Origin of the sequence: Bartonella quintana, assembly GCF_009936175.1 — a bacterium.
Lineage (GTDB): Bacteria > Pseudomonadota > Alphaproteobacteria > Rhizobiales > Rhizobiaceae > Bartonella > Bartonella quintana.
In genome coordinates this window covers 692,056-807,398 of record NZ_AP019773.1, presented here as the reverse complement: position 1 = coordinate 807,398, position 115,343 = coordinate 692,056, and the positions used below count along the sequence as shown (strand labels likewise).

88 protein-coding genes, 3 tRNA genes and 9 pseudogenes (2 of these 100 only partly in view) are annotated in these 115,343 nt (G+C 36.8%); 43 read left to right on the top strand and 57 right to left on the bottom strand.

The window, feature by feature from the left end; all coding sequences use genetic code 11:
* Positions 1-421, bottom strand: partial view of a septal ring lytic transglycosylase RlpA family protein gene (locus tag MF1_RS03235; RefSeq protein ID WP_161510450.1) — the 5' end (the start) only. Its footprint begins 443 nt before the window's first position; 421 of the gene's 864 nt are visible here — the first part of the coding sequence; it begins with the start codon at positions 419-421; its stop codon lies beyond the left edge, outside the window.
* 1,167 nt (positions 422-1,588) lie between these two features.
* Positions 1,589-1,664 (bottom strand) — tRNA-Lys (locus MF1_RS03230).
* 794 nt (positions 1,665-2,458) lie between these two features.
* Here MF1_RS03230 and lexA point away from each other — a divergent pair.
* On the top strand, positions 2,459-3,172 hold the full coding sequence (lexA, locus tag MF1_RS03225; protein WP_161510449.1) for a transcriptional repressor LexA: 714 nt from the start codon (positions 2,459-2,461) through the stop codon (positions 3,170-3,172).
* A 225-nt stretch (positions 3,173-3,397) separates the two neighbouring features.
* Positions 3,398-4,497 (top strand): annotated as a pseudogene (locus tag MF1_RS03220) (ribosomal protein S12 methylthiotransferase).
* A 2-nt stretch (positions 4,498-4,499) separates the two neighbouring features.
* Here MF1_RS03220 and ttcA read toward each other — a convergent pair.
* The 4 genes and pseudogenes from ttcA to MF1_RS03200 form a co-directional block, all read right to left on the bottom strand.
* Positions 4,500-5,304, bottom strand: a pseudogene (gene ttcA, locus MF1_RS03215) (tRNA 2-thiocytidine(32) synthetase TtcA).
* A gap of 344 nt (positions 5,305-5,648) precedes the next feature.
* Positions 5,649-6,266 carry a 30S ribosomal protein S4 gene (rpsD, locus tag MF1_RS03210; RefSeq protein WP_011179373.1) on the bottom strand — a complete coding sequence of 206 codons (618 nt, stop codon included), beginning with the start codon at positions 6,264-6,266 and terminating at the stop codon, positions 5,649-5,651.
* A gap of 181 nt (positions 6,267-6,447) precedes the next feature.
* Entirely contained in the window at positions 6,448-7,260 is an 813-nt protein-coding gene (gene murI / locus MF1_RS03205; protein ID WP_161510448.1) for a glutamate racemase, read from the bottom strand.
* Entirely contained in the window at positions 7,253-8,089 is an 837-nt protein-coding gene (locus MF1_RS03200; RefSeq protein WP_161510447.1) for an RNA methyltransferase, read from the bottom strand. The genes murI and MF1_RS03200 overlap by 8 nt, the downstream gene beginning before the upstream one ends.
* A gap of 331 nt (positions 8,090-8,420) precedes the next feature.
* Between MF1_RS03200 and sfsA the strand changes: the two genes are divergently transcribed.
* From sfsA to radC, 3 genes are read left to right on the top strand one after another with little or no spacing between them, the layout of a single operon-like run.
* Positions 8,421-9,125, top strand: coding sequence for a DNA/RNA nuclease SfsA (sfsA, locus tag MF1_RS03195; protein WP_011179376.1), 705 nt, complete (start codon positions 8,421-8,423; stop codon positions 9,123-9,125).
* Complete coding sequence (gene map, locus MF1_RS03190; RefSeq protein WP_161510446.1) at positions 9,118-9,948, top strand: type I methionyl aminopeptidase; 831 nt, start codon at positions 9,118-9,120, stop codon at positions 9,946-9,948. The genes sfsA and map overlap by 8 nt, the downstream gene beginning before the upstream one ends.
* A gap of 17 nt (positions 9,949-9,965) precedes the next feature.
* Positions 9,966-10,760, top strand: a complete 795-nt coding sequence (radC, locus tag MF1_RS03185; protein ID WP_161510445.1) for a RadC family protein — start codon at positions 9,966-9,968, stop codon at positions 10,758-10,760.
* 45 nt (positions 10,761-10,805) lie between these two features.
* Here radC and MF1_RS03180 read toward each other — a convergent pair whose 3' ends face one another.
* From MF1_RS03180 to MF1_RS03165, 4 genes are all read right to left on the bottom strand, one after another.
* A complete protein-coding gene (locus MF1_RS03180) occupies positions 10,806-11,018 on the bottom strand; it encodes a DUF3126 family protein (protein WP_014924079.1) in 213 nt (70 codons plus the stop codon).
* A 633-nt stretch (positions 11,019-11,651) separates the two neighbouring features.
* On the bottom strand, positions 11,652-12,425 hold the full coding sequence (locus MF1_RS03175; RefSeq protein WP_161510444.1) for an alpha/beta fold hydrolase: 774 nt from the start codon (positions 12,423-12,425) through the stop codon (positions 11,652-11,654).
* The gene (locus MF1_RS03170; RefSeq protein ID WP_014924081.1) at positions 12,422-12,940 is read right to left on the bottom strand and encodes a DUF192 domain-containing protein; all 519 of its coding nucleotides are present in this window, start codon (positions 12,938-12,940) and stop codon (positions 12,422-12,424) included. Before MF1_RS03170 ends, MF1_RS03175 begins: the two co-directional genes overlap by 4 nt.
* Positions 12,941-13,196: 256 nt before the next feature.
* A complete protein-coding gene (locus MF1_RS03165; protein WP_161510443.1) occupies positions 13,197-13,772 on the bottom strand; it encodes a cold-shock protein in 576 nt (191 codons plus the stop codon).
* Positions 13,773-14,104: 332 nt separating this feature from the next.
* Here MF1_RS03165 and MF1_RS03160 point away from each other — a divergent pair, with 332 nt between their 5' ends.
* The 5 genes from MF1_RS03160 (at position 14,105) to MF1_RS03140 (ending at position 18,967) form a co-directional block, all read left to right on the top strand.
* Entirely contained in the window at positions 14,105-15,238 is a 1,134-nt protein-coding gene (locus tag MF1_RS03160; RefSeq protein WP_161510442.1) for an ABC transporter substrate-binding protein, read from the top strand.
* 118 nt (positions 15,239-15,356) lie between these two features.
* Positions 15,357-16,433 (top strand): branched-chain amino acid ABC transporter permease, encoded by a 1,077-nt coding sequence (locus MF1_RS03155; RefSeq protein WP_161510441.1) that lies wholly within the window; start codon positions 15,357-15,359, stop codon positions 16,431-16,433.
* Positions 16,433-17,491 carry a branched-chain amino acid ABC transporter permease gene (locus MF1_RS03150; RefSeq protein ID WP_161510440.1) on the top strand — a complete coding sequence of 353 codons (1,059 nt, stop codon included), beginning with the start codon at positions 16,433-16,435 and terminating at the stop codon, positions 17,489-17,491. The genes MF1_RS03155 and MF1_RS03150 overlap by 1 nt, the downstream gene beginning before the upstream one ends.
* On the top strand, positions 17,488-18,270 hold the full coding sequence (locus MF1_RS03145; RefSeq protein ID WP_014924085.1) for an ABC transporter ATP-binding protein: 783 nt from the start codon (positions 17,488-17,490) through the stop codon (positions 18,268-18,270). The genes MF1_RS03150 and MF1_RS03145 overlap by 4 nt, the downstream gene beginning before the upstream one ends.
* Entirely contained in the window at positions 18,257-18,967 is a 711-nt protein-coding gene (locus tag MF1_RS03140; RefSeq protein ID WP_161510439.1) for an ABC transporter ATP-binding protein, read from the top strand. Before MF1_RS03145 ends, MF1_RS03140 begins: the two co-directional genes overlap by 14 nt.
* Positions 18,968-19,346: 379 nt before the next feature.
* On the opposite strand, the gene gatA is transcribed toward MF1_RS03140, so the two are convergent.
* Both gatA and gatC read right to left on the bottom strand, forming a co-directional pair.
* The gene (gene gatA, locus MF1_RS03135) at positions 19,347-20,837 is read right to left on the bottom strand and encodes an Asp-tRNA(Asn)/Glu-tRNA(Gln) amidotransferase subunit GatA (RefSeq protein ID WP_161510438.1); all 1,491 of its coding nucleotides are present in this window, start codon (positions 20,835-20,837) and stop codon (positions 19,347-19,349) included.
* A gap of 31 nt (positions 20,838-20,868) precedes the next feature.
* Positions 20,869-21,156 carry an Asp-tRNA(Asn)/Glu-tRNA(Gln) amidotransferase subunit GatC gene (gene gatC / locus MF1_RS03130; protein WP_011179389.1) on the bottom strand — a complete coding sequence of 96 codons (288 nt, stop codon included), beginning with the start codon at positions 21,154-21,156 and terminating at the stop codon, positions 20,869-20,871.
* A 143-nt stretch (positions 21,157-21,299) separates the two neighbouring features.
* On the opposite strand from gatC, the gene ruvX reads away from it, so the two are divergent.
* Complete coding sequence (gene ruvX / locus MF1_RS03125; protein ID WP_161510437.1) at positions 21,300-21,779, top strand: Holliday junction resolvase RuvX; 480 nt, start codon at positions 21,300-21,302, stop codon at positions 21,777-21,779.
* Here ruvX and MF1_RS03120 read toward each other — a convergent pair.
* The gene (locus tag MF1_RS03120) at positions 21,764-23,392 is read right to left on the bottom strand and encodes an acyl-CoA dehydrogenase family protein (protein WP_161510436.1); all 1,629 of its coding nucleotides are present in this window, start codon (positions 23,390-23,392) and stop codon (positions 21,764-21,766) included. The genes ruvX and MF1_RS03120 overlap by 16 nt on opposite strands.
* Positions 23,393-23,518: 126 nt before the next feature.
* On the opposite strand from MF1_RS03120, the gene MF1_RS03115 reads away from it, so the two are divergent.
* The 4 genes from MF1_RS03115 to dprA are packed head-to-tail and all read left to right on the top strand — an operon-like array spanning position 23,519 to position 27,619.
* A complete protein-coding gene (locus tag MF1_RS03115) occupies positions 23,519-24,484 on the top strand; it encodes an aspartate carbamoyltransferase catalytic subunit (protein WP_161510435.1) in 966 nt (321 codons plus the stop codon).
* A complete protein-coding gene (locus tag MF1_RS03110) occupies positions 24,481-25,776 on the top strand; it encodes a dihydroorotase (RefSeq protein WP_014924090.1) in 1,296 nt (431 codons plus the stop codon). The genes MF1_RS03115 and MF1_RS03110 overlap by 4 nt, the downstream gene beginning before the upstream one ends.
* An 18-nt stretch (positions 25,777-25,794) precedes the next feature.
* Positions 25,795-26,430 (top strand): glycerol-3-phosphate 1-O-acyltransferase PlsY, encoded by a 636-nt coding sequence (gene plsY, locus MF1_RS03105; RefSeq protein WP_042995379.1) that lies wholly within the window; start codon positions 25,795-25,797, stop codon positions 26,428-26,430.
* Positions 26,405-27,619: a DNA-processing protein DprA gene (dprA, locus tag MF1_RS03100; protein WP_042995380.1), complete on the top strand. Its 1,215-nt coding sequence runs from the start codon at positions 26,405-26,407 to the stop codon at positions 27,617-27,619. Before plsY ends, dprA begins: the two co-directional genes overlap by 26 nt.
* Here the strand turns inward: dprA and MF1_RS06825 are convergent.
* Positions 27,549-27,755, bottom strand: coding sequence for a hypothetical protein (locus tag MF1_RS06825; RefSeq protein ID WP_082246551.1), 207 nt, complete (start codon positions 27,753-27,755; stop codon positions 27,549-27,551). The genes dprA and MF1_RS06825 overlap by 71 nt on opposite strands.
* 243 nt (positions 27,756-27,998) lie before the next feature.
* On the opposite strand from MF1_RS06825, the gene topA reads away from it, so the two are divergent.
* From topA to MF1_RS03065, 6 genes and pseudogenes are all read left to right on the top strand, one after another.
* Entirely contained in the window at positions 27,999-30,563 is a 2,565-nt protein-coding gene (gene topA / locus MF1_RS03090) for a type I DNA topoisomerase (RefSeq protein ID WP_161510434.1), read from the top strand.
* Positions 30,564-30,566: 3 nt separating this feature from the next.
* Positions 30,567-32,846, top strand: a complete 2,280-nt coding sequence (gene rnr / locus MF1_RS03085; protein ID WP_161510433.1) for a ribonuclease R — start codon at positions 30,567-30,569, stop codon at positions 32,844-32,846.
* A 1,355-nt stretch (positions 32,847-34,201) separates the two neighbouring features.
* Entirely contained in the window at positions 34,202-34,369 is a 168-nt protein-coding gene (gene rpmG, locus MF1_RS03080; RefSeq protein ID WP_011179398.1) for a 50S ribosomal protein L33, read from the top strand.
* Between the two features lie 407 nt (positions 34,370-34,776).
* Complete coding sequence (locus MF1_RS03075) at positions 34,777-35,325, top strand: thermonuclease family protein (RefSeq protein ID WP_174235333.1); 549 nt, start codon at positions 34,777-34,779, stop codon at positions 35,323-35,325.
* Positions 35,326-35,374: 49 nt separating this feature from the next.
* Positions 35,375-36,010, top strand: coding sequence for a uracil-DNA glycosylase family protein (locus MF1_RS03070; protein ID WP_011179400.1), 636 nt, complete (start codon positions 35,375-35,377; stop codon positions 36,008-36,010).
* 24 nt (positions 36,011-36,034) lie between these two features.
* Positions 36,035-36,526 (top strand): annotated as a pseudogene (locus MF1_RS03065) (Lrp/AsnC family transcriptional regulator).
* 22 nt (positions 36,527-36,548) lie between these two features.
* Here MF1_RS03065 and MF1_RS03060 read toward each other — a convergent pair.
* The 4 genes and pseudogenes from MF1_RS03060 to glpD all read right to left on the bottom strand — a co-directional run.
* Positions 36,549-37,531: pseudogene (locus MF1_RS03060) on the bottom strand (nicotinate-nucleotide--dimethylbenzimidazole phosphoribosyltransferase).
* A 172-nt stretch (positions 37,532-37,703) separates the two neighbouring features.
* A pseudogene (locus tag MF1_RS03055) lies at positions 37,704-37,892 on the bottom strand (Lrp/AsnC ligand binding domain-containing protein); the annotation flags it as partial.
* Between the two features lie 123 nt (positions 37,893-38,015).
* Positions 38,016-38,996, bottom strand: coding sequence for a tRNA dihydrouridine(20/20a) synthase DusA (dusA, locus tag MF1_RS03050; protein WP_042995382.1), 981 nt, complete (start codon positions 38,994-38,996; stop codon positions 38,016-38,018).
* A gap of 463 nt (positions 38,997-39,459) precedes the next feature.
* Positions 39,460-40,555, bottom strand: a pseudogene (glpD, locus tag MF1_RS03045) (glycerol-3-phosphate dehydrogenase); the annotation flags it as partial.
* Positions 40,556-40,684: 129 nt separating this feature from the next.
* Here glpD and MF1_RS06820 point away from each other — a divergent pair.
* The 4 genes from MF1_RS06820 (at position 40,685) to MF1_RS03025 (ending at position 43,856) form a co-directional block, all read left to right on the top strand.
* Positions 40,685-40,966, top strand: coding sequence for a hypothetical protein (locus MF1_RS06820; protein WP_244614194.1), 282 nt, complete (start codon positions 40,685-40,687; stop codon positions 40,964-40,966).
* 765 nt (positions 40,967-41,731) lie between these two features.
* Positions 41,732-42,223 (top strand): acetyl-CoA carboxylase biotin carboxyl carrier protein, encoded by a 492-nt coding sequence (accB, locus tag MF1_RS03035; RefSeq protein ID WP_042995578.1) that lies wholly within the window; start codon positions 41,732-41,734, stop codon positions 42,221-42,223.
* Positions 42,224-42,237: 14 nt separating this feature from the next.
* Positions 42,238-43,596, top strand: coding sequence for an acetyl-CoA carboxylase biotin carboxylase subunit (gene accC / locus MF1_RS03030; protein ID WP_014924101.1), 1,359 nt, complete (start codon positions 42,238-42,240; stop codon positions 43,594-43,596).
* A 184-nt stretch (positions 43,597-43,780) separates the two neighbouring features.
* A tRNA-Thr gene (locus MF1_RS03025) sits at positions 43,781-43,856 on the top strand.
* A 97-nt stretch (positions 43,857-43,953) separates the two neighbouring features.
* Here the strand turns inward: MF1_RS03025 and MF1_RS06815 are convergent.
* From MF1_RS06815 to MF1_RS03000, 7 genes and pseudogenes are all read right to left on the bottom strand, one after another.
* Positions 43,954-44,320, bottom strand: a pseudogene (locus MF1_RS06815) (XRE family transcriptional regulator).
* 138 nt (positions 44,321-44,458) lie between these two features.
* Positions 44,459-44,686: pseudogene (locus tag MF1_RS06810) on the bottom strand (hypothetical protein); the annotation flags it as partial.
* An 8-nt stretch (positions 44,687-44,694) separates the two neighbouring features.
* Entirely contained in the window at positions 44,695-44,904 is a 210-nt protein-coding gene (locus MF1_RS07230; protein ID WP_014924102.1) for a hypothetical protein, read from the bottom strand.
* Positions 44,905-45,046: 142 nt separating this feature from the next.
* Positions 45,047-45,187: a glycoside hydrolase family protein gene (locus MF1_RS07225; RefSeq protein WP_434061856.1), complete on the bottom strand. Its 141-nt coding sequence runs from the start codon at positions 45,185-45,187 to the stop codon at positions 45,047-45,049.
* Positions 45,144-45,368, bottom strand: coding sequence for a glycoside hydrolase family protein (locus tag MF1_RS07220; RefSeq protein WP_434061855.1), 225 nt, complete (start codon positions 45,366-45,368; stop codon positions 45,144-45,146). Before MF1_RS07220 ends, MF1_RS07225 begins: the two co-directional genes overlap by 44 nt.
* A 922-nt stretch (positions 45,369-46,290) precedes the next feature.
* A pseudogene (locus tag MF1_RS06795) lies at positions 46,291-46,541 on the bottom strand (phage tail protein); the annotation flags it as partial.
* 9 nt (positions 46,542-46,550) lie between these two features.
* A complete protein-coding gene (locus MF1_RS03000) occupies positions 46,551-46,712 on the bottom strand; it encodes a hypothetical protein (RefSeq protein WP_161510431.1) in 162 nt (53 codons plus the stop codon).
* A gap of 377 nt (positions 46,713-47,089) precedes the next feature.
* Between MF1_RS03000 and MF1_RS02995 the strand changes: the two genes are divergently transcribed.
* The 4 genes from MF1_RS02995 to parE all read left to right on the top strand — a co-directional run bounded on the left by MF1_RS02995 (position 47,090) and on the right by parE (position 51,616).
* On the top strand, positions 47,090-47,734 hold the full coding sequence (locus MF1_RS02995; RefSeq protein ID WP_161510430.1) for a LemA family protein: 645 nt from the start codon (positions 47,090-47,092) through the stop codon (positions 47,732-47,734).
* On the top strand, positions 47,734-48,585 hold the full coding sequence (locus MF1_RS02990) for a TPM domain-containing protein (RefSeq protein WP_161510429.1): 852 nt from the start codon (positions 47,734-47,736) through the stop codon (positions 48,583-48,585). Before MF1_RS02995 ends, MF1_RS02990 begins: the two co-directional genes overlap by 1 nt.
* Positions 48,586-48,737: 152 nt before the next feature.
* On the top strand, positions 48,738-49,475 hold the full coding sequence (gene lipB / locus MF1_RS02985) for a lipoyl(octanoyl) transferase LipB (RefSeq protein ID WP_011179408.1): 738 nt from the start codon (positions 48,738-48,740) through the stop codon (positions 49,473-49,475).
* A gap of 83 nt (positions 49,476-49,558) precedes the next feature.
* Entirely contained in the window at positions 49,559-51,616 is a 2,058-nt protein-coding gene (gene parE / locus MF1_RS02980) for a DNA topoisomerase IV subunit B (RefSeq protein WP_161510428.1), read from the top strand.
* A gap of 20 nt (positions 51,617-51,636) precedes the next feature.
* Here the strand turns inward: parE and recJ are convergent, their stop codons facing one another.
* Positions 51,637-53,421, bottom strand: a complete 1,785-nt coding sequence (gene recJ / locus MF1_RS02975) for a single-stranded-DNA-specific exonuclease RecJ (RefSeq protein ID WP_161510427.1) — start codon at positions 53,419-53,421, stop codon at positions 51,637-51,639.
* Between the two features lie 290 nt (positions 53,422-53,711).
* Between recJ and rplM the strand changes: the two genes are divergently transcribed.
* A complete protein-coding gene (rplM, locus tag MF1_RS02970) occupies positions 53,712-54,176 on the top strand; it encodes a 50S ribosomal protein L13 (protein ID WP_161510426.1) in 465 nt (154 codons plus the stop codon).
* Positions 54,177-54,178: 2 nt separating this feature from the next.
* A complete protein-coding gene (rpsI, locus tag MF1_RS02965) occupies positions 54,179-54,664 on the top strand; it encodes a 30S ribosomal protein S9 (RefSeq protein ID WP_014924109.1) in 486 nt (161 codons plus the stop codon).
* Positions 54,665-54,987: 323 nt separating this feature from the next.
* On the opposite strand, the gene MF1_RS02960 is transcribed toward rpsI, so the two are convergent.
* From MF1_RS02960 to MF1_RS02935, 6 genes are all read right to left on the bottom strand, one after another.
* The gene (locus tag MF1_RS02960; RefSeq protein WP_011179413.1) at positions 54,988-55,353 is read right to left on the bottom strand and encodes a response regulator; all 366 of its coding nucleotides are present in this window, start codon (positions 55,351-55,353) and stop codon (positions 54,988-54,990) included.
* A 2,671-nt stretch (positions 55,354-58,024) separates the two neighbouring features.
* Positions 58,025-60,772: an autotransporter outer membrane beta-barrel domain-containing protein gene (locus tag MF1_RS02955; protein WP_161510425.1), complete on the bottom strand. Its 2,748-nt coding sequence runs from the start codon at positions 60,770-60,772 to the stop codon at positions 58,025-58,027.
* A 3,689-nt stretch (positions 60,773-64,461) separates the two neighbouring features.
* Positions 64,462-65,856, bottom strand: coding sequence for an amino acid permease (locus MF1_RS02950; RefSeq protein ID WP_161510424.1), 1,395 nt, complete (start codon positions 65,854-65,856; stop codon positions 64,462-64,464).
* A gap of 1,298 nt (positions 65,857-67,154) precedes the next feature.
* Positions 67,155-67,514, bottom strand: coding sequence for a hypothetical protein (locus tag MF1_RS02945; protein ID WP_011179417.1), 360 nt, complete (start codon positions 67,512-67,514; stop codon positions 67,155-67,157).
* Between the two features lie 446 nt (positions 67,515-67,960).
* Positions 67,961-69,499 (bottom strand): histidine ammonia-lyase, encoded by a 1,539-nt coding sequence (gene hutH, locus MF1_RS02940; protein WP_161510423.1) that lies wholly within the window; start codon positions 69,497-69,499, stop codon positions 67,961-67,963.
* A gap of 433 nt (positions 69,500-69,932) precedes the next feature.
* Positions 69,933-70,009: transfer RNA gene (locus tag MF1_RS02935), tRNA-Arg, on the bottom strand.
* A gap of 266 nt (positions 70,010-70,275) precedes the next feature.
* Here MF1_RS02935 and MF1_RS02930 point away from each other — a divergent pair.
* On the top strand, positions 70,276-71,049 hold the full coding sequence (locus MF1_RS02930; protein ID WP_014924114.1) for an NAD kinase: 774 nt from the start codon (positions 70,276-70,278) through the stop codon (positions 71,047-71,049).
* Between the two features lie 154 nt (positions 71,050-71,203).
* Positions 71,204-72,607 (top strand): DEAD/DEAH box helicase, encoded by a 1,404-nt coding sequence (locus MF1_RS02925; protein WP_161510422.1) that lies wholly within the window; start codon positions 71,204-71,206, stop codon positions 72,605-72,607.
* Positions 72,608-72,668: 61 nt separating this feature from the next.
* On the opposite strand, the gene gltX (MF1_RS02920) is transcribed toward MF1_RS02925, so the two are convergent.
* From gltX (MF1_RS02920) to MF1_RS02890, 7 genes are all read right to left on the bottom strand, one after another.
* Positions 72,669-74,048, bottom strand: a complete 1,380-nt coding sequence (gene gltX / locus MF1_RS02920; protein ID WP_161510421.1) for a glutamate--tRNA ligase — start codon at positions 74,046-74,048, stop codon at positions 72,669-72,671.
* A gap of 10 nt (positions 74,049-74,058) precedes the next feature.
* A complete protein-coding gene (locus tag MF1_RS02915; protein WP_161510420.1) occupies positions 74,059-75,720 on the bottom strand; it encodes an NAD+ synthase in 1,662 nt (553 codons plus the stop codon).
* Between the two features lie 130 nt (positions 75,721-75,850).
* Positions 75,851-77,227: a class II 3-deoxy-7-phosphoheptulonate synthase gene (locus MF1_RS02910; RefSeq protein WP_161510760.1), complete on the bottom strand. Its 1,377-nt coding sequence runs from the start codon at positions 77,225-77,227 to the stop codon at positions 75,851-75,853.
* A gap of 75 nt (positions 77,228-77,302) precedes the next feature.
* Positions 77,303-78,694 (bottom strand): glutathione-disulfide reductase, encoded by a 1,392-nt coding sequence (gene gor, locus MF1_RS02905; RefSeq protein WP_161510419.1) that lies wholly within the window; start codon positions 78,692-78,694, stop codon positions 77,303-77,305.
* 199 nt (positions 78,695-78,893) lie between these two features.
* Positions 78,894-79,451, bottom strand: coding sequence for a DUF2059 domain-containing protein (locus MF1_RS02900; protein ID WP_014924120.1), 558 nt, complete (start codon positions 79,449-79,451; stop codon positions 78,894-78,896).
* Positions 79,452-79,546: 95 nt separating this feature from the next.
* On the bottom strand, positions 79,547-80,251 hold the full coding sequence (gene rpiA / locus MF1_RS02895; RefSeq protein ID WP_161510418.1) for a ribose-5-phosphate isomerase RpiA: 705 nt from the start codon (positions 80,249-80,251) through the stop codon (positions 79,547-79,549).
* 473 nt (positions 80,252-80,724) lie between these two features.
* Positions 80,725-82,971 carry a ComEC/Rec2 family competence protein gene (locus MF1_RS02890; protein WP_161510417.1) on the bottom strand — a complete coding sequence of 749 codons (2,247 nt, stop codon included), beginning with the start codon at positions 82,969-82,971 and terminating at the stop codon, positions 80,725-80,727.
* Positions 82,972-83,082: 111 nt separating this feature from the next.
* On the opposite strand from MF1_RS02890, the gene gltX (MF1_RS02885) reads away from it, so the two are divergent.
* From gltX (MF1_RS02885) to MF1_RS02860, 6 genes are all read left to right on the top strand, one after another.
* Positions 83,083-84,510, top strand: coding sequence for a glutamate--tRNA ligase (gene gltX / locus MF1_RS02885; protein ID WP_161510416.1), 1,428 nt, complete (start codon positions 83,083-83,085; stop codon positions 84,508-84,510).
* A gap of 280 nt (positions 84,511-84,790) precedes the next feature.
* A complete protein-coding gene (gene gltA, locus MF1_RS02880; RefSeq protein ID WP_161510415.1) occupies positions 84,791-86,107 on the top strand; it encodes a citrate synthase in 1,317 nt (438 codons plus the stop codon).
* A 1,692-nt stretch (positions 86,108-87,799) separates the two neighbouring features.
* A complete protein-coding gene (locus MF1_RS02875) occupies positions 87,800-88,552 on the top strand; it encodes a transporter substrate-binding domain-containing protein (RefSeq protein ID WP_161510414.1) in 753 nt (250 codons plus the stop codon).
* Positions 88,553-88,631: 79 nt separating this feature from the next.
* Positions 88,632-89,351 (top strand): ABC transporter permease, encoded by a 720-nt coding sequence (locus tag MF1_RS02870; RefSeq protein ID WP_014924125.1) that lies wholly within the window; start codon positions 88,632-88,634, stop codon positions 89,349-89,351.
* Positions 89,351-90,058 (top strand): ABC transporter permease, encoded by a 708-nt coding sequence (locus MF1_RS02865; protein ID WP_161510413.1) that lies wholly within the window; start codon positions 89,351-89,353, stop codon positions 90,056-90,058. The genes MF1_RS02870 and MF1_RS02865 overlap by 1 nt, the downstream gene beginning before the upstream one ends.
* A gap of 79 nt (positions 90,059-90,137) precedes the next feature.
* On the top strand, positions 90,138-90,911 hold the full coding sequence (locus tag MF1_RS02860; RefSeq protein WP_034449328.1) for an amino acid ABC transporter ATP-binding protein: 774 nt from the start codon (positions 90,138-90,140) through the stop codon (positions 90,909-90,911).
* Between the two features lie 18 nt (positions 90,912-90,929).
* On the opposite strand, the gene lpxB is transcribed toward MF1_RS02860, so the two are convergent.
* From lpxB to MF1_RS02795, 13 genes are all read right to left on the bottom strand, one after another.
* Positions 90,930-92,117 (bottom strand): lipid-A-disaccharide synthase, encoded by a 1,188-nt coding sequence (gene lpxB / locus MF1_RS02855; RefSeq protein WP_161510412.1) that lies wholly within the window; start codon positions 92,115-92,117, stop codon positions 90,930-90,932.
* A complete protein-coding gene (locus tag MF1_RS02850) occupies positions 92,110-92,982 on the bottom strand; it encodes an LpxI family protein (RefSeq protein ID WP_014924129.1) in 873 nt (290 codons plus the stop codon). Before MF1_RS02850 ends, lpxB begins: the two co-directional genes overlap by 8 nt.
* Before the next feature lie 2 nt (positions 92,983-92,984).
* Positions 92,985-93,809, bottom strand: coding sequence for an acyl-ACP--UDP-N-acetylglucosamine O-acyltransferase (gene lpxA / locus MF1_RS02845; RefSeq protein ID WP_014924130.1), 825 nt, complete (start codon positions 93,807-93,809; stop codon positions 92,985-92,987).
* A 22-nt stretch (positions 93,810-93,831) separates the two neighbouring features.
* Positions 93,832-94,299, bottom strand: a complete 468-nt coding sequence (gene fabZ, locus MF1_RS02840) for a 3-hydroxyacyl-ACP dehydratase FabZ (RefSeq protein ID WP_011179437.1) — start codon at positions 94,297-94,299, stop codon at positions 93,832-93,834.
* A 1-nt stretch (position 94,300) separates the two neighbouring features.
* Positions 94,301-95,347, bottom strand: a complete 1,047-nt coding sequence (gene lpxD / locus MF1_RS02835) for a UDP-3-O-(3-hydroxymyristoyl)glucosamine N-acyltransferase (RefSeq protein ID WP_011179438.1) — start codon at positions 95,345-95,347, stop codon at positions 94,301-94,303.
* Between the two features lie 66 nt (positions 95,348-95,413).
* Positions 95,414-97,810: an outer membrane protein assembly factor BamA gene (gene bamA / locus MF1_RS02830; RefSeq protein WP_161510411.1), complete on the bottom strand. Its 2,397-nt coding sequence runs from the start codon at positions 97,808-97,810 to the stop codon at positions 95,414-95,416.
* 212 nt (positions 97,811-98,022) lie between these two features.
* Positions 98,023-99,171: an RIP metalloprotease RseP gene (rseP, locus tag MF1_RS02825; protein ID WP_161510410.1), complete on the bottom strand. Its 1,149-nt coding sequence runs from the start codon at positions 99,169-99,171 to the stop codon at positions 98,023-98,025.
* A 13-nt stretch (positions 99,172-99,184) separates the two neighbouring features.
* Positions 99,185-100,000 carry a phosphatidate cytidylyltransferase gene (locus MF1_RS02820; protein ID WP_161510759.1) on the bottom strand — a complete coding sequence of 272 codons (816 nt, stop codon included), beginning with the start codon at positions 99,998-100,000 and terminating at the stop codon, positions 99,185-99,187.
* Between the two features lie 715 nt (positions 100,001-100,715).
* Entirely contained in the window at positions 100,716-101,276 is a 561-nt protein-coding gene (gene frr, locus MF1_RS02815) for a ribosome recycling factor (protein WP_161510758.1), read from the bottom strand.
* Positions 101,277-101,313: 37 nt separating this feature from the next.
* Positions 101,314-102,033: a UMP kinase gene (gene pyrH, locus MF1_RS02810; RefSeq protein ID WP_014924136.1), complete on the bottom strand. Its 720-nt coding sequence runs from the start codon at positions 102,031-102,033 to the stop codon at positions 101,314-101,316.
* A 160-nt stretch (positions 102,034-102,193) separates the two neighbouring features.
* Positions 102,194-103,117 (bottom strand): translation elongation factor Ts, encoded by a 924-nt coding sequence (tsf, locus tag MF1_RS02805; protein ID WP_014924137.1) that lies wholly within the window; start codon positions 103,115-103,117, stop codon positions 102,194-102,196.
* A 111-nt stretch (positions 103,118-103,228) separates the two neighbouring features.
* The gene (gene rpsB / locus MF1_RS02800; protein WP_011179445.1) at positions 103,229-104,002 is read right to left on the bottom strand and encodes a 30S ribosomal protein S2; all 774 of its coding nucleotides are present in this window, start codon (positions 104,000-104,002) and stop codon (positions 103,229-103,231) included.
* 159 nt (positions 104,003-104,161) lie between these two features.
* Entirely contained in the window at positions 104,162-104,986 is an 825-nt protein-coding gene (locus MF1_RS02795) for a cell envelope integrity EipB family protein (protein WP_042995390.1), read from the bottom strand.
* A gap of 144 nt (positions 104,987-105,130) precedes the next feature.
* Here MF1_RS02795 and MF1_RS02790 point away from each other — a divergent pair, with 144 nt between their 5' ends.
* Both MF1_RS02790 and MF1_RS02785 read left to right on the top strand, forming a co-directional pair.
* On the top strand, positions 105,131-105,592 hold the full coding sequence (locus tag MF1_RS02790) for a RidA family protein (RefSeq protein ID WP_014924139.1): 462 nt from the start codon (positions 105,131-105,133) through the stop codon (positions 105,590-105,592).
* 133 nt (positions 105,593-105,725) lie between these two features.
* Positions 105,726-106,148, top strand: a complete 423-nt coding sequence (locus tag MF1_RS02785) for an HIT family protein (protein WP_014924140.1) — start codon at positions 105,726-105,728, stop codon at positions 106,146-106,148.
* Positions 106,149-106,155: 7 nt separating this feature from the next.
* Here the strand turns inward: MF1_RS02785 and clpA are convergent, their stop codons facing one another.
* Together clpA and clpS are read right to left on the bottom strand one after the other, a co-directional pair.
* The gene (gene clpA / locus MF1_RS02780) at positions 106,156-108,507 is read right to left on the bottom strand and encodes an ATP-dependent Clp protease ATP-binding subunit ClpA (RefSeq protein WP_161510409.1); all 2,352 of its coding nucleotides are present in this window, start codon (positions 108,505-108,507) and stop codon (positions 106,156-106,158) included.
* A 6-nt stretch (positions 108,508-108,513) separates the two neighbouring features.
* Positions 108,514-108,885, bottom strand: coding sequence for an ATP-dependent Clp protease adapter ClpS (gene clpS, locus MF1_RS02775; RefSeq protein ID WP_174235349.1), 372 nt, complete (start codon positions 108,883-108,885; stop codon positions 108,514-108,516).
* Between the two features lie 241 nt (positions 108,886-109,126).
* Here clpS and MF1_RS02770 point away from each other — a divergent pair, with 241 nt between their 5' ends.
* Positions 109,127-110,479 (top strand): D-alanyl-D-alanine carboxypeptidase, encoded by a 1,353-nt coding sequence (locus MF1_RS02770; protein WP_161510408.1) that lies wholly within the window; start codon positions 109,127-109,129, stop codon positions 110,477-110,479.
* A gap of 32 nt (positions 110,480-110,511) precedes the next feature.
* Positions 110,512-110,790: a hypothetical protein gene (locus MF1_RS02765; protein ID WP_014924144.1), complete on the top strand. Its 279-nt coding sequence runs from the start codon at positions 110,512-110,514 to the stop codon at positions 110,788-110,790.
* A 514-nt stretch (positions 110,791-111,304) separates the two neighbouring features.
* Here MF1_RS02765 and MF1_RS02760 read toward each other — a convergent pair.
* From MF1_RS02760 to rpoC, 3 genes are all read right to left on the bottom strand, one after another.
* Positions 111,305-112,702, bottom strand: coding sequence for an L-serine ammonia-lyase (locus MF1_RS02760; RefSeq protein WP_014924145.1), 1,398 nt, complete (start codon positions 112,700-112,702; stop codon positions 111,305-111,307).
* A gap of 355 nt (positions 112,703-113,057) precedes the next feature.
* Positions 113,058-113,747, bottom strand: coding sequence for a nitroreductase (locus tag MF1_RS02755; protein ID WP_161510407.1), 690 nt, complete (start codon positions 113,745-113,747; stop codon positions 113,058-113,060).
* 1,197 nt (positions 113,748-114,944) lie between these two features.
* Positions 114,945-115,343 carry the final stretch of a DNA-directed RNA polymerase subunit beta' gene (rpoC, locus tag MF1_RS02745; RefSeq protein WP_042995392.1) on the bottom strand. 3,810 nt of this gene lie beyond the right edge of the window, so only the last 399 of its 4,209 coding nucleotides appear in the window; its start codon lies off the right edge, out of view; its stop codon occupies positions 114,945-114,947.

Here is a 115,343-nt window from a genome sequence, read left to right as displayed (position 1 = left end):
GAGCATAACTGGGTAAAGGCATTGTGGGGTGAGCGGCTGTCAAAAGATTCATGTCATAGATCTCACCATTTGCTGTTAAACGCCCATGAAAGTCTGAACCATACCACGATGCTTGTCCAACACGTTTATAGGTTGGATCATTTTTGGGATAGTACCACTTTCCTTTTATTTTGTAAGGTTTACCGATGATGGCCCGCCCACGCTTTTTTTCTTTCGATCGATTTTGCTCACTTGAAATTTTTGCAGGTAGATCAACAGTCTTTGCATCAGCGACCTTATTATGACAGAAACTTCTAAATGCAAAATGTGCTGTTTGGCTTGAACAACAAGATACTAATATCTGGGAAATAGCTGCTAAAGAAACAAATTGAAATGTTGATTTAACAATGGAAGGAAAATTTTTCTTGCTATTTAAAAGCATTTGTCAGCCCGCTTATTTCTATAGTATTTACCGCAAAAAATCAGGTTGCACCTTAATTCTGTGCGATAGGAAAATTCATTATTGGATGATTCCCCTCGCACGATTCATAATTCCTTAAAATTTATTTTTTATCAAGAAATTAATACATTCTTAATTATTTTTTGTTACTCGCCGCAAGAAATAGAAACACTCTAATAGATATTGAGATTAATTAAAAAATAGAAAAGTCAATATGTTATACAAAATATATGATCTTATAATATAACTGTGAATAAGTATAATTACTCTCTTCATTATAAGCGGTAAGTCACTCTGATTGATGCAAAAAATAACCGTAAATTAATGAATGAATTTAAGAAGCGTACATCATTTTTATAGATTTTTGAAATATTATCGATTGATATGCGAATCATTATTTATAAAATATGCAATAGAGTAATCAATCAGAATCAACTAAAAAAGTGAAGTGTAGAATTCTTAAAATTATTTCTAAGCATAAAGACCATTGCTCTTCTTATAAAATTGTAGAGAAATATATTCTTGATGCAATAGAAACTCGATCCAGTAAAATAAAGACTCGCTACCCCTCCAATGGCAGGGTATTTAAAACAGCTTTAAATGATCTTTTCAATTTAATGTTCTTTTGTATACGGGCTCTTGCATCATGGAATATAGTTCGCATCGGCTGAAAAGATGTCAAAGATAACCTTATTCATTTAGAAAATAGAAAAAAGAGCCAATTTAAAACAGATATTTTTCTTCCGATTGTGCTTAAACTAGCAAAAATCCTTAAAATCTGCCCTATTGGAGATGAGGTATTATTCATTTGTCGGAAAAGTGGAAATAAGCTCATCAAAGAAAGTTTTGGCACTTTGTTTCATGAGTCATGTAATGCAGTGGGAATTTAAAATCAGCAACATGGATTGAGAAAATTAACAAAGACCCATGGAGCAAATGCAGGAACTATGGGTATCAAAACTTAAAGCTTTCCGGACTGGACCAAAGGCAGCATAGAATCGCTCCATACCAAAACGGTTGATAGAATACAACTTGCAATAGAATCAATCAAAAAGCTCTAAAAAGATTCGAGATAAGTAAAAATAAACCTATAAAATCAAAGGAATTAAGATTTTCACATTTTCATATAATATTGATTTTACTGAAATGTGGTGAGCGCGCAGGGATTTGAACCCTGGACCTACTGATTAAAAGTCAGTTGCTCTACCAGCTGAGCTACGCGCTCCCAAACAAGCCTTCTTGCTTATCGAAAGTAAGTGGAACATACGGTTGACTTTTCATTTGGTCAACACCTTTTGAAAAAAAAATATTCTTTGTTTTATTTATCAATATTTTTCTGTTTTTTTCTTTTTTGAACTTGGATAAAAATAATAATCTAAATGTAAAAATGTCTCATAGCTTCTAAAATACGAAATAGTGAACAATTTCAAATTACGGAAAGAGCTGAGATAGATGTAGGCACGGTAAACTAGGTTTAAATAAATAACCAAAACGAATAAAAAAACAAACTAACAGAACTTGCTGTTTTTTGAATATAATCGGCAGAGAAGAACATATTTATAAGAAAGTATGGGGGAATTCTCATGAAACATGATTCCCATTTTTATAGTTTTTAAATATTTTTGCTTCCGCTTCCCAAATATAGGTATGGCATTCGCTAATGCACAATGGATCTTATATACAAAGTCCATTAACAGAAATAAAGCAGACACATATCACGAAGCCCAGTAAGGTTGAAATAATATAGTGTTTTCCTTGTCATTCATGCTAAATTAGAAGAATACTTTTTGATTTTCATCTTTATGATAGAAATTACAAAATATACATATGTTTTTTATAGAATATAAATTATTTTTCCAAAAAAATAATTGCAAAATTTATTTTAATTTCAGTAATAAAATTATAATAAAAAAATAAATTAGTATTATTTATTTGAAAAAAAACTTGTATCATAATTACGGATATATATGTTTTATTTTCTATTTATCTCCTTTTCATTTCTTTTGATTGGAATATTGAATGCTGACATGTAAACAATATGAGCTACTCTTGTTCATTCACAATCATATGAAAGAAATCGGTGTTCCCCCCTCCTTTGATGAAATGAAAATTGCATTGGAACTTACCTCTAAATCTGGCATCCATAGACTTATTACAGCCTTAGAAGAACGAGGCTTTATACGGCGTTTACCAAATCGTGCTCGCGCAGTGGAGGTTGTCCGACTTCCGGAGAAAATAACATTTAATCTTTCTTCAGCGCGTAAAATTTCCCCTAATGTAATAGAGAATAATAGAAGAAAAATATCAAAAAACTCTAAAAATCTTAATAGTTTTGATATAGAAGATAAAAAAAATGTTACTGTTCCCATTATGGGCCGCATTGCTGCTGGCGTACCTGTTTCCGCTATACAGCAACAAACAAATACGCTTTGTTTGCCAGCAGATATGATTAGTCTAGGGGAACATTATGCTTTAGAAGTCAAAGATGACTCTATGATCGAGGCAGGCATTCTTGATAAAGATACTATAATTGTTAGACGTCAAAATACAGCAACATCAGGTGAAATTATTATTGCACTTATTGATAAAGAAGAAGCAACCTTAAGACGTTATCGACGCAATGGGGCCTCAATTGCATTGGAAGCTGCAAATCCACATTATGAGACACGTATATACAGACCTGAGCGTATAGAGATCCAGGGTAAGCTTATAGGACTTATTCGGAAATATTAAAAAACAAAAAATTTGCTTAGCCCGCTCCCTTTATTCAATAGGGATTGTTTAAGTATTTTTTTAACGTGTTATCTGCTACAGACTGATGAAAATTTTTAGAAAGAATAAAATAACTTTATAACAAACTGTGTTGCGTATGAACAAAAATAAAGAGCATTTCTTATTCTTAATGAACTAAGAGCAGCAGATAAAATTCAATCACGTCATCGAGGTGCAAGGATTATCATGGCAGTACCTCGTATTAGTTTTGTTTCTCTTGGATTCTTAAAAGCACTTGTGGATTTTGAACGAATTATTATAAGTTTTCGATCCGAAGGTTATGAAATTCACGTAATCATCAAGGTGCTGATCTCGTTATTGTGAACACCTTTTGGCTTTCTTGATTCTGTCGGCAATGAATCACTAGCCAATGTTAATGAATCTCTCAAAAAAAATGGAAAAGTTATTGTAACTGGCTGTCTTGGTGCTGATTCTGATGTTATTTGCCAAGCACATACCCTAATTTTTGTATTATCCCCACTTTGCGCGGTAATCTTACCTAACACTCTATCAGTGATGTTTTTCGTGAAGCTGAAAAACTTGTACAAGCAGGTGTAAAAGAACTTTTGGTTATTTCAGAAGACACAAGTGCTTACGGCATTGATATTAAATATCTGGAAAATCCTTGGAAAAATCGCACAATAAAAACAAATTTTTCGATCTTTGTCGCGAATTAGGCAGGCAATATGGATATTTGGATACGCATACATTATCCTTATCTTCATGTTGATGACGTTATTGAATTCATGGCTGAAAAAAATTCTCCCCTATCCTGGATATTTCTTTTCAGTATGCATCACCAACCGTTTTATGCAGCATAAAACGTCCTACTCTTATGGAAAAAATAAATCGTAGAATTGAAAAATGGTGACTAATTTGTTCAGATTTCACTTTGCAATCAACATTTATTGTCGGCTTTCCAGATAAAACTAATGAAGATTTTAATATACTTCTCGAATGGTTAGAGAAAGTGAAAATTCAACGCGCTGGCTACTTTAAATATGAAGAAGTAAAAGTTGCTGCTGCAAATAATTTGGGATTAGAAAACATTCTTGAAGAAGTGAAAGAAAACCGCTGGCATCACTTTATGGCAAAATAACGAAAAATTTTCACTCATCTTTTAAATAAAAAGTCGGCAAAAGACTTCAAAGCTCTTATTGATGAGAATCAAGGCCAAAGTGGCTAGAGGCTGCAATCAATATGATGCACCAGAAATCAACGGTATTGTGCATACATCGTCACGGTATTCATTACGTAAATTTTTAACATTTAGAATAAATTTTTAAAATCAAAAAAAATTTTTATCAAGAAAATGACTTGGACGCATCTTTATCAAAGGACGAATCATGGTGTCTTTATGTCCCGGCATTTTTCTTTCAATATCTCTTAGCATTTCTTTCATTGCATTATACTTTGTGAACCATCCTGGCTACCACAAAGATTGCTAGGAATGATAGGAAATCGTATTGCTTAAGAAAATTTTTTCTATATCTCTCTCCGCAGCATAAATAAGGGAAGTGCAAAACAAAAAGGTCTCCTTCGTCATTTATAAGCTTTCCCGGCATAGCTGCATCGACTACTATGAAATAAATTCATAAAAAATATCTTCAAGACACCATCACGGTGATATTCCAGATACTAAGAAGAACACTCCTCTCCACTTGCAATACGGTATAAATTACCACGTCGCAACCGAGAAGAAAGCAAACAAATATGTTTGTGTATGTGCCAATTTATCTGTAACAGTGGAATAAGTATCCTGATATTCAATGTGATATGGAATTTGATAAGAGTTTAAAAATTTTGGAAGAATATGTTTTGGGAAGCCTGGTTGTCCCTGATCAAGATTACAGGCCAAAATTTTAACAGGGAAAAGACCATACCACTTTAAATCCAAAACGAAGAAACGCTAGTAAACTGTAAGAGTCTTTTCCGCCTGATAAAGCAAAAAGACACTTTTTCCCCAAGGAAAGCATAGAGAAGTCATCAAATGCCTGCCGTATATGGCGCAAAAGCCGTTTGCGTTTATTAAACTCTACAATTGGAGGAGCAATCCGAAATATTGGATTACAATTATCAGCTTCCCTTTCCAAAGGATCAGTTTTCTATACATTCTCTTCCATTGCCTGATATTGGACTGAAATATTATTCATAATACAATTACCATAATCTTGCACAATAAAAAGCTCATTCTGCAAGAGTAGCAGAGATAATAACAGAACAAATATAACGTCGCTTATACTTATGCTCATTTGAGCTATAAGGATGAGGTATACAAAAAAGACAGGGCTACACAAGTCACATTGCTATAAAACATAACAACAAACTTGATGTAGCACTAATCAGAAAAACCCGTTGTTAGCTTCCAAGACCATAAAGCAACACAACATTTTGAGCATGTAAAAAACAGAAAGAGCAATATTCTCCCTATAGAGCATTAGCGAGAATAAAATTCAACAACCAAATTAGGTTCCATTTGTACAGCATAAGGAACATCTGCAAAAGCAGGGATACGCACGAATGTTGCTTTCATTTGATTGTGATCAGCTTCAATATATTCAGGTACATCACGTTCCGCCAATTGCACAGATTCCAAAACCAAAACAAGCTGTTTTGATTTTTCACGAACTTCAATAACATCACCTGGTTTACAGCGATATGATTGAATATTTGTACGCCGACCATTTACATTAACATGACCATGATTGATAAATTGGCGAGAAGCAAAAATCGTAGGCACAAATTTCGCACGGTAGATGACAGCATCCAAACGCGATTCCAAAAGACCGATAAGATTCTCACCCGTATCACCACGCCGACGAGCAGCTTCTTCATAAGTTTTACGGAATTGCTTTTCTGAAATATCACCATAAAACCCTTTTAATTTCTGCTTAGCACGTAATTGCACACCATAATCAGAAAGCTTTCCTTTACGGCGTTGTCCATGCTGACCTGGACCATAATCACGGCGATTAACAGGAGATTTAGGACGACCCCAAATATTTTCTCCCATACGGCGGTCAATTTTATACTTCGTTGTTTCGCGTTTACTCATCGCATTTCCTTTAAAATAAAACACTGGATCTCACAGTAAAAACTCAAGGAAACGCACCCTCCTTTGCCTTCAAAAATAAAGACTGACAGAACATCTTAACACACAATATGCAAAGTTATCCACGGGACACGTCAATTAATACCCTTTCTCAAAAGAAAAAGCTGAAATAGCTTTATTAATCTCACATCTCAAAGTCAACTCCTTTCGTAATATTTAAGCCAAATTCTTTTAACAAATGCTTCGTTGAAGAAGTTATATTTTGCGATGTAAACAATGCAAAATCTTTAGGCTTCTTTGTGTTTTTGTGATACATTCTTTCCGGTAATAATGATCTTATGTGTTTGGCTATAGCCTTTGCCGGATCAATCCATTTGACAGGCCATAAAGCTTGTTCACGAAATAAGTTAATCAAAAAAGGATAGTGTGTACAGGCTAACACAATAATATCAGTATATTTGCCATTTTGTTCAAAAAAGCACGGAAGGATTTCGTTACGCAATTCTTCCAAATCGATAGGTTTCCCACGTAAATAATCTTCAGCAAATGCGGCAAGTTTTTCACTTCCAACAAGCTGAACATGGCATTGACCAGCAAAGGAATTGATTAATTCACGCGTGTACGCACGCTTAACTGTTCCAGGAGTTGCTAACACTGAAATAAAGCCAGATTTTGTTTGTTTCGCTGCTAATTTAATTGCAGGAACCGTCCCTACAAAAAGAGTATGGGGAAATTCTTTTCTTAAATCTGCCATCATTAGTGTAGAAACAGTATTGCAAGCAACCACACATAAGGTAGGATTATAAAGTGTTAAAAGATTTGTAAAAACCTTTAGAATGTGGTTTTTCAAAACATTCTCTTCCCAATTGCCATAAGGAAATCCCGCATCATCAGCAACATAAATAAATTGCGTTTCAGGGATAAGAACGCGCACTTCTCTTAACACTGTTAAACCACCAATGCCACTATCAAAAAAAAGAACAGGCCGTTCATTCATTAGTTTTCACACTTGTTTTTAATTTTTTACGATCACGATCTACAGGTGCACCGCTTCCCCGTGGAAATTTAGGAGAGAAATGATCCAATGAAGATATAATTCCCCTTAGCAAGCGAACTTCAGATTCGCTAAAATTAGCGCGTGTAAAAACAGAACGCAGATTCGCAAGCATCACCTCTTTGCGTTCGCGGGGTCTAAAATATCCACGGATATCCAAAGCATCTTCTAACTGAGATAAAAAACCATGAAACATTGCTTTATTGGCTGGCTCCATCTCTGCTGCGCGAAAAGCTGTATCGTTCAGATTTTCTAAACCTGATTTCATCCATTCGTAAGACATAAGCAAAACCGCTTGCGCGATATTCAGTGACGCAAAAGCAGGATTTACTGGAAAAGTGATGATTTCATCAACAAGACTAATCTCATAATTTTCTAGTCCCCACCTCTCTCTTCCAAAGACGATACCCGTCCTATGTCCTATATTTTCACGTTGACGTAACATATTGGCTGCTTCAACAGCACTTTTTACAGTTTTAAAACCACATCTTTCACGTGCCGTTGTAGCAAAAACGTAGTGCAAATCCGCAATTGCATCATGTAATGTCTCAAAAATTACTGCGTCGTTAATGACATGATCTGCTTTACTTGCTGCAGCTCTGGCTTTATCATTTGGAAATTCTTCTCGAGGCTTAACTAAACGAAGTTTAGAGAGCCCGAAATTTGCCATTGCCCTTGCTACCATACCAATATTGTCAGGCAACTGTGGCTCGACTAAAATAATAATTGGACCATTTGTTAAATTTTTACGATTCTTATTGGTTCCAGCCATCAATCCTACCTAATTTCACTTAAATTATGCTCCTATTGCTGATTTTTTTTGAATGCAACCTTCTTAAATAAAATAATTCCACTAAATAACTTTTTTAATAATAAATTATAGTCAAAGTTATTTTTTTATTCAGACACTTTAAATTCAAATAAGAGATTAAAAAGAATTAACAATAAATTGTAAAAACAAAAAATAAACAGAGCTGCTTATCGCAGTCTAGGTAAGGTATCGTAACATTTTTGGCACCACTGTTGGTTTATTTAACATGCTATAACTGTTACAATTATAATCTTAGTTGAATTATGAAATCACGCCTTTTAAGATAAGGAATATGCTCTTTATTCCTAAACTATTTCCTGCAAAACTTATCCGTCGTTATAAACGTTTTCTTGCTGATGTTAAACGAGACGATCAGGATATCTTCACCGTGTCTGTTCCTAATACAGGTTCAATGCTTGGCTTAATAACTCCCAATTCCAATATTTGGCTTTCATATCACAACAATTCTAAGCGAAAATACGTGTATCAATTAGAAATTGTCGAAGCAAATAATAGTTTGGTTGGCATCAATACAACTTTACCTAACAAACTTGCATTAGAAGCAATTCAAAATGGCTTATTACCAGAATTAAACGGGTACAAAACAATCTTGAAGGAACAACGTTATGGTACGCAATCACGGATTGACTTTCTTTTGCGTGATGATATCCTCCCTGACTGTTATCTAGAAGTTAAAAATGTCCATTTTATTCGTCAAAAAGAATTAGCAGAATTTCCTGATACTGAGACAAAACGTGGCACACGTCATCTTGAAGAGCTCATAAAAATTGTGCAACAAGGAAAACGAGCTGCTATGCTTTATATGATTCAACGGGAAGACTGCTCAGCTTTTACAATCTGCCGTGATCTTGATCCAACATATGGACGTAAATTTGATTTAGCATTAAAATCAGGAGTAGAATTTTATGCTGTAAAATGTCACGTAAGTGTAGAAGGCATTTTTCCGATTCATCGAGTGAAAATAGAAAATGATTGATTATATTGACTATAATAAAATACCCTTAAAATTTAACGGACAAATCCGTATTTTTGATGATCACGCTTTTGCTAAAATGCGTGAAGTTGGTCGTATTGCTGCGGAATGTCTCGATGCACTTACGGATATTATTAAGCCTGGCGTCACTACACAAGAAATTGATGATTTTGTTTTCACTTTTGGGGCCGAGCGAGGGGCTCTTCCTGCTGATTTGAATTATCATGGATACAGCCATTCATGTTGTACATCCATCAATCATGTTGTTTGTCATGGCATCCCCAATAAAAGACCTTTGCAAGAAGGCGATATTGTGAATGTTGATGTAACCTTTATTCTCGATAGTTGGCATGGAGATTCAAGCCGTATGTATCCTGTTGGAAAAATTAGACGTGCTGCGGAACGCCTGCTAAAAATAACTTATGAAAGTCTTATGAAAGGAATTGCCATAATCAGACCCGGAGCAACTACAGGCGATATTGGTGCAGCTATTCAGCGCTATGCAGAATCTGAACGGTGCTCAATTGTGAGAGATTTTTGTGGACATGGAATCGGTCAACTTTTTCATGATGCACCCAATATTCTGCATTATGGCAATCCTGGAGAAGGGATAGAATTGAAACAAGGTATGATGTTTACAATTGAACCCATGATTAATCTTGGTAAACCACAAGTTAAGATTTTATCTGATGGCTGGACTGCTGTTACACGTGATCGGTCTCTTACTGCACAGTACGAACATACAATTGGCGTAACAAATGACGGATGCGAAATATTTACGCAATCTCCTAAAAACATTTTTTATATTCCAAATTCATATGCTTAAATAAATGTAAAAATATCATGACTAAAAAGTTAAATAAAAAGGGGGGCAGCCAAAGCAATTATTTTGCATTAACATCAAGTGCTCCACTTAATCCAACACCAGAAGCAAAAAGTGAAAAACTTCAGAGAAATTCACAGATATATAAGCATTACCAAGGGCATCGTGAACGTCTACGAAGGCGTTATTTAAAATCAAAAGGAAATGCAATTGAAGATTATGAATATCTTGAATTATTGCTTTTTCGTACGATACCCCGAGCAAATACAAAACCAATAGCTAAGAGCTTAATAGCACATTTTGGCTCATTAGCTGATGTATTGGGCGCTGATATTCACCGACTTCAAGAAGTTCACGGATGCGGTCCGGCGACTGCAATTGACTTAAAAATTATTTCAGATGTTGCCGGGCGTCTTGTTCGCGCGCAATTATTTAAACGTGATATTTTTTCCTCATGGGATAAAGTGCTCGCTTATTGTAAAGCTGTCATGGCTCACGAAACACGCGAACAGTTTCGTGTCTTATTCCTTGATAAAAAAAATGGTTTGCTTGCTGATGAGGTGCAACAAACTGGAACCATTGATCATACCCCTGTCTATCCTCGTGAAGTAATTTCTCGAGCTTTGCAATTGTCCGCGTCAGGACTTATTTTAGTTCATAATCACCCCTCTGGCGATTCTTCACCTTCTGAAGCAGATATAACAATGACACATAGATTAAAAGACGCAGCAAATGCGTTAGGAATTACTGTTCATGATCACCTTATTATAGGGCGCAACAATTACACGAGCTTTAAAGCGTTAAAATTTATATAAACCTTATCGGATAAAGAAAAATTTTCTTTAATTATTCATAACAAATCAGTTTTCTAAATCAATATCTAATATGGCCATCGAGAAACTATATGATAATTCATCTTCGTCTTCATCTCGATAAATAACGCCTAAAAATTCATCCCCGATATAAACCTCACAAGAATCGCTCTTTTTAGTCCGTGCCCTCACCTGCAATGCTGAATTTTGGAATGTGTTTTTTAAATAACTGTCAAGTTTTTTTATTTCATCAGCATTCACTATGCTCTCCTGTCTTTTGATATTATTAATTAATTCTTTATCGGCAAATAAGGCACCCCTGAGATTCTGTAAAGATAATAAAAAACTTAGTCTTAATTTTCGGTTAGACCTATATTCAAAGCACAATTATTTTCAACTTCTGCTGAATGTCCTTTACTAAAAGAGTTTATCATTGTTAAATACATTCGTATAGATTACAAAAGTAAAAAAAACGGGTGGAAAACCGTAAATTTTTAATAATTTTTACTTTATCCCTAATTTCATTATCCGCGCTTACAAGCATATTTTGGCAAAACCGCGATTGACCTCTATCATTTCTCCTCTTCTACACAAAAAAGAGCTTTATAAAATAAAAGCACTTTCTTGTTTTACAGCTGTTTTGTTTACCAAAAAATCTTATTGCATAATAAAAAAAATCCTTTTAACTACTTTTCTGAGTATACTCTGTTTAACCTATAAAAGGAAACGACTTCTATACAAATATACAAAGTGAGCTAACTAGAATTGTTAGCGCTATCCCCTTTACCTTTTGCATAAAACAAACATTAAGACAGCTGATACTTTGAACAATATTTTTATCTTATCCAAGAACAAATATTGGATAGTTTTTCAAACTCTAGCTTTGAATGATTCTCATATGAGAGGATAACGAGAAAGAAAATCGACAACGCCTTTTTTATAGACCTTATCCCCCACAGCAAGCATATGATCTCGACCAGGAATTGTTAGCGCTTCACCTCGTGGTAACAAAGCTGCTAATGGTTTTGCTTCACCACCAATTTCGTCTAATGAACCAACGGCAACAAGGGCAGGTTGCTTAATTTTATAAACCTCAGATGCTGTTAACTCCTGTTTTGACGTGATAACACAAGCAGCAAGAGCACGTCTATCGCCTTTAGTTTGATCTGCAAATTTACGAAACATCAAACCACGTGGATTGGTAATTGTAGAAATATCTTCTGCTAAAAGAGCGTCTGCAACAGGTTTCCAATCCCCTGCTCCCGTTACCATACCAATACCTAAGCCACCAAAAATAACGCTGTGTAGATATGTTGGATACAAAAGAGCCATAAACGCGCTAATCCGAGCACCCATAGAATATCCCATAACATGCGCTTTAGATAATTTTAAATGCTGCAACAATTTCACTGCATCGCCAGCCATAGCTTGAGGCGTATAAAAAGAAGAATCATAGCTTTTAATTGAATCTCCATGTCCGCGATTATCAAGAGCAATAACACGATATCCTGCTTCAATAAGAGTATGAAACCAACCCGTTGCATACCAATTCACACGTGCAGAAGATCCAAAACCATGAATCAACAAAATAGGCACACCCTGCCCTTCTTCCCGATAAGCAAATCGCAAACCGTCATATTCAAAAAAACGAATGTCTTCCGCTGTCATTTTTTATCACCTTCATACTTTCCAAAAAGTGCAGGATGAAGAACACGTTGTCCCTTCTTTATTTGTTTTTCAGAAACTTCACCAGCATTAATCTCAAGTGCAAAAGTTGCAGGTATTCCTGATGAAATAGTATCCGTTGAAAATGGAGAAGTTTTTTCGACAATGGACACAATAATCCCTTCAGAGTTTAAAAAGATTATATCTAAGGGCAAAGGCGTATTTGCCATCCACATAAAAAACTCCTGCTTATCTTTTAATTGATTGCTTGCCTGATTTCTAAAGAGCATTGCGCGATCACGTGGAAAATCAGTGCGATACATCAAACCAGCTGCTGCCTGAGATAGCGTAAAAGCAATTTCTACTTTGTAAGAAACCGTACCTTGATTTGTTTGTATTTCTAAAGGAATCGGATGAATAGGCAGCTCTAAAGGCTTCTTTGCTACGGATAAACTTACTTCTAACATAAAAAACACTGCCAACAGAACGAAGCGCTTTCTTTCAAAAAGCTTTAACATTTTTATTTCCACAGCTAACAATTCTTTAATTTTTTATATAAAATAAAAAGCACAAAAATTTAAAAAATAGAAGTAAAACAAGATAATTAGTTTGTAATGCTCTCAATACGATGTTGTAGCTGGCTTTATTTGATTTACAGTTTTGCCGGTATGTTTTCTTTTGTACATGTCAATTTTATAACTCTGTGCTTATGTAGTAGGTAATATTACCACTCTACTAAATAATAAAGAGATGATATGGCCTTCAATCGTTAAATCAATGCGTTGCAAATGGAATCCCTATATCTGGATAAATTTCCGCTGTCATCAAGCCTTTTTTCCCTTTTCCAAAACGTACAAGGACAACTTGACCAGAACGAAGCTCTGCTAAACCAAAACGGCGCAACGTTTCCATATGAACAAAAATATCTTCTGTTCCCTGCCCACGGCTAAGAAAACCGAATCCTTTATCGCGATTAAACCACTTAACAATTGCGCGCTCTAAACCACTTTCTGGAGTAACAACGACATGTGTACGGGCTGGAATTTCTGCTGGATGAATCGCTGATGAACAATCTATAGATTTCACCTGAACGCACTTCAATCCTCGTTCAGTTTTTTCTACAGCACAAACAATTTTAGCACCTTCCAAAGCTGTTTGAAAACCATCCCTCCGCATCACTGTAACATGCAACAATATATCGGGAAAATTAGGCAAATCAGGTATAATAAATCCATATCCCTTACTACCATCAAACCATTTAATGATACCACTGATCTCAATAATTTCACCACAAGCACTTATCCTGTCCTCAGACAGGGAATAATCCTTTAATGCATCCTTACTCGTCATAATAAAACGTGATCCTGTAGCCTAAATTGGACGATATTGATTCTCTACACTTAAGTAAACATTGCTCTGGCACCAACACGCAAGCCCCAAGATTAGGATTTCCCCATATTGTCGTATCTCTTCATGTTATTATCAATACGAATATTTACAAAAGTGTTTAATCGTACGCTTTACATATTTTTTACATATTTTAAGAAACAAATCTCACTTTCTAAAGAATGATAATATAAAAGCTTTTTAACACAATGATATTTTGATAAATGTATAACTTGCATGATGAAAAAGTTCGAGATAAGGTGCGAAAAATAACTAAATTAAGGAAGGTGCGTGCAATGCGATTGAGGAAAATCCTTACCACAGTGGCAGCTGTAATGGTGCTTGTAGCAAATGTTTATGCAAATGAGCCCATTAAAATTGGTGTTTACCTTCCATTAAGTGGTCAAAATGCATTTGGAGGCCAGCTTGAAATGAGAGGTATACAGTTGGCACACAAAAAAAATCCAGAAATACTAGGGCGTAAAGTAGAACTTATTGTTATTGATAATAAATCTGATAAAGTCGAAGCTGCGAATGCTGTTATGCGCTTAGCTGCGAGTGATAAAGTAAGCGGAATCATCGGTAGTTATGGCTCTTCACTCTCATTAGCGGGTGGAGAAATATCTGAAAAAGCAAAGATTCCAGCTATTGCGACTTCGTCAACAAATCCGCTTGTTACGCAGGGCAAAAAATATTATTTTCGTGCTTGCTTTACTGATGCCTCCCAAGGCAGAGGAATCGCAACTTATATAAGCCAAACTTTACACGCAAAAAAAGCAGCTATTCTTAAAGATATATCAAGCGATTACGCGATTGGGCTTGCAAATTATTTTACAAGTGCTTTCAAAAAGTTAGGTGGTGAAGTTATCTCAAATTTAAACTATAATTCTGGGGATCAAGATTTTTCAGCTGTTCTCACACAGATTATAGCACAAAAGCCTGATATTTTATTTATTCCGTCCTATTTTTCTGAAGGTGCCATCATCATGAAACAAGCGCGTGAATTGGGCGCGAAATTTCGAATTATGGGTGGAGATGCTATGGATAATCCAGAAACCATTACAATTGCGGGAAAGGCTGCAGAAGGCTTTTTACATACAACTCTCCCCTACAATAAAGATATGCCAAACATGTCGGCAGCTGCACAAGAATTTATAAATGAATGGAAAGCAACTTATCCTGATAAAGAGCCAAATATCAATTCTATTTTGGGATATACAAGTTATATGATGTTCATGAAAGCTATTGAAAATGCTGGTAGTGCTGATCGTGAAAAAATTGCTATAGAACTTAGCAAATTAAAAGATTTTCAAACTCCCTTTGGTGATATGTCTATGGATAAAAACCATAATCCTGAAATTCCTATCGGTGTAATTGAAATAAAGGACGGAAAACGTGTCTATTTAGATGAAGTCAAACCTGCTTTTTAAAAAAAAGAAAATCTTGCTAATCAAAATGCAAGAATGTGTTGAAGATTGTTTTCTCAAATAAAATCTAAGGGTTTCCTATCTTATCCTATATGAATTAACAAATGTGGAAGGACAAGAGATGAGCACTGAAATGTTCATCCAGTATTTTTTTAATGCACTGGCATTGGGATCTCTTTACGGGCTTATTGCCATTGGTTATACTATGATCTATGGTATTCTAAGGCTCATTAATTTTGCTCATGGCGATATCTTTATGCTGGGGGCATATTTTGTTTTCTTTTCTACAATTAGCTTTATACCTGCTTGGGTTGCTGTTCTTCTTGTATCATTAGCTATTCTTATTTATTATTCAGTATTTATAGGGTTTAAAAAACGCCTTTCAATTTATTGGGGTGTTGCTTTTTTAATTCTTATTTTAGCATTCATTTATTATTTTAAAATTGCCCCACAAGATTTTACGCCAACTTGGATTTTAGCCCTCTGTTTTTCAATTTTCATCACAAGTGCAGTGGGTATTACTATTGATCAATTTGCCTACAAACCTCTGCGCCATGCTCCCCGTATTTCAGCGCTTATTGGTGCGATAGGAGTTTCCTTTTTTATTGAAAATCTTGCTACAATTCTCTTTAGTGGTGTTCCCAAAGGTGTGAAACAGCCAGATTTTCTTGTAACGCCGTTCTTATGGCATTTAGGGCAAAGTTCAGATGGAATCATTAGAATTGCTCCCATGTCTTTGATCGTTCCCACTATTTCGTTTATTCTTATTGTGTTACTGCTATGGATTATTCATAAAACAAAACCTGGTCTTGCTATGCGTGCAATCTCACATGATATTGAAACGACTCGTTTGATGGGTGTTTCTGTCAATAAAGTCATTGCATTCACATTTGGGATAGGCTCAGCACTCGCTGCTATTGCGGGTATCATGTGGGCTCTGCGCTATCCTCAAATTCAACCTCATATGGGTGTTCTTCCTGGCCTCAAAGCATTTGTTGCAGCTGTTATCGGAGGTATTGGCTCAATTCCAGGAGCAATGTTGGGGGGATTGTTACTAGGATTTATTGAAATTATGATTATCGCATTCTTTCCCGTTCTATCCGGATACCGAGATGCCTTCGCCTTTATTTTATTGATTCTGATTTTATTGATAATGCCCACTGGTTTAATGGGCAAAAAAAGTCAGGAGAAAATCTAATGACAAAATCAGCTTCAACTTTTCTATCATGTATCAGTATTCTCGTTCTTATCGGTTTTTTGTTTTATGCTGATAATCATTTTAATGACTACACACTTCGTGTCATCAATCTTATTGCTATCAATGCGATATTGGCAGTTTCGCTTAATTTGATTTATGGTTTCACGGGTATGTTTTCTCTTGGACATGCTGGCTTCATGGCCATTGGTGCTTATGTATGCGCAATTTTACTTCTCTCTCCTGAACAAAAAGAAATGATGTGGATTCTCGAACCTATAGCTGAGCCATTGCATTATTTGCAGTTACCTTTTTTTGTGGCTGTTGTTATAAGTGGTCTGTGTGCTGCAGTTATAGGGTTATTAGTTGCTCTTCCTATATTACGTCTTGGTGGCGATTATCTTGGAATTGCAACATTGGGTTTTGCAGAAATTATTCGCATTTTTATTACAAATGCAACATCTCTAACAAATGGTTCTTTGGGAATCAAAGGGATACCTCAAAATGCTACATTATGGTGGAACTATGGTTGGTTAGCATTTACGGTTACCTTTATTGTTCTCTTACTGCGAAGCAATGCTGGTAATGTACTGCGCGCTATTCGTGACGATGAAATCGCTGCGAAAACAATGGGTATCAACGCTTTTTTCTACCGTAGCTTTTCCTTTACTGTTGGTGCATTCTTTGCAGGGATCGGAGGGGCATTAACGGCTGCTCTTATTTCAACTATCGATCCCAAAATGTTCAACTTTCTTCTAACCTTTAATATTTTGATGATTGTTGTTGCTGGTGGTCTTGGTTCGATTACAGGCAGTGTTATAAGTAGTGTTATTGTTACAGCTATGCTTGAATGGCTTCGTATCATTGAAAGTCCATTTGACTTAGGTTTTATATATATTCCAGAAATACCAGGACTTCGTATGGTTGTTTTTTCTCTTTTATTGTTAGTAATTATCTTATTTTGGCGAAAAGGATTGCTGGGACAACGTGAATTCTCATGGAATTGGATTTATGGTTTTTTGACACGAAAAAAGCTCTCTAATACTGAGGGAAAGCTATGAACGATACCCTCCTTTCACTCAATGATATCGTGATGCGTTTTGGCGGATTAGTTGCTGTAAATAACATTAATATAGCTATCAAACGGGGAACAATTACTGGATTAATTGGTCCGAATGGTGCTGGAAAAACGACTGTTTTTAATATGATTTCCGGATTTTATGCCCCCACAAGCGGAACCATTCTTTTTGATGAACAAAAAGTTTCTGGGGCTCCTCCTCATATTATCTGTCAGCGTTATATTGCAAGGACATTTCAAAATATTCGCCTTTTTTCAGGGTTAACGGTGTTGCAAAATGTTATGGTGGGGGCTCATGTCCGCCAAAAATATCCATGGTTTGCTTCAGCTCTTTTTTTGCCAAAAGCAATGAAAGAGGAAAGCGAGATTCATAAAAATGCGATGGAACTTCTTGAACGCCTACAGCTTGATCACCTTGCCAATCAATCTGCAATAACTCTGCCTTATGGTATGCAACGACGTCTAGAAATTGCGCGCGCGCTCGCAACAAAGCCGAAATTACTTCTTCTTGATGAACCTGCTGCTGGTATGAACCCACAAGAGAGTGAAGAGCTTAAAAACTTCATAGAAAAAGTGCGAAAGGATTTTGATCTTACAATTCTGTTTATCGAACACGATATGAAAGTTGTTATGGGGCTTTGTCAATATATTTTTGTAATGGAATATGGCTGTTGTATTGCCAATGGCACACCAGATGAAATTCGTAACAACCCTAAAGTTATTGAAGCTTATCTTGGCGGAGATGTCTATGGATATTCTTAAAATCAAAAATCTTCACGTTCATTATGGTGCCATTAAAGCTATTCAAAATCTTTCTATGTCTATCAAAAAGGGAAGTATAGTCACTTTAATCGGTGCCAATGGAGCAGGAAAAAGTAGCATTGTCCGCTCTATTACAGGACTTAATCGGTCTGTTTTTGGAGAGATTATTTATAAAGGCGAATCAATTATTAAAAAGTCACCAGAAAAAATTTTACGGTTAGGTATTGCTCTAAGTCCTGAAGGACGGCGCATTATGCCTCATCTCACTGTTTTAGAGAATCTTCATCTAGGCGCCTATATCCGTCATGATAAGTCAGGCATTTCCCATGATATCGAATGGATATTTGATCTATTTCCACGTCTACGTGAAAGAGCAAAGCAGTTAGGAGGAACAATGTCAGGTGGCGAACAACAAATGCTTGCTGTAGGTCGAGCACTCATGAGTAACCCTGAAATGGTGATATTAGATGAGCCATCTCTGGGGTTAGCACCACTTCTTGTAAAGGAAATCTTTTCGATTATCCGAAAAATTAATGATATGGGAAAAACTGTTCTTCTTATTGAACAGAACGCTTTTGCAGCACTTTCCATTGCCCATTATGCTTATATTCTGGAAGTAGGACATATTTTATTTCACGGTGAAGGGAAAGCCATGTTTTCTGATCCACGTGTTAAAGAGGCATATCTCGGCGGTTAAAAATTACAGTATAATGATTTAAAAACAAAAGCTCATCCTCTATGTTAAGAGAGGTGTTTTGCTGGTTTAATTTTTATACGATCTTCCAAAATTTGAAATGAACGTTTTTCATTTGTTTCAAAATAACTTCTAAACTTGTCGAGAAACGTGATCGCAAAATATAATAAGCATTCTGTAGCAAATAAAAATCTTTCATTACTTTTTTATCCAGGAATTCCATAATTCTCCTAAAATATGTGTACTAAAACAAGCGCTTATAACACCTCATAATTTCTCTTATGAAAGTTCGCTCTAATCTTCTAAATGTCGGTATTAAATGTCTTTCAACTGTTTCTCTTGAATGTTAGAGTGAGTTCTTTTTCACAAAAAGCTAGGCTTTTTATTGTTGGGTCCACCACTTCTCAGTGCTAAACGTTCCAATCGCTTGTTCTATAATGTGGGCTATCTGAAAAATGACTTCTTCGGCAAAAGGTTTACCAATCAATTGCAATCCTAACGGTAACCCAGTTGATGATAGACCAGAAGGAACAGAAATTCCTGGTAAACCAGCCATATTAACTGGCACAGTAAAAATATCATTGAGATACATTGCCACAGTATCATTTTTTATTTTTTCATCAGCAATCCCAAAAGCTGGTGTCGGTGTTGCTGGTGTGAGAATAGCGTCAATGCCAGAAGCAAAACATTGATCAAAGTCACGCTTTACTAATGTTCTTACTTTTTGAGCTTGAAGATAATAGGCATCATAATAACCTGATGAAAGAACATAAGTGCCAATCAAAATACGCCGTTTGACTTCATCACCAAAACCAGCTGAGCGAGTATTTTCATACATTTCAATGGTGTCTTTTCCTGGTACACGAAGACCAAAACGGACACCATCATAGCGCGCTAAATTAGAAGATGCTTCTGCAGGAGCTACAATGTAATAAGCAGGCAAAGCATATTTTGTATGGGGTAATGAAATATCAATGATCTTAGCCCCTGCTTCTTTTAGACAATTTATTCCTTTTTGCCAAAGTTCAACAATCTCAGATGCCATCCCCTCAAGATAGTATTCTTTTGGAACGCCGATTTCCATTCCTTTGATTGATTGACCAATATAATTTTCATAATCAGGTACTGGTAAATTAACCGAAGTAGAATCTTTTTCATCAAAGGACGCCATTGATTTAAGTAAAATAGCACAATCGCGAACATTTCGCCCTATAGGCCCCGCTTGGTCAAGTGATGAAGCAAAAGCTATAACTCCCCACCGTGAACAACGTCCATAAGTTGGTTTTATTCCTACAGTACCAGTAAAAGCTGCTGGCTGACGTATTGACCCACCTGTATCTGTTGCTGTTGCACCTGCACAAAGCTGGGCTGCAACAGCGGCTGCAGAACCACCCGAAGAACCACCTGGAACGAGTTTTTCATTGGAGCCTTTTTTTCGCCATGGATTGATAACGGGACCATAATACGATGTTTCATTAGAAGATCCCATAGCAAACTCATCCATATTAAGCTTACCTAACATAATCGCTCCATCTCGCCATAAATTAGCAGTGACAGTTGATTCATAAGGCGGTTTAAAACCATCAAGAATATATGAACAAGCTTGAGTATGAACACCTTGTGTCGCAAAAAGATCCTTAATTCCCAATGGAATTCCCTCTAAAATTCCTCCCTGCCCTCTAGCTAAGCGGCTATCTGATTCAGTAGCCATTTTCATTGCTTGTTCGGCTGTTACTGCCACATAAGTATTCAAGGTTGGATTGGCCAATTCAATCGCCTTTAAATAAGCTTCTGTTAATTCAGTTGCTTTGAACTCTCTTTTTGTTAAAGCATAACGGGCTTGTGCAATTGTGAGGGTTGTTAAATCGGTCATACTAGTTCTCAAATTTTAAAAATATAAAAAGTTACTCGACGACTTTTGAAACAAGAAAGAAATTTTCTTCCGTAACAGGTGCATTTGCTACGATATCTGCTACCTTATCACCATCTGTGACACTATCTTCACGCATTCGTAAAGCCATTGGCATCACTGATGTTAATGGTTCAATGCCATTGACATCGACTTCATTCAATTGCTCAACAAAACCTAAAATGACATTGAGTTCTTTTGTCATCGGTTCTATTTCATCGTCATGGATAGCAATGCGCGCTAAATGTGATACCCGTTTGACTGTTTCCTGATCAACAGACATGTTACGCCTTTCGCTTTTGTTTATTTTGATATTCATCTAATTTATTTTGGCTATACAAGGCTGCGTTGGCAAGCGCAAGAATATTGATCATGAATAGAGAATATGAATATAATCTAAAACACTAAAAAACTTAAATGAACCATATGGCTGTTATTAACATAAATGAAGTTATTACACATCTTTTGCCTGGGCAAACAATAGCAGGTTTGGATTTGGGTAAAAAAACGATTGGAATTGCAGTTTCTGATAGAGGACTAACTTTTTCAAATCCGCGTTCTGTACTCCAACGGAAAAAATTTACAGTAGATGCCCGCACACTTATACAAATTTTTGATCGTGAAAATGTGGGGGTTGTTATCATTGGTTTACCTCTTAACATGAATGGAAGCAGCGGCCCTCGTGCTCAAGCAACCAGAGCTTTTGTCAACAATATGGAAGCGTATACAGAAATTCCATTTGTTTTTTGGGATGAACGCTTATCGACGATTGCAGCGGAACGCTCTCTTTTAGAAATGGATGTATCACGCACTAAAAGAGCAACCAGGATTGATTCTGCTGCTGCTGCATTCATATTGCAAGGGGCTCTCAATAGAATTCAAAACCTTCATTATATGGAAGGATAAAGAACATTTAACAAATGTCCTGCATTATATCGTGCAATTAGCATACCATAGGAAGATCTCCATTGTCCCCCAAGACGGCTTTCCATATAAGCATTTGCAACATGCTCTATTTTTGTAGAACGTAATGATGCCGCTGCAGCTGCATATGCCACTTGTTCGATAAAAAATCTTCCCGCTCCCTCGTTTGCCGATGCCATTTCTACAGCAGACCTAATAATCTCAATTGCCCTTGGCCCTGCTGGCCCAATATCAATAGCAATTTTTTCTAACAATTTTTGGAACAATCCCGGTGCTTTTTCAGCTATGAGAATCGCATCTTTTACCAATTGATTAGCAGAAGTGTTTCTTATAATTCGTGCAGGCCCATTACACAATATTTGTGATAATGGATTGCCCTCTATAAAACTTTCGATACCAACCTGTGCAATAATCTCACCAATAATAGGAACGGCTAATTGACTCACATGATAAGCAATAATGGGCGTCATGATTCGCGCAAAAGCTGCTTCAGAATGATCATTTGCAGCGTTATCAAATGCTCGCGCTAAACGCAATACTAAGGCTTGTGAAGCAGCAATATCAAGTGCAATGTCTGCAAAAATACGTTCTGTCAGTGGTGGTAAAGGTTGGTTCGGCATCTTTTGCCGAAAAAAATCTATGCCAAATTGAAGTGCAGCCCGCAGAACACCTGCCGATATGACAGATTGATCGAAACGCATCATTGTTTCGATATCCTTAATGACTTTAAGTCCCTCCCCGACATTCCCCAAAAGCCAACCATAACTTCCTTGAAAATCAACAACACCTTCTGGCGCCGAAACCTCTCCAGAACGCTGCACTAAATGACGAATCGATATAGATCCATTTAACGTACCATTTTCTTGCATGCGTGGAACGAAAAAGCAGCTTAAATGACCATCTAACTCTGCACTAACAAGATATCCATCAACGATAGGATTAATAACATTGGTTTTTACAACATTTAAACGATACAGATCACGCCCCATTTTTTCATCAAAAGAAATTTTCTTAACATTTTGAAAATTAAAAGAGTGTTTTTCGTATTTCTCAACGTCATCAAAAGCACAAGTCAGCGAAGCTGCCTTTTTCCCATTAACAGGCTTGGATGATAAATCATATTGACGTGATAAAAGCACATTTTGCCATTTTTTGAAAAGCTCAATATCACTAATTAAGACTGCAATAACCGCACTTGTTATAACAATTTCATTCAAATGCCCTGTTTCTAAACTAGCAGATAAAGCCAAGCGAATAGCACGCGCTTGATAGCGTACTCCATTTTCTGAGGTCGTATTTTCCCAAAGTGAAGTAACCAAACCAATTTGTCTGGCATATTGTTGAAGAGCTTGGTAAGAAGAGTGTATCTCTAGTTTTTCTGTTGGCTGCCCCCATTCGTTGTTATAGCGCAATACTGGTCGATAACGATTCGCCAAATAGGAAAGCTCCCACGCTTCACGACTCGCTACAAAATCTCCTATTTCTTCAAAACTTGCTAATAAAAATGTAGGCAAAGTAGAAGCAATACGAAACATAAGCGTATCACTGAGAAATGCATTTTTTCGGCGGACATTTTGCGCAAACACAGCACTCATAGGCATATTCCTATTATTCAAATTATTCATATCATAGACTATTTGTCTTTTTGCAGTTAAAAAATATTTATCACATCCAAACAAATGCTTGTTTAATCTCTTTAGAGAGAGATAGAAAAGAATGCTATGACTCAAAATACTTTTTTTCCCATTTTCCCCCACCAACATCTGTTAGGTATTAAAGACCTAAATGTGCAGGACCTTATCGTATTGCTTGATCGTGCAAATGCGAATATTCCATTCTCTAAAAAAATTGATAAAAAACAATCTCCATTGCATGGATGCACTCAAATTAATCTCTTCTTTGAAGCTTCTACACGAACACAATCTTCGTTTGAATTAGCCGGCAAACGGTTAGGAGCAGACGTGATGAGTATGCCCATTGGCAATTCATCTGTAAAAAAGGGAGAAACATTGATTGATACAGCTACGACGCTTAATGCGATGAAGCCAGATATACTGGTCATTCGCCATAGTTGCGCTGGAGCAGCTGCATTGTTAGCTCAAAAAGTTGATTGTTGTATCATTAATGCAGGTGATGGTGCGCATGAACATCCAACACAAGCTTTATTAGATGCTCTGACCATTAAAAGAGCAAAAGGCCGTATTGAAGGATTAACGGTTGTAATCTGTGGTGATATTTTGCATTCACGTGTCGCACGTTCTAATATCCTCAGTCTCAATGCTTTGGGAGCACGTGTGCGTGCTGTTGCCCCTTCAACACTCTTACCCGTAGGTATAGCAGATATGGGCGTTGAAGTTTATAACACAATGAAAGAAGGTCTTAAAGGTGCTGATGTTATCATGATGCTGCGCTTACAACGTGAACGTATGACAGATTCCTTTATTCCCTCCATTCGTGAATATTTTCATTATTTTGGTTTACATAAAGAAAATTTATCCTATGCCAAAAGCGATTGTATTATTCTGCATCCAGGTCCCATAAATCGTGGTATAGAAATCGCATCTGACATAGCAGATGGATCACAAAGTATGATTCATACACAAGTTGAAATGGGAATTGCTGTGCGTATGGCTGTCATGGAAGCTTTGTTAGATTCACGTCTTAAAGCAAGTGGAGAAAAAAAATGACAAAACCAAGCGTTTTTCAAAACGCTCGTATTATTGATCCTTCCCGTACAATCGATGAAATTGGTACAGTTATTGTTGAAAATGGACTGATTACAGTAGCTGGAAAAGAGGCGCTCAATCAGGGCGTTCCTGAAGGAGCAGAAATTATTAATGCGCAAAATAAAGCAATCCTCCCTGGACTTGTTGATGTTTGTGTTTTTATGGGGGAATCAAGAAGTGAATACTGTGAAACAATTGCTTCAGCAAGTCAATCTGCAGCAGCAGGTGGCATTACTTCCTTCCTTATGATGCCAGACACGCATCCAATCATCGATAATGTAGCACTTGTTAAATTTATTACGCAGACAGCGCAAGAAATCTCATCAGTTAATATTTATCCCGTTGCTGCAATCACTCAAGGTTTCAACGGTCAGGAAATAGCCGAATTTGGCTTGCTAAGAGATGCAGGAGCTGTTGCCTTCAGTGAAGGAAAAAAAACACTTCAAAATTCATCTGTTATGCGGCATGCAATGACTTATGCACGCGACTTTGATGTCCCCTTGATACACGAAACACAAGACAAGGATCTCACAGGACAAGGTGTTATGAATGAAGGTCTTCTAGCAAGTTGGCTTGGTCTTTCTGGAATACCCCGTGAAGCAGAAGTTATCCCACTGGAAAGAGATTTGCGCTTAGCAGCATTAACACAAACACGCTATCATGCTGCGCAAATATCGACAGCACTATCTGCTGACGCACTTCGTTTAGGCAAGCAACGGAATCAGAAGATTTCAGCTGGTGTATCCATTAATCACTTGTCTCTTAACGAAAATGACATTGGTGAATATCGTACCTCTTTCCGTCTCATGCCCCCATTGCGTACAGAAGAAGATAGGATAGCGATGATTGAGGCGATAAAAGATGGAACAGTAGATATTATCGTTTCATCCCATGATCCTCAAGGTATTGATAGAAAACATCTACCATTTAGTAATGCAGCTGTGGGAGCCATTGGTATGGAAACTTTATTGAGTGCGGCCTTACGCCTTTATCATAACAAAACCATATCTCTTCTTCGATTAACTGATCTTTTGTCAACAACACCTGCAAAACTCTTTGGCCTTAATGCAGGAACACTTAGAAAAGGTGCTCATGCAGATCTTATTTTGGTTGACCTTGATGAGCCATGGATAGTTTCTACAGAAAAGCTGTATTCACGTTCAAAAAATACACCTTTCGCAAATGCACGCTTCCAGGGACGTGTCCTCCAAACCTTTGTTAAAGGACAATTAGTTTTTAAACTTGATCAATAAAACTTAATGAGATTCTTAATGAATGAAAGTGAAACACTTTTTCAGTTCTATACATGGTCTATCTTTCTGATGTCTTATCTCATTGGATCTATTCCGTTTGGTCTGCTTTTTACGAGATTAGCCAAACTTGGCGATGTAAGAGCAATTGGTTCCGGAAATATTGGAGCTACAAATGTTTTACGAACAGGAAATAAAAAAGTTGCTACTCTTACGCTTCTTTGCGATATATTGAAAGGAACTGTTGTTGTTCTTGTTATAAAATTTTTAAATGATCCGATAGAAAACAGCATCATTATTTCTTTAGTTGGTTTTTTTGCTTTCTTGGGACATCTTTTTCCCATATGGCTTAAATTTAAAGGTGGCAAGGGAGTTGCAACCTATCTGGGTGTATGCTTAGGATATTATTGGCCAGCAGCAATTGTTTTCATTATTGTATGGATAATGTTTTTTATACTGACACGTTATTCTTCATTATCCGCACTCATTGCTGTTATTATCACTCCAATATTTGTTTATTTTTCCTATCCTCATCTCTATGCTCATTGTATATTGGTCATGATGAGTATATTCGTAATTATAAAACATCACGCAAACATCGCTAGATTATTAATTGGGAAAGAAAGCAAGATTGGTACTCAAAACAGGGATAAATAAAGGAATCCTGCTCACTGATCGTCAACGTTTAAGCTGGTTACGGTTGTTGCGTAGCGAAAATATTGGGGCAGTGAGTTTTCGCAATCTCATTGATCATTATAAAACAGCAGAAAACGCTCTGGCAGCACTTCCTGAGCTTAGTAGAAAAGGTGGTCTTTCTACATCTCTCCGAATAGCAACGTTAGAAGATGCCGAAAGAGAAATGCAAGAAGCTGAAAGATTAGGTATTCGGTTTGTTGGTATAGGAGAACCAGATTATCCAGCCTTTCTTAAGGTTATCGAAGCATCACCGCCGCTTATTGCCATAAAAGGCAATGTTTCTGCTCTTCAGAAACCTTCTGTTGGAATTGTCGGATCTCGGAACGCTTCGGCAGCTGGCAAAAAACTTGCCGCTCAATTTGCTCATTTTCTTGGGGAGGCTGGCTTTACAATTATTTCTGGATTAGCGCGTGGAATTGACAGCATTGCGCATCAAGCAAGTCTACGAACCGGCACAGTTGCAGTAATGGCCGGTGGAGTTGATCATATCTATCCCCCTGAAAATAAAAAGCTGCACGAAGATATTATCACCCATGGAGGAGCAATTATCAGTGAAATGCCTATCTCTTGGAAACCACGCGCTATCGATTTTCCAAGAAGAAACCGCATTATTGCAGGTTTATCACTTGGATTGTTAGTTGTAGAAGCTGCACTGCGGTCAGGTTCCCTCATTACCGCGCATCAAGCTGCCGAAATGGGACGATTGATTTTTGCACTTCCCGGCTCTCCACTTGACCCAAGATCCGTTGGTACAAACAACCTTATCAAGGATGGGGCCTTGCTAACCACACATCCCTCTGACATCATAGAAACACTTACACCATTAATCCCAACTGCCGTTAATTCTCAACTCAATTTCTTCGAAGAATCGGCCTCTCCTCAAATTAAAAAGGAAAGTTTTAGTTTATCTAATAGAGAAACCAACAGCTCCTCTTCAATTGGAGATGATTCAGAACGTGCGGCTCTCCTTTCCGCCCTTTCAACGACACCCATTGATTTAGATACACTGAGCACCCATTCAGGTGTTCCCCTACAGAACCTCTACCTTTTATTGGTTGAACTCGAACTTGCTGGAAAACTTATTCGACACTCTGGTGGTTATGTGTCATTGTCGAGTTTGAATCTTCTCCAAGAGCCTCGGCACTATTAATAATGCTTTGCCCTTCTTTGGCTACCATATCCAAAAGTAAAGCTAAAAGAGGGCTCCGAGCTTGACGCGCCATCTGGTTCATCTGTTTTGACATATCTGTAATATATTGGATAACTTTTAAATGATTTATAAACATAATCTTCTATCCTTGAGTATTCTCCCCACCTCTCAATAGACGTTACTTTAGTATTTCGTCTTATGTTTTTGTATTAACCGTGGAAAATAAACCTTGTAATTCCATATAGGGTATATTTTAACAATAACAATCACAAGTTGTATAATATTAATGTTTTTTATGTGTTCTTAAGCAATTGCCATTGGCTATTCCTGAGAAAGGCGTTTATAAAAAAGTTTTTTATTTCAACATTCGGGTAAAATTATGAATATCGTTATCGTTGAATCTCCAGCAAAAGCAAAAACAATTAATAAATATCTTGGATCTCAATACAAAGTCCTGGCATCATTTGGACATGTTCGTGATTTGCCTGCAAAAGATGGCTCGGTCCTACCTGATCAAGATTTTTCTATGAAATGGGATGTAGATTCTGCGGCCTCTAAGCGTTTGAATGAAATAGCAAAAGCAGTTAAAGAAGCTGATAGCCTTATCTTAGCAACAGACCCTGATCGTGAAGGGGAAGCTATTTCATGGCATATTTTAGATATTCTTCGTCAAAAAAAAGTTTTAAAGGATAAACCTGTTAAACGGGTTGTGTTCAATGCAATTACCAAAAAGTCTGTACTTGATGCGATGAATAATCCACGTGATATCGATACATCACTTGTAGATGCCTACCTTGCACGTCGTGCTCTGGATTATCTTGTTGGTTTTACACTCTCACCTGTTTTATGGCGTAAACTCCCCGGGGCACGCTCGGCTGGTCGCGTTCAATCGGTTGCTTTGCGTATTATTTGTGATCGTGAATCAGAAATAGAACATTTTATCAAAGAAGATTATTGGTCGATTACAACGGACTTGAAAACCATCCGAAATGAAGGTTTTCAAGCAAGACTAACAATGTTTAATCACAAAAAGATCGGCAAACTTGATATTCAATCTCAAGAACAAGCAGATCAGATTCGCCTTATGTTGGAGAGCGCAAAATATCATACACTCAGTGTTGAAGCAAAGCCTACAAAGAGAAATCCTTTTCCTCCGTTTACAACATCCACTTTACAGCAAGCGGCTTCTTCAAAATTAGGTTTTTCAGCTTCTCGCACCATGCAGATTGCTCAGAAGCTCTATGAAGGGGTTGAAATTAATGGTGAAATGGCAGGGCTTATTACCTATATGCGTACCGATGGTGTGCAAATAGCGCCAGAAGCCATTGATTCAGCGCGAAAAGTGATTCATGAATCCTTTGGCAGTGATTATGTTCCTGAAAAACCACGTTTTTATTCAACAAAAGCAAAAAATACACAGGAAGCGCATGAAGCCATCCGGCCAACAGATTTTCAACGTATCCCCAATCAAGTACGTAATTTTCTCGATAGTGATCAGGTAAAACTCTATGAGCTTATATGGAAGCGCGCCATTGCCAGTCAAATGCGTTCTGCTGAAATTGAACGTACAACTGTTGAAATTGAAGCACAGCAAGGAGAAAACCACGCGAATCTACGCGCGATAGGTTCTGTTATTCGTTTTGATGGCTTTATTTCTGTCTACACTGATCAACGAGATGAAGAAAACAGTGAAGAAAATAAAATAACACATCTGCCACAAATTAATACTGGTGAAACGCTGACAAAAGAAAAAGTTGAAGCCATACAACATAGTACAGAACCACCTCCCCGTTATTCTGAAGCTTCATTAATTAAAAAGCTTGAAGAGTTAGGAATAGGTCGTCCGTCAACCTATGCATCCACATTAGCTACATTGTCTGATCGTGGATATATTATAATTGACAAACGAAAGCTTATCCCTGATGTTAAGGGACGTATCGTTACAGCCTTTCTTGAAAATTTCTTCAATCGCTATGTCGAATATGGTTTCACAGCAGATCTTGAGGAAAAACTGGATCTTATATCGGATGGAAAACTTTCCTGGAAAGACGTATTGCGCAATTTTTGGGATGGGTTTAATGCGTCTATTACCAATATCCAAGAATTGCGTATAACGAATGTCCTTGATGTTTTAAACATAACACTAGCACCTTTAATCTTTCCTGAGCGTGAGGATGGAAACAATGTTCGTTCCTGTCCTCTTTGTTCGAGTGGACAATTATCATTAAAACTCGGTCGTTATGGTGCATTTGTTGGCTGTTCTAATTATCCCGAATGTAAATATACACGCCAACTTGGCACAGATCCAGGAGAAGAGAACGAAGTCATGCGTAATGATGAACCTGTTATGCTTGGTATCGATCCTAAAACAGGAAAAGATGTCTCTCTTCGCAATGGCCGCTTTGGACCATATATTCAAGTTGGTGAACAGAAAGAAGCTAAACGTATAGGGTTACCAAAAGAATGGCAAACAGAAAAGATGACTCTTGATAAAGCTTTAGCTTTAATATCCTTGCCACGTGAAATTGGCATTCATCCTGAAACAGGCAAAATAATCACCGCTACAATTGGCCGCTATGGTCCTTACCTCGCACATGATGGAAAATATGCTCCCCTTCTCCATACAGATGAAATTTTTGATATTGGCATCAATCGCGCTGTTACAGTGCTTGCCGAAAAACAAGAAAACAAAACAAAGCGAAACAGAACAAAAACTGCAGCAGCGCTAGCAACATTAGGGGACCATCCAGATGGAGGAACTGTCACCATACGCAATGGACGTTATGGCCCATATGTTAATTGGGGCAAAATTAATGCAACATTGCCCAAAGATAAAGATCCAATTAGTGTAAAACTTTCAGAAGCATTAGAACTTATATCGGATAAAGCATCTAGTAAAAAAACAACCGCGAAAAAAGCTTCTTCCAAAAGAAAAGAGACATAAATTTTGGCTAAAGGTGGAAAAAAAACAAAATATTTCCAATCATTCAATATGAAAAAACTACCTGACAAGGCAGAGATTCTTTCTTTTATTAATGAAAATCCTGACCGATCAAGTAAATATGAAATCGTCAAAGCTTTTAATTTAAAAAGCGATTCTTGTATTTGGTTAAGAGATATATTACGTGATCTGAAAGATCAGAGCTTAATATCCAAACAGCGTAAAAAAGCAATAAATAAAGGAAAGTTACCAACGACTACTGTCGTAAAAATTAGCAAACATGATAAAGATGGTAGTTTTATTGCACAGCCTCTTGAATGGGAAAATGATTCAAAACCAAATATTAAAATACTTCCGTTTCATCGTATAAAAGGATTAAGCGTTAGTGTTGGAGACTATATTCTTGTAAAAATCTTTCGAAATAAAGCCCCTCAAAGTGATTCTTATACAGGAAAAATTATTCGTAAAGTTGGTATGTCACCCAAAAGCACGTTTGGTGTTGTACGAAAATTAGAAAATGGCCAATGGTACCTTGACCCTGTAGAACGCAAAAATAATGAACTAATTATTGATACATCTTCAGAAATCAACGTAGAATCTGGCGATTTTGTTGAAGTTGAAATTAAAAAAAATATTGGTTATGGATTGAAGAGTGCACAAATAAAGAATGTTTTAGGACGCATTGACAGTGAAAAAGCACTCTCAATGATTGCTCTTCTTTCGAAAGGAATTCCTTATATTTTTCCTGAAGATGTTCTTGAGGAAGCGAAAAATGCAAAACCTGCCAGCATATTTAATCGTGAAGATTGGCGGCAAATGCCATTCATTACAATTGATCCACCAGATGCAAAAGATCACGATGATGCAGTTTATGCAACAAAGGATAAAGACCCTGCAAATAGTGGCGGTTGGATTATTGTCGTTGCAATCGCAGACGTTTCTTATTATGTCAAAACAGGAAGCGCTTTAGATCAAGAAGCATTAAAGCGGGGAAATTCTGTTTATTTTCCCGATTACGTTGTGCCAATGCTCCCAGAACGCATTTCTAATAATTTATGTTCTCTGCGTGAAGGAAAAGAAAGACCGGCTTTAGCAGTTCGTATGATTTTTGATGCAAATGGTAATAAACGAAAACATAGTTTTCACCGTGTTATGATGCGTGTAAGAGCTAAACTCTCTTACCAAGAAGTACAGTTAGCAATTGACGGAAATATAAATGAAAAAGTAGCACCTTTTTTCAAAAGCGTCTTACAGCCATTGTGGGAAGCTTATGGGTGTCTTAAAACTGCGCGTAATCGCCGAAAACCGCTGGAATTGGAAATAACAGAAAAAAAGATTATTCTTGATCAAAAAGGATGTATAGAAGATGTTGTGATACAAACACAACTAGAAGCACATCTTTTGATTGAAGAATTCATGATACAAGCTAATATTGCAGCTTCTGAAACCCTAAAAGAACATCATCAGCCCCTTATTTACCGTATTCATGATAAGCCCTCTCTTGCAAAACAAGAAATACTGCGGAGCTTTCTTCAGAGTTTGGGAATATCACTTTCCCGAGGATCAGAACTTACATCAGCACATCTGAATAGTATTTTGGCAAAAGTTGCCCATACTCAACAACAAGAACTGGTTAACCAAGTTATTTTGCGCTCACAATCTCAAGCAGAATATAATCCCCAAAATATCGGACATTTTGGTTTGAATCTGCATAACTATACACACTTTACATCACCGATCCGTCGTTATGCTGATCTTATTATTCATCGAGCGCTTATTAAAGTCCTGAAACTTGGGAATGATCAATTAACAGATTCACAAGAGCAAAATCTTGCAGAAATTGCCACACAAATTTCTTTATATGAACGCCGAGCAATGATGGCTGAAAGAGAAACCATTGATCGGCTTGTTGCACACTATTTAACGAACAAAATTGGACGTACCTTTACAGGTCGCGTTTCTGGAGTTACAAAAGCAGGTCTTTTTATCTCGCTTGAAAAACTTAACACTGATGGTTTCGTGCCTATTTCTACACTTAAAAATGATTATTATCATTTTGATGAAGCACAACATATCCTTATAGGAAAGCGTAACCATAAAGGCTATCAACTGAGTGATCTAGTAGAGGTGAAGCTTATAAAAGTACAGCCTTTTGCTGGTGCTTTATGCTTCGAGCTTTTAACAAAGCCTCGTCCAATAACTTTTTCATCTGCATCCTACTATAAAAACAAATTTATAGAAAAAAAACGAAAGCGTCCTCTTATGAAAGGAATAAACTTTAGATAAAAATAAAAAAATTGTATAAAAATTAAAATCATCACAACAGTTTTCATTTTATTATAAAAAAATTTTGAGGGAGATAATTACTTTTTTAACACTTAATTTTAAATTGAAAGGTTATTTACGGTATAGTGCATTGTATTATTTAAAATATGCAAACACCCTTTTCTTCATTATATGGAATGATATACTTTATTCTTGATTAATAGCTACTGTATAAAAATCTAGAAGAACTTCAAATATTAAAGGGATTAGAAAATTTGCAATGGGCAGATTTATCTTTCTCTTACATCTAACTTAACTACATCTAACTTAACTTTTCATGAGCTTTATGAAAAAAGGTACAATTAAGCCATCCTTGTGAATTGCAACAGGATTGTGAATGGCAAAAGAGTTTGTTTTTTCTATGAAATAACTGAGAAGAATGTTTTAATGCTGCTATTGGTTATAGCGTTACGGTTGGTGAAATCACTATAATTATTTGTAGCCATCTTTGCTTATGATAGCTATTGGTTCTTTAAGCTTTTTAGAATCTATTTTTTCAATCAATATGGGTTTGGTTTATTTAATATTTTACCATAACAATTCCGCTTATCTTGTCAGAATTTTAGATTAACAGTTGCGTATATTTAAAAAATGTGGGTTTGCTGCTTCCCATTTTATGCTCTTATACAAGGATTGGAATTTGAGATAAGTCCAACATTGCTGGCAAAATAAAGACTACAAGGATTTATAGCTTTTGCTACTGGCTGCATCTTTATTGTATTTGCTATCATAACAATTTTGGCGGTTTAGGAGTTAAGCCAAAAATTTAAAGAGAACCAACATACGCTATCTCTATATTTCCCACGTTTCCACCTCAACAATAGCAGTATTTGTTTATAGTGATGTCCAAAAATCAGCGCTATCCCCTTATGAATAGGCTATCTTAGGCTTTATTGGAGTTTTTATAATATCATGATAATCGAACAGCTATGGATTCTGATTCTTATCTTCTTTCTCCTCGTTAGCGTCTCTGCTGGCCCTTTTAAAGTCGAACTTGCACAGGTAATGGCATGCCCTTAAACAGCACGCGCTTGCTACTGGCATTTCTGCTTTTATCTTTTGCTATGGGAGACACTCATCGGGGTAACCATTATCGGCCAAATCATGGATATTTTAAACCAATTGTTTTTCAACTGCAATGGCTTGTTTTTCTAATTTATATATCATTCCGATGTTTGTTCAACGTATGAGAAAATTAATCAGCTCTTGACTTTTTTTGGAATATCCGTAGTGTTCGCTGGAAAATCTGATTGCATCAAGAATAGGCTTTAATAGCAAAATAATGTGGTTTTCAGTATAAATAGGACTCTTAAATTATGGCTAAGGCAGCAACCATTAAGATCAAGCTTTTGTCGACTGCAGATACTGGTTTTTTCTATGTAACGAAGAAAAACAGCCGTACAATGACAAATAAAATGAGCAAACGTAAATATGATCCAGTTGTAAAAAGACACGTTGAATTTAAAGAAACAAAAATTAAATAATTGATTTCCCCTATTATAACTTATAATTGCTGCAATAAAAAGCAGAGAGAATTTGTATTCATTCTTAAAGTCCCTTTTTAAGGGTTTTTGCTTTGTGATGAAAAAATAAAGCGACGTGTATCCATTTTTGGTATTTTATATCAGAATGCTATACATTTAAAGGGGGCAGTGATTTATTCTTTTAATTGCTTTTCTGTGTCTTGAGTGTGGGTATACCCACGATATTGTGTTGAATCTGATTTAATTTTCTTTGTAACCAAGATATGAAGTGAATTAAATGCACAAAAATTTCCTCATTAATATTGGGTAATAGGCTCATTTTTATTGAAATAATGAAAATTTTCTGCAAAAGCTATCGGTCAATCTTCTCTAAATTAAGCGTATTGTGATCGCAGTTTTTTGATTTCATGAAAAAAAAATTCTCAATTCTAAGCAGTTTTAACCTAAAGGTTATCTGTTCCAGTATTTTTATGGTTGTTATCATTCTTATCGTTGTAGCAGTTTACATTCAAAAACATCCTCAGAAGGCATCTTTTATTTCTAAAGTACCTATCAAGGGGAATGCATTGATTATTGATGGTGATTCAATCATGGTCTCCTCTGTTATGATCCGACTTGCAGGGATTGATGCTCCTGAGCTTCATCAATTTTGTGGTACAAAGAAAACACGCTATCCATGTGGGCTTGAGGCAAAAAAATATTTAGAACAACTCATAGAAAACCAACCTGTTACATGTCATTTATACAAAAAAGATAAATATCATCGCATTCTCGCGACATGTAAAACAAAGCAAGTCAGCAACATTAACGCAACAATTGTACAGAATGGTTGGGCTATAAGTTACTATGACTATCCTAAAGAAGAACAAGAAGCCAAAAAGAAAAAAAAAGGAATATGGCAATCAAATTTTCAATACCCAAAAAAATGGCGAAAAGCACATCCTCGAACAGAATAAAGAAAATATTTTCTTTTTTAGAGAGCATTCTTTAATTTCCCATTTGCCGATGAAAAAACAACAGTGTAATCAAATTATCAAACTTGAGAAAAAAATTTATTCCTGTCGTGTTTGTATCAAGCATCCACATTACCTTCCTCCCCTTCCACATGAGCCAAGACCTGTGGTTTATTTATCCGATACCGCTTCGATTGCAATTGCAGGTCAAGCGCCAGGATTGCGTGTCCATGAAAGTTCTATTCCTTTTAATGATTGTTCTGGCGAAAGATTGCGTAACTGGCTCAACGTAACGAGTGATGAATTTTATAATAGATCTCTCTTTGCTATTGTTCCTATGGGATTTTGTTTTCCAGGTTATGATAAAAATAAATCTGATTTACCGCCAAGGCGTGAGTGTTCCGAAATATGGCATGAAAAGGTATTTCAAGCTATGCCACAAATAAAACTTGTTCTTGCTATTGGAAGTTATGCGCAAAAATGGCATATTGCAGAACTGAAACATAAAACTGTCTCAGCAACCGTCAGTGATTGGAAAAACATTCTTTCCATACGTCAACCTCGAGGCTATAACGTCATGCCTTTGCCCCATCCATCATGGCGAAACACTGCTTGGTTACAAAAAAATCCATGGTTTAATGATGAGCTTATTGTGTACCTACGTAGTTTAGTGCGCAAATTTTTATAAATTGAAGATTGAGAAAAAACATCGATCGCCTTTCGCCTTGATCGAAAAATTTTGCATCTTTTGCAAGAAAATGCGACACTATTTGTCACTGATATCAAGAGTTAGACTTTCCACCACTCTTTGTTGGTGCAGAATTCAAAAACTTAAAGAAGATGGTGTTATTGAACGTCGTGTTGCTGTTCTTTCTGCAGAAAAAGTAAATGCATATGTCACTGTTTTTGTTTCTATTTGTTCGAACACACATAGCCACGAATGGCTTAAATGCTTTTCAAAAATTGTTCAAAAATTTCGTGAAGTGATCGAATTTTATCAGATAAGTGGAGATATTGACTATTTATTACGTGTCATCGTTCCCAATATTGAGATTTATGATTTTTTTTACAAAAGATTAATTGCTAAAAAGTTGATATACGTGACGTTTCATCTTCTTTCGCGATGGAACAGATTAAATGCACAACGAAACTACCACTTAACGATATAAAACTGCACGAAAAAACAAGTGAACAAAATTCTTAAAGATTTTTTTTAATCTTTATAATCACGCTGTCATTTTTTTAACGATCAAGTCTTCTTGTTTGAATACTGTCATTTGTGGCATGTGTTAAAACAGCAACCTTAACAATACCAGCCGTGCCGTGCCGGTCCTTTGGCCAAGATTTATCCCCAGATCTAGGAGCGGTTCTTTGTTAATTTTTTCTAAAAGATTGCGGTGTGCTGGCTCCGAGGACCTTTGTCCAATAAGTTTATGATCAAGAACTCTTGGATTCATTTATAAAGTATTGCTGCTGCTGTTGCCACAAAACCATCCAAAATAATCAGATTCTCGCAACTAAGTGGCAGCTACCATAGCGGCAATTTCAGGTCCTCCTAGACAATGGCATTTCTTATGTAAAGAAACAGCTTTCTTTATTCAACTATTTTATACGCTGATAAAATTTCTTCTCATACCTCATGCTAACCCCTGTCCATTCCTCAACTTCCCCACCAAACAACGCTAACCATAAAGCTAAAGCTATCATCGTATTTCCAACTTCCCATTTCACCGATACACAAAAGATCTATTCTACCAGTGATGGATTCCATTCCAAATGCCATTGTAGCAGCTGCACTGTGCTCATCCATTGCTGAATCTTTGGTAAGATTCATTATTGGATATTCTAATGCTAAATCAAATTCTTCAATCCAAGATTATAAGCTATGCAAATTTGATTGATAACAACCCACCACCCGCTGCAAAATTTTGTACCATCTTTTTTGTCATAGATCGCGGAAATGGTATAATATTTTCATTTGTAATGCCATGATTCCTGGAAAAAATGGCAACCAAGGGTCGCGTTACGATAGGCTTTTTTGTATCTCTCCATCCTGCATAGCAAACCGCTATCTCTCCTAACTTTTCTAGCGCTTCTTGTTCATTTGTTAAACTAGCTTGACGTTTTTTGCCAAAATTAGAGGAAATCCATCAGCAACAGGTAAATTTGTGAATAAAACACGAGAATCATCAAACGGCCTGACTGTCATGAAAAAAGACATCTTTTCAAATCTATAATGTATAATGAGAATCTTATCATATAAACAAGATATGAATAATTTTTTGTTTTTTTAAAGAATCCCTCTAAACACATTAAACATTCTTAACGAAATTTGTACGCTAAGAAACTTTTTTTATTGATTTTATACATCAATAAAATTCTTAATACTTTGATCTATTTCTATATTGAGTGAAAGTTGATTCAGCATATAATTTTTTGTAAAAATGATCATAAGCTTTAATATTGGGAATAACAACACGCAATAAATAATCAATAGCTCCACTCATCCGATAAAATTCGATAACTTAATGAAATTTCTGCACAATTTTTAAAAAGCACTTAAGGCATTCTTTTCATGATAAAGGCAGCAGTTTTCTAAAATTCATCAGTCTGGATTGCTTCAAAATTTTCCCGAACAAGCAAAACTTTAGTAAATCTAAATTTTGATATCTGTTGATCTGATCAAACTGTTGCTAAATAAGAGCAGAAAAAGCTTCCTTTATAACGTGCACATCTGCATCTCTTCTACTTGCATTATTTGATAATATTTGCCGCCATCGGCGTGCACCATTTCGGCCATTAAATAAACCAATCATATGACGTGTCACATGAGAAAGCAGCCCTCCTGATGCAATATGTTGAGCAGCATAATCACACATGGATTCAATAAGATCAATATCATTAAGATTACTTTGTGGCTCACCATATATTTCAGAATCAATATGCTTTAACAAAGTTGGGTTATGATAAATCTGTCGACCAACCATGGCAGCATCACACAAAGTTAAATGCTCTTTGATTTCATCAAGTGATTTAATTTCACCATTTATTCCAATGAACTTATTATAATATTTACGCTTTAATTTATAAACTCTTTCATAATTAATTGGAGGGATATCGCGGTTCTCCTTTGGACTTAATCCTTTTAACCATGCTTTGCGTGCATGTACCCAGAGTGCGTCACACCCAGCATTCCAAACTTTTTCAGCTAAAAAGTCTAAAGCTAATTCTTCATCCTGCTCGTCCACACCAATCCGACATTTGATAGTTACAGAGAGCGTAACCACTTGTTTTATTGCTTCCACCGCATTTGCTACAATGTCGGGTTGTAACATTAAACAAGCACCAAATGCGCCGGATTGAACGCGATTTGATGGACAACCAACATTGAGATTTATCTCATCATAACCAAAATCTTCTGCAATTCGTGCAGCCTCTGCTAATTTTTGCGGATCTGATCCCCCTAATTGCAACGCAATTGGATGTTCTTTATGATTCAAAGCCAACACTCGTTTCCGAACACCATGGATTACAGCATCTGCGACGATCATTTCGGTATAAAGCAGTGCCTTTTTTGTTAAAAGGCGATGAAAAAATCTGCAATGCTGATCTGTCCAGCCCAACATTGGCGCTACTGCAAATTTTACTGGTGATGGAGCACTGTAAAATATCATAAGAGCATTACTCTTCTATTTTCATTAAGAGTTTCCACTTATATATATAAATATTCACTTTTTTCTACTTTACAGAAATTTTTTTTACCATCAATTGAAAGTGCAAAAATGCTCTCTACCAATTGACTTAAATTTTTTCAAAATCAAGAAAGCAAAAACAAATATACTGTGTCTAACAAAAATATTTTTTGGATATATGGATTATTCAATCAGTTTTATAAAGTACTAAATATAATTTATAAAGAATAATCTCTATGAATGGTGTTCCTCTCCACTCATCCCATCCTTTAACTGTTACATCAACCTTATTCAATCTAGTATCTATTTCTAATTTGATTGAAAATAGACTAAAGCCGCTACACGATTCATCCTATTATGGCTTGTTTTCCCTCAGCGTTTTTTTAATTTAATGTGCGAATAGATTCCACAATAAGATACTATAAACTCTGTAAAGACTGCATCATCATAAACTTTGTTCAATCTCCTTTTTTCTTTGCATATAGGCAGAAAGAGCATTAACTTCTTTCTTATTAAATAAAAGTTGAAGTTTTGAACAACGCATAGTACATCGTCACACGTTTTAGCCCATTCCTTTTCCATGAGCCACTTTACTTCTACTTCATAAAATCTATGTCCAAAACTCTTCCCTTTATCTGCCTTACCATTTGCAAACCTCATTGGTGCTTCGCAACCATAAGGTCAGGAAAACCTGCGGTATGAAAAGCATCTAAATCTGGAATCAAAAAAGCGATCTCATTTTCGATTGTAGCCAGCTTGTTATATGGAAAATCACCTCCCGGAAGCATGGAATTGGCTGTCCACGGGGCTCCCTTTTTACCAAAGCGCTTTTTCAACAAATTTCATAGCATCTTCAGCCAATTTACGATAAGTTGTAATCTTAAATTAAGAATCCGTGGCGCACTTTCTGTCCCCATTTCTTTCAAAACGTAATCACGCGTGATTTTTTGCGCTTTTGAAGCTCCATCATCATAGAGCGGACGAACACCAGAGTAAGTCCAAACAATGTTCTCATGCAATACCGGTTGTACGAAATATTCATTTGCTACTGTGCAAATATTAGTAAATCTCTGTATCCGTAATATGAACATCAGCAAGATCCCCCCCCTAATATTCACAATATTGTTGTACCAAGCAATGTGAATTCTTCCTGATATGGAATAGAAAATATAATACACCCATCACCATTTTGAAAAACATAAGCACGGTCATGGGCATAAAGCTTGGGAACCCAAATATGAGAACCCTCTGACAAGTTGTACTGGTGAATGTCTTTCCAGTCTAATACGTTTTCCAAAAGATGATTAATCCAAGGACCCATCATATTCACAACATAAGAAGCCGTAACGCAATTTTTTGCCACTTAACTTATCTCGAAGAAACACAAGCCATTTTTTTCTTCTCTCTTTAAAGACACAACTTCTAACTTCTGTCCCTACTTTTATAGAAGCCCCCCATTTTTCTGCATCACGAGCATTCGCAATTACCAAATGCGCATCATCTACTCTTGCATCAGAATATTCACACCCTTTACGATACTTTTATATAGTTTAGTTAGTTTAATCAGCGTCATAAAAAAATATAAAGTCCTAGAAAGATCCCATCAGACTCAATCCTCAAAAAACAACACTGATTGCAAAGTTTTCAGCAACAATTATATTTTAGGTATTTTGATTTGTTCACTTTTTCTATCAAATACAAAATCAAGTGAAAAAACACCAGATTATTCGGGCTTAGGGAACCTTAAAATACAATTTCTGAAAGATTCCACTTTTTTGTCTAAGCCTAGAGAAAAGATTACATCACATATCGATGATCAAGATATTCAAAAGACTGTAAAAGATTGTTTACTTACTAATCCAGAAATTATGATTGAAATGCAGCTTATCCTTCAAGGAAAAGCCAGAAAAGCAAAGCAAGCAAAAAAACTAAAAACAAGTTTCAATTATTAACTCATTAAAAAAATTTTCAGTCCCTTCATGATGCTGTTTTAGGAAATCCAAATGGTAAAAAAGCGTTTATTGATTTTTTTGATTACAATTGTAGAGTTTGTAAAACTTCCTATTCATACAGAAAACTTAATAAAAAATACCCAGATCTAGGGGGTTATTATCAAAGATTTACCAGTTTGGAGATCTGATTCTATGACAGCACATATTTGTTGCCTATGCTTTTCGACAACAATTTCCAGAGAAATATCCTCAGTTTATAAAAGGCTTTTACCGCATCGTAGCCGTGCAAACGAAGCAAAAGCTATAAAAATAAAATTTGCATTAGGAGCAAATGAAAAAAACTGCACAAAACAATAAAAGATCTTAACCTGCAAAACGCCTTTAAAAAATATTCAAATTGCCTCTACACTTAATATTACGGGAACGCCTTCTTATATCCATCGGTGATAAAGTTCTCATCGGAGCAGTGGTCGAGAAATCCTAAAAGAAGTTATAGAAAATATTCAGTGAACATTTCTCCTTTACTTTATCACCTTTGTGAAAAATACCCTAAATGAGGTGATTTTATGCTTTCTCTTTTTTGACAACAAGCTTATAAGTACAACCTTGCGTAGCAAAAACTAGTTTAAAATTATAAAATATAATTTTGAAAAAAGTAAATATTTTTTAATAGAATCCTCAACAAAGGTCATCCGTAGTCTAGAGATATTCAGTCATAAGAATTAAACAATGACGGTCTTCATTGATCAAGGAGTTAAAAATAAAATGGCGACAAAAAAAACGGATGCGGCAAAACAGACCGCAATTGATACGAAAATTATCCGCGACCTTGCTGAAATTTTGAATGATACAAATTTAACCAATATTGAACTTGAACAGGGTGGGCTTCGTATTTGTGTATCACGTCAAAACATCTCAGCCGCTTCCGAACAAACAATCTATGCTCCCCTTTCCACTCCTACTGTCACTGTGGCTTCTCCCCCCTCCCCAACAACTGAAGCTCCGACACAAGAAGATAAATCAAAGAACGCGATAACATCTCCAATGGTCGGTACCGCCTATCTTGCACCTTCACCAGGTGCACAGTCTTTTGTAGAAGTAGGGCAAAATGTTTCTGAAGGACAAACGTTACTTATCATTGAAGCAATGAAAACGATGAATCAAATTCCATCACCACGCTCAGGTACAGTGACCAATATTTTTGTTAAAGATGGCCAACCTGTTGAGTTTGGCGAACCACTTATTGTTGTTGAATAAAACGAGGAGCAGCTATGATTCAAAAAATCCTCATTGCTAATCGGGGAGAAATTGCCCTTCGTGTTCTGCGAGCCTGCAAAGAGCTTGGAATTAAAACCGTAGCCATTCACTCAACTGCTGATGCTGATGCAATGCATGTTCGTCTTGCTGATGAAAGTGTCTGTATTGGCCCTCCTCCAGCGCGCGATTCTTATTTGAGTATTCAACAAATTATTGCTGCATGTGAAATCACAGGAGCTGATGCTGTTCATCCTGGCTATGGCTTTCTTTCTGAGAATGCAAAATTTGCAGATGTTCTAGAAGCCCATGATATTACATTTATCGGTCCTACAGCTGGGCATATTCGAATCATGGGCAACAAAATTGAAGCAAAAAAAACTGCCAAAAAACTTGGAATTCCTGTAGTACCTGGTTCAGATGGAGCTGTCACTGAAGAAGCAGAGGCTCTGCGTACCGCCAGTGAAATTGGTTATCCCGTTATTATTAAAGCCTCTGCCGGCGGTGGTGGACGCGGTATGAAAGTCGTTCGTTCTGAAAAGGAATTTGCTATAGCTCTCGAAACAACACGTTCAGAAGCAGCGGCAGCTTTTAGTGATGATTCAGTTTATATCGAAAAATACCTAGAAAAGCCACGCCATATTGAAATTCAAGTTATAGGTGATGGAACGGGGAATGCTGTCCATTTAGGAGAACGTGATTGTTCACTGCAACGCCGTCATCAAAAAATATGGGAAGAAGCAACTTCACCTGCACTTAATGAAACTGAACGGAAAAAAATTGGCGATATTGTTGCAAATGCTTGTGCACAACTTGGATATCGTGGAGCAGGTACCGTTGAGTTTCTTTATGAAAATGGCGAATTTTATTTTATTGAGATGAATACGCGCTTACAAGTTGAGCATCCTGTAACTGAAGCGATTACAGGCATAGATTTAGTCCATGAACAAATTCATATTGCATCAGGCTGTAAACTTTCAGTTACACAAGACGATGTCTGCTTCTCTGGGCACGCTATTGAATGTCGTATTAATGCAGAAGATCCTAGTAACTTTACACCATCACCAGGAACCATTACACATTTTCATACACCTGGAGGTTTAGGAATTCGCGTTGATTCAGGTGCTTATTCAGGTTACCGTATTCCGCCTTATTATGATAGCATGATTGGAAAGTTGATTGTTCATGGACGTACGCGTTTAGAATGTATGATGCGTTTACGACGTGCTTTAGATGAATTTGTTGTCGATGGAATCAAAACCACATTACCTCTTTTTCGCGATCTCATTAACAACCAAGATATTGCAGAAGGTAATTATAATATTCATTGGCTAGAAAAATATCTTTCTCATCAATCGCCCGCTCCTGATTCGTGATCTCATAATGAAAGTGGTAAGCTCTCTCACAAAAGCTTCTATGAAGTACCAACATTTCTGTCAAAGATGATAAAAAAATAAAGAAGCTGATTATTTTATAATATAGGTTTTTAAAAACATGCACAAAAACTGATAATTTTCTGTTTTCCTTTTTGTGAGTTTGTGCTACTCCCTATGTGATTATGCCCTTATAGCTCAGTTGGTAGAGCACCTGATTTGTAATCAGGGGGTCGGGAGTTCGAGTCTCTCTGGGGGCACCATGTTCTTTTATTATGCATAACCTGTTATTTTTGTTAGCGTTTTTAAACATGAGGGATGCCTAAATAAAAGCGGGCAATAGAATTTTCAAACCTAGCTTTACAAAGCGCGTTCTTTTTTGCTAGCTTTTTCTAGAAATTGTTTGAATTTTGCTAAGTTCTGTTGTGAAAAATACTGCAAATTTCTAACAAACATGCCAAAAATTATTTTACAGCTCAATGAATCTGAAGGCTTTATGGTAATCCTTATGATAAGCATCTGCTTCTTTTCTCAATAGTGCTGCTGTCTCTTGACCTAAATCGTACAGCTCTATGATCTTGTCTTCCATTCCAAATGTACACACTTTTTCCCAATCTCTACAGAAGATAAAAACGTTATCAACACACCCAATTTAGAAGACATATCTAGAAGACATTCAGCCCAATCAATGCGAAGTTTGCGTAATTTTACCAAATGACAGAAGCATTTAAACAAAGTTTCTGTTAGAAGAAGAAATATTCTTGTGATTCTAAAAAATTTTTTGAGATTTTCCTCAATTATTGCGAATCAGAACTTCTTTTTTAGGTATTTTTTCGCTATTTTGAAGGAGAGGTTTGCTGTATCTAATTCTTGTTAGCCACTTTTAGATGTAAGAAGATATTGTCCAGTACGTCCATAAGGCGAGCAAAATTGATAACAAAACATAAAGATGATGAATGCTATCCGCTTCACACAACAAGACATCATTTTCACGCCTTTGTAGGTTTTAATCATCCTTGTGAAGCAGCTGTTGTTCTGTTTCTGTGAGATCTTTCTTTTGATTACTTCGTTTTCTGATTATTGACCCAACCAAACAAGTGTTCACCCTGTTTGTTCTGTTTTTGAATATATTTTGCTAAAGCCATTTAAAAAATGGCCAAAGCTGCACCTGTTATCATCAGATTTCTTTTTATCCACCAGATCATAAACGCTTCCTGAAAGAAGCGTTTGAAGACAATCGGCAATACCTGTACAAGCTGCCAAAACCATAACGACAGCTAATGCCTTATTAAACTGGACCATTCCTGCCAAAAGACCACCTAAACCAGAACAGGAACCTATAATCGGCGCTAGAGCCTTTTATTTTAAAAAGACCTGTAAACTCTTCTGTTTACACTGTTTGCGTATTGGAAAAAATATAAGCCCCTCTTGCTCATAAACCTGCTTCTGCTGCTCAACGGTTCGCAAGACCTTGAAAACGTCTACCTCCTGCTTTGGTCCATCTCTGTAATTCCGCCAGAACAGAATCATAATCCCCGTTATTGAGCTTTTTAAATAGGGTAGAATCGCAAAAGGCTTTTGGCTTTTGTTCCAACCTTATAGCAAAAGGACACTAACGTCGCGAATTGTTCATCGGTTAAGGAAACCTTGACAGCTTGTTCAACGGCTTTCTCAAATTGTTTCTTCATCAAGAATCTTTTCTGCTTTCTTATTCGATAATACTCATGCCTTTGCGAACAAACGGTTTTCCAGCAGCATTTGTTGACTGTAACCAAGGGTTCAAATTGCTGCGGATCTTGGCATGCCTGTAAATGCAACCTTTCCCACTATTCAATGAATTAAAACCTATAAGCTTATAACAGTTTTAAACGATTAATCCCTTACATAGTGTGATTAAGATAGCTATAACAGACGTAGATTTTGTTCTCCTCCATTTTGGTGACAGAAAATTTTGTTTTTAAATGCGGCTAACAATCCAATCTTTTAAAACGAGATGTAATTTTAAAATATATGCAATTTATGTTATCGACAATTTCAAACAATGACATTTAACAGTGATTATCGAGTTTATGATAAAAAAATATTATGAACTGTTATGATGATAGCTGCTTTTGAATGCTTATATGCATCATAGTATTTGCATCATGATTTGCTTTTTATGATTTGTTCATTCATAACAATTAGTTATAAAAATAGTCAATTAAAACACGCATTAAAGTGTGGATTCTGATCCGGATTCAAATAAACTAGAATCATGTGAGATATTAATCTTACTATGTTCTTATGTATAATACTAAGTCTTAGACGTGAAAGACGTCCATATTGCCTCTCTTACTTTTTCCCATTCGAAGGTGTCCCCGTTATCTTAGTTTCTAATTGATGTTGATTCCACAATAATCCTAAGATCAAAGGTGCCAATACCCCCTAGAATACCTATTGCTCTATCAAAGTGATGCATGTGCAGAGTACAACCTCTTAATGACTCTATTTCTTGCTTTATGATATCATATTAAAGGAGTTCGTTAGAGTAACAATCTGTAGTAGCATTAAAGAATAGCCGTTGTGATACAGATTCAATGCCTTTTTCTGCATTCACTACAATTGCACAGTCTGCTAAAACAGCCATCGCATGTTAAGAACAGATGAGATCTAGGCTCATATCCTTTAGCTCTACAAAAAGGTGCTTTGCTGGTATCTTCATGGGTATTGTCCCTCTTGATATCGTTCTTGCAGTTTCCCCCCATCAAAAAACGGCAAAAGACTGATTGAATAGCGAATGCGTTGTGATTGACCAGAGCGACTAATATAATCGTGATTTTTGCTAATATTGGTGATCAGCACGGCTTCACGTATCAGTGCACTGTAGGTATATCATTAATCCAACGGATCATCTAAACGGACTTGGCTCTTTGAATGGTTTTGGGAATGGCAGTCATTCTGTTCCCCCATACAATGCATTAGCTTGAGCCCATTGCAAAACATGACTGACCGGCATGACCGGTCATAGCAGGATCACGCGCGCTATGGACATACACCATAACATTTTGATGATGATGAACGGCAAGGTCTTTGTCTCTTTGCTCTTTTACAGGGAAATTTGCATGATTAAGTACCCGCAAATTGTGGTAAATAGGCTTGGATTTTGCCCCCGAACCAACTTGGGCACTTATATTTTTTAACTGTTAGGGTAAGATTTTCAAATTTTTATCTCCAGAATCCTCTAAGCTCATCCAAAACTTTTTCTCCTATTGTTATCTCTAAAACATAAGTGATTTCTTAATCAAAAGGCAGGAAGAGCTTAACCTGTTCAAGCATAATTGACACTTAATATTTACACAATATAAGTTATTATTTTAATATTAACCAATCACTTAAACACAATAGAAACTCATAAAGACACGTTTTTTTCATCAAATGTTTTTTATAAAATTCACAGTACTTTTCATCGAAAAGATACATCCTATATTACACATAAAATAGCTGCGGAGATATATTTATGTTAAATGTACGAACTGCTTCAATTAGACTTTCTTATCCTGTAATTAAAATGTTAAGACGATTCTTAATTGCTATTTTCTTAGCATTTTTAATACCATCTTTAAGTGGCTGCGAGTTTAATACGATACCAACGAATGAAGAAAAAGTACGTGCAACATGGAGCGAAGTATTGAATCAATATCAACGTCGTGCAGATCTCATTCCCAATCTCGTAGAAACTGTCAAAGCTTACACATCCCACGAACAAGCTGTTTTTACAAATGTTGTCGAAGCACGTGCAAAGGTAGCGCAAGTAAATATTAATGCCGATATGTTAACTGAGCCACAAATAATGCAGCAATATCTCAAAAATCAAGCAAATTTATCAAGCGCACTTTCGCGTCTTATGGCTGTTGTTGAAAATTATCCTGATCTCAAAGCAAATCAGAATTTTCTCGCTCTTCAATCACAATTAGAAGGAACTGAAAACCGTATCTCTCTTGCTCGCCGTGATTATATCGAATCAGTCCGTATATATAATACTAGCCTAAAGACAATGCCAACAATGCTTTGGGCAAAATTATGGTTTCGCGATGCAAAACCTATGCCAACATTTACTATCGATACCAATAGCGAACAAACACCAAAGATCAATTTTAATTGATGAAATCCTTTCGATATTTTACGCAACACAATGTTTTTCCATCTTTATGTGCTTTTATGGGCTTTCTGTATTTGGTTGCTGCATTGGGAAATGTTGCTTGTTCACAAACAAAATTTTCTCCCTTAACTGGCTATGTTAACGATGTGGCTCATTTGCTCGATAATACAACAAAGGAAAATTTAACAAAACAATTAGCTGTTCTCGAAGAAAAAACTGGAGATCAAATTGTTATTGTTACTCTCCCTACCCTTTCAGGAATTGATATAGAAACATACAGTAATTCTCTTTTCCGCACATGGAAATTAGGTCAAAAAAAGATCAATAACGGTGTATTGCTATTAATTGCACCAAATGAACGCATAGTACGTATTGAAGTGGGGTATGGTTTGGAAGGCACACTAACAGACGCCACTTCTGCAGTCATCATTAATACCTTCATTCTTCCCAATTTTCGTGAAGGAAACTATCAAAAAGGCATTGTCGAAGCAGTTAATGCAATTATCAAAGTCATTACAGAAAATAACTCTTATTTTTCTTTTAGAATCAATGAGAAAAATAAAAATATTGAAGAAAAACGTAAACAAGCTAAAAAAGAAGAAATGGTCACCAATGTAATCATATTTTTAGTTCTTTTTATAATGGTTGGTTTGCCCATTCTTGCAATGATTTTTGGGAAAAAAATAGGCCCACAAAGATATCTCTGGATGGGTATCGTCTTTACACCTTGGTTTTTAAACTTAAGTGCTAGCGGCAAACGCTTTAGTGGAATCTTTGGTAGTCATTCAAGAGGAGGGAGATTCAGGGGTGGCGGTGGATCATCCGGTGGGGGTGGTGCGACAGGAAGATGGTAAAATGAGCGTAAATTGTTGGGCGTAGCGAATTTTCTTAAGATTAAAATTCATTATCATATTATCTCAATTTTAATAAACAATTTCATATCTTACTCTGCAATTACGTTTACTAACTACAACACAAACTGCGAATACCAAAATAAATATTACTCATGCCATTTGAATTGAAACGTCCTGATCGTAATCACTTACTACATCACTTTAAAACAATCCCCGGCAATCCACCTGTTGAATGGAAAATAAGTAATAACTTGATCGAGTATCCTGAAGCACTGCATTATATGCAAGAGCATGTAGAAAACATTTTTGCACAAAATGCGCCTGAACAGGTTTGGCTTCTTGAACATCCTTCCCTTTATACAGCTGGCACAAGTGCGAAGAAAAAAGACCTTTTAGCACCTCATTTATTCCCAGTTTATGAGGCAGGCCGTGGTGGTGAATTTACATATCATGGTCCAGGGCAACGTATTGCTTATATTATGCTTGATCTTAAACGCCGAAGACAAGACATCCGTGCCTTTATTGGTGCATTAGAAGAATGGATCATACAGACGCTTGCAAAATTTAATATTAAAGGCGAACGCCGCGAAGATCGGGTTGGTGTCTGGGTTAAACGACCCAATTACCCATTCACACAAAGCGGTTTCTCTCCCGAAGATAAAATCGCAGCTATTGGAATCCGTGTACGCAAATGGGTCAGCTTTCATGGCGTTTCCATCAATGTTAATCCTAATCTAGCGCATTATTCAGGGATTGTTCCCTGTGGAATCACAGAGCACGGTGTAACCAGCTTTCTTGATCTAGGTTTCTCTGTAACAATGCACGATATTGATATTGCTCTGAAACAAGCATTTGAACAAATTTTTGGTCCAACAATTGATGTTTCTTAAGTGCATTGATTTTTAAATAAAAAACAGGCATAAAATTTATTTTTATTAAGATTTTATTTTAATGAGGTAGATAATCAAACGCCATGAGCGATAAAAACAAAGATCTTTTTAGTATTTTAAATAAGGCTCAATCTCAGATAAACACAAAAGAAAAAAATCTGAAGCCTTCAATGAGCTCAGAAGCAATGACTTCGAAAAAAGATACGCAAGAAGATAACTATAATGCCCTCTCTATTCGCGTGCTTAAGGGCTTAGAGCCCGTACGTTTACGCCCTGGAATGTATATTGGTGGAACAGACAGTAAGGCACTGCATCATTTGTTTGCTGAAATTATTGACAATGCCATGGATGAAGCGGTGGCTGGTTATGCAGACTTAATTGACGTGTCCTTAGAGAAAAACGGTTATTTAACTGTTACAGATAATGGACGCGGCATTCCTGTTGAAAATCATCCTCAAATGTTGGACAAATCTACTCTTGAAGTCATTATGACGCAACTCCATTCAGGTGGAAAATTTGATGGAAAAGCTTATCAAACTGCTGGTGGGTTACACGGAGTAGGAATTTCTGTCGTCAATGCTCTTTCTGATGATATGGAAGTTGAAGTAGCACGAGAACGAAAACTTTACCGACAACGCTTCTCACGTGGTATTCCTCAATCTAGGTTGGAAGATTTGGGTTATGTTTATAATCGTCGTGGTACACGCGTTCGGTTTCATCCTGATAGCGAAATTTTTGGCGAAAAAGCAGCTTTTGATCCAGAAAAAATTTATGAGATGGCGCGCTCCAAGGCCTATCTTTTTGGCGGTGTAAAAATTCGTTGGAATTGCGATCCTGTCATACTTGAAGGAACAAAGAATATTCCCGAAAAAGCTGTTTTCCACTTCCCTGATGGACTTAAAGATTATTTACTCTCGTCACTGAAAGATGAATATCGGGTAACATCGGAAATTTTTTCTGGCAAAACAAAACACTATAATGATCATAGCTCAGTTGAATGGGCTATTGCTTGGCATGGTGGCAATCCTTACGTACAGTCTTACTGCAATACGATTCCTACCAGAGAAGGAGGAACACACGAAATAGGACTGCGTCAAGCTCTTTTGCGCGGATTGAAATCCTATGCTGAGTTAATAGGCAACAAGCGTGCTGCTGTTATTACATCCGATGATGTTATGATTTCAACGGCTGCAATACTTTCAGTTTTCATCAAAAATCCTGAATTTGTTGGACAAACCAAAGATCGATTAGCAACAATCGAAGCACAGCGTATCGTTGAGAATGCAATACGCGATCCTTTCGACCATTGGCTGACAAATTCTCCACAAGAATCAACAAAACTTCTTGATTGGGTTATTGAGCGTGCTGAAGAACGCATCAGACGACGCCAAGACAGAGAAATAAACCGAAAAACTGCTGTACGTAAATTACGTCTCCCCGGTAAACTGGCAGATTGTAGCCAAAACTGTGCTGCTGGTGCGGAATTATTTATTGTTGAAGGTGACTCGGCTGGTGGTTCCGCTAAACAAGCACGCAACAGAGCAAACCAAGCAATTTTACCTCTTCGTGGAAAAATCTTAAATGTAGCCAGTGCTGCACACGAGAAAATGAACTCAAGCCAAACAATTGGTGATCTTATACTTGCTCTTGGATGTGGAACGCGCTCTAATTATCGCGAAAAAGATCTCAGATATGAACGTATTATTATTATGACAGATGCGGATGTTGATGGTGCTCATATTGCCTCACTCCTTATTACCTTCTTTTTTCAAGAAATGCCGGATCTTATTCGTCAAGGACATTTATACCTTGCTGTCCCTCCCCTTTACAGAATATCGCAAGGGGGAAAAGTCGCTTATGCACGTGACGACACCCATAAGAATGAATTGCTAAAAACTGAATTTACCGGAAAAGCTAAAATCGAAATTGGACGTTTTAAAGGACTTGGAGAAATGCGCGCTGAACAGCTTAAAGAAACGACTATGCATCCTCAAAAACGTACACTGCTACGCGTTTCTATTGATATAGCAGAAATGCAAGAAACTAAACATACAGTAGAAAGCTTAATGGGAACGAAATCAGAAGCACGATTTCGATTCATACAAGAAAATTCTACTTTTGCTTCCAATCTAGACATCTAATTTTCAAAAAAATATCTCGCTCAAACCACTGCTGCTGCGTCAATAACGCGCAGTTGTGGATTGATAGTTCCATTCCAATAATTCAAACTAAGATTACCAGCCACATGGATCATTTCACCAATATTTTCAGAAAGAAAGTAACCAAGCGGTGTTCCCATAGCACGAAATGCTATTCCTTGCAGTTTTTTTCCTTCCATATTAGAGATAACAAGGCGAAGATGCCCTTTTCCAACTTCACACAGATTAATTAACCGATGAGAGGGAAGAACAAAAACCGGTGTAGTATTCCCTGAACCAAATGGCCCTGCTTTTTCGATCATATCAAAAAGCGCTTGATTGGCACCAGAAGCAGAAAGACAACCATCTATGCTAAGAGATTTTTTAGCACGCAACCGTGAAACCATTAAAGAAACTTTTTTTTCCAGCCATTCTCGGAAGATTTCAATTTTTGTCGATTGGATCGTAATTCCAGCTGCCATACTATGTCCCCCACCCTTTTCTAATAAATTTAACATAACAGCTTCACGAACAAGTGCTCCTAAATCTATACCCTCAATGGAGCGTCCTGATCCTACACCGCTTCCATCCTCTTTCAAAGCAATGGAAAAAACAGGACAAAAAAAACGTTCTTTTAAACGGGATGCAAGAATACCAATAATTCCTGGATGCCATTCTTGATGAGCAATCACAATTGACATTGGTGTTTCTCTTTCTTGATAAAGGGAATCAATATAAGATTCTGCTTGTGCTAATTGAACACCCTCCATTTCTTGGCGTTCTTGATTAAGACGATCCAATCGTTCTGCTATTTTGTCAGCTTCGTCTTTATCCTCACAGCAGAGCAAACGCGCGCCCAAAGCCTGGTCTCCAATACGCCCTCCTGCATTAATTCTAGGACCTAACAAAAAACCTAAATGAAAACTATTGAGTGGCTCATCTATATGCGCAACCTTTGTTAAAGCTGCTATCCCGAAATTATGCATGGAACGAGCAACTTGGAGTCCTTTAACCACAAAAGCACGATTAACACCTTGTAATGGAACAACATCACATATGGTTGCCAATGCAACAAGATCAAGCATACTGAGAAGGTCAGGAAGCTTCTCTCCAAACTTTTTTTTTCGCAATAAATGATTAACCCACGCTAACGTAACAAAGACAACACCAGCAGCACATAAATGCCCCTGTCCAGAAAAATCGTCCGGGCGATTAGGGTTGACCAGTGCAACAGCTTCCTGATGAACCTCTGTCATTTGATGATGATCTAAAACCACAACATCAGCACCTTCCAACCTAGCTGCTCTTACTGCATCTGGACTGTTCGCGCCACAATCAACGGTGATAATCAAATGAGCACCTTTTTGTACTAACATCCTCATTGCTTGTTCATTTGGACCATATCCTTCAATAATACGATCAGGAATATAAATTTTTACTTCTATTTCGAAATAACGTAGAAAGCGCGCTATGAGGGCTGATGAACACGCACCATCAACATCATAATCACCAAAAACAGCAACCTTCTCTTGATTCAGAATAGCTTTAACGATGCGCTCTGCTGCGCATTGCATATCCATAAAACTTTCTGGATCAGGCATTAGCGTGCGCAAGGTTGGATTGATAAAAGCTACAGCTTCAGATTCATCTACATCTCTTGCCGAGAGAACACGCGCTAACGCATCTGGAAAACCAAATTTTTGAGAAATAGCACGTGCATTATTTATTCCCTGAATATCAAGGGCATCTAACCAAGCCTGACCACAGGCAGAAGATTGAACATTGAGAAAATAATGGAACCGCTGCATTACTATTTATTTTACAATGAAAGCGAATAAAATACAATTAAGAATTAAAGATGAGGCACTCTTTGACGGCATCCATTCTCGCTTAAAATTATGCGTAAGGTGCTGCAAATATTTAGGCTTATAATACTTCAATAATAAGATACTGTTTTACAGTATTTATTTTCTCTTGACGTAAATCGAAAGACATTATATCAGAGCAGATAATAGTTAAATATTTCGCTTGATAACAATTTTCAACGCAAAGCAACAAAAATGCCCTCAGTTAAAGGGTTTTAATAAAGGATACTTCTATGGCAACTTTTTCACAAAAGCCAACTGAAGTGGTGAAAAAATGGGTTATTATTGATGCAGAGAACCTTGTTTTAGGTCGTCTTGCCACATTCGTTGCTAACCGCTTACGTGGCAAACATAAAGCCACATTTACTCCACATATTGATGATGGTGATAATGTTATTGTAATCAATGCAGATAAAATAGCTCTTACTGGCAAGAAATATACAGATAAAAAATATTATTGGCATACCGGCTATATTGGTGGAATCAAAGAACGCACCGCACGTCAGATTCTTGAAGGACGTTTTCCTGAACGCGTTGTTGAAAAAGCTGTAGAGCGTATGATTCCTCGTGGACCGCTTGGTCGTCGCCAATTGAGGAATCTACATGTTTATGCTGGAAGTCAAAACCCGCATGCGGCGCAACAGCCCAAAACTCTTGACGTTGGTGCTTTAAACCGCAAAAACAAAAGGATTGCTTGATTATGGCTGAAATTAATTCTCTTTCTGAGCTTAGCGTAGTAACAAGTCTTACAGAAACTCATGAAAATGTCGTTCCTATCCATGTACAAAAGCTTGATTCACAAGGCCGTGCCTATGCAACAGGAAAACGTAAAGGTGCTGTTGCCCGCGTGTGGGTAAAACCAGGCTTCGGAAAAATCACCATTAACAATAAGGAATTTGACAAATATTTTGCACGTCCTGTTCTTAGAATGATTCTTCGTCAACCAATTGTTGCAATAAACAGGGATACCCAATTTGATATTATTGCAACCGTTACAGGTGGTGGTCTTTCTGGACAAGCTGGTGCAGTACGCCATGGTATTTCTAAAGCTTTAACCTATTACGAGCCAGAATTTCGCACAATCTTGAAAAAAAGGGGCTTTCTTACCCGCGATAGCCGTGTTGTTGAACGTAAAAAATATGGTAAAGCAAAAGCACGTCGTTCTTTCCAATTCTCAAAGCGTTAGGTTCAATTTTTGCACCCTTCATAAGGCCCCCCTCTGTTTGTATGGGGCTTTTTCTCTGCTAAAGCGGATTTTTTGGAAAAATATACGACCAGTTTATATCTGTCGGAAAAAAGTAGAGATGTATAAGGAATTAACTTCTTTTTAGGGAAAAATTAAGAAGATATCGGCTAGAAAAACTCTGAATTCTCAGTTTTCATTTTCAGGATCTGTGCTTTGATATTCCAAAATACCTTATGCGCTAACCCACAAAAACATCTTCAATATAACGCAGCTACTTCATTAGCTTTTTTTAGTGTCTTTTTCTACTATCACTTAAAAAAGTTTCAGTCCAAAAAGCGCTTTACCATTGCGATAAAATGGGGAACGGAAATAGGCTTTGACATGTATTCTTCACAACCACTTGCACGAATTCGCTCTTCATCCCCTTTCATAGCAAAAGCTGTTACAGCAACAACGGGAACAGATTTAAGTACTTCATCCTCTTTTAATTGTTTAATGACGTCGATCCCTGATACCTCAGGTAACTGAATATCCACAAGGATAAGAGAAGGCATTGATGAACGAGCCAAATCTAATGCCATAAGACCATTACGTGTTTCAACGGTTTCATAGCCGCTCGCTTCTACAAGATCACGGAATAACTTCATATTCAGTTCATTATCTTCCACGATCATGACTTTTTTTGACATCAGTATAACTCCATCGTTCTAAGATAAAATAAGATAAATAGAAATTCATTAGACATTATCTTTTAGCTAAGATAAAATGATGAAAAAAATTATAAACGACAAAGAAATTGAATAGCTCGTGATAAAAGCATTTTTTTGCAAACATTTGTAATGCTAATCGTGATGCTTCTTAAGTTCATAAAATGAAATCCACAATAACTGTAAGATTGCGTTATCGTATATTTTTTAAATTTGTCTGCAAAGTTTATTGATATCCCAATTAACTCATATGACTTTTCATTGCAGAACAAATATTAATCACGGAAATTAGCTCAAATGAGCGTTTTAAATAGGAAAAAATGATTAAGTAAGTTTGATAATACATAGATTTTTTGGTTATTAAGCAATCAGATTTCATATTTCAAATCAAAACGCTTATTATTTTGGTATTTCATACACTTTTGTTATACATCAATACAGTTATTCAATAAAAAATCAAAATAGAGGTTATCTATGGATTTTAAACAAAATCTTAGAATAGATTACACATGCAATTAATGCATTGTAAATGCAAAAACGGTAATCCCACTAGAAAGTGAAGAATTTCATTATAAACGCTTAATATTTGCCCACAATTTATTTTTCCTCTTTTATAATTTTTCAAAAAGTTTTTATAAGAATCTATGAATTGCATGCAAAAAATTTTTCAGTCTTTTTTAATCTCTACATTATCAAGCACATTGCTTGCATCACCAATAATCAATAACATTTGTAATAACTATTTGCTTCTTCAGAAAAATTGCAAAAATAACTTTATTAATATATTAAAATATATATAATATTCTCTACAAAAATAGAATTAAATAAATAATAAAATATATAAATAAAAATTTTATAAATGTTAATACATTAAATTATTATACATAATATCTTAATTTTCACTTTTAATATAATATTTTATATAAATATAATTCAGGTAAATATATAAATTATATTTATATAAAATAATTAAAAAATATTAAATATGTATATAAAATATAAAATTTACAAATAGATAAATTAAAATTATAAAGAATATTTCACTAAAATCTATTTCACTTAATTTTTATTTTTGTATATAAAAATATAAATTTGTAATATATAATATATATTTATCTAAATTGCAAATTATTTTATTTAATAATAAAAATTAATATTAATATAAATAATAATATTTTCAAATAATTATAATTTTATATTTTTACAAATTCGCTATTTAAATATGTAAGAAAAGATTAAAAAAATAAATGCGATTTTAATACTGTTAAAAATATATATCGCTACACAAGTGGCGATAACAATATCGACTTTAGAAATATCTTTATGGATATTCTGTACAAATTAAAATCGGCACACTGGCTTTACCAATTAAAGCACTCAGTAGTTTTATTCATAAAACCAATATTAGTCCCTATCATAAGTCCATGCGATTCTTCCCTGAAAAGACTTTTAATCCCGCCTTTCAGTTCACCTTTAGTGAGATTTTTCATGAACCTAGTTTCTGCTTCTGCTAGCGCTCCTATAAAATATCATCCCTGGTTACACTAGTACTTAATCCCAAGGAGCACATTTTTCAAAGAAACCTTTTGAATATGAATTACCGTGTGAATCACTAGATGGACTTGAGATACCCATTTTAATTCACTTTTTTCTATTAAAAATTATATCGTAATAATACAATTTAAATTTCTATCATGCCATTTAAATAAATTTGAAACATAATTTCTAAAAATATAAATAAAATACTATATTTAATAAATAATTATATTTAATAATTAAAAATATATTTTTAATATAAAATTTATCATTAAATTATTACTTCTTATATAAATTAAAAAAATTCTTTTTATAAAGAAAATTTGATACATCCATGCTATAATAAAAATGTAAATGAAGAAAAAATAAAAGACAACAATGTTACTGAAAGAAATATTGATGAAAAGCTAGGAATTCCTAAACCACTCCAAACTAAGAACCAAGAAAAGATTGCATCTTCTCCAATAGTGTTGGCAATAGTTTTTCTTACACGCTATAAATTTTTCGTATATCCAACACGGCGCTCAAAGAAAAACTTCCTCCCTCGTCTGTTTTTCCTCCATAATTTTCATTTTCATACAATCGCCGAGTAATAGAAAAAATGCACATACCCCGCACTCACTCTATATTATGGATGAGAAGAGATTTGTGCTCAATATATTTAATACAAGCCTTCTCTTTCCACAAAAAAACATCAGAAAAATTTCCACACTATACGACCGTCTTCCAATATAAAACGAACAATTAACCCGCTACCAGTTAAAGTGGATGTTTTGTAAAAAAAATTTTAATGTCTTGTTTGTAATATCTATCTCAGTTGCAATGAAGAATTATAATTTCTTCAAAACTATTTTTTGCACCGATATTCTATAAGGATGAGCTTGTAACGAAACATTGTCATTTAATTTATGCATTCTTATCGCATTAATTCATTATTCTTATCGTGTTTAGTGAAAAAGTGTTTAATAAATGTCATACCTATTTTCACCACTTCAAATTTGAATAGCCTCTTTGTAGATATGACAACTTTTTCTAAAAACCAAGCAATTGAATCAGACATTAAAAAATAAAAACACCATAAAGCTCTCATCTTATTTACAATTTTTCAAAGGATTGACTAAAAATGATAACGCAATCCACCAGAAAAACGAACTCCAGAAAAACCAGCCTTAGTAAGCTTATGTTGGTAGATGAGATCACTGTGAAGTGCAATTTTTTGAGACAATTGCGAATTAAAACCCAATCCAACTTCTAAGGAAGAACCAAAAGATCCCAACTGAAACGCATCTTTAAAGTGTACAAATTGTTTGCCTCCAGAATAATTAACAAAATGAAGCTTGCTGTAAAAAGAAATGACACGATCTTTTTCAGATTCTGCAAGAGTCTTAATGAAATGCGCACCAACACGCATTATCCATTGATCAGATTTTCCCATCGCAATATCAAAACCGTCAATATCACGAGCCTTATGAAATTGAAGATTTTGATAAATAAGCTGAACCTGCGGGTCAAAAATAAGACCTTCATACCTTGTTATAAACGCTTTACCAGCAGACAAAGAGATATTCAGAGGATTCGCCTTTAATTTTGCTGTTTTACCTCGTGTAAGAGTAAGAATATCACCTTCAAACAGGCCATAGGATAAAAGACTATGCATATAAAAACCAACGTCATGTTCTATACTACTATATGCTGTAACTGACCATTTGTTAAATGTGCTTTTTTGACTGTGTGCAACATCCCGAGGCTGCAAAGAAAGTTTTCCGTGAGTCCCCACAAGCCCAAAGGATGTAATTCCGTATGCGCTTTCCGCTCTTTTGAGCAAAATACCGACTTTTAAAGCATTATAGTCAAAATTGCCTCCGTACCCATATTCAAGTGCAGAAAGGTCTGAGATATAAAGATAACTTCCGCCATAACAGTGAACAAACAAAGCAGCAGTTTCATCGATTTTTAACAGCTTACCGAAAACAGATTGCATAGTTTTTAACTGTTCGTTTTGATTACTGATATCTACCAATCCAGCATGAAAAAAAGCATTTGGCAAAAGAAGATAGGTCGGAACTTGCGGGACAACATCCCTTATCCTTAGCTCAGAATCAGCTACAATAGATGTAGTCGAAGTAGGCTGAATATATTTACTCTCGAGGCGGAAATCCCAAAAATCTCCATCGCCCTTAACTAATCTTTGTGCAGTCTGTGCGTTCCCACGAGAAGAACTTGGACCATAGGCGTGAAGATAATATTGGTAAGGCAAACCTTCCAACGCGATATAAGCACTATTCAACTGAAAAGAATCTTCCGCTGCTTTTCCAGAAACTTGAATAATTGAAATACTTTGAGCATTTTCATCGTCTACTACCTTCCCCTGATTGCCTGCAACAAATTGCACATAGACTGTAGTTTTTCCAGAAACATCACCATGAATCAAAAGCCGGTCAGTCTTTTGATTATTGAGCGAACCATCATCATTGAGATATGTATTGAGATAAAGACTTGCACTATCCTGCGCACTGTAAACTTCTTCCCCTCCTTTTCCAATATGAAGTGTCTGGTACTCCTGAAACATTGGAGTTTCGAAAGCAATAACACTATCAGAAAGTCTTACAAATGAAATGGAGGAAATTACATGGTTTGAGACTTGCTGATTTATTTTTTTGCTTTTTGTCAAAACCCATTTTGTCCCTCCTGTCAAATAAAGTTCAGCAACAGAATCATCAGCAACGCGAGTACCCCCTGTAAGCAAGGAAGAATTAGCCAAAATCACGACAGAAGATCTCTTCTCAGCGGTTAACAATAAATCACCAGAGATCTTTGTGCCTGCGGTTACTGCAATATAACCATTACTTTTTTCACTATGAATAGCTACACCATCTAGAACCTCAAAAGTCGCCTTTTTCAAAAAAACAATTCCTTGTTTGTATTCATTGTTTCCTTTATCCATATCAAAATGCATACCATGTTTGCTACCTATCACTGTAATTGTCGAGTCTTCAATATTAACCCGCGAAACCAAAATGTTTCTTTCCCGGCCGATACTTAATTGTGCGTTAACATCTAATCCCATCCATAAAGCACGAACACCAGCCGCAGTAACATTGGTATTCTTTAAAGAAATAGAACCATACGGGTTTACATTTAAAACTGCATAAGGAAAGCCGTCTTCTTTATTTGCATTTTTTTGACTTTTTGCAGTAAGAGTAACACTATCTAAAGTTGCACTACCTCTTGTACCCACATAAAGGGCGGCCGCATCCATTACATCAATCGATCCACCCATCATCTTAATATCTGCACCAACATCACTTAAAAGAGCCGCCTCTTGACCAACGTCCTGACCTTCCACTTTAATTTTGACATTTGTTAAAACAACAGATGCTCCCTGCTTCTCCGCATAAACACCCGCCTGAGAACTCTTAATCGATCCACGATTCATCTCAATCGTTCCACTCTCAGCCCTCAGAGCTGTTGATACATTTTTAAAGGTTGAATCGCTCAAAATAACGCTCCCACCTCGCGAAGCGACTACACCATAGGTATCTTCTTCTACACCAACAGTGCCTTCAACTTTTAGACGTATGACCTGGATAACTGTATTTGGCTCCTGTGCCACTATGACAGCAGACGATATAAAAAAATCATCACTCCCATTCTTTTCTTCAGAAGATCCAACGAAATTATACACTTTATCAATTATTGTATGTTTTGCACCATCACTGCATCTATAAGGTAATTTTTCTCCCCCACATGAAAGTGATACAGACGAAGGAGAACGTGCCTCAACATTCATGTTTGATAAAAAAAAGAAAATAGCTGCTGTAAAAACGCGCGAATATAAGCGATTTTTCGACACTCTGATTATCATTTCTTTTCAAACTTTTTTTTCTCAACAAAAAATGCAGGAAAAAAGCAAACCACTGTTTTAAACATGATAAGTATGAAATAAGTAACATTTACTACTCATCTCACTACCGCAGTACAGATAATACGTTTTGTATTTTATGTAAAGCGAGAACAAAAAAATAGAAATCATAATTTACGCTGGCAATTTTCTAAAGAATTGGTTCCAAATACAGTTAAGAACAGTAAAGCAAAACGCCAGAAAAATAGTCTCAATAAGCTTATAATAGTAAAGAAAAGCACTATAAAATATAAATTTTGAAAAGATTTAAATATGAAAATTACATCCAGCTTCTTAAAAATACAGAAGGAACCAAAAAAGAAAACACATAAATTGTTTTATAAAAACTACGAAAAAGATAAAATATACGAGAAATGGGACAACAAACATCTCTTTAGTTGCGAAAAATTCTGGAGGGGAACACTCACCAATATACATTGCAGCAGAGATATATCGCATTTCAATATCAAAGCTATCAATACCTGAAATGAAGATTTGGATAAACAAATAGAATCTTTGAATCAAAACAAGGCTCCCTTAATGCCCTATCATAAATTCTTCACCATTGGTCAATGAAACCTTTCAGAATATGCTATTTAATGCTGCCGTCTTGCCTCATCCAAAGATGAAGACATGATCTCTAAACAGACAAGATAAAAGACTACTCACGTAAAAATTAACGTAAAACTGTAAATCTCCAGAAAAAAATCTACGATACATCAGAGTATTCACCATCTTGAAATTGAGATGTCATCGAAGTAAAATATCTCACCAAAACCAATTCTATTGATGAACCACCCTAGTTTAATAAAACCATTTTTACATCAAGTAAGTTTTGATAAAAAAGTAGTGAATGGGAATACCCGCACAGTTCAGACCGTTAATAATACCATTGCCAATTTGTAGCCTGCTGATGGACTTCACCTGTATTGTGGTTAAAAGAGCCATTGTTTTTTTAGCTCTCTCTCCGTTAGTGCTGTTCATCCAGTTACTTCCTCAAGAATGTGTGTGACACTAATGATCTTTTTTATAAAGCTTTTTTCATTTTCTGACGTTTTCTTTCATTCTTAAAGAGTCATCAAGCATGTTCCTATTTCGTTGCATTAATCACGCCAGAGGTGTCATTTTCGATAAACTGCTGATATCTGGCTACCATCAGATTAACTAAAAACGAGTCACTTCTTGGAGCTTGTGAAAAGTAAGCCCCCTTTTGTATCCTGCAATTTATATCGATAACCTGTGTTACTCATGGCACTCATGAACTGATACAAACTCGATCACACGTGAATCCATCTCTTCGGGAGAAGAGTAAACTAATTTCCAGCCACATGTGACAGTGCTTGTTAAACCGTAGACTGATCAAAAACTTGGGTTTTTCCCATAATGCCAAAATCGATTAAGATGGTTGATTACAATATCTAACCATGCTTAAATAAAGCTATTCCACCTAATAATTTCAGGATTTTCTTCATTTTCTCCTCCTTCAATGGGTTTATTTACGATGAGAAGGCTTGTAAACTTGTTAGTATTTTTTCCTCGTTGGCTAAGATAGTTCAGGACTGAATTGAAATGGTGGATTGAAGAAACAATCCCGCACAGGAAAGAAAAAAAGAATGTGAGGACTGTTGCCCATCACCAGCAGAAAGACTTAAGACTCACATCCCAATGCATTTTTATAGGTTTTCAAAAAGAGCTATTTAAAGTGCTGCTTGACAGTTCTCTGAGATATGACAGCGCCAAGCTGACAAATGGGAAGATTTTCTTCTTAAAAAGTATAACACTCTCCCCTCATTTATCTTTATACAGAATCCTGCTTGGACCATACAAGCATAAATTGTTGCTCTTGCATTGATCCTTACTCCTATTTTCTGATCAATGTCATAAGGCGTTGGCATTCTGCATTCTAACAATGCCCTTTTATCTCAATCTGATCGACACTAAGCTTCTTTCACAATGTATTAATATAGACTCTGAGGAGATTGTCCTACGTTACATCCGGTCTTATTGAACAGAACTATGCACTGAAAAATCTTAAAGCTTATTTTATTTTTTCTCCCTGAATATTTTGAATAAATTAGTATACGGTTAATTGAACCGTAGAGCATTCTGTATTTTTATCAGCACGCCCAAGACAGTTATGAACGCTGTTAGAGCTTGATTAATTGTTTGATTAAGATTTATATTAACGAGACCGATATATTTCCCAGCATAAGGATCCATAGGTTTTGCGATAGTGCGCTTTTTTTTAATGCACACCCTCAACCAAAACGCGATGAATCGCAAAGCAATATCCGTCACCAAAAACTCCTCCCTGATCCCCATCAGAAGAGGGAAGCATTGCTTAAAAGGAATTAAGGCGCGTAAATTCTCAATCTGTTGTAGTCTTTGCTACTCAGAATGTTTGTGTATAAAATCATCTGTAGCTGAGCGCCTATAAAAATAGCCGAAGATTGAGCAAAAACTGAAACGACATTCAAAAAATTTAAGAATAGAAGGGCAGCAAAAAAAATCCTGTAGGGGCACTTTCAGCTTAACAATAGAAAAAAAACATTACAAAATTCCCCTACATTTATAATTTAAGCGTTGCTAAAAATCGTCTAAAAAAAATTAAATCCTGACCGAGTACCTTTTAAAAAATAAAAATGATCACATCCATACTTGCCTTCTTAAAAAGCATACATACCTTCGCATCCAAATGAGGACACGCGCAGTATCCTGTGCTCTCTAACAAACTGTAGTAAAATTTGTTCGCCATATCTGTTGTCATCAAAGCTGTACAAAATCGTCAGGCAAAGAGATATTCAATGCGACATAATCATCAAGAAAGAAGCAGCTTATTTTCTACCTTTGCTGGCATAATGAATCTGATAGCTATAGAAAAAACTATTGTACCTTCATTACTATTTTAGATTTACTATCTTTGTAAAATTTTGCATCGTTTCACTATTTTCCCTCCTTTTATCAAAAGTTAGTGGGCGTATAATAGCTAAACTCATCCTAAAATTGTTTTATTGATAATCCCACTTTCTACTGCCATCAATATAGCTTATTATATAGTAAACTAAGTAGAAAAATATACATAATGGGTAAACTATAGAAAAAATTTTAACATCACTCATAACTATTATTAATATCTAAAACGATATTCTTAAAGAATCAAAAAAATAATAATTTAATAAAATTAATATATTTTATTCTATAATATAAAAAATATTAATTTATTTGATAGTTGTAGTAAAAATAATTATAATATATATTTTATAAATTTATTTCAAAATGAAAATAATATCCGTATTTAAATTTAAAAATTTATAATAGTCCTTTTATTACTCTTCTATTATGAAACAATACTTCAAAATAGATTGGGGAAAGCTATCCATTAATTTTCACAACATTTTTGTATCCGGTAAAGCTTTTAAGGCCGCACTAATAACGATTAAAGTTAGGGAAATAAATTTATGACATTGGTAATTGTCAATAATCCTGTCAGTCTTTTATAGCTGTCTCTACTTTATTTGATTGAGCAGCTATCATCAGCAATGGCCTACAGACAGCTTTCAAACAAAATGTGGATTGGTAGATTATTCCAAATCTTTGGCAGAGCCATATTGGATATCCTTCTACTATAAAATCACCAGACTTTTATCTCTGGCTTAATCCTTATTCGTATAAGGGTGCATTTTGTTCTTTTTCGAATTATAAAATTTAAGTGCATAGAAACAAATAACGAGCCAAGAAATCCAACTAACACCTACAATTAAAACTGGTCGCGTATCATCGAAAAACCATAACAGAACAAAAATAAAAACTATAAATAAGACAGAAAAAATTGATCCTATCGGCCAAAATGGAATTGGAAATTTTAAACTACATTGCACCTCTTTAGGCATTTTAAGCCGCATAAAAACTTGCGAAAGTAGTATCATCATCCAAACGAAAACTGTGGCAAATGTTGCCATTGCCGCAATGAGAAAAAAAAGCCGATCATGATAAAAATAATTAAGGACAACACCAAAAAGAAAAATGGCAAAAATCAATAAAATAACAAAAATTGGTATACCATTTTTTGATAAATATTGAAATTTCTTCGAAGCATAACCTTCCTGCGATAACCCATATATCATGCGACCAGCACCATACATTCCACTATTCATTGCCGAAATAGCGGCTGTAACGACAACAATATTCAGAATATGAGCTGCTGATGAAATTCCAAGCCTTTCAAAAATTGAAACGAAAGGACTCTCCATAAAGCCAATTTCATTCCAAGGATAAAGTGACATCAAAATGGTTAAAGTCATGATATAAAAGAGCAAAATCCGAATCGGAGTAGAATTAATGGCCTTTGAAACAGTCTGTGTAGGATCTTGCACTTCCATCACTGCCATTCCGATAATTTCTATGCCACCAAAAGCGAAGATAACAACACTAAAGCAGGCCAAAAAACCAACCCAACCATGGGGAAAGATACCACCATTTTTCCATAAATTATGAATACTAACAGTAGAGGAAACTGTACTTATACTCGAACCACAGAAAATAATTGCTATTCCTAAAACGATGATAGCAATGATAGCAATAATTTTGATGGAAGATAGCCAAAACTCTAGCTCACCATAGACTTCTACTGCAGCCAAATTAATACCGGTAATGATTAATGTAATGCTAAGTGCCCATATCCAAGGTGCAACATCGGGATACCAAAACCCCATATAAGTCGCAAAAGCCGTGATATCAGCCAAACCAACGAGAACCATCTCAAAAACATATGTCCATCCTGTTAAAAAACCAGCCAACGGCGATATATAATTTGCAGCATAACGAGCAAAAGAACCCGGCAACGGATTATGGATAATCATCTCACCAAGAGCCCGCATAACCATAAAAATAGCTAAACCAGCAACACAATAAGCAATCAAAACACTTGGACCAGCAAGCTTAATCGCTTGCGCAGATCCGTAAAAAAGACCTGTTCCAATAGCAGAACCAAGAGCTAAAAAGATAACCTGGCGTTTGCTCATCCCACGTTTAAGTTCACTTGATACCATTTCTTTCCTTCTTCAAAATGCCCCCTCCTTCATAAAGGTAAAATTTGTAGCTTCATGAGCATTGAAGCCGATTGAAATCTGAAAAGTCTTTCTAATGTGAAGGATTTAAAATTTCTATTGCTCCATTTTCACAAAAGAATACAGCATCATAGGGGCTAAAACGCATAAAATCACTTTAGGCGATGATGCAATAAACGCCGATCACAACAAAAAAACTGCACTCTTCTGCCCTCTTAATTTTAAAGAGCCATTGATGATAAAAAAACCTCTATGATGTTACTTCACGCATCATTATAGCACTTAAGTTCAATGATTTTCGCACCTAGCAAAAAAAACTCAATGGAGCAAGCGCCTTTAAAAACTTAATTTAATAGTTTTCTAAGTGTTGCTTAAAACCAATTTTATTTCATCACCATCAAAACATACAATTGAACAGCTAATATAAAAAAATAAGTTTTTTCATTCAGGATTTTTAAAATATTAAATCTTCAATTTAATATCCGATTCATAAAAAAACTTGTAATCTATAATATGAAAATCCCTTTCCATTTTCTAAAGCATTTGTTCACAATTTTCTACTGTCAAAAACTTTATTGCAAAATTTCCAAGAGAAAATGTTTTTATAGAATAAACATCTTGAACAAAGAGAAGCTTTTAAAAAACCGCTTTTTCTCTTTATAAAATCAACTTCATAATCAATCACAGCTAAAACGTAGATAATGCTCACGTGCATTTTCTAATAAAAATACACATCTCACATCAATAACAGTACCCTCTTCACTGTCACAACAAATACCGATATGGAAACTGAAATATTGACTAGAATGCACACGACAATGTTAGCTTCATAGATGAATAAAGCCTCATGATTTTTTGTTGAAGATATATTAAAAACCATTGAACAATGGCCCTTCAGATACTCTATCGTAGTGATAAAAAAATACTTTTATTGCGAGTTGTTCAGCTTCTTTATCGTTTATAAATCTTTTATCTCTTTTTTAAGTCAAATGATAATGCAGTTTTTATAATTATCACTTAATTCATTTTCATATTCTCTATTTTTTGCAGAAAAAATGTTAAATTTGATATAATATTAATTGCAACGCTTTTTCCGTTTAGAGAAATAGAAACTTAAAACTCACATAACTACCTTTGGGAATAAATGTATTAAAACTTTCTATTAGCACCCTAAGCAAACTCTCTATTGCTTTTTATTTTTATAACGATCATAAATTGTGCAAAAATAGCCCCTAAACCAACTTTTGACAGAAAAGGAAAACCAATTTAAATAGCTTAAATCAACGATAAAGTGAAGCTCGCCAATTTTGAAAAGCCTGAGAAAGTGCAGATTCAGCCCACCTCTTAAAAAAAACACCAACTCTAAATATGAATTTCTCAATAAAAAGAGCTATGGTGGCTATCATAACTTTTTCTATTATAGGAGATCTATCCTTTTCTCTAGAATTTTTATCTGAAATGCGAACAATATCCATATTTGTCATCCGAACCTGAACAAGCATATCTTTTTCCTGTACTACCATAGTCATAAATACACCATCTTGAAGCCTGCCCCTCCAAAGATTTGCATTAACTTCCATAATTTGCGAAAAACAAAAAATAAGCATTATTAAAGTAGATAATGTGCAGACTTTAAACATTTTTTCCCCTTTATTTCAATTTTAAAATATAAAAAGTAAATTTAAAACATTGCAAAGGATGTTAAATAAAAGAAAAATACACAATAAGTCTGTTAACTTTACTAGATGTGATCACACAATACATCATTTATAAATGGTAAAACTATAATAAAATAGTTGTAAAGTCCAATTTATAATTTGTGACCTTATTAAAGGATAGACTAACAATAGTCATCTAAATCATCTAAAATATCCCCAAAAGCACTTCTCTCAATATTAGCTTTCATAAACTTGTACTGATAAATCAGATCACCATGAGTTGTAATCTTAGGAGATAATTAAGATAATGGAGCACGAATACCCAACACATATCAGCAAATCGGTGAACATATTCATTAAATTACACAAATACAATCACCACACCCCAAATTAAGTACCTTTCCTCTCTACTTGATCTCAAAACAATATTATTGGGGTTCTAAGCGTGGAAAAATTTCCGGTAAAACGGATAATAAATGCCCTTCACGCACAAGGATATGCGCTTTATGAAGATCGGGAGCCAGATAACGATCTACCTTAAGAGTATCAATATTTTTGCGTAGACGCTTCATAACAGACTGCAGTAAGGAGCTTGTTTTTAAAGGAGCACGATATTCAATTCCTTGTGCTGCAGCAAGCGTTTCAATACCAATAATAGTAAAAAGGTTTTCATTCATTGCCAATAGCCGACGAGCCCCATGACAAGCCATTGAAACATGATCTTCTTGATTTGCTGAAGTTGGGGTTGAATCAACCGAAGCAGGATGTGCCATTTGCTTATTTTCAGACATTAAAGCAGCCGCAGTTATTTCAGCAATCATAAAACCTGAATTAAGACCCGCATTTTGCGCTAAAAAAGGTGGAAGACCATAAGAAACTGTTGGGTCAACCATAAGAGCAATGCGTCTTTGAGAAATAGACCCTATTTCACATAAGGCAAGAGCGATCTGATCAGCAGAAAATGCTACAGGCTCAGCATGAAAATTTCCACCCGATACAACCTCACCATTGCTTAAGATCAATGGATTATCCGTGACTGCATTTGCTTCAATAATCAGTGTTTTTGCTGCTGCTACAAGAACATCAAAACATGCACCCATAACCTGTGGTTGACAACGGATACAGTAAGGATCCTGTACACGGTGGTCATCATCACACAAATGTGCAGCCCGAATTTCTGAATCCTTTATAAGCTTTTCTAATGTTTGCGATACAACAATCTGGCCATAATGGCCGCGTAAAATATGGATATCAGGATGAAATGGTGCTGTTGATCCCATGACGGCATCCGTCGTTAATGCTCCTGCAAGAAGTCCTCCACACAATGCTCGATAACCCTGAAAAAGACCTGCAAGGGCAAGTGCTGTTGATGTTTGGGTGCCGTTAATAAGAGCCAGACCCTCTTTTGCTTCTAAAGTAATAGGGAGCAATCTTGCTTTTTCTAAAGCAGCTGCTCCACTCATACGAATATTCTGAAAAAATGCTTCTCCCTCTCCCATCATAACTGCGACCATGTGAGCAAGTGGTGCCAGATCACCTGATGCACCAACAGACCCCTTTTCAGGAATGACAGGAATAACGCCTTTTGCAAGCATATTTTCTAGCAAATGCACCAATTCCAAGCGAACACCTGAAGCCCCTCGCCCTAATGAAATGAGTTTTAAAGTCATCATTAAACGCACAATATTTTTAGCTAAAGGCGCTCCTACAGCACAACAATGTGACAAAATAAGATTTCTTTGTAAAACAGATACATCGTTTGCATCGATTTTAATCGATGCCAATTTTCCAAAACCGGTATTAATACCGTAAACTGGTTGACTTCCAGCAGCAATTTCAGCGATCCGATCTGCTCCTTTCCTAATAGCTAGATGCGTATCATTATGAAGCTTGCTTACTTCACCATTCCAGTAAATAGCCTCAAGTTGGTTAAGCGTTACTTTGCCTGGATTTAGTAAAATAGTCATAATTTTCTTTCTCACTCATTTATAGAATCATACTTAAATACTGCTACTCATTTGTTCTATGAGAAAGAAAAAAGCACTTCCACTCTCTAACACTTCTGTGACGATTAAAACTGATCAAATAAACAAATCATGCTCATAAGAAAGAAACAAAAATGTTGAAAACAAAATTTCTGAATTCCAATTTATCTCCTAAAATAATAGCCAGAGTAGCTTTAGCTCATAAATTAAGAAGCATTTTCTGTTGTTTGCACAGAGTGTATAATGCCCTTTGAAAAAATAACAAAAATTACAGCAATTTTTCTCATTAATAAGTCCCATTCAGTATACAACTTAATAACGCATTTCAATGAAATTACCTTCTTAAAATAGAAATAATTTATTCTCAAAAAATCAACACTGTTACAAAAATGATATAAAATGAAATGGAAGAGTTTGGTGCACCCGACAGAATTCGAATCTGTGACCTCTGCCTTCGGAGGGCAGCGCTCTATCCAGCTGAGCTACGGGTGCTTAAAACTAATTATTAAATCATTCGTAGCTTTTTAACCGATCATCCTCTCAGCTTCAATGATGAATTATCACTCCGATAAAAAATACTTGTTTATGACTTATGCGCCTACACAATCTTCCTAGCCTCTCCTGCAATGATTTTACCTTTAAACAGATTCCTTTTTTTACAAAATTCTCTTCTTGTTATAAAAACAGCTTTTATTCCAACTTCAAAATTCTCAAAAAGTAAGTTACAAAATAAGTTGCAAATATCAGGATAATTTTTAATGACTACACTACCAAGCCGCTTTCATTTTATTTCTGCGGAAATTGAGGAAGCTATCAAAGCTACCAATAAATTAATTTCCATTTACGGTCATTATTCTCTGGAAGAAACTGACGTTGTTGTTGCAATCGGTGGCGATGGAACAATGTTACAAACAGTGCGCAATGTGATGAACACTGGAAAACCTATTTACGGCATGAATCAAGGTTCTGTAGGGTTTCTTATGAATGAATTTCATGAAAAAAAATTGCCAAACCGCATTGCTGTCGCACATAAAAAGGAAATCCATCCTCTGCGCATGATTGCAAAAGCTGAATGTCAAGAGACTATTGAAGCACTCGCAATCAATGAAGTATCCCTCTTTCGGCAATCTTATCAAGCAGCGAAAATTTGTATCAGCATTGATGACAACGTACGTATGGAACAATTAAGTTGTGATGGTATCCTCGTTGCCACACCAGCAGGATCTACCGCGTATAATTTATCAGCACAAGGGCCTATTTTACCCCTCATGGCTCCTCTTATGGCGCTCACTCCCGTTAGTCCTTTTCGTCCTCGTCGCTGGCATGGAGCACTGCTTCCTAATACCGCAATAGTACGCTTTGATATGCTTGAATCTGACAAACGTCCCGTAAATGCTGCAGCCGACAATGTTGAAGTTAAATCCGTCCATTCAGTTACTATTTCAACAGCAAAGGAAGTAAAAGCCTCAATTCTTTTTGACTCTAACCATTCATGGGATGAACGCATTTTATCAGAACAATTTCTCTATTAATTATTATATTATATTATATTTCCTATGCGTATATGTCGGTTATAGTTGACTTTTTTGTGAAGGCACCTTAACCCTCTTTAATAGTGTGTAGGCTACTTAATCTCACTAAGAGTCCGGATAGCGAAGTTAAAATCGCGAAGCAATTGATAGAAAAATGATACCACCTTTAAACAGTTTTGATGATTTAGGTCTTTCCGAAAAGGTTATTAAAGCAGTAAAGTCAGCGGGATATACAGCTCCAACGCCTATTCAGAGTGGAACAATTCCCTATGTACTTCAAAGAAAAGATGTTCTAGGAATCGCCCAGACAGGCACTGGAAAAACGGCTTCTTTCGTTTTGCCTATGCTCACACTACTTGAAAAAGGACGTGCAAGAGCGCGAATGCCCCGTACGCTCATACTAGAACCAACACGAGAACTTGCAGCCCAAGTTGAAGAAAATTTCGACAAATACGGAATAAATCATCGTTTAAATGTTGCACTTCTTATTGGTGGCGTTTCTTTTGAACACCAAGATCGTAAACTTGAACGGGGGGCAGATGTTCTTATAGCAACACCAGGACGCCTTCTTGATCATTTCGAACGCGGTAAATTGCTCCTGATGGGGGTTGAAATTCTCGTTATTGATGAAGCTGATCGTATGTTAGATATGGGTTTTATTCCTGATATTGAACGCATCTGTAAACTGACCCCTTTTACGCGTCAAACTTTATTCTTTTCCGCAACAATGGCACCGGAAATTACAAAATTAACAAAGCAATTTTTACATTTTCCGGTAACTGTTGAAGTTACAAAAGCATCCTCAACAGCCACTACAATTACACAGCAGCTCGTCAAATCTGGAAATAAATCATGGGATAAAAGAGCTGTTTTGCGAGAACTTATCCACAATGAAGGCGATGAGCTCAAAAATGCTATTATTTTCTGTAATCGAAAGAGAGATATCTCTGAACTTTTTAGATCGCTCGTCAGACATAATTTTAGTGTAGGCGCACTTCATGGCGATATGGATCAATATTCGCGCATGAGCACATTAGCCGATTTCAAAGACAATAAACTCACACTTCTTGTCGCCTCTGATGTTGCCGCACGTGGACTTGATATTCCAGCTGTAAGTCATGTCTTCAACTATGACGTTCCTACACATGCTGAAGACTACATTCATCGAATTGGTCGTACAGGACGTGCAAATCGGAGCGGAAAAGCTTTTACGATCGTCACAAAAGCTGATCAAAAGTATATCAGTGCCATTGAAGAAATGAGCAATGAAAAAATTGAATGGCTCAATGGAGATCTCTCGACATTAACGACCGATGATCAAACAGATGATATCCTTGGAAAGAGACAGTCTCCAAAATTGTCAAAGAAAATTGCTCAAAAAGGGCGTGCTATTCACACTAAAAAGCCCTTGAAAGATGATAAAGTTGGTTACATAAAAACCACTAATAATAACGCAAATCCCCCTGAACAATATCATCCTCGAAAAAATAAGAGTTACATCCCTCCTGGATTTGGCGATGATATCCCAGCATTTATGCTCATAAAAATGCGCACTTAAAATAAAAATTTGCTTCTTTGATGACATAAAAATAAAATACTCTGTGGGTTGATAGCTGCTCTTACTCCCCTTGTATAGTCAATCTGTCTATTACTTTCTCACGCCCTAAAAGCTGCAAAAGCTTCCCCATTTCAGGTCCATGATCCATTCCGGTAAGTGCCTGACGTAATGGCATAAACAAAGCTTTTCCTCTACGACCCGTTTTTTCTTTTAATGTCGTCGTCCAAACTTTCCAACTTTCATCATTTAATGGACCTTCAGGCAAAAAATTGAGAGACTGACGCACGAATGAACGATCTTCACGTGCTATTGGATCAAAGCTCTGTTCATCATGAATCATTTTCCACCACAAAACAGCATCATTTACTTTGTCAATATTGCTTCTTATCGCGTTCCAAAAACACTCCGCCTTTTCTCCATCAATAGAAAGATTTTTAAGCCGTGTTTTAACTTCCTCATAGTTTAAATCATGGACAAGATGACTATTCAAAGCAAAAAGATCAGCAATATCAAATTTTGTAACTGATCTTGACGTATCTTGCAGATTGAAATGCTCTAAAAGAGCTGCTTGATGAGGATAGGGGTGCACATTTTGTGACGTTCCAATCAAAACAGCAAAACACTGAATAGCTATAGATTCAAATCCCTCTGCCCGTAAAGAATGAATAGAAAGATCATTATCACGTTTTGAAAGCCCTTTTCCTAAAACTGTAGTCAATAAATTGATATGACCAAAAATTGGCAATTGTGCATTAAGGGCTTCAAAAAGAGCAATCTGCACGCCTGTATTTGTAATGTGATCATCCCCACGAATAATATGTGTAATAGCCATATCTATATCATCGACTACAGAGGGTAACGTATAAAGGTAGCTTCCACCTTCACGAATTAAAACAGGATCTGAAAGAGAAGCTAAATCAATTGTCTGCTTTCCCTTTACAACATCATTCCAGCAAACTTCCGTTCGCTTTGTTTGCAAAGGATTATTTTCAAAATTAGGAAGAAGAAAGCGCCAATGAGGTTTACGACCTTGCGATTCAAATTCTTCTTTCTCTTCTGGTGTTAATTTTAATGCAGCGCGATCATAAACAGGAGGCAATTTGCGTGAAAGCTGAATTTTACGACGCCGATCTAATTCTTCCTCTGTTTCATAACAAGGATAAAGAAGACCTCGTTGTTTGAGCATTTCCGCAACTTCATCATATCGATTAAATCGCTTAGATTGATAATAAATCTCATCTGGTTGAATATCAAGCCATTCAAGATCAGCCGCAATAGCATCAATATATTCCTGTTTAGAACGTTCAACATCTGTATCATCATAACGCAAGATAAATGCTCCATTATGCGCTTGCGCATAAAGCCAGTTGAACAGGGCAATACGAATATTGCCAATATGAATATAGCCTGTTGGAGAAGGTGCAAAACGAACTTTTATCATAAAATAATGCTCAATTTTTATCACGAAAATGATTGACAATGGGATAACGACGATCGCGTCCGAAGTTCTTGTAACTAATTTTTACGCCGGGTGCAGATTGTCGTCTTTTGTACTCGGCTACATAAAGAAGGTGTTCAATTTTCTCAACTGTTTCTCGTAAATACCCACGTTTAACAATATCACAAACACTCATGTCGTTTTCTATAAGAGACTGCAAAATATCATCCAAGATAGGATAAGGAGGAAGAGAATCTTCATCCTTTTGATTTTCGCAAAGCTCTGCGGAAGGTGCTTTTGCTATAATATTGGGTGGAATCACAACTCCTTCCGGCCCTTCCCAATTTTGCAAATAATTTTTATTGCGCCACTCAGCTAATGCATAAACCTGCGTTTTATAAATATCTTTAAGAGGGTTAAAACCTCCATTCATATCACCATAAAGTGTTGCATATCCTACAGCCATTTCTGACTTATTGCCCGTTGTTACCACCATTGAGCCAAATTTATTCGAAAGAGCCATCAACAGAGTGCCGCGTACACGACTTTGCAGATTTTCTTCTGTCACATCAGATGTTAACCCTAAAAAAACAGGCGCCAGTGTACTCAAAAAAACCTCAACAGGTTTTATAATCGGTATGATTTGATAATCACATCCTAAAAGATGTGCGCACTCTTTAGCATCCTTTAATGATTCTTGTGAAGTATAATGATAGGGCATCATTACAGTGCGAACCCTCTTAGCACCAAGAGCATCCACCGCCATTGCCGTACAAAGTGCTGAATCAATTCCTCCGGAAAGACCAAGAATTACATCCTTAAAACCGTTTTTATTGACATAATCTCCTAAACCCAAAACACAAGCTTGATAATCAGCAGCTAACCCATTAAAAAGATTTTCATTCGGACCAGAAATACATTGCCATCCTGTCATTTTTTTTTGCCAATGACTCAAAGCAATATGGCTTTCAAAATGTTTCATTTGAAACACCATTTTGCCTTGTCCATTCAACGCAAAAGATCCCCCATCAAAAACGAGTTCATCTTGACCACCAACTTGATTAGCATAAATAATTGGCAAACCAGATTGAAAAGCTTGCGCTCGCACAACTTCTATACGTTTTAAAGTTTTATTACGATGATAAGGAGATCCATTAAGGACAAGAATAATCTCAGCTCCTTTATTTCTAAGCTCTGCACAAAAAGAAAAATCATTCCAAATATCTTCACAAATTACTATTCCTAGTCTTATCCCATGATAGACAATAGGCTCAGGACGTGGACCAGAAGAAAATAAGCGCCTTTCGTCAAATTCAGCATAATTAGGTAAATCAAACTTCAAGCTTTCAGAAATTATCCGTCCCTCATCAAGAAGCATGACACCATTGAAAATTTTATCGTTATACCTTAGAGGAAGACCAATTACGATTCCCGGTCCTCCTGTTGTTAACTTTGCTAATTCTTTAACAGCACCTTCACATGTTTTTATAAAAGCAGGTTTAAGAACGAGATCTTCCGGCGGATAAGCACTTATAAAAAGCTCCGTGAATAAAACAAGGTCAGCCCCTTCTTCTCTAGCCTTCTGATAGGCCATTACGGCAAGAGAAAAATTTCCCTCTATATCACCGATAACAGGATTTAATTGGGCAACTGCCACCCGAAAATCATTTTTCATAACCTTTTGTATCATTTCATCAGTTTGATAAACATAACTCTGTTTTAATCATTAAAAACATCCCTCTTTCAAAAAAATCCTCTTCTTCTAAAACACCTAAAAGAGTAAATGTATGCAATTTTTTATCTAACTATTCGCGATAGGCTGCTAATGAATCCGTATTACGATTTTTTTTAAGAAGTTCAGCAACAAGAAAAGCTAACTCTAATGCTTGATCTGCATTTAATCGCGGATCACACTGCGTATGATAACGATCAGACAAATCTTCTATAGAAATAGCATGTGCCCCACCTGTACATTCTGTTACATCACGACCAGTCATTTCGATATGAATACCTCCTGGATAAGTTCCTTCTCCATAATGCACTGAAAAAAAATTTTCTACTTCCTTTAAAACATAATCAAAGGGGCGAGTCTTATAGCCATTTACAGTAACTGTATTGCCATGCATTGGATCACACGACCATATAACTTTACGTTTCTCGCGCTCAACTGCCCGAATCAATTTTGGAAGATGATTCTCAACCTTATCATAACCAAAACGTGCAATAAGAGTCAGCCGCCCAGGTTCGTTTTCAGGATTTAGAATATCAATCAACTTCAAAAGCTCATTGGGCTCAATAGAAGGTCCACACTTCAACCCAATAGGATTTTTAATACCGCGGCAATATTCAACGTGAGCATGATCAATCTGACGTGTACGATCACCAATCCATAACATATGACCGGATGTTGCATACCAATCTCCAGAAGTCGAATCAATCCGTGTTAAAGCTTCTTCATAGCCAAGCAAAAGTGCTTCGTGACTGGTATAAAAAGATGTTTCACGTAATGAAGAATTCGTTTTGGACGTAATCCCTATGGAACGCATAAAATCAATCGCTTCAGAAATGCGCTCTGCCAACAGCTTATAACGCTCGCCCTGTGGGCTTTTAGAAACGAAACTCAACATCCATGCATGAACATTTTCTAAATTGGCATACCCCCCTTGTGAAAAAGCGCGCAACAAATTAAGTGTTGCCGCAGATTGGCGATAAGCCATGGACATTCGTCGTGGATCAGGAATACGAGAATCCACTCCAAATCCAATGCCATTAATAATATCCCCCCGATAAGCGGGAAGTTCAATTCCTTCTTTTCTTTCTATATCAGAAGAGCGTGGCTTTGCAAACTGACCAGCAATACGACCAATTTTAACAACTGGCTTAGAACTCCCAAAAGTTAAAACTATCGCCATTTGCAAAAATACACGAAAAAAATCACGAATATTATCGGCTTCATGCTCTGCAAAGCTTTCTGCACAATCTCCACCTTGCAATAAAAAAGCCTGACCTTGTGCAACAGCGGCCAATTCATTTTTTAAATCACGTGCTTCACCCGCAAAAACTAAAGGAGGATAGCTACGTAGCTTGCGCTCAACATCTACTAAAACAGATTGATCAGGATAAATCGGAACTTGTTTAATTGGCTTCTCTCTCCAAGAGCTAGGTGCCCATTCTTTTATCATTGCACTCTCTCCACAGAGCTTAAATTCACAGCCTTTCGTATCAAAAGCTTTGTCGCTAACCATCACACGCGCTGTTCACTTTTCTACTTTTTCCCCATTTTCATACAGATAACTTGGTTTATACATCGTTACCAGTTCTTCCGCCATAGTTGGATGCACTGCCATAGTTTCATCAAAGATATCTTTCGTTAGCTTCCCCTTGAGAGATATCCCAATAAGCTGTGCCATCTCACCAGCATTTTCCCCTAAAATGTGGGCTCCTACAACAATACGACTTTCACTATCAACAACGAGCTTCATAAACATTTTCTCTGAACTACCGGCAAGAACATTGCGCATAGGACGGAAAACTGTACGATAAATTTCAAGACGCTTATAACGGCGTGCCGCATCTTCTTCTGAAAGACCTACCGTTCCAATCTCCGGTTGTGAAAAAACAGCTGTCGTAATTAAATCATAATCAGGTTTTGTGGGAGTATTCTCAAATATGGTCTTAACAAAACACATTGCATCATGGATTGCAACAGGTGTCAATTGAATATGACCTGTAACATCGCCAACAGCCCCAATATGGGGTATATTTGTTGTCATCCTTTCATCAACAATAACTGCACCAAATTCATTCAATTTAACACCTGCCTGCTCAAGTCCTAAGCCTGTTGTATTCGGCACACGCCCCGTAGCAAACATAACTTGATCTGCACTGATCATTTGTCCATTTGATAAAACAATATTATAAGAACTCCCTGTAGCTTGAACTTGAGAAACAGATGCCCCGTAGAGAATAGAAATCCCTTTTTCAATCATCGCATCACTAAGTAACTGTCGCAAATCATAGTCAAAGTTACGAAGAATTAAATTGCCACGATGAAGGAGTGTTGTTTTTACACCTAATTCATGAAAAATATTAGCAAATTCAACACCAATATATCCACCACCAACGATGATTATTGATTTTGGTAGTTTTTCAAGATCAAAAATTTCATTGGAAGTAAGACACAAATCACTACCTTCTATTGCAGTGTTTGGTACAATTTTTGCCCCTGTCGCAATCAGAATTTTTTCTGCGCTTATCCGTTCACCTGTCACAGAGAGCTCTAATGTGTGTTCATCTACAAAGACAGCACGACTTTCATAAATATGAACATTGTTATTTTGTAGCCCCTTGCGATAAAGCTTTTCTAATCTTGATATTTCTTTATTTTTAGCTGCAACCAATTTTTTCCAGCTAAAAATTGGATCAGCATATTCCCATCCAAAACCAACGCTCTTCTTAAACTCTTGTGCATATTGTGACGCATAAACATAAAGCTTTTTGGGAACGCAACCGCGAATAACACAAGTACCCCCTATACGATATTCTTCTGCTATCCCGACACGCTTACCAAGTCCTCCAGCAAGACGCGCAGCGCGCACCCCACCAGAACCGCTTCCAATAACAAACAAATCAAAGTCGAAAGATCCCACAAACTATCCTTTCTTATACGTCTGCAATAATAAGTTATTGTCATTTGTTATCAAATGGAAGTTCTTTTTATTCTCAAGTGTCATTCTTATATAAAGCAACATCGTAAAAAAGACCTACTTTTATTAAAAATGGCAGAAAAACTGCCACTTTCAAAAACAAACAAGGAATCATTCATTATTGTAAATGATATCAATTAAATTATTTCGGATTTGCTGAGGAATTAGACGTTGTAGGCATAATGGAATTTTCCAAATGAAGTGTTTCAGACATCTCTTTTTTCACATTTTTTACAAGATCCTGCATAATAGCAGAACGCCATGCATCAAATGTAGAATAAGCATCACGCGCAATACTCGGAACTTCTGTCAAAAACTTTTTGCCGGTATCGGAACTATAAAATGCTGTGATTGCATCAAGCTGTTCTTGAGTAAAATACTTTGCATACACATGAGCAATTTCTTTTTCTAAATCAGAACGCCGTTTAGCCAAAGCAAGCGCCTGCTTATCAACAATCTCAGAAATAGCAGTTGCCAAATTTGGATCGTCACCTATCAGTTCATTTTTGAGATCACGTGCCGCAGTTGGTAAAAAGCTATCAAATTGATCAGTTGCATGAATAGCATTGATTGCTTTTTTAGCTGAAACTAAATGCTGCTCACTCACACCTTGTGCATAAACTATCCCAATATTCACAAATACAAAGGAAACTGCACAAAAACATGCTATAAAACGCTGAAAAGAAAATGTTTTTTTCATTTAATGCCTACCCCGATAATTAATTGTAATGCAAATTTATTATTTTACCTAAAACCCTCAACGCCCCTTGTTATTGTGCTAACATACTGTCTTATTTAAAAATCAGAAGATTCTAAAACTTTTATTTGACCATCTGCCATCGCTACAATTGCACGCGAAGCCAATCCCCAAAAAAGACCATGCTCCACAACACCAGGAATTGCAAGGAGTGCCTCCGATAATAATCTTGGCTGTAAAATGCACCCCCAAAATGCATCAAAAATGAAGTGACCACCATCTGTTTTAAAAGGATTCTCTCCATTCATTCGTAATATAATTTCCCCTGAAAGCCCTAAATCATCAGCTACTTTTTCAATGAGTCTGCGTGTAGCAGGCATACCAAATGGATTGACTTCAATTGGCAATGCAAAAGCACCAAGCGTTTTTACCACCTTTGTTTCATCTGCGATGACAAGCATCGCCCGAGATGCCGCCGCTACAATTTTTTCACGCCATAAGGCTCCTCCCCCCCCTTTAATGAGAGTCATCTCTGGGCCGATCTCATCTGCCCCATCAATATCAAGGTCAAGTTCAGGCATTTGTTCCAAAGCAGTAACAGGCACCCCAAATTTCCGACAGAGTTGCTCAGAATACTGTGAGGTAGCAACACCAGTCACACGCAAACCATCTGCAACACGCTCCCCAAGAAGGCGAATAAATTCATTTGCTGTAGAACCAGTTCCTATACCAAGCCGCATATCATCTTGAACAAACTCAAGTGCTTTAGCAGCTGCCCTTTTTTTTAACTGCTGAACATTCATAAATCATTTTATCCTTTTACCAATCAGCGATATTTATCTAAATTGATAAAACAGTAGCCTCTTGCCTCAATCTGCAATAAACTTATTGACACCTTTTGGCTGAAAACATGTTCTAATATAAAGATATATGATAATAATTAAAGTATAATAATTAACAATTTTATCTCTTTGTAAAACCTGTTTACATTTTTCATGTTCAAGAAGCGTTTTAGCTTATCCTCTTCATTATCGATAATGATGTCCCCATCAGCTCCTTGTGCAAAATTATAAATTATTCAAATATCAAAAAATCGTCTGTGCTTGGAAATAGGAAAATCGTTAACGATTTGGTCAACTCCATTAGGATTGGTCAATTTATAGTTCTATGAGAAAGATGTCAAAGCCATGATAAAAAATGTACCTATTATCTCTTACTCTGCTTTTATCTGTACCAAGAAAAACATTGGAGAATGCGAGAAGTTATACAATTTTTGTCAATGCTGCCTGTGCATATTCCAAGGTCTATGGAATCCCTTAGAAGACCAAATGATATCCCCTCTTTTAGTCATCATAACGCTCCCTCGTGATAATAATTGTTGAGGTGTAAATGTTATTTGTGTCTTCCTGTTGCATGTTTGATCGTTTATTGTAAATGTTTTAACTATGACATCTGCCTCTACACATTGATCTATTTTTCCATGTAAAACAACGACTCTAAATCCATTTTCTGATAAGGATGAACAAATATGATCATCACAAACGAATTGCCCATTAAACGAAGGACCATATTTCGTAGGCTTAATCGTCTCATTCACGTGAAATGACTTTTCCCATATAGATGTTGTAAACTTAGAGATACGATAACGGTCAGTATATAATTTTTTCCCATTGATGACACCCACGAGATTTATATTGTCTGCAATAATTAATTGTACGGGTGAATGCATCAAGCAAATACAAATACCAACCAAAATAAAGAGACTAAAAAAGAATCTGATGGATGTTTTGCAAAAAATTAGTCCAACCAAGCCTCCACTAAAGAAAACCAACGCAGATAATGGCATAAATCCGGGATTAAGAGCAGGAGAAACGGCTCTTACAGCATGGGCAATTTTTATCACAAGATCAACACCCAATCCCATAATTTGGAGAGGCAACCATTCAAGACTCAAAAACATTGCGAATACTGCTATTAATCCAAAAGGTATGATGAGTATTGATATAACAGGCAAAGCTAACGCATTACTGATAACGCCAAGGAATGCAATATTTGAAAAATGATAAGCAGCGTAAACTCCACTGGCAGCCCCCGCCACAAACGAAGATGCGCAAGTTGAAGTAACTGATAAGAAAGCAAAATGAATTATTCTACCTCCAACATAAGAGGGGGTGGCTTTTCTTGTATGAGAAGATACTCTCCTACTCCACCAATCAAAAGAGGCAATCAAAGCTGCGGTTGCAGAAAAGGACATTTGAAAGCTGGGACCTAATATTTCATGGGGAGTAATCGCTAGAATTATCAAGCCCGCAATAGCAAAATTACGCATTGTTATAGCAGAACGATTACACAATACAGCAACCAACATAACAGTGATCATCACAAAACTTCTTTGTGCTGATACAGCTCCGCCAGATAATACTAAGTAAAAAGCTGTAATTATTAATGCCACAATGGCAGCAAACTTTTTAGTCGAATGATAAGATGAAAAAACTGGGAAAAGTGCTAAAAAACTACGGATGCTAACAAGGACCATACTACTCAGCAGAGCCATATGCAAACCTGATATTGATAAAACGTGTGCTAATCCAGATATACGCAATGCTTCATTTGTGTTATCTGAAATACCACCACGCTGCCCCGTTATGAGTGCAGCTGCAACACTGCCCTTTTCTTCTCCAATTGCCATACGGATTTTTTGCGTCATATTCATCCGTAAATTTTCAATTTTCTGTAAGAGTATACTCAACATTGTATAGGGCTGCGGAACTGATATCTTCATTGGTTTTCCCAAATAAATTCCCTGAGCACCAATTCCCTTAAAATAATTATGAAAGCTAAAATCATAACCTCCTGGACGCACCGGTCCAGATAATGCACGAATTTTGACCTTTCCATATAAGCCATCGCCAATCGCTAATCCATATGGCAAATGCTTTGCCGATAAACGAACACGATGAGGTCCATGACGCAATGCTGGCTTTTGTGTCTTCAAAATATCCAGCACTAAACGAAATCCCCCTTTTTGCATTGACTCAATAGAAATAATTCTTCCTGTTAATGTCGTGACAACATCACGGTTCAACATTGGTGTCGATATACGCCATGTTTCTATTTTTGCAGCAAAAGCGCCCAATACAACACAAAACAGAAATCCTGCAATAATCCATATTCCCCAATAAAAACGTAAAATATACAATATTCCAGGGAATATACTGACCAACACAAAAAATTGTCCCCAACTTGGTTCTCGCTCTAAATTGAAATAAACAATAATACCCGTAGAAAAAAAGACTAAAATCAACGAAAAAAGAAGTCCAAAAGAAATTTCTTTGTTTATGCAATCTGCCAACCACTTCCAACAAAAAATTATTGCTTCTTTTAAAGGCGTAAAAAGGGAATTCTTTTGTTCTTTACAGCTAACGTTCTTTGCACCATCAAGAGTGGAGAGATTCTCTTGCCATATCAGAGCTAATTTTTTTCCTTCTGATAAATCGTCCTTAACTTTATTCTGATTTAACATCCGCAAATCCCCACTTCACTTACAATGCGGCTATTGTATATCCTATCAGCTATGCTAACATAATCCTTTTATAAAGTTCCATAAGCAATATTAATTTAAAGGGAGATATCTGTGTCCGTTATTACCCGTTTTGCTCCTTCACCCACTGGCTTTCTTCATATTGGTAGCGCTCGTACTGCTCTCTTTAATTGGCTTTATGCAAAACATACCGGTGGTAAAATGCTTCTACGCATTGAAGATACAGATAGAGAGCGCTCAACAGAAACAGCTTTAAAAGCCATTATAGACGGCTTACACTGGATGGGGCTTAGCTATGACGGCGATCCTATTTCCCAATTCGAAAGAGCAGAACGTCATCGGCAAGTCGCCAAACAATTGGTAAAAGACGGCAAAGCTTATTATTGCTATGCCTCACCTGAGGAATTAGCTGAAATGCGCGAAAATGCCCGCGCAGAAGGCCGCCCACCGCGTTATGATGGGCGTTGGCGCAATCGCGATATTTCTGAAGCTCCTAAAGGTGTCAAACCCGTTATTCGCATCAAAGCACCACAAGATGGAGAAACAGTTTTACACGACCGCGTTCAGGGTCATGTTCGCTTCCCTAATAAAGATTTGGATGATTTTATTATTTTGCGTTCCGATGGCTCACCGACCTACATGCATGCCGTTGTCGTTGACGATCATGATATGGGAGTAACACATATCATACGTGGTGATGATCATCTCACAAATGCAGCCCGTCAAACAATTATCTTCAATGCACTGGGATGGGATATCCCTGTTATGGCGCATATCCCACTTATCCACGGTGAAAACGGAGCAAAATTATCAAAACGCCACGGAGCACTAGGAGTTGATGCCTATCGAATAATGGGATACCTTCCCGCTGCTTTGCGCAATTACTTAGTCCGTCTAGGTTGGAGTCACGGTGATGACGAACTGATGTCAATCGAAAGTATGATCTTCTGGTTTGATATTGATGATATTAATAAAGGTGCAGCGCGCTTTGATCTCAAAAAGCTAGATGCCATCAACGGACATTATATACGCATGAGCAACGATCAAGATCTTTTTGATGCTGTCCTTAATATTTTACCAGAAATTGAAGGTGGATTAGAAATCATTGAAAGGCTTGATGAACAGCGCCGTGCGCAATTTCTAGCAGCTATACCAAATTTGAAAGAACGTTCCAAAACACTACGCGAACTCATTGATAATGCCTCCTTTATTTTTACAAAACGGCCATTACTTCTTGATGAAAAAGCGCAAATACTTTTAGATAAAAATGGCCAAGCTATCTTAAATGGTCTCTATCTTGCCCTGAAAGCATGCCTCTCTTGGGATGCAAAAACCTTAGATGAAACTCTTCGAGTTTATGCACAAAAACAAGATCTCAAATTTGGTGATGTTGCCCAACCACTTCGAGCAGCTCTCACGGGACGCGTAACATCGCCAGGTGTTTTCGATGTTCTTGTTTTATTAGGACGCGATGAAGCTCTTAACCGCATCACTGACCAACTTGTCACAACCGCATGCTAATGCATACAGAAAGATGTATTTAGCCGAATAAAGCTACGTACCCCTTGGGGGCCTTCAATTACAAATGCCTCAACGCACACTGAAAACTACCTTCTCTCTTAAGCAACCCAAATCTATATTTGGCAAAATTGCAAATAAAAAAATATTTTTAGATTGCATGAGGCAACTTTTAGAGTAAATCTATCCCTTAACATAGGTAGAGAAAGCTTCATTTACACACCTCTCTCTGATGAAGCGACATTTCGATTTTTAGGAGAGAAGGATCTGAAAGGAATATCTAATGTCTGAGAATAAAGCACATATTATTGTGAACGGTAAAAAAATAGAACTCTCCATGCGGAAAGGCACTCTTGGTCCTGGCGTCATTGAAATTGCTTCTCTCTACAAAGAAACAGATACTTTTACTTATGATCCTGGTTTCACTTCAACCGCTTCTTGTGAATCAAAAATCACTTACATTGATGGGGATAAAGGAATCTTGCTTTATCGCGGTTATCCTATCGACCAATTAGCTGAAAAAGGAGACTTTCTCGAAAGCTGCTATCTTTTACTTTACGGTGAATTACCAACAAAACAAGAAAAAATTGATTTCGACCGTTGTATTATGCAGCACATGATGGTGCATGAGCAGTTTACAAGGTTTTTTCATGGCTTTCGTCGTGATTCTCACCCTATGGCCGTTATGGTTGCGTGTCTTGGAGCTATGTCTGCATTCTATCACGACTCTATTGATATTAAAGACGCTCAACAGAGAATGATCGCTGCTATTCGCTTGATTTCAAAGGTTCCAACTCTTGCTGCTATGGCGTATAAATATAGCATCGGACAGGCATTTGTTTATCCACGTAATGATCTTAGTTACGCTGCAAATTTCCTCCACATGTGTTTTTCCGTTCCTTGTGAAGAATACAAAATTAATCCAGTACTTAGTCGAGCTATGGATCGAATCTTTACTCTTCATGCAGATCATGAACAAAATGCTTCTACATCCACTGTACGTCTTGCAGGATCATCGGGAGCTAATCCATTTGCATGTATGGCAGCAGGTGTTGCATGCCTTTGGGGACCAGCTCATGGTGGAGCGAATGAAGCGTGCCTAAAGATGTTACAAAAAATAGGCTCTGTTGAAAGAATTCCTGAGTTCATTGCACGAGCAAAAGATAAAAATGATCCTTTCCGTCTTATGGGTTTTGGTCACCGAGTTTATAAAAATTATGATCCACGTGCAAAAATCATGCAACAAACCTGCCATGAAGTTTTAAAAGAACTGAACATTCAAGATGATCCGCTTCTTGATATCGCTATCGCACTTGAAAACATTGCTCTGAATGATGAATATTTTATTGAAAAAAAGCTTTATCCTAATGTTGATTTTTATTCTGGCATTACATTAAAAGCTCTAGGTTTTCCGACCGAAATGTTTACTGTTCTTTTTGCATTAGCACGCAGCATTGGCTGGGTTGCGCAATGGAAAGAAATGATTGAAGATCCTGCACAAAAAATTGGTCGACCACGCCAACTCTACACAGGCTATGCTGCACGTGAATATGTTTCTATAGACAAACGTATAAGCAAAAATAAAATGACCACCCAATAAAGCTTCAGTTTACTGAAGCTTTATTGTGAATATTCAATTACCCACCATAAAAATGTTTTTACAAACTTTGATTCTCAAACTCTTTCTATAGGTATAATACCATCACAACACAACAATCGTGATAAAAATTTTCTGATGGCTTCTATTTAACGAATCAAGGGAATCCAGAATGCTTTTTTCAGATCACCAAGATATTTGAAAAAATTGATGAAAAACTTCAATTCAGGATTCTTCTTAATTAACCATGTATTGCCCACCATCCCATCTACAAATTTGGAATGATTATCACATATAAAAACTAAGTAATAATAAGAATTTTACTCTCTAATCCCTAAAATAGCATCGCAAAAAATTACCAAAGTGCTATTTTAACTATACGCTAGACATCTTTTATCTTCCCTTTGCAGAGTGGTAAAAAAATAAAGCGTGCTCTTGAAGTTTTCTTTCTTCAAAATAACGAAGCGCCATAAAAAACATTATTTTATGATTATAATAACTCCATACCAGCACCCTTTTTAGAATCCTTTATTAGAAATATATTTCTTTTTACGAGTAAAACATCCATATTTACCAATTATTGTATCTTAAGTTAAGATTTGAGAGTAAAGTTGGAGCAGTGATAAAGTTCTATTTGTAAAGAACAGAAATGTTACCAAGGAAAAGTATGATACCAGCAGCTGAAAATTGGCAAAGAATTGACTGTTTATTGAAGCTAATTTTCTGGAATGCATGTGAAGACTGAAAACCTTACCCATCCGTTTTGTTGAAAGTATTCATTTATTTTTAAAAATAGCAAAAGCTATCTCTTACTCTCAGGCAAAAGGTATAGCATCCATAGCAAATGGCATAGCATCGACAAACGTTATGAATCCTAGTATCAAAAAAGAGGATAGCATTCAGTTTTAAGAGAGCCTCCCAAGAACTATGCATTAAGGATGGCGAATCTGTGAAGATCGATGTCACTTTTGTTCCAACTTATCCCTGTGCTGAGGACTATAATCAGATCAGCATAAGAAGAAAGCATTGCCAAGAAGCGAGAAGATTTGACCATGAAGAATCATGCTTTGGTGGCTTGGCTCAGCTTTGTATTTTCTTCTGACTCCGGGGACTGCAATGACATGATCCCAAACATCTCAGTTTCTGGAAGTAAGTTATTGCTAATAAAAGTTTATGCTTAAATGCACGAAGAGAACGGGTAAGAAAGAAAAACTGCGTCTCTGTCATTCCTTTCTGCTTAAACAGGAAAACACCGCATAACGATGATGAACATCTTTACAAAGAACGCCACCTTATAGAAAGCCAATTGATTTTGTATATCTCTAAATATGTAAGTGTTTCATAGTAGCAATGTTTACAACAATATTTTATTTTGTCTTTCTAAGATCTAAACTCTTTTGTGCTTAAATTATAAAAGTTTTTTTCAAAGCCAAATTGTCGATTTTTGTGAATAAAACGGTGAAGATGAATCATTTCATGAAATGATAATTTTTTAATATAATCAATAAGATATTTATTTCTTCCCTATTTTATTTAGTTCACCTTTAACAAGAAGAGATATTTTCTGGTAATGAGGATCTTTGTAAGGTAGCAAAATGAACAGCAATAAATTTTTGTATTGCTCTCAGAAGAGCTTACAGATTATAAAATATATGATAATCTGATATTTTCTCGCTTATTCAACAGGAGAACATAATGAAATTATTAGCAGCAGCCATCATAACAAGTGTAACCCTATTCGCCCAATTGGCCAATGCTAAAGCACTGAAAATTGCCACTGAAGCCTATTATCCTCCATTTAGTTACATTGACTCAAATAACGAACTCCATGGTTTTGACATTGATATATCTTATGCACTTTGTAAAAAAATGAATGTCGAGTGTACTCTCATCAAACAAGACTTTGATGGAATCATCCTTGGCCTTCTAGCAAAAAAATACGATGCTATCATCGCTTCCCTCGCCCCTACACAAGAGCGGTTACAAAAAATTGACTTCACAAACGCCTACTATAGTACAGAATTAGTGGTAATCGGTAGCAAAGTTTCAGGAATTAAAGAAATTTCAGCAAAAGCCCTTCAAGGTAAAAATCTTGGTGTGCAATCAAATACAACACAAGCTGCATACGCAGAAGATCATTATGCCTCTGAAGGTGTAAATATTAAATTCTATCCTACAGCAATAGAAGTCAACCGCGATCTTTTAAGTAACCGGCTTGATGCAGTCATCTCTGATAAACTGAAAGCATTAACCTGGCTCGAAAATGAAGGAAAAGATTGCTGTCAACTTCTCGGGACTATTCAAGGAACAAAATTTCCTATTGCAATTGGTATACGTCAAAACGATAACGATCTTAAAAACAAATTTAACAAAGCAATAAAAGAAATCCGCGACGATGGAACCTATGAGAAAATTATGAAAAAATATTTTACATTCGATATTTATTAAATATCAATATAAACTAGATTTTAACAAATTATTTATTTCTAAAAAAGCCATTTATTAAATTTTTGTGAGGAATGCAAGAATGATTGAAAGTTTAGCATTGCTATCATTTAGCAATGGAGGATGGGGAATGGTTATAGTTTTGAGTGCAGGAATGACATTATCATTGGCTTTGTGCTGTGGAATACTGGGATTTCCTCTAGGACTTCTAGGTGCACTGATGATCCGATCCGATATTAAGATAGTTAAAGCTATAGCTACCCTCTTTTCATCGGTATTTCGTGGTTTACCAGAACTTCTAACCTTATTTTTAGTTTATTATGGTTTACAAAAGATTATTCAAACTACTCTTGATTATTTTAATATTGAGATAATATTTAGTATCAATGCTTTTATTGCTGGTGTTCTTGCACTCAGTATGGTTCTTGCCGCCTTTTCTTGTGAAGTTTGGCTTGGAGCATTTAATATCTTTGATAAAGGTCAATATGAAGCAGCGAAAGCTCTAGGATTTTCGCGCTCAACTACGTTTTTTCGTATTGTCTTTCCTCAGCTCATTCGAAATGCTTTGCCAGGACTTTCTAATAATTGGCTCACTTTACTTAAAGATACATCCCTCGTTTCAACCATTTCACTTGTTGACCTTATGCAACAAACAAATTTAGCAGTCGCAGCTACCAATGAGCCTATGCTGTTTTATCTTGTAGCATGTTTACTCTATTTATTATTTTCAGGTTTCTTTTCCGCAATCCTACATTATCTTGAAACATGCACTCAATCAGGATATCAAAAGGTATTGCTCTGATGCTTCCTGAGTGGCTTCATTTCCTTTTCAATCCTGCTCTCTTAAATCGTTACGGACTAAAATTTATTAGTGGGTTTCTTATTACTTTTGAGCTGGTTTTTATTGCTTGCTCTCTTGGTTTTGTTCTCGGTATGCTTATTACATTTGCACGTTTATTGAATAATAAGTTTTTGCGTTATTTTGCAAATACTTATGTTTATTTTTTCCGTGGATCCCCTTTATTAGCCCAACTCTTCCTTTTTTACTACGGACTTGGTTCAATGGGGAGCTTTTGGCAAAAGATTGGCTTATGGTGGTTTTTCCAAAACGCATGGTATTGCTGTATTTTCATTTTTGCACTCAATTCCGCTGCCTATCAGTCTGAAATCTTTAAAGGAAGTTTTTTATCAGTAACGGCTAGACAACGTGAAGCATCAAAAGCTTTGGGGCTAAGCAGCTCTACAACATTTTTTAGAATTATTTTTCCGCAAGCAATGGTTCTAGCATTACGCCCCCTAGGAAATGAATTTATTTTAATGATTAAATCCAGTGCCATTGCCTCACTTGTCACTATTTATGATTTAATGGGAATTGCTAAACTCACTTATTCACGCACATTCGATTTCCAAGTTTATGTTTGGGCTGCCCTTATTTATCTTCTTATCGTTGAGCTTATTCATCGTTTTATCGTTGTTATCGAACGTCACCTTACCCGATATTTACGATAAAAAAAAAGATCAAAAAAATCTTTACCAAACAAAAATATTAAATTAATCAATGTATTCATCAATGGAAGAATAAAACAAGATGAATTTGAAAAATACTAAATCTGTCCATACTACTAAAAGCCCTGTAATCTCTATTCGAAATTTAAATAAATGGTATGGAAACTTTCAGGTGCTCTATGATATTAACTTAGATATAAAAACTGGCGAGCGCATCGTTATTTGTGGTCCTTCCGGATCAGGAAAATCAACTTTGATTCGTTGTATTAATCAATTAGAAAAAGCAGACAAAGGCTCAATTTGTGTTCATAATGTCGATATTCATACGGCTCCTATATACCAGCAAAAAAATGTTCTCCGCAAAATAGGAATGGTTTTTCAACACTTTAATTTATTTCCCCACATGACTGTTATGCAAAATTGTATTTTAGCACCTATGACAGTTCAAGGACTTTCCAAGCAACAAGCAAAAGAACGGGCAGCTCATTACCTGACACAGGTTAGAATTGAAAAATACTGTGATAAATATCCTTTACAACTCTCTGGTGGACAACAACAGTGTGTTGCAATTGCACGTGCACTTTGTATGGAACCTGAAGTGATGCTTTTTGATGAGCCAACGTCAGCTCTTGATCCAGAAAGTGTCGGAGAAGTTCTAGAAGTTATGGCTCAATTGGCAGATACAGGTATAACAATGCTCTGCGTTACTCATGAAATGGGTTTTGCTTGGAAAGTCTCAGAAAGAATACTTTTTCTAGAAAACGGAAAAATTATTGAAGATACAACATCTGATGAATTTTTTACCAATCCTAAAAGTCAACGTGCTCATAATTTTCTTGCTAAAATTAAACATTAATCATCAACATTGTTTTATCTACGAGAATTTTAAGTGTCCCAATTTTTCTTTGAGAAGGGTGATTATTGTTTGAGCAGCAATGATTCCAGGTGGTACTTCAGTCTTCATTTTCTGTTCCATCAATTCAAAAGCATCAAGTTGTGCCTGTCGCAATAAAGGGTTATGCAAAAGTTGTTCGATCTGCCTTGCTAACATGCCAGGTCGTAGAAATTCATTAAAATACTCCGGTACAATAGGCTTATCAGAAAGAATATTTGGAAGAGCAGCACTCCATAACATAATTTTTGGAAAAATAAAGAATTTAGAAAAACGATCAAGTTTATAACAAAGGACCATTGGAATTCTTGCCAATGCCAATTCAAGTGAAACCGTCCCAAGTGCTGCGAGTGCAACATTTGCATCCGCAAAAGCGCGCCATTTTGCCTCTTCACCGACAACAATCTCTACTTTGCTTTTCCACTTCTGTACAAAACAACGAATTTCATCTACCAAATGCGGCAATGTTGGTAAAATAATACGTAGATTAGGAATACGTTGTGCAAGAATCTCTACGGCCTCTCCAAAAATAGGCATCAAATAGCGAATTTCTAGATTGCGTGATCCTGGCAAAACAATCAATGTAAGAAATGATTCCTGTTTACCAAATGAATGTTTTTTTTCTGATTGAACAGTCAACAGTGGAGGATAAGTCAAAAGACGATGTCCGACATAAGTAGTGGGAGGACCTTCCAAATCCGTCATAATCTTTTTTTCAAAAGGAAAAACCGCTAAAACATGATCAACAAATTTGCGCATAGTTCTGGCACGCTCTGGCCGCCATGCCCAAACAGTTGGTGCAACGTATTTAATAATAGGAATAGAAGGCGCCAAACTACGGACCTTTTTTGCAACACGATGGGTAAAGTCAGGACTATCAATGATAATTAAACAATCAGGTTGCTCTTGGGCAATAAATTTGGACAAATTGTGAATATGTATCAGCAACAATGGCAACTTTTTTAAGACTGCGCCTAAGCCTATTAAAGCAATATCATGAAAATTAAAAATGCTTTTTAAACCTAATGTCTTTAAATGTCTCCCTCCAACACCAATCAAATGAATATTGCATCCCGTCTGTTGAGAGAGACAAGAAATCAAATCTGCTCCAAGAGAATCACCAGATTCCTCGCCTGCCACAACAGCAATTTTTAAGAAACAGTTATTCATGATCAAACGTTTCAAATGTTTCTATAAACAATGAATGTTTGTTCGCTTTTTCTATTGTTGCTTTTACTGATAATATTAGACTTTTATTTGCCTCCACTGCAACACCAGACAGTTCACTCTTTGCAATATTCATTATCGTTGTGGGTCCAATTGATGGCAAATCAACTCGATGATCTTGTTGTGGTTTTGCACACTTAACAAGAACACCACCTTTAGGCGGAATTTGCTTTCTTTCTCGCATTTCACAAACCCGCCATAGCATCTTATCAGTTCCCTCTGCACCCTCCACTGCAATTACTCTTCCATTAACAGCCACAGCTGCTTGCCCAATATCTAATCGACCTAAAAGCTTTGCTGCTTCAGCGGCTAATAAAATATCATTTTTCTCTTTTCGCGTAGCACGCCGCAATGTTAAATCAAATTCCTTTGGAGCTAAAAGGTCTGGTAATATCTCATGGACACCGATAACATAAAAACCATGCGCTTCAATAACCTGTATAAAAGCTTTCAACAACGCGTCATCCCCACCCTTGAAAGCTCCGAGTAACTTAGGCAGAGCTAAAAAGGTTGTCCAATCAGGACGCAATTGCGTAAGAAGTGGCCGTTTTTTTACACCACCTGCTAAAACAATATTGCAAATTGCAGCTGCCTTTAAAATTTTAACAAGGCGTGCTAACTCTACAATTGATAACTCACAATGCTCATAACGGTAAAGCACAGGATCTGCTTCATCACGCAAAAGCACAAGAAAAGGATTTTGTCCATGTTTCTCAAGTGCCTGAGCAACAGTGATAGGTAAAATACCATTCCCTGCTATGATAGCAGTACGGCCGGAAAGAAAACCTCTGGTGTCAGAGACAGACATCTTTAATCCTTATTTACTTTTATTCTGTCATCTTCAAATTTGGGTGTACAATAAAAACGTTTCCCTTCTTCCTTAATAAAATTAACAACGTCAAGAACAGACTGCGAAGTGGAATAGAAAGAAGAAACATCGTTTACACGCTCTTTAAACGGTTTACTATGATCAAAAAGCATGGCAACCGCATGACGTAGTGCATGAATATCTTTACGTTCAAGACCTGCACGTTTCATACCAATAATATTTAATCCTGCAAGTTTTGCCTGCACACCAACAGCTGTTCCATAAGGAATCAGATCGCCAACCAATGCAGAGACACCACCGATAAATGCATGATGTCCAATACGGACAAATTGATGAACAGCAGAACCACCACCAATAATGACATAATCACCAACGGTAACATGACCAGCAATCATTGCATTATTTGCAAATGTTACATGACTTCCTACACGGCAATCGTGAGCGACATGGGCATAACAAAAAAATTGGCAATTATCACCAACAATCGTCATTCCCACACTCGAATCAGACCCTCTATGCATTGTTACACCTTCGCGAATCGTACAGTTTTTACCAATAGAAAGAGTTGTATAACCTCCCTTATGTTTATTATTTTGTGGATCTGTACCCAAAACTGCATGCGAAAATACTTTACTCTTAGCTCCTAACGTTGTCTTTCCCATTATCACAACATGATTCATCAAACTGCATCCATCATCAATAACAGCCTCTGGACCAATATGACAAAACGGTCCAATGAATACATTTTCACCAAGCTGTGCTCCCTTCTCCACAAGAGCAGTTGGATGGATTTTCGTACCGGACATTTTTAAATTCCTATGATATCGTTTACTCTGCTTCGATAATCATCGCAGCAATTTCCGCTTCAGCGACCCGGACACCCTCTACTTCTGCAACACACGAAAAACGTCTCATGCCAGACCTCTTTTTTAAAAGCCGAACATGAATCTTTAACTGATCACCAGGTATAACTGGCTTACGAAATTTCGCATTATCAACAGTCATAAGGTAAACCAAATTTGTCTGCTTATTACCTAACCTTAAAAGTGAAATTGCTCCCGCTGTTTGTGCCATAGCTTCTAAAATCAAAACCCCAGGCATAACTGGCTTTGCGGGAAAATGTCCCATAAAATGCGGCTCATTAATGGTTATATTTTTAATACCAATAGCTTGTTGTTCACCATCAATTTCAACTATCCGATCAATCAATAAAAATGGATAACGATGTGGTAATATTGAAAGCAATTCTTCAATATCTACAGCCTCTAAACTTTTCGTTCCTTCAGTGTTGATCATACTAGCGTTTCTCCTTTTTCACTTTGCCAATATTACGCAACGCCGCTACTTCACGGAACCACTGTTTAAACGGTCGCGCTGGACTTCCTCCCCATTTTTCACCATCTGGAATATCATTCATAACACCACTTCCAGCAGCAATCTGAACACATTTACCTATTACGATGTGATCTGCTACCCCAACGCTCCCACCAAGCTGAGACATATCACCTATGGATGTACTTCCAGCAATTCCACATTGAGCAGCAATAAGGCAATAGCGACCAATCTTCACATTGTGGGCAATCTGCACTAAATTATCAATTTTGCTTCCTTCACCAATAATAGTGTCCTCAAATGTTCCACGATCAATTGTTGTATTCGCACCAATTTCCACACCATCCTTGATAATAACACGACCAAGTTGTGGAACTTTCTCAATTCCAGAAGCACCACCAACATAACCAAAACCATCTTGCCCAATGCAAGTACCAGGATAAAGGTAAACTCTGTCACCTATCAAAGAATACTGGACTGTTACCTTGGGAGCAATATAGCAGTCACGCCCAATACGGCAATTTTCACCGATAACAGCAGTAGATGAAATAAGAGATCCTGAACCAATCTCAACATTTTTACCGATAACAGCTCCCGCTTCAATACATACATCATGTCCAAACTTAGCACTTGGATGAATATGGGCATACGGAGAAATCTCTCTCTGTCCAAACCAAGGCATCGGTTTAACAGAATCAGGAAATAAGATGCGGCCAATCTGGGCAAAATCACGCTGCGGTGTGGACGTCACCAAAATTGCCATAGATTCAGGAACTTTAAAAACGATTTCATTCGTACAAAAAACAGCAACAGCAGAACTTCCTAATAAAGCATCAGAAAACTTCCGATGCTCCACAAACACAAGAGAACCTTCGCCAGCACCCTCAAGTGAAGAAAGAGTGCTTATAACTATGTTAGAAAACTCTGGATTAAGAAGTTTTGCACCTGTCAATTCCGCAACATTAGCAACTGTCAATCGCCGGGACGGCGTAAAAAAAAATGTATCCGCCATCAAAACACTTTCTCTCCCAGCCTACCCCATTCTCTTTAAAATTTTCCCTTCTAAAGAAAATTCAAATCAGAATTTCGTAGAAATACCAAAGTTCAATTGCTGCAAACGATCACCTTCCTGCTTTGTTATTGGCCAAGCATAATCAAAACGCAACGGACCAAATGGCGAATCCCACATCAAACTAACACCTGCAGACGAACGCCATGCACTTTTAAGATTTGTAACAGGCATTTCACCTTGCAAAGTAGGTTTATAATTATTGCCATAGAGCGTTGCAACATCGGCAAATAACGCACCGCGAAATCCTAATCCTTCAGGCACAACAGGTATAGGAAACTGTAATTCAGCAGTCGCATTCATATATGTTGTTCCCCCTAAGAAATAAACTTCACCTTTATTGGAAACTTGACGTGGACCTATTCCGTTGTATTTAAATCCACGGATCATATCAGAATTTACTTTAAACATATCGAAGATACGAACACCCTCTCGGCCTATTTCGTGGATATAGCCAGCACCAAACGAGAGTAAACCGACAAGATCCATCTGATCAGAAAGCGTCTTGTACATCATCGCTTTACCCGTTGTCTTCAAGAATTTCGCATTCCCACCAAGTCCTGCATATTCTTGAAGAACACGCATATACCATCCATTATGTGGATTTTTCATATCATCAATAGTATTATAAGTTAAACCATAACTAATTGATGAACGCTTCCAAGGGCTATGTCGAGCCGCTTGAACAATCGCACCAGAATATTTCTCGTATAATTTTTGCAGATCACTCGGTTTGGTAAAGTCATAATCTTCACCAAAATCATATTCTTCCTGTACATAAGAATAAGATAAATTAGCAGATAACTGATCATTAATAGGCAGCCCAAATCGAAGTGCCCCACCCGTCTGCCGTACATCATATGCTTTGTCAGCACGATAAGTACTGCGAAAAATATCAACACCAGCAGATAAATGGTAACCCAAGAAATAAGGATCAACAAACGCTAAATTGTAATTACGAGATTTTTCTTGCCCAGCACCCAAGCCTAAACGAACATACTGACCTCGTCCTCCAAGATTACGCTCGGTAACAGATACCTCAAGTGACATACCAGGGCTTGTACCACCCGTTGTATAACCTCCAGAAAAAGAAAGATCTCCTGTCGGGGCTTCAACTACATCTATAACCAAGATAATCTGGTCAGACTGATCTGTTGGAACCATTGAAATATTAACAGCTTTAAAAAAGCCTAAACTCTCTAGACGACGTTTTGCTCGCTGCACTAAGGTCTGATTATAAGCATCCCCTTCATTTAAATCGATCTCACGACGAATGATATAGTCACGTGTCTTTTCATTACCACGTATTTCAATACGCTGAACATAAGCCCGTGGACCTTGTTCAATGTTATACAAAATCGAAATTGTATGATTTGCCAAATCACGATTTCCCCGTGGCTCAACTTTAGCAAAAGCATATCCAGAATCAGCAGCCTTATTATTAATAATGGCAACAGACTGTTCAATATTTTCTGCATTATAAACATCACCTGGACGGGTTTTAAGTATTCCTTTCATAGAGTGAACATCAATCCCATCGATATCACTTTCGACTTGGACATCAGCAATTTTATAGCGCATGCCCTCATCGAGAACGAAATCAATTTTATATGCATTACGGGCTTCATCAAAAACTGCTTTAGAAGAAATAACACGAAAATCTGCATAACCATGATTATAATAAAAGCGACGTAGCGCCTCTTCATCAGCAGCCAAACGTTCTTCACTATAAACATCACCTCTCAACAACAACGAGAGCATTCCTGAAGGCTTTGTTGAAATTACATCACGCAAACGGCTGCTTCTAAAAGCATTATTCCCTTTAAAAGTGATATTGCTAATCTTGGTCTTCCGGCCTTCAACAATATTAAAGACCACATTTACGCGCCCCTTTCCCAGGTTAATGGTTTGAACTGTAACAGCAACATTATTACGACCAACAGTTTTATAAGCCTCACAAATCACATTAACATCAGCCGAAAGCTTAGCAGAATTAAAAGACTCATTCGGTTTTAAAGAAATAAACCGTTTAAGATCAGGATCTTTAAGAGATTTATTTCCCTGAAATAACACCTGATTGACTATCTCATATTCTTTGACCAGTACAACCAGCTTATCGCCTACTTGGTTTATTTTAACATCATAAAATAAACCTAATCCAAAAAGACGCTTTACCGCAAAATCGATATCACCACTGGAAAAACTTTTTCCAACTTTAATGCCTATATTGTCTCGAATTGCCTGAGCGCTTACAAATTTATTTCCGCGAACCTCAATAGAACGAACCACAGATGCTTGCACTTCTCCAACCATCGCAATTGACATAAAAGCTGTTGTTGGAGCAATCACCCCCATACCCAATACCAACGCAGATGCTGTATTTAAAAACCTTGAATTCGTAGTCATTGGCTTTTTTTACCTTATTTTATTCCCTGAACACGATGTCTCAAAAAGCTAACTGCCATAACAATTCTCTTAATTCACAGCGAGACTTTCCACCCCTTATACTAATACTAATTATAGCGCACGATGCCACAATATTTTGTGGATATGGTAAACGACTTTTAATTTATATTTTTTACTATTACCTAATTTGTAAAATGTTTTCCATAATTTAATTAGCTAAACCAACAAAAATAATCATTAAAGAACGCAAAAATCATAAATAGGAGGAAAATGAAGAAACCTAAGCGAAAAATAATTTCTCGGATTTTAGCTGATATTGGCTTCCCAGCAATGATTTCAACCACATGAAACAACAAATGCCCACCATCAAGTGGAGGAATTGGAAAAAGATTAATAAGTCCAACACCTATCGAAAGAAAAGCAGTAAAATTCAACAAAGAGATAAAACCTGTTTCACTTACTTGCCAAGCAATCTTAACCGTCTTAGAAGGACCACTTAACTGACAATGATCTTCTTTTCCCCTTATTAAACGACTTATAAAAAAAATTGTTTGGCTAGCAATAAACGCGGAACGATCTGATGCTTCTCTTACAGCTTTGCTAAAACTGTAGTGAACATGTTTTAGATAAGCTTGATCTAAACGCTGAGGATTCTCTGGATCAACAGGAACACCGACACCTATCACTCCACTTTGAACCCGATTACCAAATCCATCATCTCGCTCACTCACTTTTGGTGTAATCACAGTCGTAAATACCTGCCCCATGCGTTCCATTTTAAATTCTATAGGATCTCCGCCATGAAATTTCACATAATTTCTCAAATCCTCAAAACTTTCAACCCGTCGACCATCCATTTCAATAAAACGATCGCCTAATCCTAAACCAGCTTGAACAGCAGGAGAATCTTTTACCAAAGAACCAATAACTGGTTCAATGACTACCCTGCCATACATAAAGAAAAAAAAGGTTAAAATAACAACAGTAAAAAGAGCGTTGAATAAGGGACCAGCAAAAACAGTTATTGCTTTTTTCCAAGCATGTGCACTGGCAAAGGAACCATCAACAACTGGAAGTGATTGGGATGAAGGTACATTCACCGCTTCTTCATCTCCAATAAACTTTACATACCCTCCTAAAGGAATAAGTGCTAAGCGCCACTGTGTGCCATGCCTATCTGTGTAACCCACTATTTGTGGTCCAAACCCAAGCGAAAAAACCGATGCTTTAATGCCGCACCATCGCCCAACAAGATAATGCCCAGCCTCATGGATAAAAATGATAATCATAACGACGAAAAGAACACTCAAACTTCTCAAAAGCAAATCGCCCAAAGCAATTATATGATTTAAAAAATCCAAGATATCTTCTCCATTAAATCATACGAAAAAGATTAAAAGGTGTATCCATATTAGACATAAATGAACCTATTAAATAAAGAAGAAAAGTAGCCCCCACCAACCCATCAATACGGTCCATAAATCCACCGTGTCCAGGCAATAAAGAACTAGAATCTTTAACAGAAAATTGTCTTTTTAGCCATGATTGCCCCAAATCACTCATTTGCGAAACAATAGATAAAACAAAAGCAAGCAATGGTACAAAAAAAACTGCTAAATTTATGTCAAAAAATCGAAAAGCAACCAATGTACCGCTAAAAACTCCGACCAACGTACCACCAATTGCCCCCGCCCATGTTTTGTTAGGGGAAAATTGTGGTGCTAATTTAGGACCACCACACGCACGTCCGCTAAAATATCCAGCAATATCTGTCCCCCACACTATCGTAAATAAGAAAATAACAGCCCAGAATCCTAATGTCTCATGCCCCCGTAAAAAGCATAAAGCCACAACCGGAAAAGATACGTATAAAAAACCAGAAAAAACCCAAACATTCTTTCTCATAGGGCCAATAGCCAACAATGCTGCCAAAGCTATCAAAATACAAAAGATTAGTGAAGCAGACACATCCGAGACTAAAAAAGAGCCAAAAACCAAATAAAAAATACTTGCTAATATTTTTTGTGAAACATGCCACTTTTCTTTCGTAATACTAATCCATTCGTAAAGAATAAAACCGCCAATGATCCACACAAATAAAAAAAATAAAGTCCCCCCAATCCATGTTAAACACAAAGCAATAATACCAAAAACAAAAGCCGTCAGAATACGAGAAATAAGATTAGACAACACAACACCCAAATCAAAAACCTCTGCAAGAAAAAAGCTTTGCTCCACAGCATTTTTACATTTACATTCTTGCAAACTTTACCGATAATTTACCATAAGTAATTCACTATACCAAAATGGCGTTCATAAGATCAATAATCAGCAAAAAAGAATTCAAAAACTTACACATCAAGATTAATCCTAAAATACCTTTCCCCACTATATCACTGACCATAAAAATGAGAAAACTGCCATTTACTCTCCGTGCGAATTATGAAGTTTAAATCTGGTATTTATTTGCTATTAAAGTATTTTTCTAGCAAACTATCAATCATCTGCTCAAAAATTAAAAAACATCACAAACGTGCTACGCAAAACAACAATCGTTTGGCCTATCCTATATCCTACTACATCCTTCATAATGAAAAGCATTTGCCGTGGAATATTCGAAACCTTCAATAAGAAAGTACTTTATCATGCGACTCCACAAAAACTACAGTGAGAAAAAACTTTCATTATCCCGTTAATTTGCTCTAGCAATAACTTCATAAATAAAAAAGATTCAACAAACATCCGGCATTGCAAATGAATCTTGCTTACACAGTATAGAATGCGACAAAATGCTCCTCTTCTTGTTTCATACCGTGTTATCAATAGCACACTTCACCCATCCTTCTCTCCATAAGAACAATCTTACACGATACGGATATAGTATTTTTCTGATAACGAAATCACCTTAAACATGCATAATTTCGGATTCTTTCACAGCTAAAATCTTATCAATATTAGCAATAGTTTCATCCGTAAGTTTTTGAACTTTCTCGGACAAACCATGTGCTTCATCTTGACTAATTTCACCTTCTTTTTCTAACTTCTTCAAGTTATCCATGCCATCCCGACGAACATGACGAGTAGCGACACGCGCTTGCTCTGCATATTGATGGGCAATTTTTACGAGTTCTTTACGTCGTTCTTCATTCAATTCAGGTAATGGAATACGCAAATTCACACCGTCAGTGATAGGATTTAAACCAAGGCCAGAATCACGAATAGCACGCTCCACAGCACCTACCATCGTTTTATCCCACACGGATACTGAAAGCATCCGCGGTTCCGGAACAGAAATATTTGCAACCTGATTGATATGTACAACAGAACCATAAGCCTCAAGTGTCAATGGCTCTAATAAACTGGCTGATGCTCGTCCAGTCCGCAAGCCACCCAATTCATGTTGAAAAGCCGAAATAGCACCATCCATGCGACGCTTCAGATCATCCATAATCGATAGAACATTCATATTTCTGTCTCCTATAATTACGCCTTGAAGATTACCTTCATTCCGATACCATTGTAAACCGTCCTGTTCCATTCAATACCTTAGCCAAACCGCCTTTTTCATGAATAGAGTATACAATGATCGGTACATTGTTCTCGCGCGCTAAAGTGACCGCTGTTGTATCCATAACAGATAACCCCCATTGCAAAATCTCGACATGTGTTAATTGATCAAAACGCTTAGCCGTAGGATCTATCTTTGGATCTGCAGAATAAATACCATCTACTTGTGTTCCTTTCAGGAGAACATCTGCACCAATTTCTGCTGCACGTAAAGTAGCAGCAGAATCAGTGGTAAAAAATGGATTACCAGTACCGCCTGCAAAAATAACGACCTTTCCTTGATTCATATAACCTATTGCTTTACGCTGTGAAAAACTCTCACAAATTTGTGGCATAGCAACCGCAGACAATACAACCGTTTCAACCCCTAATTTTGTCAATGATGTTCGCAACGCTAACGAATTAATAGCAGTTGCAAGCATTCCCATATGATCCCCTGTCACACGATCCCCACCATGAGAAGCAACGGCGACTCCACGAAAAATATTGCCCCCACCTATAACGATAGCAACCTCTACCCCCATTGCTCGCACTTCAGCAATATCAGTAGCGATACGGTCTGCAACAAAAACATCAATTCCAAAGCTCTGCCCCCCCATAAGGGCTTCACCAGAAACCTTTAAAAGAATACGTTTATACTGAACCGCTAATGTCATTGATAATCTCCCAAAAAGTACATTTACTTTTTGCTTTCGACACCACTAAGGGCACCACTTTATTATGTGACGCCCTCTTAATAATCACATTTTAATTTATATCAGTGATTTTATAATCAATGGTACGATTTTAAATCTCTAATCAATAGTTTTACAATAGCTACCCTTTCGCAGCAGCCGCAACCTCTGCAGCAAAATTAGATTCCTTTTTTTCCACACCTTCACCCAGTGCAAAACGAATAAAACCTGTGATTCTTGCCGGCGCACCAATCGATTTTTCAGCATCCTTTAAAGCTGCTTCAACAGTAATATCAGGATTCATAACAAAAGCCTGAGAAAGCAAAACAACCTCTTCGAAAAACTTACGCAGACGCCCTTCCACCATTTTTTCAATGATATTTTCAGGCTTTCCTGATTGACGTGCTTGATCTGAAAAAATTGCTTTTTCACGTTCAACAGCACCGCTATCAACATCCTCCGCTGTTAGCGCTAATGGATTGGTTGCAGCAATATGCATCGCAACCTGCCGACCAAAAACAGCAGCAGCCTCCTTATTACCAGCCGTTTCAACAGCAACCAAAACACCAAGCTTTCCAAGCCCCTCAGCCACCTTACTATGTATATAAGTAGCAACAACACCATCTTTAACAGACAATTTAGCAGAACGACGAAATGTCATATTTTCGCCAATTGTACTAATCGCATCTTTAATTGTTGCCTCAACAGTCTTCTCAGAACCAGGGTAGAAAGATGCGGAAACAGATTCAACAGTACCCTGTGTATCCAAAGCAGCTGTTGCCACATTGCGTACAATGTCTTGAAATAGGTCATTACGTGCAACAAAATCTGTTTCAGAATTAATTTCAACCAAAACCGCGCTTGTATCTTTTGATACAATTCCAATGAGTCCCTCAGCCGCCGTACGACCAGCTTTTTTATCTGCTTTGGCTATCCCTTTTTTACGAAGCCAATCAACAGCAGCTTCCATGTCACCATTAGTGTCTGCCAGAGCTGCCTTACAGTCCATCATACCAGCGCCTGACAATTCTCGAAGTTCTTTTACTTGTGCAGCAGTAATGCTCATATTTGCCTCTTTGTTCTGTAATGGGGGAAAGCGCGCAAGAAGAAAATCCTGTGCACGCCCATAACCTCTCCTTTAGAAAATAAGTGCCCTAAGTAAGCGTTTTTTAAATTACTATTCAGAAACTGGAATCGTATTTTCCAAAATAGGTTTCACAGGCGCATCAGCTTGAGCTCCTAAATCGATACCCATTGCACCTTGCTGACGAGCAATACCATCAAGAGCTGCACGGGCAAAAAGATCACAATAAAGAGAAATTGCCCGCGAAGCATCGTCATTACCTGGAATCGGATGATCGACGTTATCAGGATTGCAATTGGTATCAATAATAGCAATAACAGGAATACCTAGACGTTTCGCTTCTTGGATAGCAATATTTTCTTTATTGGTATCGATGATGAATATAAGATCTGGAACAGACCCCATATCCTTAATGCCACCAAGCGCACGGTTAAGCTTTTCACGATCGCGTTCGAGATTTAAACGTTCTTTTTTGGTAAAGCCTTGTGTTTCAGTAGCAAGAATTTTATCAAGCTTACGCAAACGATGTATCGAATTGGAAATTGTTTTCCAGTTTGTCAGCATGCCCCCGAGCCAACGCGCATTAACATAATATTGTGCCGAACGATTCGCTGCATCCGCAATAATGTCAGATGCCTGCCGCTTAGTCCCAACAAAGAGAATGCGACCACCCCGCGCAACCGTATCTGAAACAAGTTTAAGTGCTTGGTGTAAAAGTGGAACAGTTTGAGCAAGATCAATAATATGAATATTATTACGCTGACCATAAATATAGCGAATCATCTTCGGATTCCAGCGATGAGTCTGGTGACCAAAGTGTACACCTGCTTCTAAAAGCTGGTGCATAGTAAAATCTGGTAGTGCCATAGTTTATCCTTTCCGGTTCAACCTCCGCGAAAAAAAGTAGGAGAACCTACTACCGGCGGACATCTGCTAGATTTCTCTTGCAAACACCCAAAATCCGCGTGTGAAGTGAGATAAACATACTAATATTTGATTCTTTTTCAAGTCATTTTATGCAATCATTTAATGTTTGCATTGATCAAGACTTTTTTCACCATCAAGAAATTCAAGACTGTTCAATTTTGCACGCACTGCAAAAGTTCCATAATCTACATGAAGATTGCGCATGATACCATTTTCATGTAAGAGAAAGCTGGTACGATAAACAGGCAAGCCATCTTTCTTTTCTACATCATCAAAATAAGAAATCGTAACGGGCCAATACCCCTCCTCATCCAATTTTCCTAACTTTTCTGTTTCATCATCAGATAATTGCATCTTCTTTTCCCCAATAATGACACTTTCTTTTATGATTTTGTCTGCTTTCTCTGTTCCATCAAATACGGTAGTGTGATAGAAGTGACGACCTGCTTTTGCATGCCGGATAATACTCTTCAGTTGCATAATTGGAAACTCAGCCATTGCAAGCTTATATTCCTTCCCCTTTGGCTTTTTCAGTTTTACTATAATTCCGTCTTGAGTCCGTTCAGCTAATCCTTCGGTACGATGCGCAACCTCTTGCCCAACTTGATCTTTAACGCTAAAATGAAATATACGGCTATCACCAGTTTCATAACTCGTCGTCTGTTGATCAGTTAAACGCATCGGCATATCTTCAATATGAATACGGTTGATAAACCGAAAACGTGTAGTATAGCCCTGGCACACTGAACCAGTAAGCTCATAAACCATCCGCCCAGACATCCCTAAAATCGCCATTTCATGAGAAGTGCTATCAAGCCGAAAATCATAAACAGCGCGATGAGGTGCAACGAAAATAGACTCCTCTGCTCTCACAGTACATAAAAAAGTAACATATAAAGCTATTACAAATAATGATTTGTTCATTCCCAACTTCCAATTCTATCCCCATTGCATAGCATCATACAATAAGGCAAAAAAGGCTAACTTCTTAATTAACCACACATTTCCTTAAATCGAAAAATAGTTTATGCAGTGGATGTATTATAGAATAGCTATGGAGTTTAAATTATGATCAATGCGATTGAAAGCCATCTCAAAAATTTCGGAATCACTCTTCCTGAAGCAACACAACCCATTGCCAATTATGCAACAGTTTCACAAAGCGGCAAGCAACTCTTCATCTCCGGACAACTTCCTCTTTTCGATGGAAAACCAATAGCAATTGGTAAAGTTGGTGCAACCGTGAACGCCGAACAAGCAAAAAAATCAGCCGAAGTTTGTGTTATTAACATCCTCGCACAAATCAAGGCAGCTTTGGGGGATTTAAATAAAATAAAACGTGTAGTAAAAATCACTGTTTTTGTTGCTGTAGACCCTCATTTTACCGATATTTCTTTTGTTGCCAATGGAGCTTCTGATCTCTTCGTTAATATCCTTGGTGAAGCTGGAAAACATGCCCGTTCTGCTATTGGTGTTGCCTCTCTTCCTATGAACGTTCCAGTAGAAGTTGAAGCCATCATAGAAACCTAAATCTTTATCCATGGAGATGCACCTACCAAAAGCGAAAACTGAATGTAAAAAAACTCCTTGACGAATATTCCACTAGCCTTTTTTATTTTGAAATTAAGACTCTGAATCAAAATGACTAAAAGGAAATATTTGTATGAAACAAGCTTATGATAATAACAATATTTTTGCTAAATTAATTCGTAATGAAATCTCTTCTGTTCGTGTGTATGAAGACGATGATGTCATTGCATTTATGGATATCATGCCACAAGCACCAGGCCATACATTGGTTATTCCCCGCAAAGGCTCTAGAAACCTACTAGATGCAGATACTGAAACATTATTTCCAGTTATAAAAGTTGTCCAAAAAATCGCCAATGCCGTCAAAAAAGCCTTTCAAGCAGATGGTGTAACAGTCATGCAATTTAATGAAGCTGCTAGCCAACAAACCGTTTATCATCTCCATTTCCATGTTATTCCACGTATGGAAGGAATAGAGCTTACCCCCCATAATAATATTATAACGCCTACAGAAATACTTGAAGAGAACGCAAAAAAAATCCGAGCTGCTCTTTAAAGTACTCTTAAGTTGCTGAGCTTTTTTTTCCCACCTGTTTTTTTGTAAAACGTGCCGTTTTGCTGTTCTTTAAATTAACAGATACATCGGAAGATGAAATTTTTAACTGCAGCTTCTCTTTTTCTCCACTTGGTTTGTGAGTTAATACGCGAACCATGCCACCATTGCGCAACTTTCCAAATAAAATTTCATCAGCCAATGGCTTCTTAATATGTTCTTGTATAATACGACCCAATGGGCGTGCACCCATCTGAGAATCATATCCTTTATTACCAAGCCAAACCATTGCAGAAGGACTTAATTCAAAACAAATTCTCCGATCAGCCAATTGTGCTTCAAGCTGAAAAATAAACTTTTGCACAATCTGATTAATGATTAACTGAGATAAAGGGGCAAACGGAATGATCGCATCTAACCGATTACGAAATTCCGGTGTAAACAAACGGTTGATTGTTTCTATATCATCACCATCACGTTGCACATTGCCAAATCCGATAGCTGACTTTGCCATATCTGAAGCACCAGCATTGGTTGTCATAATTAAAATGATATTGCGGAAATCAATTTTTTTGCCATTATGGTCTGTTAACTTCCCATAATCCATTACCTGCAATAAAATATTAAATAACTCTGGATGCGCTTTCTCAATCTCATCCAGCAATAAAACTGCATGAGGCCTCTGATCAACAGCATCTGTAAGAAGACCTCCTTGATCAAACCCTATGTAACCTGGAGGAGCACCAATTAGGCGTGCCACTGTATGACGTTCCATATATTCTGACATATCAAAACGTAACAGTTCAATTCCTAACGAAGATGCAAGCTGTTTTGCAACTTCAGTTTTTCCTACACCTGTTGGTCCTGAAAATAAATAACTTCCTATTGGTTTATCTGATTCGCGCAGTCCTGCTCGCGCTAATTTAATTGACGATACTAATGCTGAAATTGCCTGATCTTGTCCATAAACAACATGCTTGAGCTCTCTTTCAAGCTTGCTAAGCATCTTCTGGTCATTGCTAGAAACTGTCTTTGGCGGAATTCTTGCCATAGCGGCAACAGTGGCTTCAATTTCTTTGACACCTATACTCTTTTTTCGTTGTTTTTTTGGCAAAAGCTTTTGCGCCGCACCACTTTCATCAACAACATCAATTGCTTTATCAGGTAACCTGCGATCAATCATATAACGTGAAGATAATTCTACGGATGCCTTCATCGCCTCATCAGTATATCTAATTTGGTGGAAATCTTCAAAATAAGGCTTTAGTCCTTGCAAAATCTTAATCGCATCAACAACAGAAGGCTCGCTAATATCAATCTTCTGGAAACGACGTTCTAAAGCTCGATCTTGTTCAAAAATTCTGCGGTACTCCCTGTAAATCGTCGAACCAATACATCGAATAGTTCCAGAGGATAATGCAGGTTTTAAAAGATTTGCTGCATCCATATTCCCCCCCAATGTAGCCCCTGCTCCAATCAACGTATGAATTTCATCAATAAATAAAACACCATCTGGATATTGCTCAAATTCTTTAATAATTTGCTTTAACCGTTCTTCAAAATCACCGCGATAGCGTGTACCAGCAACAAGCCCTCCCATATCAAGGGAAAATATCGTTGCGTTTGATAAAATTTCAGGTACTTGTCTATCAACAATACGTTTCGCCAAACCCTCAACTATAGCTGTTTTTCCAACCCCTGGATCACCAACCAAAAGCGGATTGTTTTTTGATCTTCGACATAAAACCTGAATCATGCGTGAAATTTCCGCTTCACGACCAATTAATAAATCAACTTTTCCATTGCGTGCTTTACAATTAAGATCAACACAATAAGCAGTCAGTGCACTTGTTACATTTTCACCATTGTCTGATATCTGCTGATCCAGTTGTTCTTCAAGATCCTCAAGTAACATAGATAATCCATCATCACGCGTGATACTATGTGAAATAAAACGCACAACATCATAGCGTGTCATCCCCATCTCTTGAAGGAAATATGCTGCATGACTTTCACGTTCAGAAAAAATTGCAACCAGAACGTTTGCCCCCGACACTTCGTCTTTTCCAGCTGACTGAGCATGAATCACTGCACGTTGGATAACACGCTGGAAAAATGTTGTTGGTTTCGTATCTTCATTAGCTCTAATCTGCGCATCCAATTCTGACTGGATATAGCTGGTTAAGCGCTCTCGCAATTCTTCCACATCCACTTGACAAGCGCGAATAACTGAATTTGCATCAGCATCATCTAGCAGAGCAAGGAGAAGATGCTCTAATGTTGCATATTCATGTCGCGCTTGAGTAGCAATTGTTAATGCGCGATGCAAAACCTCTTCAAGACTAGGTGTAAAAGATGGCATAACCCCTCACTTCCATTCCATTACACATTGTAATGGATGTTCATTTTGACGTGCGCACTCCCTAACTTGTATTACTTTCATTTCAGCTACTTCATAGCTATAAATTCCGCATTCACCTACACCATTCTGATGAACATTTAACATAATATGCGTTGCGTCTTCGAAACGTTTTTTAAAAAAGTTTTTCAAAACAAAAACAACAAAATCCATAGGTGTATAATCATCATTAAATAAAAACACACGATATAGCTTAGGCTTTTGAAGTTTTGATCTCATTTTAGGTATTATAACAGCATCGTGCCTGCTTTCATCCCAATTCTTGCCCTTTTCATTTTGCATAATATGGAGTATAGGATTTGTCATTAGCTTCTGTAGCATCATCATCTCCCGTGCAACAAACCTTTTATTCTTAAGTCTTTTCATAGCTAGCGCAACAGCTGTGTGTGTAAAGAAGAAGAAAACTTTCTTTTATGGTTAGAATTAGGTCAAATATGCAAATTCCCAAAATGCTTTTTGTAAATAAATTAGTAATACCATTCGTCTAAATTGTATCAAAAAGTTGCAGCAAAAAAGAGTTTTACAGAAGTTTCAGAATAAATGGAGAAATAGGATACTGCAAGTGTATATTAACTGCCCAAAAATTGTGCATTGCTATAAAAAAGTAGCAATTGCTTTTATTGTTTTAGCTCTTTCTTGCTTTTGCGCATCAGCTACTCCTCAAGAAGTCTATCCTGATAAGTATGCTGCTATCGTTATAGATGCAAATACAGGAAAAACCTTATTTCAAGCCAATGCAACTTTGAAGCGTTACCCTGCTTCTTTAACAAAAATGATGACGCTTTACATGCTCTTTCAAGCTATGCATATGCGCCGTGTAACACCAAATACGCCAATCCCTGTCTCACGTAATGCAGCAGCACGCCCACCAACAAAACTTGGACTTAAAGCAGGCCAAACAATTTCTGCACAAGAAGCTGCTAAAGCACTCATTACAAGATCAGCAAATGATGTTGCTACTGCAATTGCTGAATATCTTGGTGGCAATGAAAAAAAATTCGCACGAATGATGACAGCTAAAGCTCGCAAACTTGGTATGACAAATACACATTTCGCAAATGCTTCAGGACTCCCGGATTTGCGCAATTATTCTACAGCAAGAGACATGGCCACTTTATCATTAGCCCTACGCAAACATTTTCCACAACAGTATAAATTGTTCAAAATAAAAAGTTTTGTTTTTCGTGGACATACCGTTAAAAGCCACAATAAATTGCTCAAAACAATGAAGGGCGTCGATGGAATCAAGACAGGTTACACACAAATGTCAGGTTCTAATTTAGCAACTTCGATGCGTATTGAAGGACGCTCTCTCGTCGCTGTCGTTATGGGAGGTAAATCGTCTACCGCACGCGATAGACACATGGCCAACTTATTGAGCCAATATTTACCCAAAGCAAACAGCATGAAAAATGATGGACGTTTAATGGCTTCTGCACACTATAACTTACCCACCGGCGCCAATATTCCTATACCCACCGTTAAAGCTGATCCCACAGATTCCGATGATGAAATTTCTACTATATTGACAGCATTTGCAGAACAACCTAAAGATTTTAATATAGCAATAGCCGCTGTAAACCAAGCAATTATACCAATCCCTAACCCTCAAAAAGTTCCACCCGTTAGAACTGATAAAATTGTTACGGCCTCTTTGCCTACAAACGCTGGATGGGCCATCCAAATTGGTTCTCTTCCTAGTAAAGAACAAGCAAAGACTTTGCTTTTAAAAGCAAAAAACACAGCCTATTCCGCTTTAAAGCATGCATCTTCACATATGCAACTCTTTGAAAAAAGTGGACATCGCTATTACCGTGCACGATTTATAGGCTTTCAATCAAAAAAAGCTGCATTTAATGCTTGTTCTACGTTAAAGAAAGCAAATTTTAACTGCTATACTGTAGTAGCTCATTAAAAGTTTTTGAATTCTGCGTTAAGGATAATATCATGACACATAATGCTCTTGCTTCATCTACTGGAAAAGAAAAATTATTGAAGCAATCATCTCTCCTCTCATTGCGTTCCCTCCATAATGCTGCAACAAAACTTGCTGGCCTAAAGTATACTCCTTCTGCTCTAGATACGCAGTCTCTTATTAACCTTCTCATTTGTCAAACAGCACGGAATCGCCGTCTCGCAATGCCTCCTGTACGTATTCATTTACGCGTTACAAGCCAAACCGATAGTGTGCCTATTCAAATTTGTCTAGGTGCAACAAATGGTTAACTCTATAAGCAATTTCCGTAAGAGTTATTTTGCTAAAGAGCCTTTATGCCCAGTATTGTCTACCATCTTAACAAATCCTTTTGCAGACACACGTCTTCCTTAAATTTATAAAATGTACTGCAAGATGTACTGCAAGTTTCTATTCAACTCTCTGAGTAAGCGTTTTCAGCTTCTCAATAAAATCTTCCAAAAAATACGTCGAAAATACCAGATATTAGCTCACTTTTGGATCTAATATCAAAGATTACTCTTGATACCTTTTCATAAGAAAAAAGTTGGCTTCCCTATTATATGCAAACTCTTCTTATTGGGTATTGCTGTGCGTAACTCAATGAGGAAAATCCTCTTCAATAACTCATAAAGGCACCCACGTGACATAGATGTTACGCAAAATCACCTAAGTCCTTTTCTAAACTTGTATTCTTTTCAACACACAAAGCAATTTTAAAGTGCAACTCTTTTATCAATAAACAAGCTGTAAGAAATTTATCAGATTAAAATATTGTTGCGCATTTTAACAGGATATTGCATTGACTGCGAGGCCACCTTTACTCGTTTCTTTATAGCGTTCACTCATATCATATCCGGTCTGGCGCATTGTTTCTATACAAGCATCAAGAGAAACAAAATGTCTTCCATTACCATGCAACGCAAGAGAAGAAGCAGTCACCGCCTTAACAGCACCCATTGCGTTGCGCTCAATACAAGGAACCTGTACAAGACCTGCAACTGGATCACATGTCATTCCCAAATGATGCTCAAGTGCAATCTCCGCGGCATTTTCAATTTGAGCCGGTGTACCACCCAACGCTGCAGTCAACCCTGCGGCTGCCATTGAAGATGCCGTTCCAACTTCCCCTTGACAACCAACTTCTGCACCAGAAATAGAAGCATTGTGTTTAATGACACCACCAATAGCTGCTGCTGTCAATAAAAAATTATGTATTCCCTCTCGATCTGAACCATCATTAAATTGAAGATAATAACGCAAAACTGCAGGCACAATACCAGCTGCGCCATTCGTGGGTGCAGTAACAACACGACCACCTGCTGCATTTTCCTCATTCACCGCTATAGCGTACACAGAAAGCCAGTCATTTGCCCAGATAGGGTGATTTCGATTCTTTTTGCGATTTTCCAAAAGCTTATCGTGCAATTTTTTAGCACGCCTTGGAACGCGCAATCCGCCCGGCAACTCACCTTCTTGTGAAAGCCCTCTATCAATACAATTTATCATAGCTGAAAAAATTTCATCAAGCCCAGTATCAAGAGCAGAACGCTCCATCTTTGTTTCTTCGTTAAAACGCTTCATTTCAGCAATTGAAAGTCCTGACTTTTCAGCCATTAATAACATTTTACTCGCAGAATCAAAAGGATATGGCACCTTAGATGTTTCTGGTTGTGTGTTGCCATTCATACGGCTTAATTCATCCTCAGTCACAACAAAACCACCGCCAATAGAATAATAAATCTGCCGTAAAAGAACATTTCCATCAGCATCAAGCCCCTCAAATGCAAGCCCATTAGGATGTCCAGGCAAGACTGTCTTTCGTTCAAAAATAAGATCTCTATGCGAATTAAACTGATAAGCGGGATGGCCTTCCGGTTGTACTTTTTTTTCCCGTTTAACCTTTTCTAACAACATCCCCATTTTATCAGGATCCACAGTAGAGGCCCCTTCTCCCAAAAGTCCTAATACAATAGCTCTATCTGTAGCATGGCCAATTCCCGTGAAAGCCAATGAACCATAAAGATATACACGTATATGAGAAACTCCAGCATAAGATGACCGAAAAAAATCCCGTGCAATAATCTCTTGCAAAAACATATTAGCAGCAGTCATCGGCCCCATTGTATGCGAACTGGAAGGACCAATACCAATTTTAAAAAGTTCAAAAACGGATAAAAACACTCATCACCTCAAAATTAAATACCAACTTCGAGTATAAGCCTTTTTATCGCCTTTGTCTCATTTAAAATCAGATTGTGAGATAAGCTAAAAAAATGACAGCACTAAACACGAATGTCGCTCGTCTTGCTACCATCCAACACTTCACTTCTATAGCGCTTTCCATAGCTAACCTTCAAAAAAAATCAATAATAATCCCCAAGATTTCGGAACAATCATCATTCTCTTAATACTGGAAACGTAGTAAAATAAATATTAACATGCAATGTTAAAATTCAATAAAAATGAAAGATTCCCACTAATATTTTGATAATATCTTAAGTTCTGAAAATCTTACGCTCAATTACATAAAAATATTCTATGAACAGGATTCAATAAAACGTACAAAATTCTCGATTGGTTCGCGTTCAGTTTCAAAATTGTTTTCAGGTGCGTTTACGTCGCGATAACCAAGTGCCATACCACAGATAATACGCCGATCAGAAGGCACAGATAAAAATGTCCGAATTTGTTTATGATAGTCAGCAAAAGCAGCTTGGGGACATGTATCTAATCCAAACCCCCGCGCTGCTAACATAATGGTTTGCATAAACATGCCTAAATCAAGCCAGCTTCCCATTTCCATGTCATGATCTATTGTAAATAAGAGTCCTACAGGTGCACCAAAAAATAAAAAATTTCGTGCCTTCTGATGAAGCATTTTTTCCTGATCACCTTTTTGGATTCCAAGACTCTTATAAAGATCTAAACCAACTTTTCGACGGCGAGAAATATAAGGCTCACGCCATTGACGTGGATAATAATGATATTCACGTTCTCCTTTTACTCCTGATAGCACAAGTTGTGAGAGTTCTTGTCCTATTTGCTGTAATACATTTCCCGTCAGAACAATCACTTGCCACGGTTGGAGATTTGTTCCAGATGGCGCACGTGCTGCAAGTCTTAAAACTTCTCTAATCGTTTCCCGTGTAACTGGCTGATCCGTAAAAGCGCGAATTGACTTTCGCGACAAAATAGATTGAAAAATATCAATAGGAAAATCCACCATCGGTTTTACTTTCTTTTTGAAAAATAAGTTTGAACATTATTGCTTTCTTATTCAACGCCAATGTTTTGCAAAAAACTTCGCAGTCCTTTTTATTCAGGCTTCTCATTCCCGAATGACTTACAGATTCTATGCCTTCAATGCTTATCATTAGAAAACAATACAGCCTCTCTCTTTTAAGAAGACCATCATCGGAAATGAGTGAATGAAATATATTTTAACATCAACGATTGACTCCCAATTCAGCTAAACTCTTAAAAAAGTCTCCTCGGTGCGTTCTAAATCATGCAGAAGATCACCGATATCGGCCTGCATCTGTTGTAAATTAGCTTATTTTTTATTAATCCCTGCAATTAATTCCTTAAGCTTTTTCTCATTATCCAATGGTTTTCCAATCATGTTCAACATATCGGATATTTCAGAAAAAGAAAATTTAACTCTTTTAGCACGTAGTATCTGTTTTTAATTTATGATGATCCGTTGGCGCATAAAACCGCACGTCCCCAAGGCGGAAAGGTACAAGCACCCCTTCTTCTTCACAATAATATAAAGTCCGAGCTGTTATTAAAAATTCCCGTGTCAATTCATCACTTGAATAATATCCGTACATTCTATCATTCTGTTATCAGAAATGTATCTGTCTTTTATAAAACTTTAGTTAGCATTTTATCCTCTGCTTTCCTGCGTTTCATATAAGGAAAGACAAAGTTCTCCAATCATGCAACCATTGTACAGCAGAAAATCGATTACTTTTCGAATTACAGGAAAGATTTTTGATCGTTCGTTATAATACCTCTTCAATCTTTATAGACAAAGAACCATCAAAAATTTTTCTAAAGCTATTCAAAAATAACAGTCACCTTATTTTCAGATAATCTATCCTTTTTCCTCAACACATGGCACTCAATCATATCTATCTTAAGCATCTTTCGATCTGGAATGTCTCGAAGATAAATTTCTACCTGATTGCTATCCATGAGAAACTTTATAAATTAAACAATAGATAAGATAAGGCTGCTATCACATAAGAAAACATTACAAGCAAAATGAGCTTCAAAAGTGCTCGAAACGACTATCACCCTACCGTTTTTACAGTCATATTTGTCAGAAAAATACACTATTTTTGCATTTTAAGATCTAAAAAAAACACCTGAATTCTCTATTCAGGCGCTTTTATATCGCTGCTGGCACGCATTCAAATTACTCAGCAGTTGCTCCGGTTGTCATATTTGTTAACATAATCTTAGCCACTTGGCTATCACTAGATTTGCGCCGTTCATCAACGATCAAATTGTCACGAACTGCAGCAATACGACGAATTTGAGCAATCGTACCACCTGTACCCGCAGGAATAAGACGACCAACAATAACATTCTCCTTAAGACCTTGCAAAGTATCAATCTTTCCGGAAACTGCTGCTTCAGTAAGCACTCGAGTTGTTTCCTGAAACGATGCTGCTGAAATAAAGGATGGTGTTTGAAGAGATGCTTTTGTAATCCCAAGCAGGATAGGATTACCAGAAGCAGGTCTTTTCCCTTCGGCAATTAAATTATCATTGATTTCATCTAATTCAATACGGTCAACATGATCACCTGGAAT

Excerpts from the sequence above, each read along its gene's own strand:
- lexA (WP_161510449.1), top strand. The coding sequence starts at position 2,459 with ATGCTGACATGTAAACAATATGAGCTACTCTTGTTCATTCACAATCAT.
- rpsD (WP_011179373.1), bottom strand. The coding sequence starts at position 6,266 with ATGAGTAAACGCGAAACAACGAAGTATAAAATTGACCGCCGTATGGGA.
- murI (WP_161510448.1), bottom strand. The coding sequence starts at position 7,260 with ATGAATGAACGGCCTGTTCTTTTTTTTGATAGTGGCATTGGTGGTTTA.
- MF1_RS03200 (WP_161510447.1), bottom strand. The coding sequence starts at position 8,089 with ATGGCTGGAACCAATAAGAATCGTAAAAATTTAACAAATGGTCCAATT.
- sfsA (WP_011179376.1), top strand. The coding sequence starts at position 8,421 with ATGCTCTTTATTCCTAAACTATTTCCTGCAAAACTTATCCGTCGTTAT.
- map (WP_161510446.1), top strand. The coding sequence starts at position 9,118 with ATGATTGATTATATTGACTATAATAAAATACCCTTAAAATTTAACGGA.
- radC (WP_161510445.1), top strand. The coding sequence starts at position 9,966 with ATGACTAAAAAGTTAAATAAAAAGGGGGGCAGCCAAAGCAATTATTTT.
- MF1_RS03175 (WP_161510444.1), bottom strand. The coding sequence starts at position 12,425 with ATGACAGCGGAAGACATTCGTTTTTTTGAATATGACGGTTTGCGATTT.
- MF1_RS03170 (WP_014924081.1), bottom strand. The coding sequence starts at position 12,940 with ATGTTAAAGCTTTTTGAAAGAAAGCGCTTCGTTCTGTTGGCAGTGTTT.
- MF1_RS03165 (WP_161510443.1), bottom strand. The coding sequence starts at position 13,772 with ATGACGAGTAAGGATGCATTAAAGGATTATTCCCTGTCTGAGGACAGG.
- MF1_RS03160 (WP_161510442.1), top strand. The coding sequence starts at position 14,105 with ATGCGATTGAGGAAAATCCTTACCACAGTGGCAGCTGTAATGGTGCTT.
- MF1_RS03155 (WP_161510441.1), top strand. The coding sequence starts at position 15,357 with ATGAGCACTGAAATGTTCATCCAGTATTTTTTTAATGCACTGGCATTG.
- MF1_RS03150 (WP_161510440.1), top strand. The coding sequence starts at position 16,433 with ATGACAAAATCAGCTTCAACTTTTCTATCATGTATCAGTATTCTCGTT.
- MF1_RS03145 (WP_014924085.1), top strand. The coding sequence starts at position 17,488 with ATGAACGATACCCTCCTTTCACTCAATGATATCGTGATGCGTTTTGGC.
- MF1_RS03140 (WP_161510439.1), top strand. The coding sequence starts at position 18,257 with ATGGATATTCTTAAAATCAAAAATCTTCACGTTCATTATGGTGCCATT.
- gatA (WP_161510438.1), bottom strand. The coding sequence starts at position 20,837 with ATGACCGATTTAACAACCCTCACAATTGCACAAGCCCGTTATGCTTTA.
- gatC (WP_011179389.1), bottom strand. The coding sequence starts at position 21,156 with ATGTCTGTTGATCAGGAAACAGTCAAACGGGTATCACATTTAGCGCGC.
- ruvX (WP_161510437.1), top strand. The coding sequence starts at position 21,300 with ATGGCTGTTATTAACATAAATGAAGTTATTACACATCTTTTGCCTGGG.
- MF1_RS03120 (WP_161510436.1), bottom strand. The coding sequence starts at position 23,392 with ATGAGTGCTGTGTTTGCGCAAAATGTCCGCCGAAAAAATGCATTTCTC.
- MF1_RS03115 (WP_161510435.1), top strand. The coding sequence starts at position 23,519 with ATGACTCAAAATACTTTTTTTCCCATTTTCCCCCACCAACATCTGTTA.
- MF1_RS03110 (WP_014924090.1), top strand. The coding sequence starts at position 24,481 with ATGACAAAACCAAGCGTTTTTCAAAACGCTCGTATTATTGATCCTTCC.
- plsY (WP_042995379.1), top strand. The coding sequence starts at position 25,795 with ATGAATGAAAGTGAAACACTTTTTCAGTTCTATACATGGTCTATCTTT.
- MF1_RS06825 (WP_082246551.1), bottom strand. The coding sequence starts at position 27,755 with ATGTTTATAAATCATTTAAAAGTTATCCAATATATTACAGATATGTCA.
- topA (WP_161510434.1), top strand. The coding sequence starts at position 27,999 with ATGAATATCGTTATCGTTGAATCTCCAGCAAAAGCAAAAACAATTAAT.
- rpmG (WP_011179398.1), top strand. The coding sequence starts at position 34,202 with ATGGCTAAGGCAGCAACCATTAAGATCAAGCTTTTGTCGACTGCAGAT.
- MF1_RS03075 (WP_174235333.1), top strand. The coding sequence starts at position 34,777 with ATGAAAAAAAAATTCTCAATTCTAAGCAGTTTTAACCTAAAGGTTATC.
- MF1_RS03070 (WP_011179400.1), top strand. The coding sequence starts at position 35,375 with ATGAAAAAACAACAGTGTAATCAAATTATCAAACTTGAGAAAAAAATT.
- dusA (WP_042995382.1), bottom strand. The coding sequence starts at position 38,996 with ATGATATTTTACAGTGCTCCATCACCAGTAAAATTTGCAGTAGCGCCA.
- accB (WP_042995578.1), top strand. The coding sequence starts at position 41,732 with ATGGCGACAAAAAAAACGGATGCGGCAAAACAGACCGCAATTGATACG.
- accC (WP_014924101.1), top strand. The coding sequence starts at position 42,238 with ATGATTCAAAAAATCCTCATTGCTAATCGGGGAGAAATTGCCCTTCGT.
- MF1_RS02995 (WP_161510430.1), top strand. The coding sequence starts at position 47,090 with ATGTTAAATGTACGAACTGCTTCAATTAGACTTTCTTATCCTGTAATT.
- MF1_RS02990 (WP_161510429.1), top strand. The coding sequence starts at position 47,734 with ATGAAATCCTTTCGATATTTTACGCAACACAATGTTTTTCCATCTTTA.
- lipB (WP_011179408.1), top strand. The coding sequence starts at position 48,738 with ATGCCATTTGAATTGAAACGTCCTGATCGTAATCACTTACTACATCAC.
- parE (WP_161510428.1), top strand. The coding sequence starts at position 49,559 with ATGAGCGATAAAAACAAAGATCTTTTTAGTATTTTAAATAAGGCTCAA.
- recJ (WP_161510427.1), bottom strand. The coding sequence starts at position 53,421 with ATGCAGCGGTTCCATTATTTTCTCAATGTTCAATCTTCTGCCTGTGGT.
- rplM (WP_161510426.1), top strand. The coding sequence starts at position 53,712 with ATGGCAACTTTTTCACAAAAGCCAACTGAAGTGGTGAAAAAATGGGTT.
- rpsI (WP_014924109.1), top strand. The coding sequence starts at position 54,179 with ATGGCTGAAATTAATTCTCTTTCTGAGCTTAGCGTAGTAACAAGTCTT.
- MF1_RS02960 (WP_011179413.1), bottom strand. The coding sequence starts at position 55,353 with ATGTCAAAAAAAGTCATGATCGTGGAAGATAATGAACTGAATATGAAG.
- MF1_RS02955 (WP_161510425.1), bottom strand. The coding sequence starts at position 60,772 with ATGATAATCAGAGTGTCGAAAAATCGCTTATATTCGCGCGTTTTTACA.
- MF1_RS02950 (WP_161510424.1), bottom strand. The coding sequence starts at position 65,856 with ATGGTATCAAGTGAACTTAAACGTGGGATGAGCAAACGCCAGGTTATC.
- MF1_RS02945 (WP_011179417.1), bottom strand. The coding sequence starts at position 67,514 with ATGTTTAAAGTCTGCACATTATCTACTTTAATAATGCTTATTTTTTGT.
- hutH (WP_161510423.1), bottom strand. The coding sequence starts at position 69,499 with ATGACTATTTTACTAAATCCAGGCAAAGTAACGCTTAACCAACTTGAG.
- MF1_RS02930 (WP_014924114.1), top strand. The coding sequence starts at position 70,276 with ATGACTACACTACCAAGCCGCTTTCATTTTATTTCTGCGGAAATTGAG.
- MF1_RS02925 (WP_161510422.1), top strand. The coding sequence starts at position 71,204 with ATGATACCACCTTTAAACAGTTTTGATGATTTAGGTCTTTCCGAAAAG.
- gltX (WP_161510421.1), bottom strand. The coding sequence starts at position 74,048 with ATGATAAAAGTTCGTTTTGCACCTTCTCCAACAGGCTATATTCATATT.
- MF1_RS02915 (WP_161510420.1), bottom strand. The coding sequence starts at position 75,720 with ATGAAAAATGATTTTCGGGTGGCAGTTGCCCAATTAAATCCTGTTATC.
- MF1_RS02910 (WP_161510760.1), bottom strand. The coding sequence starts at position 77,227 with ATGATAAAAGAATGGGCACCTAGCTCTTGGAGAGAGAAGCCAATTAAA.
- MF1_RS02900 (WP_014924120.1), bottom strand. The coding sequence starts at position 79,451 with ATGAAAAAAACATTTTCTTTTCAGCGTTTTATAGCATGTTTTTGTGCA.
- rpiA (WP_161510418.1), bottom strand. The coding sequence starts at position 80,251 with ATGAATGTTCAGCAGTTAAAAAAAAGGGCAGCTGCTAAAGCACTTGAG.
- MF1_RS02890 (WP_161510417.1), bottom strand. The coding sequence starts at position 82,971 with ATGTTAAATCAGAATAAAGTTAAGGACGATTTATCAGAAGGAAAAAAA.
- gltA (WP_161510415.1), top strand. The coding sequence starts at position 84,791 with ATGTCTGAGAATAAAGCACATATTATTGTGAACGGTAAAAAAATAGAA.
- MF1_RS02875 (WP_161510414.1), top strand. The coding sequence starts at position 87,800 with ATGAAATTATTAGCAGCAGCCATCATAACAAGTGTAACCCTATTCGCC.
- MF1_RS02870 (WP_014924125.1), top strand. The coding sequence starts at position 88,632 with ATGATTGAAAGTTTAGCATTGCTATCATTTAGCAATGGAGGATGGGGA.
- MF1_RS02865 (WP_161510413.1), top strand. The coding sequence starts at position 89,351 with ATGCTTCCTGAGTGGCTTCATTTCCTTTTCAATCCTGCTCTCTTAAAT.
- MF1_RS02860 (WP_034449328.1), top strand. The coding sequence starts at position 90,138 with ATGAATTTGAAAAATACTAAATCTGTCCATACTACTAAAAGCCCTGTA.
- lpxB (WP_161510412.1), bottom strand. The coding sequence starts at position 92,117 with ATGAATAACTGTTTCTTAAAAATTGCTGTTGTGGCAGGCGAGGAATCT.
- MF1_RS02850 (WP_014924129.1), bottom strand. The coding sequence starts at position 92,982 with ATGTCTGTCTCTGACACCAGAGGTTTTCTTTCCGGCCGTACTGCTATC.
- lpxA (WP_014924130.1), bottom strand. The coding sequence starts at position 93,809 with ATGTCCGGTACGAAAATCCATCCAACTGCTCTTGTGGAGAAGGGAGCA.
- fabZ (WP_011179437.1), bottom strand. The coding sequence starts at position 94,299 with ATGATCAACACTGAAGGAACGAAAAGTTTAGAGGCTGTAGATATTGAA.
- lpxD (WP_011179438.1), bottom strand. The coding sequence starts at position 95,347 with ATGGCGGATACATTTTTTTTTACGCCGTCCCGGCGATTGACAGTTGCT.
- bamA (WP_161510411.1), bottom strand. The coding sequence starts at position 97,810 with ATGACTACGAATTCAAGGTTTTTAAATACAGCATCTGCGTTGGTATTG.
- frr (WP_161510758.1), bottom strand. The coding sequence starts at position 101,276 with ATGAATGTTCTATCGATTATGGATGATCTGAAGCGTCGCATGGATGGT.
- pyrH (WP_014924136.1), bottom strand. The coding sequence starts at position 102,033 with ATGACATTAGCGGTTCAGTATAAACGTATTCTTTTAAAGGTTTCTGGT.
- tsf (WP_014924137.1), bottom strand. The coding sequence starts at position 103,117 with ATGAGCATTACTGCTGCACAAGTAAAAGAACTTCGAGAATTGTCAGGC.
- rpsB (WP_011179445.1), bottom strand. The coding sequence starts at position 104,002 with ATGGCACTACCAGATTTTACTATGCACCAGCTTTTAGAAGCAGGTGTA.
- MF1_RS02795 (WP_042995390.1), bottom strand. The coding sequence starts at position 104,986 with ATGAACAAATCATTATTTGTAATAGCTTTATATGTTACTTTTTTATGT.
- MF1_RS02790 (WP_014924139.1), top strand. The coding sequence starts at position 105,131 with ATGATCAATGCGATTGAAAGCCATCTCAAAAATTTCGGAATCACTCTT.
- MF1_RS02785 (WP_014924140.1), top strand. The coding sequence starts at position 105,726 with ATGAAACAAGCTTATGATAATAACAATATTTTTGCTAAATTAATTCGT.
- clpA (WP_161510409.1), bottom strand. The coding sequence starts at position 108,507 with ATGCCATCTTTTACACCTAGTCTTGAAGAGGTTTTGCATCGCGCATTA.
- clpS (WP_174235349.1), bottom strand. The coding sequence starts at position 108,885 with ATGCTACAGAAGCTAATGACAAATCCTATACTCCATATTATGCAAAAT.
- MF1_RS02765 (WP_014924144.1), top strand. The coding sequence starts at position 110,512 with ATGACACATAATGCTCTTGCTTCATCTACTGGAAAAGAAAAATTATTG.
- MF1_RS02755 (WP_161510407.1), bottom strand. The coding sequence starts at position 113,747 with ATGGTGGATTTTCCTATTGATATTTTTCAATCTATTTTGTCGCGAAAG.